The organism is Enterobacter cloacae complex sp. R_G8 (assembly GCF_024599795.1).
Classification (GTDB): domain Bacteria; phylum Pseudomonadota; class Gammaproteobacteria; order Enterobacterales; family Enterobacteriaceae; genus Enterobacter; species Enterobacter dissolvens.
The window spans coordinates 1,489,848-1,605,190 of sequence record NZ_CP102246.1 but is presented as its reverse complement, the minus strand read 5'-3'; the positions used below and the strand labels follow the sequence as shown (position 1 = coordinate 1,605,190).

101 protein-coding genes, 6 tRNA genes and 1 other RNA gene (1 of these 108 only partly in view) are annotated in these 115,343 nt (G+C 56.0%); 50 read left to right on the top strand and 58 right to left on the bottom strand.

Annotation, left to right across the window (positions count from 1 at the left end; all coding sequences use genetic code 11):
• Positions 1–182: 182 nt before the first annotated feature.
• The gene (gene ypdK, locus NQ842_RS07675; protein ID WP_099458937.1) at positions 183–254 is read left to right on the top strand and encodes a membrane protein YpdK; all 72 of its coding nucleotides are present in this window, start codon (positions 183–185) and stop codon (positions 252–254) included.
• A gap of 52 nt (positions 255–306) precedes the next feature.
• Here ypdK and alaC read toward each other — a convergent pair whose 3' ends face one another.
• Positions 307–1,545 carry an alanine transaminase gene (gene alaC, locus NQ842_RS07670; RefSeq protein ID WP_014832810.1) on the bottom strand — a complete coding sequence of 413 codons (1,239 nt, stop codon included), beginning with the start codon at positions 1,543–1,545 and terminating at the stop codon, positions 307–309.
• A 386-nt stretch (positions 1,546–1,931) separates the two neighbouring features.
• Here alaC and NQ842_RS07665 point away from each other — a divergent pair, with 386 nt between their 5' ends.
• Both NQ842_RS07665 and NQ842_RS07660 read left to right on the top strand, forming a co-directional pair.
• Positions 1,932–3,629, top strand: a complete 1,698-nt coding sequence (locus NQ842_RS07665) for a sensor histidine kinase (protein WP_257256696.1) — start codon at positions 1,932–1,934, stop codon at positions 3,627–3,629.
• A 13-nt stretch (positions 3,630–3,642) separates the two neighbouring features.
• Positions 3,643–4,374: a LytTR family DNA-binding domain-containing protein gene (locus tag NQ842_RS07660; protein WP_257256695.1), complete on the top strand. Its 732-nt coding sequence runs from the start codon at positions 3,643–3,645 to the stop codon at positions 4,372–4,374.
• 31 nt (positions 4,375–4,405) lie between these two features.
• Here the strand turns inward: NQ842_RS07660 and glk are convergent, their stop codons facing one another.
• Positions 4,406–5,371 carry a glucokinase gene (gene glk / locus NQ842_RS07655; RefSeq protein ID WP_014832812.1) on the bottom strand — a complete coding sequence of 322 codons (966 nt, stop codon included), beginning with the start codon at positions 5,369–5,371 and terminating at the stop codon, positions 4,406–4,408.
• Between the two features lie 205 nt (positions 5,372–5,576).
• On the opposite strand from glk, the gene NQ842_RS07650 reads away from it, so the two are divergent.
• Complete coding sequence (locus NQ842_RS07650; RefSeq protein ID WP_047361135.1) at positions 5,577–6,812, top strand: ion channel protein; 1,236 nt, start codon at positions 5,577–5,579, stop codon at positions 6,810–6,812.
• Here the strand turns inward: NQ842_RS07650 and ipdC are convergent, their stop codons facing one another.
• Positions 6,813–8,471 (bottom strand): indolepyruvate decarboxylase, encoded by a 1,659-nt coding sequence (gene ipdC / locus NQ842_RS07645; protein ID WP_050861135.1) that lies wholly within the window; start codon positions 8,469–8,471, stop codon positions 6,813–6,815.
• 184 nt (positions 8,472–8,655) lie between these two features.
• Here ipdC and NQ842_RS07640 point away from each other — a divergent pair, with 184 nt between their 5' ends.
• Together NQ842_RS07640 and NQ842_RS07635 are read left to right on the top strand one after the other, a co-directional pair.
• Positions 8,656–9,654, top strand: a complete 999-nt coding sequence (locus NQ842_RS07640; RefSeq protein ID WP_050861134.1) for an aldo/keto reductase — start codon at positions 8,656–8,658, stop codon at positions 9,652–9,654.
• A gap of 125 nt (positions 9,655–9,779) precedes the next feature.
• Complete coding sequence (locus NQ842_RS07635) at positions 9,780–10,142, top strand: DUF2502 domain-containing protein (protein ID WP_050861133.1); 363 nt, start codon at positions 9,780–9,782, stop codon at positions 10,140–10,142.
• 34 nt (positions 10,143–10,176) lie between these two features.
• On the opposite strand, the gene NQ842_RS07630 is transcribed toward NQ842_RS07635, so the two are convergent.
• Positions 10,177–11,415, bottom strand: a complete 1,239-nt coding sequence (locus tag NQ842_RS07630; protein WP_257256694.1) for an Nramp family divalent metal transporter — start codon at positions 11,413–11,415, stop codon at positions 10,177–10,179.
• 350 nt (positions 11,416–11,765) lie between these two features.
• Between NQ842_RS07630 and NQ842_RS07625 the strand changes: the two genes are divergently transcribed.
• On the top strand, positions 11,766–12,953 hold the full coding sequence (locus NQ842_RS07625; RefSeq protein ID WP_013098187.1) for a NupC/NupG family nucleoside CNT transporter: 1,188 nt from the start codon (positions 11,766–11,768) through the stop codon (positions 12,951–12,953).
• A gap of 44 nt (positions 12,954–12,997) precedes the next feature.
• Here NQ842_RS07625 and NQ842_RS07620 read toward each other — a convergent pair whose 3' ends face one another.
• The 3 genes from NQ842_RS07620 to NQ842_RS07610 form a co-directional block, all read right to left on the bottom strand.
• Positions 12,998–15,187 carry an EAL domain-containing protein gene (locus NQ842_RS07620; protein WP_257256693.1) on the bottom strand — a complete coding sequence of 730 codons (2,190 nt, stop codon included), beginning with the start codon at positions 15,185–15,187 and terminating at the stop codon, positions 12,998–13,000.
• A gap of 213 nt (positions 15,188–15,400) precedes the next feature.
• Positions 15,401–15,476 (bottom strand) — tRNA-Ala (locus NQ842_RS07615).
• Positions 15,477–15,517: 41 nt separating this feature from the next.
• A tRNA-Ala gene (locus NQ842_RS07610) sits at positions 15,518–15,593 on the bottom strand.
• A gap of 217 nt (positions 15,594–15,810) precedes the next feature.
• Here NQ842_RS07610 and NQ842_RS07605 point away from each other — a divergent pair.
• Together NQ842_RS07605 and NQ842_RS07600 are read left to right on the top strand one after the other, a co-directional pair.
• Positions 15,811–16,173, top strand: a complete 363-nt coding sequence (locus NQ842_RS07605; RefSeq protein WP_014832818.1) for a YfeC-like transcriptional regulator — start codon at positions 15,811–15,813, stop codon at positions 16,171–16,173.
• A 1-nt stretch (position 16,174) separates the two neighbouring features.
• On the top strand, positions 16,175–16,570 hold the full coding sequence (locus NQ842_RS07600; RefSeq protein ID WP_043951676.1) for a YfeC-like transcriptional regulator: 396 nt from the start codon (positions 16,175–16,177) through the stop codon (positions 16,568–16,570).
• A 43-nt stretch (positions 16,571–16,613) separates the two neighbouring features.
• Here NQ842_RS07600 and gltX read toward each other — a convergent pair whose 3' ends face one another.
• Entirely contained in the window at positions 16,614–18,029 is a 1,416-nt protein-coding gene (gltX, locus tag NQ842_RS07595; RefSeq protein WP_257256692.1) for a glutamate--tRNA ligase, read from the bottom strand.
• Positions 18,030–18,287: 258 nt separating this feature from the next.
• Here gltX and NQ842_RS07590 point away from each other — a divergent pair.
• The 6 genes from NQ842_RS07590 to NQ842_RS07565 all read left to right on the top strand — a co-directional run bounded on the left by NQ842_RS07590 (position 18,288) and on the right by NQ842_RS07565 (position 19,789).
• Positions 18,288–18,363 (top strand) — tRNA-Val (locus NQ842_RS07590).
• A gap of 42 nt (positions 18,364–18,405) precedes the next feature.
• Positions 18,406–18,481: transfer RNA gene (locus tag NQ842_RS07585), tRNA-Val, on the top strand.
• Between the two features lie 29 nt (positions 18,482–18,510).
• A tRNA-Val gene (locus NQ842_RS07580) sits at positions 18,511–18,586 on the top strand.
• Between the two features lie 4 nt (positions 18,587–18,590).
• A tRNA-Lys gene (locus NQ842_RS07575) sits at positions 18,591–18,666 on the top strand.
• A 29-nt stretch (positions 18,667–18,695) separates the two neighbouring features.
• Positions 18,696–18,821: non-coding RNA, RtT sRNA (locus NQ842_RS07570), on the top strand.
• A gap of 305 nt (positions 18,822–19,126) precedes the next feature.
• Positions 19,127–19,789, top strand: coding sequence for an HD domain-containing protein (locus tag NQ842_RS07565; protein WP_014832821.1), 663 nt, complete (start codon positions 19,127–19,129; stop codon positions 19,787–19,789).
• Here the strand turns inward: NQ842_RS07565 and NQ842_RS07560 are convergent.
• Positions 19,713–20,129: an AEC family transporter gene (locus NQ842_RS07560; protein WP_257256916.1), complete on the bottom strand. Its 417-nt coding sequence runs from the start codon at positions 20,127–20,129 to the stop codon at positions 19,713–19,715. The two genes, NQ842_RS07565 and NQ842_RS07560, sit on opposite strands and share 77 nt — an antisense overlap.
• Before the next feature lie 409 nt (positions 20,130–20,538).
• Between NQ842_RS07560 and NQ842_RS07555 the strand changes: the two genes are divergently transcribed.
• Positions 20,539–20,880 carry a FlxA-like family protein gene (locus NQ842_RS07555; RefSeq protein WP_047361144.1) on the top strand — a complete coding sequence of 114 codons (342 nt, stop codon included), beginning with the start codon at positions 20,539–20,541 and terminating at the stop codon, positions 20,878–20,880.
• Here NQ842_RS07555 and NQ842_RS07550 read toward each other — a convergent pair.
• Complete coding sequence (locus NQ842_RS07550) at positions 20,877–21,812, bottom strand: LysR family transcriptional regulator (RefSeq protein WP_014832826.1); 936 nt, start codon at positions 21,810–21,812, stop codon at positions 20,877–20,879. The genes NQ842_RS07555 and NQ842_RS07550 overlap by 4 nt on opposite strands.
• 89 nt (positions 21,813–21,901) lie before the next feature.
• Between NQ842_RS07550 and NQ842_RS07545 the strand changes: the two genes are divergently transcribed.
• The gene (locus NQ842_RS07545; protein ID WP_257256691.1) at positions 21,902–22,897 is read left to right on the top strand and encodes a bile acid:sodium symporter family protein; all 996 of its coding nucleotides are present in this window, start codon (positions 21,902–21,904) and stop codon (positions 22,895–22,897) included.
• Here NQ842_RS07545 and NQ842_RS07540 read toward each other — a convergent pair.
• The 3 genes from NQ842_RS07540 to zipA form a co-directional block, all read right to left on the bottom strand.
• Positions 22,894–23,109, bottom strand: a complete 216-nt coding sequence (locus NQ842_RS07540; protein ID WP_003861328.1) for a DUF3820 family protein — start codon at positions 23,107–23,109, stop codon at positions 22,894–22,896. The two genes, NQ842_RS07545 and NQ842_RS07540, sit on opposite strands and share 4 nt — an antisense overlap.
• A 1-nt stretch (position 23,110) precedes the next feature.
• The gene (ligA, locus tag NQ842_RS07535) at positions 23,111–25,126 is read right to left on the bottom strand and encodes an NAD-dependent DNA ligase LigA (protein ID WP_248041587.1); all 2,016 of its coding nucleotides are present in this window, start codon (positions 25,124–25,126) and stop codon (positions 23,111–23,113) included.
• A gap of 69 nt (positions 25,127–25,195) precedes the next feature.
• Positions 25,196–26,197 (bottom strand): cell division protein ZipA, encoded by a 1,002-nt coding sequence (zipA, locus tag NQ842_RS07530; RefSeq protein WP_014832829.1) that lies wholly within the window; start codon positions 26,195–26,197, stop codon positions 25,196–25,198.
• A 230-nt stretch (positions 26,198–26,427) separates the two neighbouring features.
• Between zipA and cysZ the strand changes: the two genes are divergently transcribed.
• The 5 genes from cysZ to crr all read left to right on the top strand — a co-directional run bounded on the left by cysZ (position 26,428) and on the right by crr (position 31,221).
• A complete protein-coding gene (cysZ, locus tag NQ842_RS07525) occupies positions 26,428–27,189 on the top strand; it encodes a sulfate transporter CysZ (RefSeq protein ID WP_257256690.1) in 762 nt (253 codons plus the stop codon).
• Between the two features lie 163 nt (positions 27,190–27,352).
• Positions 27,353–28,324, top strand: coding sequence for a cysteine synthase A (gene cysK / locus NQ842_RS07520; RefSeq protein WP_014832831.1), 972 nt, complete (start codon positions 27,353–27,355; stop codon positions 28,322–28,324).
• Positions 28,325–28,641: 317 nt separating this feature from the next.
• Positions 28,642–28,899 (top strand): phosphocarrier protein Hpr, encoded by a 258-nt coding sequence (gene ptsH / locus NQ842_RS07515; protein WP_000487600.1) that lies wholly within the window; start codon positions 28,642–28,644, stop codon positions 28,897–28,899.
• Between the two features lie 44 nt (positions 28,900–28,943).
• Complete coding sequence (ptsI, locus tag NQ842_RS07510; protein ID WP_014832832.1) at positions 28,944–30,671, top strand: phosphoenolpyruvate-protein phosphotransferase PtsI; 1,728 nt, start codon at positions 28,944–28,946, stop codon at positions 30,669–30,671.
• Positions 30,672–30,711: 40 nt separating this feature from the next.
• Positions 30,712–31,221 carry a PTS glucose transporter subunit IIA gene (gene crr / locus NQ842_RS07505; RefSeq protein ID WP_003861316.1) on the top strand — a complete coding sequence of 170 codons (510 nt, stop codon included), beginning with the start codon at positions 30,712–30,714 and terminating at the stop codon, positions 31,219–31,221.
• 44 nt (positions 31,222–31,265) lie between these two features.
• Here the strand turns inward: crr and pdxK are convergent, their stop codons facing one another.
• The 10 genes from pdxK to NQ842_RS07455 form a co-directional block, all read right to left on the bottom strand.
• Positions 31,266–32,102 (bottom strand): pyridoxine/pyridoxal/pyridoxamine kinase, encoded by an 837-nt coding sequence (gene pdxK / locus NQ842_RS07500; protein WP_014832833.1) that lies wholly within the window; start codon positions 32,100–32,102, stop codon positions 31,266–31,268.
• Positions 32,103–32,107: 5 nt separating this feature from the next.
• Positions 32,108–33,019: a cysteine synthase CysM gene (gene cysM, locus NQ842_RS07495; protein ID WP_257256689.1), complete on the bottom strand. Its 912-nt coding sequence runs from the start codon at positions 33,017–33,019 to the stop codon at positions 32,108–32,110.
• Positions 33,020–33,137: 118 nt separating this feature from the next.
• Positions 33,138–34,232, bottom strand: a complete 1,095-nt coding sequence (gene cysA / locus NQ842_RS07490) for a sulfate/thiosulfate ABC transporter ATP-binding protein CysA (RefSeq protein WP_014832835.1) — start codon at positions 34,230–34,232, stop codon at positions 33,138–33,140.
• Positions 34,222–35,097, bottom strand: a complete 876-nt coding sequence (cysW, locus tag NQ842_RS07485) for a sulfate/thiosulfate ABC transporter permease CysW (RefSeq protein ID WP_014832836.1) — start codon at positions 35,095–35,097, stop codon at positions 34,222–34,224. The genes cysA and cysW overlap by 11 nt, the downstream gene beginning before the upstream one ends.
• A complete protein-coding gene (gene cysT / locus NQ842_RS07480) occupies positions 35,097–35,930 on the bottom strand; it encodes a sulfate/thiosulfate ABC transporter permease CysT (protein ID WP_014832837.1) in 834 nt (277 codons plus the stop codon). The genes cysW and cysT overlap by 1 nt, the downstream gene beginning before the upstream one ends.
• Entirely contained in the window at positions 35,930–36,943 is a 1,014-nt protein-coding gene (cysP, locus tag NQ842_RS07475; protein WP_046888241.1) for a thiosulfate/sulfate ABC transporter substrate-binding protein CysP, read from the bottom strand. Before cysP ends, cysT begins: the two co-directional genes overlap by 1 nt.
• 172 nt (positions 36,944–37,115) lie before the next feature.
• Positions 37,116–38,015 carry a Dyp-type peroxidase gene (locus NQ842_RS07470; protein ID WP_014832839.1) on the bottom strand — a complete coding sequence of 300 codons (900 nt, stop codon included), beginning with the start codon at positions 38,013–38,015 and terminating at the stop codon, positions 37,116–37,118.
• Between the two features lie 92 nt (positions 38,016–38,107).
• The gene (locus tag NQ842_RS07465; protein WP_257256688.1) at positions 38,108–38,683 is read right to left on the bottom strand and encodes an RpoE-regulated lipoprotein; all 576 of its coding nucleotides are present in this window, start codon (positions 38,681–38,683) and stop codon (positions 38,108–38,110) included.
• A 63-nt stretch (positions 38,684–38,746) separates the two neighbouring features.
• Complete coding sequence (locus tag NQ842_RS07460; RefSeq protein WP_014832841.1) at positions 38,747–39,196, bottom strand: DUF2919 domain-containing protein; 450 nt, start codon at positions 39,194–39,196, stop codon at positions 38,747–38,749.
• Entirely contained in the window at positions 39,183–39,608 is a 426-nt protein-coding gene (locus tag NQ842_RS07455) for a GNAT family acetyltransferase (RefSeq protein WP_014832842.1), read from the bottom strand. The genes NQ842_RS07460 and NQ842_RS07455 overlap by 14 nt, the downstream gene beginning before the upstream one ends.
• A gap of 212 nt (positions 39,609–39,820) precedes the next feature.
• On the opposite strand from NQ842_RS07455, the gene amiA reads away from it, so the two are divergent.
• Both amiA and hemF read left to right on the top strand, forming a co-directional pair.
• Positions 39,821–40,696 carry an N-acetylmuramoyl-L-alanine amidase AmiA gene (gene amiA / locus NQ842_RS07450; RefSeq protein ID WP_014832843.1) on the top strand — a complete coding sequence of 292 codons (876 nt, stop codon included), beginning with the start codon at positions 39,821–39,823 and terminating at the stop codon, positions 40,694–40,696.
• Positions 40,696–41,595 carry an oxygen-dependent coproporphyrinogen oxidase gene (hemF, locus tag NQ842_RS07445; protein ID WP_047361155.1) on the top strand — a complete coding sequence of 300 codons (900 nt, stop codon included), beginning with the start codon at positions 40,696–40,698 and terminating at the stop codon, positions 41,593–41,595. The genes amiA and hemF overlap by 1 nt, the downstream gene beginning before the upstream one ends.
• Before the next feature lie 43 nt (positions 41,596–41,638).
• Here the strand turns inward: hemF and maeB are convergent, their stop codons facing one another.
• Entirely contained in the window at positions 41,639–43,918 is a 2,280-nt protein-coding gene (maeB, locus tag NQ842_RS07440; protein ID WP_192544420.1) for an NADP-dependent oxaloacetate-decarboxylating malate dehydrogenase, read from the bottom strand.
• A 246-nt stretch (positions 43,919–44,164) separates the two neighbouring features.
• Here maeB and tal point away from each other — a divergent pair, with 246 nt between their 5' ends.
• Positions 44,165–45,115 (top strand): transaldolase, encoded by a 951-nt coding sequence (gene tal / locus NQ842_RS07435; protein WP_014832846.1) that lies wholly within the window; start codon positions 44,165–44,167, stop codon positions 45,113–45,115.
• 19 nt (positions 45,116–45,134) lie between these two features.
• Positions 45,135–47,123: a transketolase gene (gene tkt / locus NQ842_RS07430; RefSeq protein WP_047361156.1), complete on the top strand. Its 1,989-nt coding sequence runs from the start codon at positions 45,135–45,137 to the stop codon at positions 47,121–47,123.
• Between the two features lie 43 nt (positions 47,124–47,166).
• Here tkt and NQ842_RS07425 read toward each other — a convergent pair whose 3' ends face one another.
• The 3 genes from NQ842_RS07425 to aegA form a co-directional block, all read right to left on the bottom strand.
• A complete protein-coding gene (locus NQ842_RS07425; protein ID WP_257256687.1) occupies positions 47,167–48,210 on the bottom strand; it encodes a DUF1176 domain-containing protein in 1,044 nt (347 codons plus the stop codon).
• Positions 48,211–48,315: 105 nt separating this feature from the next.
• Positions 48,316–48,909 carry a GDP-mannose pyrophosphatase NudK gene (gene nudK / locus NQ842_RS07420; RefSeq protein WP_153907754.1) on the bottom strand — a complete coding sequence of 198 codons (594 nt, stop codon included), beginning with the start codon at positions 48,907–48,909 and terminating at the stop codon, positions 48,316–48,318.
• 67 nt (positions 48,910–48,976) lie between these two features.
• Positions 48,977–50,953 (bottom strand): formate-dependent uric acid utilization protein AegA, encoded by a 1,977-nt coding sequence (aegA, locus tag NQ842_RS07415; protein ID WP_306672648.1) that lies wholly within the window; start codon positions 50,951–50,953, stop codon positions 48,977–48,979.
• Positions 50,954–51,105: 152 nt separating this feature from the next.
• Between aegA and narQ the strand changes: the two genes are divergently transcribed.
• Both narQ and acrD read left to right on the top strand, forming a co-directional pair.
• On the top strand, positions 51,106–52,794 hold the full coding sequence (gene narQ / locus NQ842_RS07410) for a nitrate/nitrite two-component system sensor histidine kinase NarQ (protein WP_257256686.1): 1,689 nt from the start codon (positions 51,106–51,108) through the stop codon (positions 52,792–52,794).
• A 146-nt stretch (positions 52,795–52,940) separates the two neighbouring features.
• Positions 52,941–56,054 (top strand): multidrug efflux RND transporter permease AcrD, encoded by a 3,114-nt coding sequence (gene acrD / locus NQ842_RS07405; RefSeq protein ID WP_063424878.1) that lies wholly within the window; start codon positions 52,941–52,943, stop codon positions 56,052–56,054.
• A gap of 109 nt (positions 56,055–56,163) precedes the next feature.
• On the opposite strand, the gene ypfM is transcribed toward acrD, so the two are convergent.
• Positions 56,164–56,223 carry a protein YpfM gene (gene ypfM, locus NQ842_RS07400; RefSeq protein WP_015572204.1) on the bottom strand — a complete coding sequence of 20 codons (60 nt, stop codon included), beginning with the start codon at positions 56,221–56,223 and terminating at the stop codon, positions 56,164–56,166.
• A gap of 386 nt (positions 56,224–56,609) precedes the next feature.
• On the opposite strand from ypfM, the gene NQ842_RS07395 reads away from it, so the two are divergent.
• Genes NQ842_RS07395 through NQ842_RS07385 form a run of 3 tightly spaced genes read left to right on the top strand, consistent with a single transcriptional unit; the run spans position 56,610 to position 58,320 of the window.
• Complete coding sequence (locus NQ842_RS07395; protein WP_013098220.1) at positions 56,610–56,960, top strand: ArsC family reductase; 351 nt, start codon at positions 56,610–56,612, stop codon at positions 56,958–56,960.
• A 10-nt stretch (positions 56,961–56,970) separates the two neighbouring features.
• Positions 56,971–58,098, top strand: a complete 1,128-nt coding sequence (dapE, locus tag NQ842_RS07390) for a succinyl-diaminopimelate desuccinylase (protein WP_046888235.1) — start codon at positions 56,971–56,973, stop codon at positions 58,096–58,098.
• 24 nt (positions 58,099–58,122) lie between these two features.
• Positions 58,123–58,320 carry a YpfN family protein gene (locus NQ842_RS07385; RefSeq protein ID WP_013098222.1) on the top strand — a complete coding sequence of 66 codons (198 nt, stop codon included), beginning with the start codon at positions 58,123–58,125 and terminating at the stop codon, positions 58,318–58,320.
• A gap of 41 nt (positions 58,321–58,361) precedes the next feature.
• On the opposite strand, the gene ypfH is transcribed toward NQ842_RS07385, so the two are convergent.
• The 6 genes from ypfH to dapA form a co-directional block, all read right to left on the bottom strand.
• Positions 58,362–59,057 carry an esterase gene (gene ypfH / locus NQ842_RS07380; RefSeq protein WP_014832854.1) on the bottom strand — a complete coding sequence of 232 codons (696 nt, stop codon included), beginning with the start codon at positions 59,055–59,057 and terminating at the stop codon, positions 58,362–58,364.
• 73 nt (positions 59,058–59,130) lie between these two features.
• Positions 59,131–61,104, bottom strand: coding sequence for a tRNA(Met) cytidine acetyltransferase TmcA (locus NQ842_RS07375; protein ID WP_257256685.1), 1,974 nt, complete (start codon positions 61,102–61,104; stop codon positions 59,131–59,133).
• The gene (locus tag NQ842_RS07370) at positions 61,104–61,973 is read right to left on the bottom strand and encodes a neutral zinc metallopeptidase (RefSeq protein ID WP_014832856.1); all 870 of its coding nucleotides are present in this window, start codon (positions 61,971–61,973) and stop codon (positions 61,104–61,106) included. The genes NQ842_RS07375 and NQ842_RS07370 overlap by 1 nt, the downstream gene beginning before the upstream one ends.
• 119 nt (positions 61,974–62,092) lie before the next feature.
• Positions 62,093–62,806, bottom strand: coding sequence for a phosphoribosylaminoimidazolesuccinocarboxamide synthase (gene purC / locus NQ842_RS07365; protein WP_008501631.1), 714 nt, complete (start codon positions 62,804–62,806; stop codon positions 62,093–62,095).
• A gap of 109 nt (positions 62,807–62,915) precedes the next feature.
• Entirely contained in the window at positions 62,916–63,950 is a 1,035-nt protein-coding gene (gene bamC / locus NQ842_RS07360) for an outer membrane protein assembly factor BamC (RefSeq protein WP_257256684.1), read from the bottom strand.
• 16 nt (positions 63,951–63,966) lie between these two features.
• Positions 63,967–64,845 carry a 4-hydroxy-tetrahydrodipicolinate synthase gene (dapA, locus tag NQ842_RS07355; protein ID WP_013098227.1) on the bottom strand — a complete coding sequence of 293 codons (879 nt, stop codon included), beginning with the start codon at positions 64,843–64,845 and terminating at the stop codon, positions 63,967–63,969.
• Between the two features lie 145 nt (positions 64,846–64,990).
• Here dapA and NQ842_RS07350 point away from each other — a divergent pair, with 145 nt between their 5' ends.
• Together NQ842_RS07350 and bcp are read left to right on the top strand one after the other, a co-directional pair.
• Positions 64,991–65,560: a glycine cleavage system transcriptional repressor gene (locus NQ842_RS07350; RefSeq protein WP_013098228.1), complete on the top strand. Its 570-nt coding sequence runs from the start codon at positions 64,991–64,993 to the stop codon at positions 65,558–65,560.
• The gene (bcp, locus tag NQ842_RS07345; protein WP_013098229.1) at positions 65,560–66,030 is read left to right on the top strand and encodes a thioredoxin-dependent thiol peroxidase; all 471 of its coding nucleotides are present in this window, start codon (positions 65,560–65,562) and stop codon (positions 66,028–66,030) included. The genes NQ842_RS07350 and bcp overlap by 1 nt, the downstream gene beginning before the upstream one ends.
• 137 nt (positions 66,031–66,167) lie before the next feature.
• Here the strand turns inward: bcp and NQ842_RS07340 are convergent, their stop codons facing one another.
• On the bottom strand, positions 66,168–67,232 hold the full coding sequence (locus NQ842_RS07340) for an AI-2E family transporter (protein WP_046888233.1): 1,065 nt from the start codon (positions 67,230–67,232) through the stop codon (positions 66,168–66,170).
• A gap of 221 nt (positions 67,233–67,453) precedes the next feature.
• Here NQ842_RS07340 and bepA point away from each other — a divergent pair, with 221 nt between their 5' ends.
• Together bepA and arsC are read left to right on the top strand one after the other, a co-directional pair.
• Entirely contained in the window at positions 67,454–68,917 is a 1,464-nt protein-coding gene (gene bepA / locus NQ842_RS07335; RefSeq protein ID WP_257256683.1) for a beta-barrel assembly-enhancing protease, read from the top strand.
• Positions 68,918–68,931: 14 nt separating this feature from the next.
• A complete protein-coding gene (gene arsC, locus NQ842_RS07330; protein ID WP_046888231.1) occupies positions 68,932–69,288 on the top strand; it encodes an arsenate reductase (glutaredoxin) in 357 nt (118 codons plus the stop codon).
• Here the strand turns inward: arsC and NQ842_RS07325 are convergent.
• Positions 69,285–70,109 (bottom strand): hypothetical protein, encoded by an 825-nt coding sequence (locus NQ842_RS07325; RefSeq protein ID WP_063411868.1) that lies wholly within the window; start codon positions 70,107–70,109, stop codon positions 69,285–69,287. The genes arsC and NQ842_RS07325 overlap by 4 nt on opposite strands.
• 147 nt (positions 70,110–70,256) lie before the next feature.
• Here NQ842_RS07325 and celB point away from each other — a divergent pair, with 147 nt between their 5' ends.
• From celB to NQ842_RS07310, 3 genes are read left to right on the top strand one after another with little or no spacing between them, the layout of a single operon-like run.
• On the top strand, positions 70,257–71,576 hold the full coding sequence (gene celB / locus NQ842_RS07320; RefSeq protein WP_257256682.1) for a PTS cellobiose transporter subunit IIC: 1,320 nt from the start codon (positions 70,257–70,259) through the stop codon (positions 71,574–71,576).
• A 3-nt stretch (positions 71,577–71,579) separates the two neighbouring features.
• On the top strand, positions 71,580–72,533 hold the full coding sequence (locus NQ842_RS07315) for a N(4)-(beta-N-acetylglucosaminyl)-L-asparaginase (RefSeq protein ID WP_013098235.1): 954 nt from the start codon (positions 71,580–71,582) through the stop codon (positions 72,531–72,533).
• 2 nt (positions 72,534–72,535) lie between these two features.
• Complete coding sequence (locus tag NQ842_RS07310) at positions 72,536–73,957, top strand: M17 family metallopeptidase (protein ID WP_257256681.1); 1,422 nt, start codon at positions 72,536–72,538, stop codon at positions 73,955–73,957.
• A gap of 33 nt (positions 73,958–73,990) precedes the next feature.
• On the opposite strand, the gene NQ842_RS07305 is transcribed toward NQ842_RS07310, so the two are convergent.
• From NQ842_RS07305 to bglK, 5 genes are all read right to left on the bottom strand, one after another.
• Complete coding sequence (locus tag NQ842_RS07305) at positions 73,991–74,692, bottom strand: DnaA inactivator Hda (RefSeq protein WP_211944493.1); 702 nt, start codon at positions 74,690–74,692, stop codon at positions 73,991–73,993.
• 94 nt (positions 74,693–74,786) lie between these two features.
• Positions 74,787–76,076, bottom strand: a complete 1,290-nt coding sequence (gene uraA, locus NQ842_RS07300; RefSeq protein WP_013098238.1) for a uracil permease — start codon at positions 76,074–76,076, stop codon at positions 74,787–74,789.
• A gap of 86 nt (positions 76,077–76,162) precedes the next feature.
• Entirely contained in the window at positions 76,163–76,789 is a 627-nt protein-coding gene (gene upp / locus NQ842_RS07295; protein WP_003860560.1) for a uracil phosphoribosyltransferase, read from the bottom strand.
• A gap of 225 nt (positions 76,790–77,014) precedes the next feature.
• The gene (locus tag NQ842_RS07290) at positions 77,015–78,445 is read right to left on the bottom strand and encodes a 6-phospho-beta-glucosidase (protein ID WP_063427655.1); all 1,431 of its coding nucleotides are present in this window, start codon (positions 78,443–78,445) and stop codon (positions 77,015–77,017) included.
• A gap of 10 nt (positions 78,446–78,455) precedes the next feature.
• Positions 78,456–79,349, bottom strand: a complete 894-nt coding sequence (bglK, locus tag NQ842_RS07285) for a beta-glucoside kinase BglK (RefSeq protein WP_063427693.1) — start codon at positions 79,347–79,349, stop codon at positions 78,456–78,458.
• A 248-nt stretch (positions 79,350–79,597) separates the two neighbouring features.
• Between bglK and purM the strand changes: the two genes are divergently transcribed.
• The 4 genes from purM (at position 79,598) to ppx (ending at position 85,081) form a co-directional block, all read left to right on the top strand.
• Positions 79,598–80,635: a phosphoribosylformylglycinamidine cyclo-ligase gene (gene purM, locus NQ842_RS07280; RefSeq protein WP_014832866.1), complete on the top strand. Its 1,038-nt coding sequence runs from the start codon at positions 79,598–79,600 to the stop codon at positions 80,633–80,635.
• On the top strand, positions 80,632–81,273 hold the full coding sequence (gene purN, locus NQ842_RS07275) for a phosphoribosylglycinamide formyltransferase (RefSeq protein ID WP_014832867.1): 642 nt from the start codon (positions 80,632–80,634) through the stop codon (positions 81,271–81,273). The genes purM and purN overlap by 4 nt, the downstream gene beginning before the upstream one ends.
• A 205-nt stretch (positions 81,274–81,478) precedes the next feature.
• Entirely contained in the window at positions 81,479–83,539 is a 2,061-nt protein-coding gene (gene ppk1, locus NQ842_RS07270; protein WP_014832868.1) for a polyphosphate kinase 1, read from the top strand.
• Between the two features lie 3 nt (positions 83,540–83,542).
• Positions 83,543–85,081 carry an exopolyphosphatase gene (gene ppx / locus NQ842_RS07265; protein ID WP_014832869.1) on the top strand — a complete coding sequence of 513 codons (1,539 nt, stop codon included), beginning with the start codon at positions 83,543–83,545 and terminating at the stop codon, positions 85,079–85,081.
• A gap of 4 nt (positions 85,082–85,085) precedes the next feature.
• On the opposite strand, the gene NQ842_RS07260 is transcribed toward ppx, so the two are convergent.
• Complete coding sequence (locus NQ842_RS07260) at positions 85,086–87,326, bottom strand: sensor domain-containing phosphodiesterase (protein ID WP_257256680.1); 2,241 nt, start codon at positions 87,324–87,326, stop codon at positions 85,086–85,088.
• 368 nt (positions 87,327–87,694) lie between these two features.
• Here NQ842_RS07260 and NQ842_RS07255 point away from each other — a divergent pair, with 368 nt between their 5' ends.
• Positions 87,695–87,865, top strand: a complete 171-nt coding sequence (locus NQ842_RS07255) for a YfgG family protein (protein WP_028027964.1) — start codon at positions 87,695–87,697, stop codon at positions 87,863–87,865.
• Here NQ842_RS07255 and NQ842_RS07250 read toward each other — a convergent pair.
• Positions 87,862–88,752: a LysR family transcriptional regulator gene (locus NQ842_RS07250; RefSeq protein ID WP_257256679.1), complete on the bottom strand. Its 891-nt coding sequence runs from the start codon at positions 88,750–88,752 to the stop codon at positions 87,862–87,864. The genes NQ842_RS07255 and NQ842_RS07250 overlap by 4 nt on opposite strands.
• 97 nt (positions 88,753–88,849) lie before the next feature.
• On the opposite strand from NQ842_RS07250, the gene NQ842_RS07245 reads away from it, so the two are divergent.
• Genes NQ842_RS07245 through NQ842_RS07235 form a run of 3 tightly spaced genes read left to right on the top strand, consistent with a single transcriptional unit; the run spans position 88,850 to position 91,348 of the window.
• Positions 88,850–90,079: an MFS transporter gene (locus tag NQ842_RS07245; protein WP_257256678.1), complete on the top strand. Its 1,230-nt coding sequence runs from the start codon at positions 88,850–88,852 to the stop codon at positions 90,077–90,079.
• 49 nt (positions 90,080–90,128) lie between these two features.
• Entirely contained in the window at positions 90,129–90,593 is a 465-nt protein-coding gene (locus NQ842_RS07240; RefSeq protein WP_257256677.1) for a DUF6130 family protein, read from the top strand.
• Between the two features lie 11 nt (positions 90,594–90,604).
• On the top strand, positions 90,605–91,348 hold the full coding sequence (locus tag NQ842_RS07235) for an alpha/beta fold hydrolase (RefSeq protein ID WP_257256676.1): 744 nt from the start codon (positions 90,605–90,607) through the stop codon (positions 91,346–91,348).
• Between the two features lie 89 nt (positions 91,349–91,437).
• Here NQ842_RS07235 and iolB read toward each other — a convergent pair whose 3' ends face one another.
• From iolB to NQ842_RS07185, 10 genes are all read right to left on the bottom strand, one after another.
• The gene (gene iolB / locus NQ842_RS07230; protein WP_014832876.1) at positions 91,438–92,262 is read right to left on the bottom strand and encodes a 5-deoxy-glucuronate isomerase; all 825 of its coding nucleotides are present in this window, start codon (positions 92,260–92,262) and stop codon (positions 91,438–91,440) included.
• A 9-nt stretch (positions 92,263–92,271) separates the two neighbouring features.
• Entirely contained in the window at positions 92,272–93,162 is an 891-nt protein-coding gene (gene iolE / locus NQ842_RS07225) for a myo-inosose-2 dehydratase (protein ID WP_257256675.1), read from the bottom strand.
• An 11-nt stretch (positions 93,163–93,173) separates the two neighbouring features.
• A complete protein-coding gene (gene iolC / locus NQ842_RS07220; protein WP_257256674.1) occupies positions 93,174–95,078 on the bottom strand; it encodes a 5-dehydro-2-deoxygluconokinase in 1,905 nt (634 codons plus the stop codon).
• A gap of 12 nt (positions 95,079–95,090) precedes the next feature.
• Positions 95,091–96,224, bottom strand: a complete 1,134-nt coding sequence (locus NQ842_RS07215) for a Gfo/Idh/MocA family protein (protein WP_125365402.1) — start codon at positions 96,222–96,224, stop codon at positions 95,091–95,093.
• 8 nt (positions 96,225–96,232) lie between these two features.
• A complete protein-coding gene (locus NQ842_RS07210; protein ID WP_049005552.1) occupies positions 96,233–97,261 on the bottom strand; it encodes an ABC transporter permease in 1,029 nt (342 codons plus the stop codon).
• An 11-nt stretch (positions 97,262–97,272) separates the two neighbouring features.
• On the bottom strand, positions 97,273–98,820 hold the full coding sequence (locus NQ842_RS07205) for a sugar ABC transporter ATP-binding protein (RefSeq protein ID WP_029882255.1): 1,548 nt from the start codon (positions 98,818–98,820) through the stop codon (positions 97,273–97,275).
• A 48-nt stretch (positions 98,821–98,868) separates the two neighbouring features.
• A complete protein-coding gene (locus NQ842_RS07200; protein ID WP_013098256.1) occupies positions 98,869–99,798 on the bottom strand; it encodes a sugar ABC transporter substrate-binding protein in 930 nt (309 codons plus the stop codon).
• A gap of 31 nt (positions 99,799–99,829) precedes the next feature.
• Positions 99,830–100,816: an inositol 2-dehydrogenase gene (iolG, locus tag NQ842_RS07195; RefSeq protein ID WP_014832882.1), complete on the bottom strand. Its 987-nt coding sequence runs from the start codon at positions 100,814–100,816 to the stop codon at positions 99,830–99,832.
• Positions 100,817–101,118: 302 nt separating this feature from the next.
• The gene (gene iolD / locus NQ842_RS07190; protein ID WP_257256673.1) at positions 101,119–103,044 is read right to left on the bottom strand and encodes a 3D-(3,5/4)-trihydroxycyclohexane-1,2-dione acylhydrolase (decyclizing); all 1,926 of its coding nucleotides are present in this window, start codon (positions 103,042–103,044) and stop codon (positions 101,119–101,121) included.
• A gap of 11 nt (positions 103,045–103,055) precedes the next feature.
• Entirely contained in the window at positions 103,056–104,561 is a 1,506-nt protein-coding gene (locus NQ842_RS07185; protein ID WP_257256672.1) for a CoA-acylating methylmalonate-semialdehyde dehydrogenase, read from the bottom strand.
• A gap of 292 nt (positions 104,562–104,853) precedes the next feature.
• Here NQ842_RS07185 and NQ842_RS07180 point away from each other — a divergent pair, with 292 nt between their 5' ends.
• Positions 104,854–105,684: a MurR/RpiR family transcriptional regulator gene (locus tag NQ842_RS07180; RefSeq protein WP_008502123.1), complete on the top strand. Its 831-nt coding sequence runs from the start codon at positions 104,854–104,856 to the stop codon at positions 105,682–105,684.
• Positions 105,685–105,740: 56 nt separating this feature from the next.
• Here NQ842_RS07180 and guaA read toward each other — a convergent pair whose 3' ends face one another.
• Positions 105,741–107,318 (bottom strand): glutamine-hydrolyzing GMP synthase, encoded by a 1,578-nt coding sequence (gene guaA / locus NQ842_RS07175; RefSeq protein WP_118283831.1) that lies wholly within the window; start codon positions 107,316–107,318, stop codon positions 105,741–105,743.
• Positions 107,319–107,385: 67 nt separating this feature from the next.
• Complete coding sequence (guaB, locus tag NQ842_RS07170) at positions 107,386–108,852, bottom strand: IMP dehydrogenase (RefSeq protein ID WP_013098265.1); 1,467 nt, start codon at positions 108,850–108,852, stop codon at positions 107,386–107,388.
• A 159-nt stretch (positions 108,853–109,011) separates the two neighbouring features.
• Here guaB and xseA point away from each other — a divergent pair, with 159 nt between their 5' ends.
• From xseA to NQ842_RS07155, 3 genes are read left to right on the top strand one after another with little or no spacing between them, the layout of a single operon-like run.
• Complete coding sequence (gene xseA, locus NQ842_RS07165; RefSeq protein WP_257256671.1) at positions 109,012–110,385, top strand: exodeoxyribonuclease VII large subunit; 1,374 nt, start codon at positions 109,012–109,014, stop codon at positions 110,383–110,385.
• A gap of 58 nt (positions 110,386–110,443) precedes the next feature.
• Positions 110,444–111,463: a M4 family metallopeptidase gene (locus NQ842_RS07160; protein ID WP_063427668.1), complete on the top strand. Its 1,020-nt coding sequence runs from the start codon at positions 110,444–110,446 to the stop codon at positions 111,461–111,463.
• Positions 111,464–111,814 (top strand): protealysin inhibitor emfourin, encoded by a 351-nt coding sequence (locus tag NQ842_RS07155; protein WP_257256670.1) that lies wholly within the window; start codon positions 111,464–111,466, stop codon positions 111,812–111,814.
• Here NQ842_RS07155 and NQ842_RS07150 read toward each other — a convergent pair.
• From NQ842_RS07150 to der, 3 genes are all read right to left on the bottom strand, one after another.
• Positions 111,811–112,032, bottom strand: a complete 222-nt coding sequence (locus tag NQ842_RS07150) for a zinc ribbon domain-containing protein (protein WP_014832890.1) — start codon at positions 112,030–112,032, stop codon at positions 111,811–111,813. The two genes, NQ842_RS07155 and NQ842_RS07150, sit on opposite strands and share 4 nt — an antisense overlap.
• Positions 112,033–112,084: 52 nt before the next feature.
• Positions 112,085–113,629: a peptide MFS transporter gene (locus tag NQ842_RS07145; protein ID WP_014832891.1), complete on the bottom strand. Its 1,545-nt coding sequence runs from the start codon at positions 113,627–113,629 to the stop codon at positions 112,085–112,087.
• Between the two features lie 297 nt (positions 113,630–113,926).
• Positions 113,927–115,343: the 3' portion of a ribosome biogenesis GTPase Der gene (der, locus tag NQ842_RS07140; RefSeq protein WP_014832892.1), read on the bottom strand. The gene runs 59 nt beyond the window's last position; the window shows 1,417 of its 1,476 coding nt (coding positions 60–1,476); its start codon lies off the right edge, out of view; it ends in the stop codon at positions 113,927–113,929.

The following is a 115,343-nucleotide window of genomic DNA, read 5'->3' as shown; positions in this document are numbered from 1 at the left end:
TCACCCCTCATTTTTAGGCGTACATTAGCGCCGTCTGGCAACAGGAAAGCACAGAATTCTGAGCTGGAGTTTGCATCGTAACGGGATAATTCTCATTTCCGTCTCAGGCAAATGTCAGTTCTCTATAATCAGGTGGACTCTGTTTTTAAGTGCGTACCAGAAGATACGCGGAGCGATGAAACGTGAAATATTTCTTTATGGGCATTTCGGTGATTGTTTTAGTGTGGGCCGGAACCTTCGCCCTGATGATCTAGCGAAGAACATGCAGTCAAAAAAACAGGAGCCGTTGGCTCCTGTTTTTTTATGTCATGAAGATTCGTGCTGTTCAGCGGCACTCTTTGATGCGAGAAGCCCGTCGGCGCGGAACATACTCTTAATGCCCCTCACCGCCTGACGAATACGGTCGCTGTTTTCAATCAGCGCGAACCGTACATGGGTATCGCCATAATCACCGAAGCCAATGCCCGGCGAGACGCAGACTTTCGCGTCCTGCAACAGCTTTTTGGCAAACTCCAGTGACCCCATCGCCGCGTAAGGCTCAGGGATTTTTGCCCAGACATACATTGACGCTTTCGGCATTTCCACCATCCAGCCAGCCTCATGCAGCCCTTTAACCAGCACATCGCGACGGCGTTTATACTGGGCGGCAATATCATGAACACACTGCTGATCGCCTTCCAGCGCGGCGATAGCGGCCACCTGCAATGGGGTAAAGGTGCCGTAATCGTGGTAACTCTTAATACGCGCCAGTGCACTCACCAGCGTTTTGTTACCCACCATAAAGCCAATACGCCACCCCGCCATGTTGTAGCTTTTCGACAGGGTAAAGAACTCCACCGCCACATCACGTGCGCCCGGAACCTGCATGATGGAAGGCGCTTTCCAGCCGTCGTACACAATATCGGCGTAGGCTAAGTCGTGTACCACCAGCACATCGTAACGCTTCGCCAGTGCGACGACTTTCTCAAAGAAGTCGAGTTCTACGCACTGCGCCGTAGGGTTAGACGGGAAGCCGAGGATCATCATCTTCGGTTTCGGATAGCTTTCACGAATCGCACGTTCCAGCTCGTTAAAGAAATCGACCCCTTCCACCAGCGGCACAGAGCGAACCTGCGCGCCGGCAATCACCGCGCCGTAAATATGGATGGGGTAGCTTGGATTAGGCACCAGCACCGTATCACCATGATCCAGCGTAGCCAGCATCAGGTGCGCCAGCCCCTCTTTCGAGCCAATGGTGACAATGGCTTCACTTTCCGGATCGATATCAACCTGATAGCGATCCTGATACCAGCGAGAGATCGCACGACGTAATCGAGGAATGCCGCGAGAAGTGGAGTAACCGTGCGTATCCGGGCGCTGGGCGACCGTGCAGAGCTTCTCAACAATATGCGCAGGCGTTGGGCCGTCAGGGTTACCCATGCTGAAATCAATAATATCTTCGCCGCGACGACGCGCAGCCATCTTCAGTTCAGCAGTGATATTGAAAACATAAGGGGGGAGACGATCGATACGCGTAAAACGGCGTTCAGGACTGAATTCAGCCATAGATTCCTCAGATTAACGTTAGCGCCCGGACCGTCCGAGCGACGCTGCCACTTATGTGGCGTGTTTAGAAAATAACCTGAAAAAAAACATGCTGTCGAGGGGTTAAGCAAAAAAAAGATGTCGCATTAAAAACGGGAACCTTCAGGTACTGAAAGCGGAAGCGTTCCTGCTAATTGCGCAATTTTAATACCCAGTGTTTAACATGATGATATCAAAGCTGTTACCTTGTCGCTCTCCAGGAGTTAAAAAACTGGCATCTTCAGGAAGTCACCCTCAATCCCCTTTGAAGATTATGGTTTTTCCTCATTTGATAAACACGACGGATAGCTGGTCAACAGGCGTCAGGTTTTTTATCATTGGGCTTTCCTCTTTTCGCTGGTCGACTCGTGCACGAAATATTCGATATGCTGCTGGCGGTTTTTGACCGTGCGGCATTAATGCTGATTTGCCTGTTTTTCCTCATTCGTATTCGCCTGTTCCGCGAGCTTTTGCACAAGTCCGCCCACTCGGCAAAAGAGCTGCTGGCCGTTACCGCCATCTTTTCACTGTTCGCCCTGTTCAGCACCTGGTCCGGGGTGCCGGTAGAAGGATCGCTGGTCAACGTGCGTGTTATCGCCGTGATGTCCGGTGGGATCTTGTTTGGCCCCTGGGTGGGCATTATTACGGGTCTCATTGCCGGGACACATCGTTACCTGATAGATATCGGCGGCGTGACGGCGGTGCCGTGTTTTATCACCAGCATCATCGCCGGCGTCCTTTCCGGCTGGATTAACCGCAAAATACCGAAAAAGCAGCACTGGCGCGCCGGGATCATCGCGGGCATGCTGTGCGAAACGCTGACCATGGTTCTGGTGGTCGTCTGGGCTCCCACCATTGCGCTGGGGCTGGATATTGTCTCTAAAATCGGTATTCCGATGATCCTCGGCAGCGTCTGTATCGGTTTTATCGTGCTGCTGGTGCAAAGCGTTGAAGGGGAAAAAGAGGCCAGCGCCGCACGTCAGGCCAAGCTGGCGCTGGATATCGCCAACAAAACGCTGCCGCTCTTCCGCCATGTTAACGCCGAATCCTTACGTCAGGTCTGCGATATCATCCGTCGCGATATTCATGCCGATGCCGTGGCCATTACCAATATCGACCACGTCCTGGCCTATGTTGGCGTGGGTGAGCATAACTATCAGGACAGCGATGACACCATCAGCCCCACCACCAGGCAGGCGATCAATTACGGTAAAATCATCATTAAAAACAATGATGAAGCCCACAGAACCCCAGAAATTCACTCCATGCTGGTGATCCCGCTGTGGGAGAAAGGCGTGGTGACGGGAACCCTGAAAATTTACTACTGCCACGCGCACCAGATCACCTCCTCCCTGCAGGAGATGGCCATCGGGCTGTCGCAGATTATCTCTACCCAGCTGGAGGTCTCCCGCGCGGAACAACTGCGCGAGATGGCAAATAAGGCAGAGCTGCGCGCGCTGCAGAGTAAAATTAATCCTCATTTTCTGTTTAACGCGCTGAATGCGATCTCCTCGTCCATTCGACTTAATCCGGATACCGCACGTCAGCTGATTTTCAATCTGTCACGCTATCTGCGCTACAACATTGAGCTAAATGATGACGAGCAAATCGACATTAAAAAAGAGCTTTATCAGATCAAGGATTACATTGCGATTGAGCAGGCGCGCTTTGGTGACAAACTCACGGTCATTTACGATATTGATGAAGAGGTCAACTGTGTGATCCCAAGCCTGCTGATCCAGCCGCTGGTTGAGAACGCTATCGTCCATGGGATTCAGCCGTGTAAAGGGAAAGGGGTGGTGACCATCAGCGTGACCGAAAGCGGCAACCGCGTGCGGATTGCCGTGCGTGATACCGGCCACGGAATTGATCCTAAAGTCATTGAGCGCGTTGAGGCCAACGAGATGCCGGGGAATAAGATTGGGCTGCTGAATGTACACCACCGGGTCAAACTGCTGTATGGCGACGGGCTGCATATTCAGCGCCTTGAACCGGGCACCGAGATCGCCTTTTATATCCCGAATGGACGCTCTCCCGTTCATGCGTCTACATCCCTGTTGCCTTAGGCCGGAGTAACCCGTGAAAGTGATCATTGTAGAAGATGAGTTTCTGGCTCAACAGGAGCTGAGCTGGCTCATCAAAACGCACAGTCAGATGGAGATCGTGGGCACGTTTGACGATGGTCTGGACGTGCTGAAGTTTTTGCAGCATAACCGCGTTGATGCCATTTTTCTTGATATCAACATTCCGTCGCTGGATGGCGTATTACTGGCGCAAAACATCAATCAGTTTTCCCATAAGCCGTTTATTGTCTTCGTTACCGCCTGGAAGGAGCACGCAGTTGAAGCTTTCGAACTGGAGGCGTTTGACTATATCCTTAAGCCTTACCAGGAGTCACGCATCGTCACCATGCTGCAAAAGCTGGAGGCCGCGTGGCAACAGCAGAACACCCCTGTCACCGCAAGCCCCGCAGTACGTGAGAATGACACGATTAACCTGGTGAAGGATGAACGTATCATCGTGACGCCGGTTAACGATATCTACTATGCCGAAGCCCATGAAAAGATGACGTTTGTTTATACGCGGCGGGAATCGTACGTGATGGCGATGAACATTACCGAGTTTTGCAGCAAGCTGCCGACAGCGCATTTCTTCCGCTGTCACCGATCGTTTTGCGTGAATTTAAACAAGATCCGCGAGATCGAGCCGTGGTTTAACAACACCTACATTTTGCGCCTGAAGGATCTTGATTTTCAGGTACCAGTGAGCCGCAGCAAGGTCAAAGAGTTCCGCCAGTTAATGCATCTGTAAATCCCCTCTCCCGCAAGAGAGGGGCTGGGTTTTAGAGGATCTGGCCGAGCACCTGACGCAGGTGGGCGCCCGAGCCAAGTAAACCCGGGTTGTCGTGCACAATCAGGTAAACAGGAATGTCCTGCACGTAGCTTTTAAAACGTCCTTTGTCTTCAAACCCACCGCGGAAGCCTGACGCTTTGAAGAACTCCAGGAAGCGCGGCACAATGCCACCGGCAATGTAAACGCCACCGAAGGTGCCGAGCGTAAGCGCCAGGTTGCCACCAAAACGCCCCATGATCACGCAGAACAGCGACAGTGCGCGACGGCAGTCGATGCAGCTGTCTGCCAGTGCGCGCTCGGTCACGTCTTTCGGCTGCAGATTTTCCGGCAGACGGCCGTCAGATTTCACAATCGCACGATACAGGTTCACCAGCCCAGGACCGGAAAGCACGCGCTCAGCCGACACGTGGCCGATCTCAGCGCGTAGCTCTTCCAGAATAATGCCCTCTTCTTCGCTGTTCGGTGCAAAGTCCACGTGGCCACCTTCACCCGGCAGACTCACCCAGCGCTTATCGACATGCACCAGATGCGAAACGCCCAGACCCGTACCGGCACCGTAAACGGCAATCGGCTTGCCTTCTACCGGTGCGGTACCGCCAAACTGAGTCAGGTGCTCTGGCTTCAGCATCGGGATAGCCATCGACACCGCCGTAAAGTCGTTGATGATTTCCAGATGTGCAAAGCCGAGGTTTTTTTTCATCTCGGCGATGGAAAATGCCCAGGTATGGTTGGTCATCGCGACCCAGTCGCCGGTTATCGGGCAGGCAATAGCAATACAGCCATCGTCAACGCTGACCTTGTGCTCTTCCAGATAGACGCGGACAACGGCCTCAAGGCTGGGGTAATCCAGGCCTGAATAGGTTTTCGCCCGGGAAATTTCACCGCTACTTACATCGCATAATGCCAGGCGCGCGTTCGTGCCGCCCACATCTCCTACCAAAGCATACTTTGTCATTCTTCTACTGCTCCGCTAAAGTCAGAATAAATCTTTGGAACACTGTAAATTCAAGGCGTGATAACAACAACGACCGGAAGGTGAATGCCCCGGGATTATCGATCTTCGTCACAGAATAACTTTACCGTTTCAGCACCTTTTGCACTATTGCCACAATGCTGATTGTGCAAAGTAACGTAATACCTTTTTGTACAAGGAAATTATCATGCTCCACCCGCGAGCCAGAACCATGCTGTTGCTGGCAATCCCGGCCTTAATTATTGGTATTGTCTCAAGCCTGGTACTTATCGTCGTGATGAAAGTCGCCTCGGTGGTGCAAACGATGTTATGGACAGCGCTTCCGGCTCAAATGGGTATCAACGTTGATTCGCCGGCGTGGATCATTATGATGCTGACCCTGACGGGCGTTGCGGTGGGTCTGGTGATCCGCTTTAGCCCTGGGCATGCCGGGCCGGATCCGGCGCTGGAACCGCTGATTGGTGCCCCGGTCGCACCTGCAGCGCTGCCTGGGCTCATTATCGCGTTAATTATTGGTCTGGCGGGCGGCGTTAGCCTGGGGCCAGAGCATCCCATCATGGCGGTCAATATCGGCCTGGCGGTATTTCTCGGTTCACGCATTTTGCCCCGGGTCGGAGCCCTGGACTGGACGATTCTGGCGTCTGCCGGCACCATCGGCGCACTCTTCGGCACGCCGGTCGCGGCCGCGCTGATCTTCTCGCAAACGCTCTCCAGCAATAACGACGTCCCGCTCTGGGATAAACTCTTTGCGCCACTGATGGCCGCCGCGGCCGGCGCACTCACCACCAGTCTGTTTTTCAATCCGCACTTCTCGCTCTCCCTTCCCCACTACGGCCAGATGCAGATAGCCGATATCTTCAGCGGTGCGGTTGTGGTCGCTATTGCCATTGCGCTGGGGATGATCGCGGTCTGGTGTCTGCCGCGTCTGCACCGCCAGGTGCATAAGCTCAAACATCCGGTATTGATCCTCGGCGTCGGGGGGTTGATGCTCGGCATTCTGGGGGCCATCGGCGGTAAGGTCACGCTGTTTAAAGGTCTGGATGAGATGCAGCAGCTGGCCTTCAGTCAGGTGTTTAGCGTGTCCGATTATCTGCTGTTTGCGCTGATAAAGCTGGCGGCACTGGTGGTGGCGGCAGCGTGCGGTTTTCGTGGCGGACGGATTTTCCCGGCGGTCTTTGTCGGCGTCGCGCTGGGGTTGATGCTGCATGAACATGTGGATGCAGTGCCGGCGGCGATTACTGTCTCCTGCTCTATTCTGGGGCTGGTATTGGTGGTGACGCGCGATGCCTGGCTGAGCCTGTTTATGGCCGCAGTGGTGGTTCCGGATACCACCCTCATCCCGTTACTTTGCATCGTGATGTTGCCCGCCTGGCTCCTGCTGGCGGGCAAACCGATGTTGATGGCCTGGCGTAACGACAAGTGATCAGGCGCTGTTACGCGCCTCCAGCGCTTTGGTAATCGCCCCCAGCAGCGGCGGGATATCCGCCTTTGGTAGTATTACCTCAATCAGCGAAAGCCGTTCGTGGTGCGCCACTTTTTCGAGCACGTCCGCCAGCTGTTCCGTTTCACTGACCCGCCAGCATTGCGCCTGAGGATCCAGGCTCAGTGCCTGCGGGATTTGGGTCCAGTTCCATAAAGCAATGTCGTTATAGCGCTGTTCCGGTCCGTGGATGGCTCTCTCTACCGTGTACCCTTCGTTGTTAAGCACCAGGATGATGGGGTGCTGTTTATCACGCAGCATCGATCCCATTTCCTGAATGGTCAGTTGGGCGGCACCGTCACCGGTGAGTACAATCACGCGCCGGTTCGGGCAGGCGGTTTGCGCACCAAACGCCGCGGCCAGGGTATAACCAATGGAGCCCCACAGCGGCTGGACGATGAAATTCACGTCTGCAGGCAGACGCAGATCAATCGCCCCGAAGGCCGAAGTGCCCTGGTCGGCAAGAATGATGTCACCCGGGCGAATAAAGGTTTGCAGCGTGCTCCAGAAATTCTCCTGGGTGAGTGAGCCCTCCGTCTGCGGGTAGGCCATCGCGCTCTGAGACAACGGTACAGGCGTATCGTGCACGTGTTGTTTGCACAGATCCATCAGCGTCTCAATCGCCTGAAGCATCGGGATCCCGGTAAACCAGACATCACCGACGCGGGCGGCATGCGGCTGAACTTCTATCGTTTGCGCCGGGGTTAACTGATGCGTGAAGCCGGCGGTCAGCGTATCGGTAAATCGTGTCCCGATGCACAACACCGTATCTGCGCCTTCAATCGCCTCTTTTACCGCGCCAGCACTCGCCGAGCCACTGTACGTACCGTAAAAACCGGCCTGCCGTTCATCGAATATTCCTTTGCCCATCAGCATGGTGGCGTGTGCCATCGGCACCTCTTTCACCCATTTTTGCAGCGCATGTTTATGACCGTGGCGCAGGACAAGGAAATCGGCCAACAGCGCAGTACGTTTGCTCGTTTTCAGCCTGCTCTCGGCGGCATCACGGAACGCTTTCAGGCAGGCATTATCGCCATGAACCGGTTTGAGAGTGAGAGCGCTTACAGGCGGCGTAGCCGATTTTTTAGCCACGTCGGCAGGCAACATCAGGTAGCCGGGACGGCGCTCCCGCAGCATGGTGGTGAGCACTCTGTCGATTTCGTAGCAGGCATTTTGTTCGGTCAGGATCGCCTGTGCGACCGTGATCGGTTCACTCATATGGAAGAAGTGGCGGAACTCACCATCACCCAGCGTGTGGTGCAGCAACTCCCCTTTTTGCTGTGAGGCCGTACCCGGTGCCCCCACAATATGTAACACCGGAACATGTTCGGCAAAGCTGCCGGCCATGCCGTTCATGGCACTTAACTCCCCTACGCCAAATGTTGTCAGCAGCGCGGCAAAGCCCTTACATCGGGCATATCCGTCAGCGGCATAAGATGCGTTTAGCTCATTAGCACAGCCCACCCAACAGATATCCGGGCTGTCGATGACATGGTCGAGAAACTGCAGGTTATAGTCGCCCGGCACGCCAAACAGATGATCGGCACCACAATCTGTAAGACGGTCCAGCAGGTAATCGGCGACGCAGTATGGGGTTCGCATAACAGGTGTCCTTCTGACGTTGACCTCACTTTGAGTATTAAATAAGCGTGATGGCTGTCCAGAAATGACAGAAAGAAGGTCATGGAAAGAATGCTTTACAAAAACGGCTGCGCTATGCTCTTTTTTTTCGCATGAGTGTAAACGTATACACGGTTATTTCTTTTTAGCGCCAGAGGTCATGAGCATGAGTTATCAGCCAGATAAAAACCGTTATCAGACAATGCTGTATCGTCGCTGTGGGCAAAGTGGCGTTAAATTACCCGCCATCTCTCTTGGGCTCTGGCACAACTTCGGTGACGCCACGCTTATCGAAAACAGCCGTCAACTTTTACAGCGCGCGTTTGATCTTGGTATCACACACTTCGACCTTGCCAATAACTATGGTCCGCCTCCCGGTTCCGCCGAGCGCAATTTCGGCCGCATTTTGCAGGAAGATTTTCTGCCGTGGCGCGATGAACTGATCATCTCGACGAAAGCGGGCTACACCATGTGGGACGGCCCTTACGGTGACTGGGGATCGCGCAAATATCTCATCGCAAGCCTGAATCAAAGTCTGAAACGTATGGGGCTGGAGTATGTCGATATCTTCTACCACCACCGTCCTGACCCGGAAACGCCGCTGCAGGAGACAATGAAAGCGCTTGACCATCTGGTGCGTCAGGGGAAAGCCCTGTATGTCGGCCTATCCAATTACCCTGCGGCGCTGGCGCGTCAGGCTATCGACATCCTCAATGACCTTGGCACACCATGTCTGATCCATCAGCCGAAATACTCTATGTTTGAACGTGCGCCGGAAGCGGGTTTGCTGGACGTTTTGCAGGAAAAAGGGGTCGGCTGCATTCCGTTCTCGCCGCTGGCGGGCGGGCAACTGACCGATCGCTATCTGAACGGTATTCCGGCAGACTCCCGTGCCGCGAGCGGGAGCAAGTTCCTGAATCCGGATCAGATAACCCAGGAGAAACTGGAAAAAGTCAGAAGACTGAACGCGCTGGCAGAAAGCCGGGGACAGAAGCTGTCTCAGATGGCGCTGGCCTGGATTTTACGCCACGAGGCGGTAACTTCCGTACTGATTGGCGCCAGTAAAACCGGGCAAATAGACGATGCAGTGGGCATGCTGGAGAACCGCCATTTCACGGCGGAAGAGCTGACCACCATTGACGGGATCCTGAATAGCTCAAAATAAATCCTATTTTAGCAAAAAGTGCTATCACGTCTGAATTCGGAGTTGAGGCGATGAAACGAGCCTTTACCAACTCGTAAAATTGCGTTAACAGGCCCAACAAGGCCCCGATCGTGAAGGAGAAGAGTATGTTCAGGTCACTGATTCTTGCAGCGGTATTACTGGCTTCGGCCCCGCTGGTCGCCACTGCTGGCGAAATCACCCTGTTGCCATCAGTAAAATTACAAATTGGCGATCGTGACGACTACGGCAGATACTGGGACGGTGGCTACTGGCGCGACCGTGACTACTGGCACCGTCACTATGAGTGGCGCGGCGACCGCTGGTGGAAACATGATAATGGTTTGCACCGCGGCTGGTATAAAAACAACGCCTACGAGCGTGGTTATCGCGAAGGCTGGAACGACCGTGATGACCGCCGTGGCGGCTGGGATCGCGGCGGTAAAGGTCGCGGTGGACATGGCCACGGCCACGGCCACGGTCGACACTAATCATAAAAAAGGAGCCTCCCGGCTCCTTTTTCTTTTATAACCCCAATGCCGTGCCTATCAGTAACCACAGGTTCAGCATCACTACCACGACCACGATAGCCCATCCGATCCGTTTCACCATCATAGTGTTAACCAGTTCGCCCATCAGGTCTTTGTTGCTGGTAAAGATCAGCAGCGGCACCAGCGCAAGTGCGATCCCAAAGCTCAGCAGCACCTGGCTCATGACCAGAATGCGTGTTGGGTCCAGCGCCATCAGGATCACCACAAATGACGGCAACATCGTGACGGCACGACGCACCCACAGCGGGATATGGAAACGAACGAACCCTTGCATGACCACCTGCCCGGCCAGTGTTCCCACCACCGTGGAGGAGAGACCTGCCGCCACCAGGCTTAGACCAAATATGGTCGCAGCTGCATGGCTCAATAACGGCTCCAGCGTCAGATAGGCCTGGTCGAGATCGGCAATACCGGTGTGGCCATTAAAGTGGAAAGCGGCGGCGGCAGTAGCCATCATCGCCAGATTCACAAAACCGGCAATCGTCATGGCGATAGCCACATCCCATTTGGTTGCCGAATAGCGCTCTTTACGCGTCCCACCGTGCAGGTGCTGGGTTAACGAGGAGTGAAGGTAAATCACATGCGGCATGATGGTCGCCCCCAGTACCCCGGCGGCGAGGAACACCGCTTCAGAGGTTGGCAGGCTTGGGATCACCATCCCTTTACCGAGCTGCACCAGGTTCGGCTGTGAGAAAATCAGTTCAACAATATAGGCCGCAGCGACAAACAGCAGCAGGCCGCCAATGACTTTTTCCAGCGGTTTTTGCCCCCGACGCTGCAGCATCAGAATCAGGAAGGTGGCGATACCGGTCAGCACGGCCCCTTGCAACAGCGATACCCCGAGGATCAGTTTGAAACCAATTGCCGCACCGATGAATTCGGCGAGGTCAGTTGCCATCGCGATGATTTCAGCCTGGATCCAGTACAGCCATACGGCAGGACGCGGATAGTGATCGCGGATCTGCTCGGCGAGGTTTTTACCGGTAGCTATCCCCAGTTTGGCCGAGAGCATTTGAATCAGCATGGCCATCAGATTAGCCCAGACAACGACCCACAGCAGTTTATAGCCGAAGCTGGCCCCGGCCTGAATATTGGTCGCAAAGTTACCTGGATCGATATAACCAATGGCAGCAATGAACGCAGGTCCCATTAATGCGAACCGCAACTTGCGTGCTGCTCTGCCACTGCTACCCTCAACGCGACTGTTTGTCATTTCTGCCTCTGAAATATAGCCTTTGCTATGTTTAATGCTATCAAAATGAGAATGATTATCAAGATCATTTGTAAAGCTTACGGTGATTTCTCTGATAGCTTTGAACGATAGACGGGCGGGTAAGCGGAGGACGATCTAACAGAAACCGAAATCGCGCGCTCTTTTGTGAAGACTAGCACACAAACTTAACTTTTCACTCATTTACCTAACATAACGAAAATGTATTGTGGATCACTATTTTTGAGACTCGTCACAGGATGTAACTATAGTGTGTCCTTGATCTCGTTTTCTTTTCGGTTGTTACATAGAATGTGCACGAAAATTAAACCTGCCTCATATTTGGAGCAAATATGGACCGCGTCCTTCACTTTGTCCTGGCACTCGTTGTCGTTACTGCGCTTGCGTTACTGGTCAGCCATGACCGTAAAAAAATCCGCATTCGCTTTGTTGTTCAGCTTCTCGTTATTGAAGTTTTACTCGCGTGGTTCTTCCTGAACTCCAACGTGGGGCTTGGCTTCGTAAAAGGCTTCTCCGAAATGTTCGAAAAACTGCTCGGATTCGCCAATGAAGGGACTAACTTTGTCTTCGGTAAAATGAACGATGAAGGTCTGGCGTTCTTCTTCCTGAAAGTACTTTGCCCAATCGTCTTCATCTCTGCGCTGATCGGTATTCTGCAACACATTCGTGTTCTGCCGATTGTGATCCGTGCCATTGGTACCGTACTCTCCAAAGTTAACGGAATGGGTAAACTGGAATCGTTCAACGCCGTCAGCTCCCTGATTCTGGGCCAGTCTGAGAACTTTATCGCGTATAAAGATATTCTCGGTAAGATGTCCCGTAACCGTATGTACACCATGGCCGCAACAGCAATGTCTACCGTCTCCATGTCAATCGTGGGTGCGTATATGACCATGCTGGAGCCAAAATACGTGGTTGCTGCTCTGGTACTGAACATGTTCAGCACCTTTATCGTGCTGTCACTGATCAACCCGTACCGTGTTGAGGAAGGCGAAGAGAACCTGCAGATGGCGAATCTGCACGAAGGTCAGAGCTTCTTCGAAATGCTGGGTGAATATATTCTGGCGGGCTTCAAAGTGGCGATTATCGTTGCCGCCATGCTGATCGGCTTCATCGCTCTGATTTCTGCCCTGAACGCCCTGTTCGCCGCGGTGCTGGGGATCTCCTTCCAGGGCATCCTGGGCTACATCTTCTACCCTGTTGCCTGGGTGATGGGTGTACCGGCTCACGAAGCGCTGCAGGTGGGCAGTATCATGGCAACCAAACTGGTTTCTAACGAATTCGTTGCGATGATGGATCTGCAGAAAATTGCCAGCACGCTCTCTCCACGTGCTGAAGGCATCCTGTCCGTATTCCTGGTTTCCTTCGCGAACTTCTCGTCCATCGGTATTATCGCCGGTGCGATTAAAGGTCTGAACGAAGAACAGGGTAACGTCGTTTCTCGCTTCGGTCTGAAACTGGTTTACGGCTCAACGCTGGTGAGCGTACTGTCTGCCTCTATCGCAGCACTGGTACTGTAACGCGTCGCGTTAAATAAGAACCGGGAGCCTGGCTCCCGGTTTTTTTATGCCTGAAGTGCGTCAAGCGGCGTCGGTTTACCTATCAGGTATCCCTGCAGGTAATCCACTCCGAAGCGCAGCAGCATGTCCCGTTGCTCCGGCGTCTCCACATACTCAGCCACCACACTCAGTGATTTTGTTTTCGCCAGATTACAAATCGACTGCACAATCATCGCGTCCATGTCATCGGTACAGATATCTTTAACAAAACAGCCATCAATTTTAATGATATCCGCCTGAAGGCGTCTGAGTCGTTCGTAGTTGGCATAACCGGTGCCAAAGTCATCAATCGCGATACGGAAGCCGTGATCCCGCAGTTGCTGGAGATTTTTGATGCTGCTTCCTGAGTTCGAGAATGCCTGCTCTTCGGTGATCTCCAGAACAACAGCCTGAGGTGCGATGCCATAGCGTTCAAACAACGCGCTTATCTCGGTCGCCACCTCTTTTTGCATCAGCGTCAGCGGCATCAGATTGACAGAAAAACGGGCGCCAGCCTGGGTGGCAGGATTGTCACGTAACCACACCAGTAATTTTTCCAGTACGCACATATCAAAGCGATGGCTCAGGTTAAACTGGGCAATCAACGGGATAAAACGGTCAGGCGTGATAATCTCGCCCTCACTTTCCATCCGCGCCAGTATTTCGTAGTAGCCGCTACCGTCCGCTTTCTGGATAGGCTGGGCGTATAAATGAAACTGACCGGCATCGAGGGCATGTTTGATACGCGCTAGCATCAATACCCGATCGGTGGTTTGTCCCGACGCGGCTTCCAGACTATTGGTAAGCGCAAGTACGTTGTGCGCGCCGCACGACTGCTCGGCCAGCCAGCTGAGTTGGCCCAGCGTATGGTGCAGTCTCTCGCCGTTTTCGACCATTCCCCATGACGCGCCGAATTCAATATCCAGACCCGTGTTGTTCCAGTAAATTTTACGACTGTTTAGCTGATCAACCATATGTTGCAGCCGTTCAGCGGTTTCTGGCCCCAGCAATACCGCGACCAGCTCGCTTCCAGGCAGCTGGAAGAGCTTCTCATCTTTGTGTAACAGAGGTTGCAGCGACATGGTCACTCTGCGTTTGCAATGCACGCGCATGAGAATGCCGTAGTGGCGGCTTAAAAACTCGAGGTTGTCCATCCGCAGACAACAGACCTTCGCATCCGGATGGAGATGAAGAAACTCCTCCAGTGCGCGAATGTTGGGTAAACCGGTCAGCGGATCGGTAAGCGCCCTGTCCTGCCAGCCCTGCTTCAGCCAGTTACTTCGCTGGTAGATCCGCGACATGTAAAGCAGACAGATAGCGAAAGAGATAAGCACGGACAGGATGAAAGAGAGTGAATGTCCTGATTCCACGCCTGTGAGGAAGTTGTAGTTATAGCTCAACAGCAGAAGCGCGGACGCCGCCCAGAACAAAGAGATGAGCGCATAACTGAGGCGACTGATACCTAACGTAAAGAGAATAAAAATCACTGGCATCAAATAGCCTGCAATAACAGGAGACTCAAAAGGCGCACATAAAATTGCAAGGATGAAAATTAAAAGCGACAGCCAGATGAATATATACAATGATTTTTTGTGAAAAAACACCGGCTTCACACTCCGCAGCCAGAAGATCCTGGCATAGCGGGGATTAATTATCATTCTTAATGGATAATAGAACATCATGGTAAAAATCAACGCCGCGCATATCAGGCTTTGAATATCAACGATGTTGTAAATTGCGGTGCCTTCGCCGAAGAACGTGGAGATAGTAACGGGAAAATCAAATAAATAACCAGCCAGATACATCGACACTTTAATGCCTATCGGCACCATAAAGCCCAGCCAGAATATACGCAGCCCGATGTGTTTGTTCGGCACGCAGTAGCGCCAGCGCTTGCCCAGCACAAGGCGGAGGACGCCACAGGCGGCAAAGACTGAAAACGTCTGACAGAACAATAATACTGAATATTGTAGTGGTGCTAAATTAATATTGAATATATTAGCAATAGTAAAACTTAACAGAATGGGAATGATCGCCCGACGCCCAAATAACAGGATCACGGCCAGCATAACGCTTAACGGCAACCATGCCAGATAAACATCATGACCATTTACGATAGCCCGTGGCGAAATATAACGGGAAAATGGCACTGTAATCAGACACAGTGCCAGAGCAATCATAAATATCTTTACATTATTGTAAGTTTTTCTATTCATTAAGGTGGGTAATCTATTTTACCATTCAAATCATTGACCGGATGGATAATAGGTTTATTAATTGCGCGAATCAAGTTGAAGTCTATTTATAGACTCGTTTATTGTGATGGATTGAGGTGAGGTATAGAAATACCTCTAATTTGGCAACAAAAGTCATGGAAAGTGATTACAAACGCATAAAAAACCCCCGTCTTTCGACGAGGGTTCAAATTTTGGTGGAGCTAAGCGGGATCGAACCGCTGACCTCTTGCATGCCATGCAAGCGCTCTCCCAGCTGAGCTATAGCCCCACATGTTACTTTACTTACCCTACTCTGTTGGGTTCAGAGTTTGGTGGAGCTAAGCGGGATCGAACCGCTGACCTCTTGCATGCCATGCAAGCGCTCTCCCAGCTGAGCTATAGCCCCATCGTAAAGCTGTCATGTTGACGGGCGGCATAATATGAATTCCGCTGCGGAGTGTCAACGGCAAAATCAATAGCCGCTGTTCAATCGCCGAAAAATCATGCAAATGAATCACTTTGCGAGCCGCCTCGCAGTCAGAAGTTAATCCTGTCACGTTTTCACCTAAAACGGTGCTATAAAATGAACCGTTAATTAACCCCACAAATATTCAGGAAATTGCATGATCAAGGAACGTATGACGCCAGAGGAGTTGGCCCTTCTCACTGGCTATAGCCGACAGACCATCAATAAATGGGTACGCAAAGAGGGTTGGATTACATCGCCGAAACCAGGAGTACAGGGCGGGAAAGCGCGCCTGGTACATGTGAACGAGAAAGTGCGTGATTTTATCCGCAGCGCGCGCCGGGCAACGGAAACATCTGATATGCCAGAAAGCGCTTTGCTGAACGGTTCACTTCACACTTTACTCCTGACGCTGGCGAATGAAATGACGCCGGAAGAGCAAAAGCAGATGACATCATTGTTACTGCGGGAAGGGATTACCGGATTGTTGCAACGTTTAGGGATTCGCGACCATAACTGATATGAAAAGATTACGCAGTAAGATGACCACGGAAGAGCTGGCGAACAGTCTGGGCGTGGCCAGACAAACCGTTAACCGCTGGATCCGTCAGCAGGGCTGGAAAACGGAAGGGATCAACGGCGTAAAAGGCGGTCGGGCGCGGCTGATTCATATTGATGCTCGCGTGAAGGAGCACATTATGAGCCTCCCGGCCATTCGTAACCGTCAGGCGGTTTACCATCTGGCGGAAGTCACGTCCCTGTATGGCGAGTCAGCATCGTCGAATCTGCTTCCCCAGATCGTCGACACGCTGGAAAATATGACCCGGCTTGAACAGGAGCGTCTTGACGCGTTATTAAAACGCGAAGGTATAAGCGGTTTTCTGACGCGCCTTGGTATTGCAGAATTGCACGCATAAAAAAACGGCAGGTCACCCTGCCGTTTTCGCATTTCAGCTTGAATTACTGCTGGTTTTCGCGTTCAGCGATAAAGCCCAGCGCCTTGTTAATGCGCGCCACGCTGCGTGATTTACCAATCGCGTGAACGGTAACATCCAGCGCCGGAGACTGGCCCGCACCGGTCACCGCTACGCGCAATGGCATCCCGACTTTACCCATGCCCACTTCCAGTTCATCAGCGGTTGCCTGAATCGCGTGATGGACATTTTCAGCGGTCCATTCTGTAATCGCGGCCAGTTTGTCACGCACCACTTCCAGCGGTTGACGCGCAACAGGACGCAGGTGTTTTTTGGCCGCGTCAGCGTCGAACTCATCAAACTCTTCATAGAAGTAGCGGCAGCTTTCAGCGATCTCTTTCAGCGTTTTGCAACGCTCGCCGAGCAGTTTCACCAGATCCGCCAGCTCCGGACCGGTGCGGGTATCAATATTTGCCTGCTCAATATGCCACTGCAGGTATGTCGCCACATATTCTGGCGGCATGGTATTGATGTAATGGTGGTTCAGCCACAGCAGTTTGTCGGTGTTGAACGCGCTCGCCGACTTGCTCACAGAGCTCAGAGAGAACAGATTGATCATCTCTTCACGGCTGAAGATCTCCTGGTCGCCGTGAGCCCAGCCCAGACGCACCAGATAGTTCAGCAGCGCTTCCGGCAGGTAGCCATCGTCGCGGTACTGCATCACGCTTACCGCACCGTGGCGTTTAGACAATTTTTTACCGTCGTCACCGTTGATCATAGAGACGTGCGCGTAGGCAGGCACAGGGGCGTTCAGCGCTTTCAGGATGTTAATCTGGCGCGGGGTGTTGTTGATATGGTCTTCACCACGGACAACGTGGGTAATTTCCATATCCCAGTCGTCAACCACCACACAGAAGTTATAGGTTGGAGAACCGTCGGTACGGCGGATGATCAGATCGTCCAGCTCCTGGTTGCTGAATTCAATCGGGCCACGGATCTGATCGTCAAAAATAACAGAGCCATCCTGCGGGTTAGCAAAACGCACCACGCAAGGCTCATCAGCGGCATGCTCACTGTGGTCGTGGCGGCAACGGCCGTCATAACGCGGCTTTTCACCGTTCGCCATCTGCTCTTCACGCAGCGCATCCAGACGCTCTTTGGAGCAATAGCACTTGTACGCCGTACCCGCGACCAGCATCTCGTCAATCACTGCGTTATAACGGTCAAAACGTTTGGTCTGGAAGTAAGGGCCTTCATCCCACTCCAGATTCAGCCAGTTCATCCCATCCATAATGGCTTCAATTGCTTCTGGCGTGGAGCGTTCGAGATCGGTGTCTTCGATACGCAGCACAAACTCACCTTTGTTGTGGCGTGCAAAAAGCCAGGAATAGAGAGCAGTACGTGCACCACCCACGTGCAGATAGCCTGTCGGGCTGGGCGCGAAGCGAGTTTTGATTTTCATGAAATGGCCTTACGTTATAAAGATGCCGGCAATCGGCAAATCCCGGGGAAAAAACAATGGGCAATATTCTATCACTGTGGGGCGATTCCTCAATGTTGTTCCCTTTATCGTGACCAGGTTTGCGATTTTTGTTTAGAAATCATGCGCCACAGCCCGTTTCGCGATCGTTTTGTTTAATTTTACGACGAACGAATAAAAACTTTAGAAAATGCGTTGACTCATTTTCAACTCTCCCTATAATGCGACTCCACACAGCGGGGGTGATTAGCTCAGTTGGTAGAGCATCTCCTTTACACGGAGGGGGTCGGCGGTTCGAGCCCGTCATCACCCACCATCTACTTCACGTAGACTCGCAGTGTAGATAAGTATTGAGATTGGGCGATTAGCTCAGTTGGTAGAGCATCTCCTTTACACGGAGGGGGTCGGCGGTTCGAGCCCGTCATCGCCCACCATTCTCACCTTATCGCAGCAGTTCCGAAATGGGCGATTAGCTCAGTTGGTAGAGCATCTCCTTTACACGGAGGGGGTCGGCGGTTCGAGCCCGTCATCGCCCACCATTTCGGGTCGTTAGCTCAGTTGGTAGAGCAGTTGACTTTTAATCAATTGGTCGCAGGTTCGAATCCTGCACGACCCACCAATGTAAAAAAGCGCCCTAAAGGCGCTTTTTTGCTATCTGCGATATGGATGATTCGAACCTGCTGCAGGTTCGAGCCGAACAAAGTGAGGCAACGGAGCCGTTTACGGCGACGGCCCGAAGGGCGAACGAAGCGAGTCATCCTGCACGACCCACCAATGTAAAAAAGCGCCCTAAAGGCGCTTTTTTGCTATCTGCGATAAAAGCGCCCCGTCACATGTCATATTCCTGGGATACGTCATCTTATCCGGGGAAGTAAGCAAACCGTATCTTATTAAAAAAGATGCGTTTTTTTCACCTGAATGTCCCCTCTCCATACCAGGCAGCCACATATGGCTTATGCCTCTGTCGGCACAATGTCTCGTCTGGCGGGCGTCTTAATCGAATGAAGGATAAGATATAATATTTCGGTCTGGAACAAACATAAAAAACACAATATAAAATAAAGCTTTAGGTGAAAATCATGACACTCAGTGAACGAGCCAGACGCTTTGCTACCCAAGCGCATCGTGAAGCCGGTCAAAAACGAAAGTTCACAGGCGAACCCTACATTGTCCACCCGGCATCCGTTGTCAAATTACTTCAAAGCATAAACCCAACCGAAGAAATGGTCGCAGCGGCATGGCTCCATGATGTCGTTGAAGATACTGGTGTCACCCTTGAAACCATCAATGCGTTGTTCGGCGCGGAGGTCGGACAATATGTTGAAATGCTTACAGATGTCAGGACCCGGCGAACGGGAGGCTCGCGTATTGAGCGCAAGAACGCCAATCTCATTCATAGCGCGCAGGCAAATGCCGCAGCGCAGACCATAAAGTTATGTGACCTTATTGATAATGCGCGAGATATTGTGGCACGGGATCCGATTTTTGCCCGTGAGTATATTTTAGAGATGAAGCGGTTGTTAAGCGTCCTGACAGCCGGAGATCAAAACTTGTATGCACAGGCCCATGAGTTATGTCATGAAGGGCTTGCCCTGCTGTGTAAGCAGCAGGGAAGCGATGCGTGGTTTGTAGAAAGTTGGGCGCAGTATGAACAGCACACACCCCTTAGCTCGGTGACAATGTGGTCAGAAACAGAATTGCCGGAATTGTTACCGCCGCTAATACCGTCTGGACAGAAATAATGCCTGCTGACAGGCGGTAATCTCCACCAAGCAGTTTGGACATGATGTAGGCAGAGGGTGTGCAGGGAAGCGCGTTAAAGAGTACGACAGTTGCCAGAACAGGGCCGCTTATCCCTGACCCTATGCCAATAAGCAATGTCACCAGCGGAACAAACAGCAGCTTAACGAATGTTGACTGCAACACGGCGCCGTGAGAGGCACGGGCCGCTTTAAGGTCCAGACCTGCGCCAACAGCCAGTAGCCCCAGAGGCAGAGAAGCACTCCCCAGGATATGCAAAATGTCAGATACAGTCTGTGGTAACTGCAAACGCGCAATATTAAAGAGCAGCCCGGCAAGCACCGAAATAATGACAGGATTACGTACCAATGCCCTGATTATCTGGGCTTATGCGGGCTTCGTACCCTGGCCGTAATACATCAGCACAACAATGGATGCCACATTCAATATAGAAAACTTTTTATGACAGTTTTGTGACACCTTGCTAAATCATATAAACATATTAAATATGCCGAATAATTATTACCGGGTTTTCATGGCGCGTCAGGCCTGTACTTTCAACATTTCCATAACCCGGGATTTCTTATATCTATTTTTAATAAGATGGGAAAAGACCTCGGACCGGGAATGGGCGTATGAATGTTCTGGCCACGACAGGACTATCTGATAAGGCCCCTGCCAGATATAGCAGTTTTCCTCAAGCTCCCACCATCGGTGCCGATATCTCTGTTTTATGGTAAGAGGAAAGACTATGACGACCATTCAGACATCAACCCACCCTATTCAAACCAGTAACAGTGGAGGGAGTGCTTCCAGCGGCAATGATATTGCAGCCCAAATCAGCCGCATTACGGAGCAAATCACCAAACTGACTCAACAGCTAAAAGAGCTGCCAGAGAGTGCCGGCAGCCCGGAAGAGAAGAAAAAACAGCAGGAGCTCATCCAGGCACAGCTTAAAGTGCTGCAGACACAGCTTGCGCAGTTATTACGCCAGCAGGCAGAAGAGGCTCAGAAGAAACAGGATCAGAAGCAGGGCAAGGTGGAAGGGGTAAACAACCCATCAGATCAAAATCAGATCGATATCTACATCTAATCCTCTGCAGCATTAAACAGTGGGTCGCGTATACGGGCTTCGGTTAATCTTTGCGCCTGAATACGCACCACTTCCCAGATAGCCTGCGCCGCCCCCGAAAGAGAACGATTTTTTCGCCGAACCAGCATCAGCTTGCGCTCGATAGCCGGTACGAGACGCTTCACGGTCAGTCGGCTCCCCTGTGGCAACGGAAGCGCCAGGGCGGGTAATACGCTGATCCCAATGCCTGCCTCCACCATAGGAAACAGCGTGGCCGGGTGACCGATTTCCTGCACGATGGTTGCCTTTACCCCCTGAGTCACCAGCGCTGAGTCAATCAACGGACGGCTGCCCGATGCATAATCCTGCAAGACCAGATTCGCTCCCTGCAGCGACTGCCAGCTAACATGGGGTAACATTGCCAACGGATCGTCGTCCCGACAGAGCAGCAAAAAAGGCTCGGAAAGAACGATCTCACACTCCAGATCACTGACCTGACCAGGATCGATGACGATACCAAAATCCACATCGCCCTGGCGGATGCTCTCCAGCACCCACTGTTGCGGCCTGTCGTGCAGCACAAAATCGATATCCGGATAGCGTTGATTACCCTCAGCAATACACTGCGGAATAAGATGCGCCGAAATCGTCTGGCTCGCCGCCACCCGCACGGTGCCCGAAAGCTGCTGTCCCAGTCGCCCGACGTCCCTGAGCGTACTGTTCAGTTCATCCAGTAACCGCTCCAGGCGCAGGGCCAGCTGCTGTCCGGCTTCGGTTAATACCACTTCACGCGTGGTCCGGTCGAGTAACCGGACGCCTGTCTGGATCTCAAGCTCTTTCACACTGTGGCTGACCGCTGACTGGCTCAGGCCAATGATCTCCCCTGCCCGGCTGAAGCTGCGGGCATGGGCCACGGTGACAAAAACGCGAAGCTGGCGGAGTGAATAATTCATCTGTTTAATTCATGAATGGATGCAATAAATCAATTTTATTTCTCAAAGGGAACAAAGCACAATAGCGACATCTGTTTTCAGGAGTCATTATGAAACTATTTCGTATTCTTGATCCGTTTACACTCACCCTGGTCGTCACCGTGTTACTGGCCTCCTTCTTCCCCGCGCGCGGCAGCTTTGTACCGTTTTTTGAAGGGCTAACCACGGCGGCCATCGCACTGCTGTTCTTTATGCACGGCGCCAAACTCTCCCGCGAAGCCATTATCGCCGGCGGAAGCCACTGGCGACTGCACCTGTGGGTTATGTGCAGCACCTTTATTCTGTTCCCGATACTCGGCGTGCTGTTTGCGTGGTGGGCACCGGTCAATGTTGACCCGGCGCTCTATACCGGTTTCCTGTATCTCTGTATTTTGCCAGCCACCGTCCAGTCCGCCATTGCCTTTACTTCGCTGGCTGGCGGCAACGTCGCGGCTGCTGTCTGCTCGGCATCGGCATCCAGCCTGTTAGGGATTTTCGTCTCACCGTTGCTGGTTGGCCTGCTGATGAATATGCACGGTGCAGAAGGTAACCTGGAGCAAGTCGGGAAAATCTGTCTGCAGCTACTGCTGCCATTTGTCCTTGGCCATCTTTCTCGTCCGTGGACAGGGGCGTTTGTGGCGAAGCACAAGAAATGGATCTCAAAAACCGACCAGACGTCGATCCTGCTGGTGGTTTACTCCGCCTTCAGCGAAGCCGTGGTGAATGGTATCTGGCATAAGGTGGGCGCCGGCTCGCTGCTGTTTATCGTGGTGGTCAGTATCGTCCTGCTGGCGATTGTCATTGCGGTAAATGTCTTTGTGGCACGCAAGTGCGGCTTCAGCAAAGCAGATGAAATCACTATTGTGTTCTGCGGATCGAAGAAAAGTCTGGCAAACGGCATCCCGATGGCCAACATTCTGTTCCCGACCTCGGTGATTGGGATGATGGTGCTGCCGCTGATGATTTTCCATCAGATCCAGCTGATGGTCTGTGCGGTACTGGCGCGTCGTTACAAACGTCAGACGGAAAAGCTGGCGCAGGAAGAGACCCGCGCCGCGAAGGCTTAAGGACGTTTCAGGGGCTGAACCAGCTGGGTCAGCCCCTCGGTTTTAATCAGTAGCGTGATAGCCATCAGCTCGCCCAGGCGTCCGGCAGGGAATTCATCCTTCCGGGCAAACCACAGCAGATACTCTTCCGGCAAATCAATCAGCCTGCGGCCCTTATATTTACCAAACGGCATTTCCGTATTGGCGATCTCGACGAGCTGCTCTTTCTCCACGTTACTCTCCTAACAGGCGCAGCATTTCTGCTTCATCGATAACCTCAATGCCGAGCTCCTGCGCTTTGGCCAGCTTTGAACCAGCGGCTTCACCGGCAATCACCAGGTCGGTTTTCTTCGACACGCTGCCCGCCACTTTTGCCCCCAGCGCCACCAGACGCGCTTTCGCATCATCACGTGACAGCTGGCTGAGACTACCGGTTAGCACCACCGTTTTACCCGCGAACGGGCTGTCGATCTCTTCGGCGTTGACAACGACCGGCGCAGGCCATTTGATGCCCTGTTCCAGCAGTTTGCCGATGACGTCGCGGTTGCTCTCTTCGGCAAAGAAGTTAAAGACGTGCGTGGCCACCACAATGCCAACATCCGGCACTTTTTGCAGCTCCTCAATGCTCGCTTTCTCCAGCGCGTCCAGCGTACCAAAGTACGCCGCCAGACCTGCAGCGGTGGCTTCACCGACCTCACGAATACCAAGCGCATAGAGGAAACGGGCAAACGTGGTCTCTTTGGCGGCTTCCAGCGCATTCACCACGTTCTGAGCCGACTTCGGTCCCATGCGGTCAAGGCCGGTCAGCTTACCTGCCGTCAGTTTAAAGAGATCCGCAGGCGTGTGGACGTACTCTTTCTCAACCAGCTGATCGATAATTTTGTCGCCCATGCCGTCAACGTCCATCGCCCGTCGGGAGACGAAGTGCTTGAGTGACTCTTTACGCTGCGCGCCACAGATTAATCCCCCAGTGCAACGGGCCACCGCTTCACCTTCCACACGCTCTACGTCTGAGCCACACACCGGGCAATGCGTCGGGAACTCAATGGCGCGCGTATCGTCAGGGCGTTCAGACTGAACCACGTTGACAACCTGCGGGATCACATCCCCCGCCCGGCGGATCACCACTTTGTCACCAATACGCAGGCCAAGACGCTCAATTTCATCCGCGTTGTGCAGGGTTGCATTGCTCACCAGCACACCGGCCACATGCACCGGCTCCAGACGCGCAACCGGCGTGATGGCTCCCGTACGGCCCACCTGGAACTCCACATCGCGGACAAAGGTCATCTGCTCCTGGGCCGGGAACTTAAACGCCACAGCCCAGCGCGGTGCTCGTGCCACAAAGCCTAGCTGTTCCTGCAGCGCAAGCGAGTTCACCTTGATAACCACACCATCGATATCAAAACCGAGGGTCGGACGGTCTTCTTCAACCTTGTGATAGAACGCAAGCACCGCCTCCGGTGAGTCGCAAAGCTGCACGCGATTGCTGACCGGCAAGCCCCACGCTTTAAACTGCAGTAAACGTCCGAGGTGGGTATCCGGCAGCGCCCCTCCCTCCAGAATACCGACGCCATAGCAGAAGAAAGTAAGTGGTCGCTTCGCGGTAATACGCGGGTCCAGCTGGCGCAAAGAGCCTGCCGCCGCATTGCGCGGGTTAGCAAACACCTTCCCACCGGTGCGACGTGCCTCTTCGTTAATTTTTTCGAAGCCCGCCTGCGGGAGGAACACTTCACCGCGGACTTCCAGACGAGCTGGAATATTGTCGCCATGCAGCTTCAGCGGGATCGCACGGATAGTACGCACGTTGGTGGTAATGTCTTCGCCGGTAGTGCCATCCCCACGCGTTGCGGCACGGACCAGCACGCCGTTCTCGTAGAGGATACTGACGGCCAGGCCATCCAGCTTCAGCTCACAGCACCATGTCAGGGCGTCGCTGCTTTTGAGCCGATCCTGCACACGCTTGTTAAAGGCGAGGAAGCTCTCTTCATCGAAGACGTTATCCAGAGAGAGCATCGGCACTTCATGACGTACCTGGCTGAACGCACCTAGCGGTTCAGCGCCGACACGCTGGGTTGGCGAGTCTGGAGTGATCAACTCCGGGTGTTGCGCCTCTAAATCGCGCAGTTCACGCATCAGGCGATCGTACTCCGCATCCGGCACTTCCGGTGCGTCCATAACATGATAAAGATATTCATGATGGCGAAGCGTGGTTCGCAGTTCAGTGATTTGTTGTTCGATTGAGTCCATATCGCACCATCAATGAGAAAAAACCCCCGACAGGCGGGGGTTGAGGAGGAGTTGAAGATAACGCGTCGGTTACGCGTTGGCTTCCTTAACTTCGCGGATGCGGTCCTGATACTCGCGCAGTTTCTGCGGCGTCATCATGCGACGCTGGTCGTCGAGCACCACACCACCCACTTCGTCAGCGATGTGCTGAGCGGACTGCAGCATCAGCTTAAAGTTTTGCAGTTCGTCACCGTAAGACGGAACCTGCATAAAGATTGTTACCCCCGGCGTCACGAAATCCCCCGTCATTTCAGGGTCGAAGGTGCCAGGGTTGACCATATTGGCCAGGCTAAACAGCGCCGGGCCGCTACCGTCCGGGCTCAGGTGACGATGGAAGATATTCATATCGCCAAACTTGAAGCCGGCCTGTTGAATACTGTTAAGCAGTACGTCACCGTTCAGATGGCTGCCGTGATGGGCGGCAACGTTCATGATGATCACCGCTTCTTTGCGCTGCGGTTTTTCAACAACCGGTTCTGGCTCTGCAACCGGTTCTGGCTCCACGCGCGGTGCCGGAGCTGGCTGCGGCGCAGGCTGCACATGAACAGGCTGTTGTGGCGCTTGCTGTACCGGCTGGGCAGGCTGTTGTTGCGCAGGTTGCTGCGGAACAGGCTGCTGCACGGGTTGTTGTGGAACCGGCTGCGGCGCTGCTGGCTGCTGTTGGACAGGCTGCTGCGGCGGCTGACGCACCGGCTCTTCCACAGGCTGCGGCGCCTGCTGGCGAGGCTGTGCAGAAGCATACGGCGGTTGATACTGGTGCTGCGCAGTGCGGGGGGCTTCATGCTCCCCATGAGCCGCGCCGGGCGCAGTATTGACCCGATGAACACGAACTTCACCCACGCCGTCGTCGTCGCTTCCATCGATGTCATATTCACTGTCATCGTCGTCACGACTGGACTTCATGCGCTTCAGTGGGCGATCGCGAAACATAGAAGAACGCTCTTTACGGCTGGTCCAGAAACCATGTACCAGTAAAGCGATTATGGCGATCGCGCCAACAATGATTAATATCAGACGCAAATCCTGCATCATTATATTCTCTGTTGTTCTAACACCTTGCCACCACGGCAAACATTTACTCACTAAGAGTATTTGCCGTTTACGTCAAGTGCAAGTGTGTGCAGAGCATTCACAGCATAAAGATGAACTAAATCGTGCTTTTTGCTGTTTTTTCGAACATTTCCGAACTGGTCATTGGTCCGTAACTGGATAATATAGGCGGGCAATTCCACTGGTTGTGAAAAAAGGAGTACAGCCTGGTTATGGTTTCAACATCTTCTTCTCCCCCACGCAGCGGCGTCTGGTATTTTTCTCAGGGCTGGAAACTGGTCTCCCTGCCGGGTATTCGACGTTTCGTCATTCTGCCCTTGCTGATCAACATTGTTCTCATGGGCGGCGCCTTCTGGTGGCTTTTCACGAAGCTTGAAAGCTGGGTCCCGGCCATGATGAGCTATGTACCTGACTGGCTGCAGTGGCTGAGCTATCTGCTGTGGCCACTCGCGGTGATTTCTGTGCTGTTGGTGTTCGGCTATTTCTTCTCAACGATTGCCAACTGGATTGCGGCGCCGTTTAACGGACTGCTGGCGGAACAGCTGGAAGCGCGTCTGACCGGTGCCACACCACCGGACACAGGCATAATAGGGATCATGAAAGATATTCCGCGCATCATGAAGCGCGAATGGCAGAAATTCGCCTGGTACCTTCCCCGTGCGATTGTACTGCTTCTCCTTTATCTGGTGCCCGGTATCGGCCAGACGGTTGCCCCCGTGCTGTGGTTCCTGTTCAGCGCCTGGATGCTGGCGATTCAGTACTGCGACTACCCGTTTGATAATCACAAGGTACCTTTTAAAGAGATGCGCACCGCGCTGCGCAGGCAGAAAGTGGCCAATATGCAGTTTGGCGCGCTCACCAGCCTGTTCACCTTGATCCCCTTCCTCAATCTTTTCATCATGCCCGTTGCGGTTTGCGGCGCAACGGCAATGTGGGTGGACTGCTACCGTGCTAAGCACGCGTTATGGAAGTAATGCAAAAATGTGTAAAAGAGGGGTGGCTTATGCCGCCCCTTATTCCATACTGATCCCCATTATTTCCTTGCAGTATATAGATATGCGAATTCCTTACTTCCCCCTACCTGCTTAGCAGGTATGCTGGGTCGGTATCCCAATTTCATACAGTTAAGGACAGGCCATGAGTAAGATTTATGAAGACAACTCGCTGACTATCGGTCATACGCCCCTGGTTCGACTGAACCGTATCGGTAATGGACGCATTCTGGCGAAGGTCGAATCACGCAACCCGAGCTTTAGCGTAAAATGCCGTATCGGTGCAAATATGATTTGGGATGCCGAAAAACGTGGCGTGCTCAAGCCTGGCGTTGAGCTGGTTGAGCCTACCAGCGGCAACACTGGCATCGCACTGGCCTATGTCGCTGCGGCGCGTGGCTATAAACTGACGCTGACCATGCCTGAAACCATGAGCATCGAGCGTCGCAAGCTGCTGAAAGCGCTGGGCGCAAACCTGGTGCTGACCGAAGGCGCGAAAGGCATGAAAGGTGCCATTCAGAAAGCCGAAGAGATTGTTGCCAGCGATCCGGCGAAATACCTGCTGCTTCAGCAGTTCAGCAACCCGGCAAACCCGGAAATCCACGAAAAAACCACCGGCCCGGAAATCTGGGAAGATACCGATGGTCAGGTTGATGTATTTATCTCTGGCGTGGGTACCGGCGGTACGCTGACCGGTGTGTCACGCTATATAAAAGGCACGAAAGGTAAAAAAGACCTGATCACCGTGGCCGTTGAACCGACCGACTCGCCGGTTATCTCTCAGGCGCTGGCGGGCGAAGAACTCAAACCAGGCCCGCACAAGATTCAGGGTATTGGCGCAGGCTTCATTCCGGGCAACCTGGATCTGAAGCTGATTGATAAAGTCGTGACGATCACGAACGAAGAAGCCATCTCGACCGCACGTCGCCTGATGGACGAAGAAGGTATCCTGGCGGGTATCTCTTCCGGTGCTGCCGTTGCGGCGGCGCTCAAACTTCAGGAAGATGAGGCCTTTACCAATAAGAATATTGTGGTTATCCTGCCTTCTTCGGGTGAGCGTTACTTAAGCACTGCACTGTTTGCCGATCTGTTTACTGAAAAAGAACTGCAACAGTAATGCCAGCATGTTAATAACGCGTAAAAAAGCACCTTTTTAGGTGCTTTTTTGTGGCCTGCTTCAAAGTTTTACCCCTCCTGGCATTGATTCACCCCGTTGGGTCTGGTATTTAAACCAGCAATTATTTTGATGCGTGAAATTAATCAGCGAACGAAATAGCCTTGCTGAATCGATTTTATGATTTGGTTCAAGTCTTGCTTTCGCTGCATAATGTTTAATGACGATCGAAACGTCAGCGCTAACAATACAGGCTAAAGTTCAGTCGCCAGGCTAGACTTTAGTTCCACAACACTAAACCTATAAGTTGGGGAAATACAATGTTCCAGCAAGAAGTTACCATTACCGCTCCGAACGGTCTGCACACCCGCCCTGCTGCTCAGTTTGTTAAAGAAGCGAAAGGCTTCACTTCTGAAATCACTGTGACTTCCAACGGCAAAAGCGCTAGCGCAAAAAGCCTGTTCAAACTGCAGACTCTGGGCCTGACTCAGGGCACCGTAGTCACCATCTCTGCTGAAGGTGAAGACGAGCAGAAAGCAGTTGAGCATCTGGTAAAACTGATGGCTGAGCTCGAGTAAGTTTCCGGGTTCTTTTAAATATCAGTCACAAGTAAGGTAGGGTTATGATTTCAGGCATTTTAGCATCCCCGGGTATCGCTTTCGGCAAAGCACTGCTGCTGAAAGAAGACGAGATCGTCATCGACCGGAAAAAAATTTCTGCCGACAAGGTTGATCAGGAAGTTGAACGTTTTCTGAGCGGTCGTGCCAAGGCATCTGCGCAACTGGAAGCGATCAAAACTAAAGCTGGCGAAACTTTCGGTGAAGAAAAAGAAGCTATCTTCGAAGGGCACATCATGCTGCTCGAAGATGAGGAGCTGGAGCAGGAAATCATAGCCCTGATTAAAGATAAAGGCATGACGGCCGACGCGGCTGCCCATGAAGTTATCGAAGGTCAGGCAACTGCCCTGGAAGAACTGGATGATGAATACCTGAAAGAACGTGCGGCCGACGTACGTGATATCGGTAAGCGTCTGCTGCGCAACATCCTGGGTCTGGCCATTATCGATCTGAGCGCGATTCAGGACGAAGTGATCCTGGTTGCCGCTGACCTGACCCCGTCTGAAACCGCACAGCTGAACCTGAACAAGGTGCTGGGTTTCATCACCGACGCCGGTGGCCGTACCTCCCACACCTCAATCATGGCGCGTTCTCTGGAACTGCCTGCCATCGTGGGTACCGGTAGCGTCACCTCTCAGGTGAAAAACGACGACTATCTGATTCTGGATGCCGTAAACAACATGGTTTACGTCAACCCAACCAACGAAGAGATCGAGAAACTGCGCGCCGTTCAGGAGCAGGTTGCGACCGAGAAAGCGGAGCTCGCTAAACTGAAAGACCTGCCAGCTATTACGCTGGACGGCCATCAGGTAGAAGTGTGCGCTAACATCGGTACCGTACGCGACGTCGATGGCGCTGAGCGCAACGGTGCGGAAGGTGTGGGTCTGTATCGTACTGAATTCCTGTTCATGGACCGTGATGCCCTGCCAACTGAAGAAGAGCAGTTTGCAGCGTACAAAGCGGTGGCTGAAGCCTGCGGCTCTCAGGCCGTTATCGTCCGTACCATGGACATCGGTGGCGACAAAGAGCTGCCGTATATGAACTTCCCGAAAGAAGAGAACCCGTTCCTGGGCTGGCGTGCAGTGCGTATCGCCATGGATCGTAAAGAGATCCTACGTGACCAGGTGCGTGCGATTCTGCGTGCCTCTGCTTTCGGCAAGCTGCGCATTATGTTCCCGATGATCATCTCTGTTGAAGAAGTGCGTGCACTGAAGAAAGAGATCGAGATCTACAAACAGGAACTGCGTGACGAAGGTAAAGCATTTGACGAGTCAATTGAGATCGGCGTGATGGTGGAAACACCGGCAGCCGCGACCATTGCGCGTCATTTAGCCAAAGAAGTTGATTTCTTTAGTATCGGCACCAATGATTTAACGCAGTACACCCTGGCAGTTGACCGTGGTAATGATATGATTTCACATCTCTACCAGCCAATGTCACCGTCCGTACTGAACTTGATCAAGCAAGTTATTGATGCTTCTCATGCAGAAGGTAAATGGACTGGCATGTGTGGTGAGCTTGCAGGCGACGAACGTGCTACACTTCTGTTGCTGGGTATGGGTCTGGACGAATTCTCTATGAGCGCCATTTCCATCCCGCGCATTAAGAAGATTATCCGTAACACGAACTTCGAAGATGCGAAGGTGTTAGCAGAGCAGGCTCTTGCTCAACCGACAACGGACGAGTTAATGACGCTGGTTAACAAGTTCATTGAAGAAAAAACAATCTGCTAATCCACGAGATGCGGCCCAAATTACTGCTTAGGAGAAGATCATGGGTTTGTTCGATAAACTGAAATCTCTGGTTTCTGATGATAAGAAAGACTCCGGAACTATTGAGATTGTTGCTCCGCTCTCCGGCGAGATCGTCAACATCGAAGACGTGCCGGATGTAGTGTTTGCTGAGAAAATCGTTGGTGATGGCATTGCTATCAAACCAACTGGCAACAAAATGGTTGCTCCAGTTGACGGCACCATCGGTAAAATTTTTGAAACCAACCATGCGTTCTCTATCGAATCTGATAGCGGTATCGAACTGTTCGTTCACTTCGGTATCGACACCGTTGAACTGAAAGGCGAAGGCTTCAAACGTATCGCAGAAGAAGGCCAGCGTGTGAAAGTTGGCGACCCGGTGATTGAATTCGATCTGCCACTGCTGGAAGAAAAAGCGAAGTCTACCCTGACTCCGGTTGTTATCTCCAACATGGACGAAATCAAAGAACTGATCAAACTGTCTGGCAGCGTCACCGTGGGTGAAACCCCGGTTATCCGCATCAAGAAGTAATTCTTGCCGCACAGAAAAATGGCGCCTTCGGGCGCCATTTTTGTTTATGCGGGGAGGATAAGCTCGTCGTAACCTTTCGACTGCGTATAGATCATGACGTCAGTCACCCGATCGCCTGCCATGCGTATGGCATCAGCAACGGTTTTTCCCCCCACGATACCGCTGACCAGTTCTGAACAGAACAGATCGCCCGTGCCTTTCAGATCCGTCTCGACGCGCGGGTGCGCGCTTACGGTAACGCCCTCTTTACTCACCAGCACGACGTGAATATTCTGCGGGTCGTCGGCCACTGGCGCACTGGTTATCGCCACCCATTTCAGCGTATCGGAAAGCAGCCCCTGCGCGGCGGCGATGGCGCTCTCTGGCGTGCGGCACGGTTTACCGCTTAACACTTCCAGTTCAAACACGTTGGGCGTAATGCCCTGTGCCAGCGGCAGCAGATGCTCACGATACGCCTCAGGAATATCAGGTTTAACGTACATCCCGCTGTCGATATCCCCGATCACCGGATCGACCAGCACCAGCAGGTCCGGATGCTGCACCTTGATCGCCTTCAGCCACTGCGCCAGCAGAACGATCTGGCTGGCGCTGCCCATATAGCCGGTGGTAACCGCCTTAAGCTCGCGCAGGATCTCGCGCTCTTCCAGCGCCTTCAGGTAGCCGCTGAACCACTCATCCGGGATCACTCCACCGTAAAAGGTGTCATAGTGCGGCGTGTTGCTGAACAGCACCGTCGGCACGGCGGTCACATTCAGCCGGTGGGTGCGAATATTCGGTACCGCAATGCTGTTCCCCACGCTGCCGTACACCACCTGCGACTGTACGGCGACAATATCGGTTTGCTGCGCCCGGGTGTTATCCCGGAATAGAATCATCTCCATGACGCTTAAATCCCCGCCCCCTGCGAATAACTCTCTTCACCAAAGACGCCGGTAGACAGATAGCGATCGCCGCGGTCGCAGATAATCGCCACCACCACTGCACCAGGGTTCTCCTGCGCCACCCGCATCGCGCCAGCTACCGCGCCACCTGAACTGACCCCGCAGAAGATGCCTTCACGTACCGCCAGCTCACGCATGGTATTCTCCGCCTCGCGCTGATGAATATCCAGCACCTGATCCACCAGCTGAGCATTAAAGATGCCCGGCATATACTCTGCCGGCCAGCGGCGAATACCGGGAATGCTGCTCCCCTCTTCCGGCTGCAGACCGACAATGGTGACCGGTTTTTCCTGCTCACGCAGAAAACGCGACACGCCGGTAATGGTGCCGGTGGTGCCCATACTGGAGACAAAATGGGTGATACGTCCGTCGGTTTGTTGCCAGATTTCCGGGCCTGTGGTCGTGTAGTGGGCGTAGGGGTTATCCGGATTGTTGAACTGATCCAGCAGCTTGCCTTCACCACGCTCAGCCATCGCCAGCGCTAAGTCGCGCGCCCCTTCCATCCCTTGCTCTTTGGTCACCAGTATCAGCTCGGCACCGTAGGCCCGCATCGCGGCGCGACGCTCCTGGCTCATGTTGTCCGGCATCAGCAGCTTCATGCGGTAGCCTTTCAGCGCGGCAATCATCGCCAGCGCAATGCCGGTATTCCCGCTGGTGGCCTCAATGAGCACGTCGCCAGGCTTAATTTCACCGCGCGTTTCGGCCTGAACAATCATCGACAGTGCCGCGCGGTCTTTGACCGACCCCGCCGGGTTATTGCCTTCGAGTTTGACCCAGATTTCGTTGCCGTTGTCCGGCCCCATGCGCTGGAGCTTGACCAGAGGAGTGTTGCCGATGGTGTGTTCGAGTGTATTCACGATTTTTACTCAATAAAAAAGCCGGGTGGCGCTTCGCTTACCCGGCCTACAAGACGCAGTTTTAGCTGTAGGCCCGGTCAGCGCAGCGCCACCGGGCGATAAACATCCTAATAACCTATCAGGCTGACTCCGCCAGAGCAACATCCTCACGCGTCTCGATGCGCTGGTTACCGTGATAAATACGGGCATGCTGTAGCCCCACAAACAGGCGTTCCCCCCGGTGTGGCGCCTCTTCATCGCGCATTACCACCGTCAGCGGCTCGGTATACCAGCCCAGCGGTTGTACCACCATTTGCGTGTAGTGCCCTTTAGGGCTAGCTTCCAGCACCTGCACCGGCAGCGGTGAATCCAGGCTGGTTCGACGGCTGACATCCACTTCCCATGGGCGCAGGAACAGATCCACCGGCCCCTGATGGGCTGGCGTGTATCCCAGCGGCCAACGGTGTGCCCCGACGTGGAATTGCCCACCCCGTACGGTGCCCTGCAGACGGTTAACTTCGCCCATAAACTCCAGCACAAAACGGGTCGCAGGTTCACGCCAGAGCTGCTCTGGCTCATCAACCTGCTCAATATTCCCCTGGCTCATTACCACCACGCGATCCGCGACTTCCATCGCCTCTTCCTGGTCGTGAGTGACGAACACGCTGGTGAATTTCAGCTCTTCATGCAACTGACGCAGCCAGCGACGAAGCTCTTTACGCACCTGCGCATCCAGCGCCCCGAACGGCTCATCCAGCAGCAGAATTTGCGGTTCAACCGCCAGCGCACGGGCCAGCGCGACGCGCTGTTTCTGGCCGCCGGAAAGCTGCGCCGGGAAACGGTCAGCCAGGTGGGCCAGCTGCACCATCTCCAGCAGTTTGGTCACCTTCGCTTTGATGGTTGCCGCGTCCGGACGCTCACGCTTAGGAAGAACGGTCAGGCCAAAGGCGATATTGTCGAACACCGTCATATGGCGGAACAGTGCGTAATGCTGGAACACAAAGCCGACTTTGCGATCGCGGGCATGCAGGCGGCTCACGTCGGTGCCGTGAAAACGGATATGCCCGCTGGTCTGATGCTCAAGACCGGCGATAATACGCAGCAGCGTGGTTTTGCCCGAGCCAGATGGCCCCAGCAGCGCCACCATTTGTCCGGAAGGGATATCCAGCGAGATATCATTCAGCACCTGGGTGCGACCAAAAGACTTCTTAATATTGGCAATCTCAATGCTCATGATTTCCCTCCTGATGCTGACGTTTTTCCTGATTCTCTAAACGCCACTGCACCACACTCTTCAAAAACAGGGTCAAAATAGCCATCAGCGTCAGCAACGCTGCGGCGGTAAAGGAGCCGATGGTGTTGTAATCCTGCTGCAGCAGTTCAATCTGTAACGGCAGCGACAGGGTTTCACCTCGAATGGAACCGGATACCACCGACACCGCACCGAACTCACCAATTGCGCGCGCGTTGGTCAGCACCACACCATAGAGCAGTGCCCAACGAATATTCGGCAGCGTGACGCGGCGGAACATCTGCCAGCCAGACGCGCCCAGCAGCACAGCCGCTTCGTCTTCGTTGCTCCCCTGGCTTAACATCACCGGCACCAGTTCACGCACCACAAACGGACAGGTCACAAAGATGGTCACCAGCACCATACCCGGCCAGGCAAACATCACCTGCAGGTTGTGCTCATCCAGCCAGCCACCCAGCGGCCCGTTGGAGCCGTAAAACAGCAGGTAAACCAGACCCGCAACCACCGGGGAGACGGCAAACGGGATATCCAGCAGCGTCAGCAGCATCTGACGCCCCGGGAAGTTAAAGCGCGTCACCAGCCAGGCCAGCAGCGTACCAAACACCAGGTTGACCGGCACCGTGATCAGCGCAATCAGCACGGTCAGCCAGATGGCGTGCAGCATATCCGGGTCCGCCAGGTTTTCCAGCGCGGGCATGATCCCTTTACTGAACGCCTGAACGAAAATATAGATTGTCGGTACCACGAGGATAAGAGCGGAAACCAGCACGCCCGTACCAATCAGAAACCATTTCCCCCAGTTGATGCGGGGCGCGTCGTATCGCTTCAATTGAGTAACTTCCGCCATCAGTGACCTACCACACGTCGACCAAAGCGACTTTGCAGAGTGTTGATTGAGTAGAGCAGCAGCAACGATGCGGCAAGAATGACCGAGGCAATGGCGCTCGCCGCCGGGTAATCAAACTCCTGCAAACGGATAAAAATCATCAGCGATGTCACTTCTGTTTTCCACGCAATGTTACCGGCGATAAAAATGACCGCACCGAACTCGCCGAGGCTACGGGTAAACGACAGCGCCACCCCCGCCATCAGCGCCGGGGACAGCTCAGGCAGGACAACTTTACGGAAGCTCTGCCAGCGTGTAGCCCCCAGCGTTTCTGCCGCCTCTTCATATTCCGGGCCTAACTCTTCGAGCACCGGCTGTACGGTACGCACCACAAACGGAATGCTGGTAAAGGCCATCGCCACCGCGATACCAAGCCAGGTATAGGTCACTTTGATGTCAAACTTCGCCAGCCACTCACCGTACAACCCGTTGACGGAGAAAAGTGACGCCAGCGTTAAACCGGCAACGGCGGTCGGCAGAGCAAAGGGTAAATCCATCAATGCATCGAGCAGCGTGCGGCCCGGGAAGCGATAGCGGGTTAAAATCCACGCCATCAGCAGGCCAAACACGCCGTTGAAAATCGAGGCCACAAACGCCGACAGCAGCGTGACTTTATAGGCTGCAACGACCTGCGGGTTGGTGACCACTTCCCAGTACTGGGACCAGCTCATCTGCGCAAGCTGCATCACCAGCGCGCTGAGCGGCAACAACAAAATCAGGCAGACGAACAGCAGGCTGGTCCCGAGGCTTAAGGTAAAACCCGGCAGCACGCGTTTAGTCGATACGGCAAACATTACTTACGCCCCGCCGCCAGCAATTTGTCTAATTCACCGCCGCTGGCAAAATGCGTTTTCATCACCTCAGGCCAGGAGCCGAAATGATCCTCCACGCGGAACAGCGCAGTCTGCGGGAATTTATCTTTCAGTTTTTTCATCACGTCAGGGTTGTTCACGCGATAGTAGTAATCGGTAATGATGGTCTGCGCCTGTGGGCTGTACAGGTAGTTGAGATAGGCTTTTGCCGCTTTCTCGGTGCCGTTTGCCTGCACGTTTTTATCCACCCACGCCACCGGGAACTCGGCCAGGATGTTGGTTTTCGGGATAACGACCTCAAAGCCCTGCGCTTCATACTGTTTGCGGATGTTGTTCACTTCCGATTCAAAGCTAATCAGCACATCGCCCAGACCGCGTTCTGCGAAGGTTGTCGTTGCTCCGCGGCCGCCGGTATCAAACACTTCGACGTTTTTCAGGAACTGGGTCATGAACTGCTCGGTTTTGGCCTTATCGTTACCGTCAGCCTTGTCCGCCGCGCCCCACGCCGCTAAATAGGTATAACGCGCGTTGCCGGAGGTTTTTGGGTTCGGGAAAATCAGCTTTACGTCAGAACGAACCAGATCGCTCCAGTCGTGGATATTCTTTGGGTTGCCCTTGCGCACCAGGAAGCCCATGGTGGAGTAGAACGGCGAGCTGTTGTTTGGTAAACGGCTCTGCCAGTCGGCCGGGATGAGCTTGCCTTTGTCATGCAGGATCTGCACATCGGTCACCTGGTTGTAGGTCACCACATCCGCTTTCAGTCCCTGAAGGATCGCCAGCGCCTGTTTGGACGAACCGGCGTGAGACTGTTTGATGGTCAGCTTGTCACCGTTATTGTCTTTCGCCCACTGCTGCTCAAACGGCGGGTTAAGGGCGGCAAACAGCTCGCGGGAGACGTCATATGAGCTGTTCAGCAGCTCAGTCGCCTGCGCCTGTGCCACCAGCAGTAAACCTGCCAGTGCCAGGGATCCTTTTTTCAGTACAGTAACGGCCATTGCGCACCCTTATAAATGTGATGACTATCTTATAGTCATAATATTTATAACGAGGACGAAAGGAGTAACGGTTTTATATACCGTTTGGTGATTTACAAGCAGAAAAGGGAATAAGGGTGCGGCCTGTTGCCCTCACCCCAACCCTCTCCCGGAGGGAGAGGGAGAAAGGGAATTACAGCGCCAGCAGACGCTCAATGGATGGTGCGAAGTAGTAGCCGCCGGTGACCGGTTTGGTGAAGCGCAGCATGGCGTCACGCTTACCGTCGGTATCGCCGAACATGCTCAGCAACTGTTGCTCAATATTGTACAGACGCGCGCAGTAGGCACAGAAGTAGAGGCCATGCGTTCCGCTTGCGGTGCCATACGGCAGGCTCTGGCGAACAATCTTCAGCCCTTTACCGTCTTCCTTGAGGTCAACGCGGCTCAGGTGCGAGGTCACCGGGCGTTCGTCGCCGTCGATCTCTTCGTTGGCCTCTTTGGTACGGCCAATCATCATCTCCTGGTCCTGCACACTCATGCGGTTAAGCTGCTTAAGGTTATGCTCCCAGCGCTGAACAAATACGTAGCTGCCGCCTGCGTCCACACCGTCCTTGATGACCGCCACTTCACGGCGCGTCTCTTCACCTGCCGGGTTTTCTGTCCCGTCGACAAAGCCGCTCAGGTCACGCTCTTCCACCCAGCGGAAACCGTGGACTTCTTCCTGAACGTCAATGCTGTCACCAAACGCCGCTACCGCCGCCTGGGCAACGGAGAAGTTTACGTCGTGACGCAGAGAGAGAATATGGATCAACACATCGTACTGGGTTGCCGGTGCCAGGCCTTTACCGTAAGGGATAAAGTCTTTTAACTCTTCCGCCCCTTCACCACCGCTCAGCTGACGCCAGACGTTATTACCAAAGGCCACCACAGCACCCAGATGGGCATCCGGGAATTTGGCCTGGAAGGTGGCCAGTTTATCCACAAACGCTTTACTGGCCGCACGCAGGGCATCCACATCCCCTTTCACATTGGCTTCAATCCAAATCGCCGCGCGGCAATGTTCTGGCAAAATGCCACTCTGAACCTGAGACATCGCTCCTCCTGAAATAAAGATGCCACGACAACGTGGCATTGATGGCGGGTATTATACCCGGATTTCAGCGAGACGGATTGTTCAGGCGCAAATTACTGCTGCCAGAGTATTTTGCTCACTTTCCAGTTTTTCAGCGTGTCGTCAGACGGCATTAACCCTTCCGGGCCGCTCCAGGTTCCGGTAAAGAGGTAGCTGATGTGCTGGCTGTCCGGTGCTTTACATTGCACCGCCACACCATCGTCTGAAGGCGCGCTGGCGCAATTGCCGAAAGCCTGTTTATAAAGATCGCTAAACGGCGTGCCAACCTTCACGCCGCTCGCCGTCGGGATGGCATCGTCCAGCACGGCAATACGGTTTACCGTGCCTTTATCGCCGTTAATCACCAGCGCCAGTTTGTCTCCCTTCAGCGCTTCGAAGTAACGCACGATAGTGCCGTTTTCAGTTTTCATGCCGCTGCGCAGACGATAGTCGCTGCTCAGGGCCGCCTGAAGCGCGTCCTGATCCAGCGCCGTCGCGGCGGTAATGTTGCCCACGCCCTGTTCGGTGACCTCCAGCGAAGAGCCAAACCAGTTCCACGGATAAGCGGCCGACCAGTTAATAGAGGAGAGCGTTGAACAGCCGGTTAACGCCAGCGGGAGAGCGCATAAAAGTAAACGCAGCGATTTCATTGAAACGTCCTTACGTGTTAAATCAACGCTTGTTGGAGTGCAGCATCGGCAAAAAGTGCCGCGTTAATCTGACTCATGCGTAAAACAGGCGCGTAAGCGGGGGTTAGTCAGCAGCCACAGCAGCGCCACGATATCGGCCACCACCAGCGCAATGCCGATGCCCGTAAGCGGTTCACCGTACCACCAGAGCACAGGCTGCCAGCAGAGCAGCGCAATCTGGGCCAGGATCAGCAGCCAGCGAAGCGCACGCCAAAGCCGTGGGATCGCCTGTCGTCGGCCGCTGCACAAAAACGTCACCACCGCCGGTACGCCCGGTAACAGGCCGAGCCAAAAGGCGTCGTGATCGGGATAAAAGAGCGTCAGTAATGTATCGCCCTGCCCGCGGGACGCGGCGGCCATGACAAACAGCACCCAGGTGCGGGCCTGCAGCAACAGTACGCACCAGAATAAGAAAGGCAGCCTGACACGCCCCTGCGCGTCGTAATCTGCCGGGTGGATCTCAATACTCTTCATCTTCGATCAGACGCTTACCTAAGCTCAGCACGTCAGCGTGTTCATAGCCCAGACGTTCATACATGCCCAGCACCACGTCGTTATCTTCGCGCACCATGATCTGAATTTTTGGACAACCGCGAGCGATCAGTTTTTTCTCAAGACGATTGAGCAGCGCGTTGGCAATGCCGCGCCCCCGGTATTCCGGGTGAACGCCCAGATAATAAGCAGAGCCGCGATGGCCGTCGTAACCGCCCATCACCGTGCCCACCACTTCGCCGTTCACTTCCGCCACCAGAAACAGACTGACGTCGTGATTTAGCTTACGCTCAATGTCCATCTCTGGATCGTTCCACGGACGCAGCAAATCGCAGCGCTCCCAAAGGGTGATCACCTCTTCGAAATCTTCCTGGCGAAAAACGCGTATCTCCATGGTATTAACCGCCTTTTCGGGTTTAAAAACAGTGATTATGGCGCGAAGCGTGCATTTAGCCAATAACCGGGGAAAATCTCGCCAAAATTTGGCATAATGTCACTTTGTCACGTATTGAAATGAAAAGTAAAACAATTCTCAATAAGGACTGTCGTAACGCTAAACGCGATACGATATAACACCAGGACCGCAATTTTTACTATTCAGGCCGCATGAGCACATTCAAACCATTAAAAGCACTCACATCGCGTCGTCAGGTTCTCAAAGCGGGGCTGGCGGCCTTAACGTTAACGGGCATCGCACAGCAGGCTCAGGCAAAAGAAGAGAGCACGCTTAAAACCAGTAACGGACACAGCAAACCCAAAGCAAAAAAACCGGGCGCGAAGCGTCTGGTGATGCTCGACCCGGGCCACGGCGGTATTGATACCGGTGCCATTGGCAAAAACGGTTCGAAAGAAAAACATGTTGTACTGGCGATTGCAAAAAATGTGCGATCGATTTTACGCAGCAACGGCATTGACGCCCGTCTGACGCGCACGGGCGATACATTTATTCCGCTGTATGACCGCGTGGAGATTGCCCACCAGCACGGGGCCGATCTGTTTATGTCCATTCACGCGGACGGCTTTACCAACCCGTCGGCGGCGGGTGCGTCAGTGTTCGCCCTCTCCAACCGTGGGGCCAGTAGCGCCATGGCAAAATACCTCTCGGACCGTGAAAACCGCGCGGATGAGGTGGCCGGAAAAAAAGCGACCGACAAAGATCATCTGTTACAGCAGGTGCTGTTTGACCTTGTGCAGACGGACACCATTAAAAACAGCCTGACGCTCGGCTCGCACATCCTGAAGAAGATTAAGCCGGTGCATCGCCTGCACAGCAGGAGTACCGAGCAGGCAGCGTTTGTGGTGCTGAAGTCACCGTCAATTCCCTCCGTACTGGTCGAAACCTCTTTTATTACCAACCCGGAGGAAGAACGTCTGCTCGGCACCACGGCGTTTCGCCAGAAGATCGCCAGTGCCATCGCCTCCGGCATTATCAGTTACTTTAACTGGTTCGATAATCAAAAAGCGCACTCCAGGAAACGTTGATGAAACCGAATGCAAAGCGGGTCAAATCCTTCCTGCTGCAGTTGCAGGATGAGATTTGCCAGAAACTGGCCGCCGTAGACGGCGGTGACTTTCAGGAAGATAACTGGCAGCGCGAAGCCGGTGGCGGTGGGCGTAGCCGCGTATTGCGAAACGGCGGTATCTTCGAACAGGCTGGCGTCAATTTCTCTCATGTTCACGGTGATGCGATGCCTGCCTCTGCGACGGCGCATCGTCCTGAACTGGCGGGCCGGAGCTTCGAAGCAATGGGCGTTTCGCTGGTGGTACACCCGCACAACCCGTTTGTCCCGACCAGCCACGCCAACGTGCGTTTTTTCATCGCGGAAAAACCGGGGGCCGATCCGGTCTGGTGGTTCGGGGGCGGTTTCGACATGACCCCCTACTACGGCTTTGAAGAGGATGCCGTGCACTGGCACACCACCGCGCGCGACCTCTGCCTGCCGTTTGGCGAAGACGTTTACCCGAAATACAAAAAGTGGTGCGACGACTACTTTTACTTAAAACACCGCGACGAACAGCGCGGTATTGGCGGGCTGTTCTTTGACGATCTGAACACGCCTGATTTTGATACCGCGTTCAGCTTTATGCGCGCGGTGGGCGAAGGCTATACCGACGCCTATCTGCCCATTGTTGAACGGCGTAAAAACACCGACTACGGTGTGCGTGAACGCGAGTTCCAGCTTTACCGTCGCGGGCGCTACGTGGAGTTCAACCTGGTGTGGGATCGCGGAACGCTGTTTGGCCTGCAGACCGGCGGGCGCACAGAGTCGATTCTGATGTCGATGCCGCCGCTGGTGCGCTGGGAGTACTGCTACGCGCCAAAAGAAGGCAGCCCGGAGGCTGCCCTGAGTGAGTTTATTCAGGTTCGGGACTGGGTTTAACCCCCCTCACCCCGGCCCTCTCCCTAAGGGAGAGGGCAATAAATCACAGCGGCTGCGTCTGCGCCTCCACTACCGCCAGCGCCACCATGTTCACGATACGGCGTACAGAGGCAATCGGCGTTAACACATGCACCGGTTTCGCCACCCCCATCAGCACCGGCCCCACGGTCACCCCTTCAGAGCTGGAGACGCGCAGCAGGTTGTAGCTGATACGCGCCGCTTCCACGTTTGGCATAATCAGGATATTCGCTGAGCCTTTCAGCGGACTGTCCGGCATACGTTCGTTGCGGATGCTCTCCACCAGCGCAGCGTCGCCGTGCATCTCACCGTCAATCATCAGCTCCGGCGCGCGCTCGCGAACCAGCTCCAGCGTCTGTCGCATTTTGCAGGCCGCAGCAGATTTAGAGGAGCCGAAGTTAGAGTGCGACAGCAGCGCCACCTTCGGTTCGATACCAAAGCGACGCACGGTTTCGGCCGCCATCACGGTGATCTCCGCCAGCTCGTCCGGGGTTGGATCGTCGTTGACGTAGGTATCGGCGATAAAGGTGTTACCGCTTGGCAGCAGCAGCGCGTTCATCGCCCCGGCCGTGTGCACACCGTCGCGATAGCCGAAGATCTCCTGCACCACGCTGAAATGCTCGTGGTAATCACCGATGGTGCCGCAGATCAGCGCATCCGCCTCGCCGCGATGAACCATGATTGCGCCAATCACCGTGGTGTTGCTGATCACCGCCCGCTGCGCCTGCTCCTGAGTGATCCCGCGACGCTTCATGATCGCGTAGTATTCGCTCCAGTACTCTTTAAAGCGCGGGTCGGATTCGTTATTCACGATCTCAAAATCAACACCCGGTTTGATCTGCAGGCCCAGTTTCTGGATACGCATTTCAATAACGCTCGGGCGGCCAATCAGGATCGGCTTCGCCAGCCCTAAGGTGATCAGCTCCTGCGTGGCGTGCAGCACGCGCGCCTCTTCCCCTTCCGCCAGCACCACCCGCTTCGCATCGGTACGCGCCTGAGAGAAGATCGGCTTCATAAACAGGTTGGTTTTGTAGACAAACTCGGTGAGCTTATCCACGTAAGCATCGAAATCAGTAATAGGTCGCGTTGCCACGCCGGAGTCCATTGCCGCTTTCGCGACCGCTGGCGCGATTTTGACAATCAGACGCGGGTCGAACGGTTTTGGAATGATGTAGTCCGGGCCAAAGCTCAGATCCTGATCGCCATAGGCTGAAGCGACCACTTCGCTCTGCTCGGCGTGTGCCAGCTCCGCAATGGCGTGCACCGCCGCCAGCTTCATCTCTTCGTTGATGGCCGTCGCGCCGACGTCCAGCGCCCCACGGAAGATGAACGGGAAGCAGAGCACGTTGTTCACCTGGTTCGGGTAGTCGGAGCGACCGGTACAGATGATGGCATCTTCACGCACCGCTTTCGCCAGCGGCGGCAGGATTTCCGGCTCGGGGTTCGCCAGCGCCAGAATCATTGGCGCACGTGCCATCTTCTTCACCATCTCCTGGGTCAGCACTTTCGGGCCTGAACAGCCCAGGAAGATATCCGCGCCGTCAATGACCTCCTCAAGCGTACGCTTGCCGTCGTCGTCCACCGCGTAGGCTGCTTTGGTTTCCGCCATGTTCGGCTCGCGGTTTTTGTAGATCACCCCTTTGGAGTCGCAGACCACAATGTTGTGTTTCTGCATCCCGAGCGCCACCAGCAGGTTCATACAGGCAATGGCCGCCGCACCCGCGCCGGAAACTACCATGCGCACGTCAGAGAGATTTTTCTCCACCACGCGCAGACCGTTAAGAATGGCGGCAGTGCTGATGATCGCCGTCCCGTGCTGGTCATCATGGAACACGGGAATGTTCATACGTTCACGCAGTTTCTGCTCAATGTAGAAACATTCCGGCGCTTTGATGTCTTCGAGGTTAATACCGCCAAAAGTCGGCTCCAGCGCCGCCACGACGTTGATGAATTTATCGGGATCGTGTTCGTCCACTTCGATATCAAACACGTCGATACCGGCGAATTTCTTGAACAGAACGCCCTTCCCTTCCATCACAGGCTTACCGGCCAGCGCACCAATGTTGCCCAGGCCCAGCACCGCCGTACCGTTAGAGATCACGGCGACCAGGTTGCCGCGCGCGGTATATTTGTAGGCGGCCAGCGGATCTTTTTCAATTTCGAGACACGGTGCCGCCACGCCCGGCGAGTAGGCCAGCGCCAGGTCGCGCTGGGTTGCCAGCGGTTTTGTCGGGGAAACCTGGATTTTACCCGGGACAGGAAACTCATGAAAATCAAGGGCACTCTGTTTTAACTGATCGTCCATCTTGTTATTCCTTTTACGTATCGGTCAGATAGTATCGCCGCAGGCTGCCGCATAAACTTTGAAGGCTGCCAAACTCTCACCATCACACATTAAAAATTGTTATCAATTTATAACAGCCATGTTACCCGTCTCAAAAGCAATGCCTCCCCCGTCTGCTATGCTTTTTTGTTAAGTCCATCATGATTTTTCCAGAAGTGTGAACTAACGCACTCGCCTAACGCTTTTATTTTCAAGGAGTCATGACTTATGAACCAACTTGACGGCATCAAACAATTCACTACCGTGGTTGCAGACAGCGGCGATATCGAGTCGATTCGGCACTACCAGCCTGAAGACGCAACCACCAACCCGTCGCTGCTGCTCAAAGCGGCAGGACTTGCCCATTTCAGTCACCTGATTGATGACGCCATTGCCTATGGCAAACAGCGCGGTAAAACCCAGGAACAACAGGTTGCCGAAGCCAGTGACAAGCTGGCGGTTAATTTCGGTGCGGAAATTCTGAAAAGCATCCCGGGGCGCGTCTCCACCGAAGTCGACGCCCGCCTCTCCTTCGATAAAGAGAAGAGCATCAATAAAGCCCGCCGCCTCGTCGAACTCTACCAGGAGCAGGGGATCGACAAATCACGCATTCTGATTAAGCTCGCCTCCACCTGGGAAGGCATCCGCGCGGCAGAAGTGCTGGAAAAAGAGGGGATCCACTGCAACCTGACGCTGCTGTTCTCGTTTGCGCAGGCACGCGCCTGTGCCGAAGCGGGCGTATTCCTGATCTCACCGTTCGTCGGGCGCATCTACGACTGGTATCAGGCAAAACAGCCGATGGATCCGTACGTGGTGGAGGAAGACCCGGGCGTGAAGTCAGTACGTAATATTTACGACTACTACAAACAGCACCGCTACGAGACTATCGTCATGGGGGCCAGCTTCCGCCGTACTGAGCAGATCCTGGCGTTGGCAGGGTGTGACCGCCTGACCATCTCCCCTGACCTGCTGAAAAAGCTGCAGGAGAGCGACGAAACGGTGATCCGTAAGCTGGTGCCCACATCCACCGTATTACCCAAACCGAAAGCCATGACCGAAGCGGAATTCCGTTGGGAGCACAATCAGGACCCAATGGCCGTGGAAAAACTGGCGGACGGCATCCGCCAGTTCGCTGTCGACCAGCGCAAACTTGAAGATCTTCTCGCCGCCAAACTTTAACCTTGCCACGGAGTGAACTATGTCCCGTAAAGAGTTAGCCAATGCCATTCGCGCCCTCAGTATGGATGCCGTGCAGAAAGCCAATTCCGGCCACCCTGGCGCACCGATGGGCATGGCAGATATTGCCGAAGTGTTGTGGAATGACTTTCTGAAGCACAACCCCAACGACCCCACCTGGTACGATCGCGACCGTTTTATTCTCTCTAACGGCCACGCGTCGATGCTGCTCTACAGTCTGCTGCATTTGTCGGGCTACGATCTGCCGCTCGAAGAGCTGAAAAACTTCCGCCAGTTGCACTCAAAAACCCCCGGCCACCCGGAGATTGGCTATACGCCAGGGGTGGAAACCACTACCGGGCCGCTGGGACAGGGCTTAGCCAACGCCGTTGGGCTGGCCATTGCGGAACGCACGCTCGGCGCGCAGTTTAACCAGCCGGGCCATGACATCGTCGATCACTACACGTACGTCTTTATGGGTGACGGCTGTCTGATGGAGGGGATCTCCCATGAAGTCTGTTCGCTGGCGGGCACGCTGGGGCTGGGCAAGCTGATTGGCTTCTATGACCACAACGGCATCTCCATTGACGGGGAAACCGAGGGCTGGTTTACCGACGACACGGCAAAACGGTTTGAGGCCTATCACTGGCATGTGGTGCATGAAATTGACGGCCACGATCCCGAGGCGGTGAAAAAAGCGATTCAGGAAGCGCAGAGCGTGAAGGACAAACCGTCGCTGATTATCTGCCGCACGGTTATCGGCTTTGGCTCGCCAAACAAGGCAGGTAAAGAAGAGGCACACGGGGCGGCGCTGGGTGATGAAGAAGTGGCGCTGACCCGGCAGAAACTGGGCTGGAAATATCCGCCGTTCGAAATTCCGAAAGAGATTTACCGCGCCTGGGATGCCCGTGAAGAGGGTGAAAAAGCCCAGCACGCCTGGAACGAGAAATTTGCCGCCTACAAACAGGCCTACCCGGAGCTGGCGGCCGAGTTCACCCGCCGCATGAGCGGAGGTTTACCGGAGGACTGGGAAGAGAAAACGCAGGCGCTGATTGAAAACCTGCAATCCAACCCGGCCAAAATCGCCACCCGTAAGGCGTCGCAAAACACCCTGAATGCGATTGGCCCAATCCTGCCTGAACTGCTGGGCGGCTCGGCGGATCTGGCCCCCAGCAACCTGACCATCTGGTCTGGCTCGACATCGCTGAAAGAGAATATCGCCGGAAACTATATTCACTACGGCGTACGCGAGTTCGGGATGACCGCCATTGCCAACGGCATCGCCCATCACGGGGGCTTTGTGCCCTACACCGCCACCTTCCTGATGTTTGTGGAATACGCCCGTAACGCCGCGCGCATGGCGGCCCTGATGAAAGCGCGACAGATTATGGTGTATACCCATGACTCCATCGGGCTTGGGGAAGACGGCCCCACTCACCAGGCGGTTGAACAACTGGCGAGCCTGCGCCTGACGCCAAACTTTAGCACCTGGCGTCCGTGCGATCAGGTCGAGGCCGCGGTGGGCTGGAAGCTGGCGGTAGAGCGCCATAATGGACCGACGGCGCTGATCCTGTCGCGTCAGAACCTGGCGCAGATTGAGCGCACGCCGGAGCAGGTAAAAAACATTGCCCGCGGCGGTTACATTCTGAAGGACAGCGGCGGCAAGCCGGATGTGATCCTGATTGCCACCGGTTCCGAGGTGGAGATCACCGTCAAAGCGGCAGAGAAACTGACGGCCGAAGGTCACGCGGTGCGCGTGGTTTCCCTGCCCTCAACCGACATCTTTGACGCACAGGATGAGGCGTATCGTGAATCGGTCCTGCCATCCAGCGTGACGGCCCGCGTGGCGGTTGAGGCCGGCATTGTCGACTACTGGTACAAATATGTCGGGCTGAAAGGGGCCATTGTCGGCATGCGGGGATACGGTGAATCGGCGCCGGCCGACAAACTGTTCCCGTATTTCGGCTTTACCGTTGAGAACGTCGTTGAGAAGGCGTTAAGCGTGCTTTAGTGCGGCCTGCGTGCCCGGTAAGCGTAACCGCCCCCCGGCAAAACTAGCGTGTGATCCACAACGTGGGCCAGGCATCTGGCCCATTCCAGTTATCGCAGCTGGGCTCCTCGGCATAACGCACCAGACGGAAGCGCTGGCCGTCAAAACGCCAGCGCGTCTGGATCCCGCAGTCGGCAATCCCCCGTCCTAACGCCAGGGTGGTCAACTCACGCGTTTTCTCATCGAAGCGGGCGTTCATTAACTCCATTTCACTGCTGCCGCTGGATGGCGTAAACGGCAGGCGCAGCCTGACGCTACGGGAAGAGAACGGTTTTTTACGTGACACCAGCCAGGCCAGATCGACGGTGTTATAGGCCCCCGCTTCGCAACTGACGATCAGCAGCGCTTTGTCATCGGTGAGCGCGGTAACACGCACTTCCCGCCGGTTGGGATCGAGCGAGCACTGGCTGTTATTCATCCGCCAGGTACCGTAGTCCAGCAGGTCGTTGAGTTCGGCATGGGAGAGCGGTGTCGGGGTAGGATTCACGACCGCCACCTTTTTCAGGGCCGGTGCGGGCGGTACGCTTAACGGCGGATCGTCACCTTTTTTAATCCAGGCGGTTTCGCTGCCGACACGCTTTTGCTGCGCATCGATAAACAACAGCGCCGCCTTCAGGCCGCTCAGGGAGATCGCCTGCTTGCCATCACGCAGGGTTAGCGCTTTCCCTTCCTGGATATGCTTGAGAAATGCAGTGATGGTCGCGGCATCGTCCGTTTTCAGATGCCATGGCGTTAACTGCCAGTGCTGACGGTCCAGCGTGACTGGCACGCCATCCAGCAGCAGGCGCGGCGCAATAGCAAGCTCTTTGACGGAAGGGGCTGAAAGGCCGCCGAGATCGAGACGCAGCGAGGCATCGGTTTTCGCCCCGGCGCTACGGCTAAGCGTCATCACCAGATCGCGGTGTTCACCCGTGTTGCGTGCCAGGCAAAAATTCTGGTTATTACAGGTCACCTGCCAGTCTGAGAATGATTGCTGGGCAGGTGCAGCCCACACCAACGGTGCGGGGAGCACGCAAATCAGGAAAAGAATAAAAACGCAGTAGCGCATGAATGGCACAGTCCCGGAACGAAAACGCTTAACTGGGCAGTATCTTCGTGTTCCCGCCGGGGTTGCTCAATCGGATTTATCGGATAGATTTATCCGAAAAACAAACTACACACGTTCGAAAGAGGGAGCCATCAGCCCGGTTGTTTGTAAATACTGCAGTAATATTACAGCCTTACCATCTTTAATTTCCCCGGAACGGATCATCTCCAGCGCCCGGACAAACGGTAACTCCAGCACCTCGATATCTTCATCTTCCACGCCACCGCCCTGATGGATACGATGCGCATCGCTGTATTCGGCGATAAAGAAATGGACGATTTCCGTCACGCCGCCGGGTGACATAAACAGTTCGAAAACTTTTTTAACCTCACCCACTTCAAAGCCCGTCTCCTCGATGGCTTCTTTGCGGATACAGACTTCCGGCTCATCGTCATCCAGCAGACCAGCGCAGGTTTCAATCAGCCGTCCGTCCGGATTGCCATTGACCCATGTCGCTACCCTGAACTGGCGGATCAGCACCACGCTCTGCTTTTCACGATTATAAAGCAGAATGGTTGCCCCATTGCCGCGGTCGTAAACCTCACGTTTGTGGCGGATCACGTCCCCGTTACTGCGCGTTAAATCATAGGTGATGTTACGCAGGACAAAGTAATTATCAGAAAGGATTTTGTCTTTGATAACGTCAATTTTCAGGGTCATACGGGCTCCACGACACAATGAGTCTGCCTATATTACGCCGTGAACCCCACTTTGTCGCCCACCCGATTTAATGCGTTTTTGACGCGCTGACGCCCAGCCAGTCGAGGATCCCCTGCGCGGCATGCCGCCCTTCCGCCATGGCGGTGACCACTAAATCTGCACCGCGTACGGCGTCACCGCCTGCGAAAATTTGCGGGTTAGAGGTCTGATAACGATAGCGACTCTCCACCGAGGCAATAATTCGCCCCCAGCTATCCGTCTCAACGCCCTGCGCCTGCAGCCACGGCATCTCGTGCGGATTGAAACCAAATGCCATGATCACCGCATCCGCAGGCATCACAAACTCGCTGCCCGCTATCGGCACCGGCCGACGACGCCCCTGCGCATCCGCTTCGCCGAGTTCGGTACGCAGCATACGAAGGCCATTGACCTGCCCGTCTGGTGCCAGGGTTAACTCCACGGGCTGAACGTTAAATTCAAACGCGGCGCCCTCTTCCTTCGCATTCTTCACCTCTTTTTTCGAGCCCGGCATATTGGCTTCATCCCGGCGGTAGGCACAGGTTACCTTCGCCGCACCGTGACGTAACGCGGTGCGGACACAGTCCATGGCGGTATCGCCCCCGCCGAGCACTACCACGTTCAGCCCCCGGGTATCGATAAATGGCGCTTTGGTTGTCGCCTCAAGCCCCATCACGTGGCGGGTGTTTGCCACCAGGAAAGGTAACGCGTCATAGACGCCGGGCGCATCTTCATGCGCAATACCCGCTTTCATGGAACGATAGGTTCCCACGCCAATAAACAGGGCGTCGTATTCGCGTTGCAGCTGTGACATCGGCACATCCTGTCCGACGTCGCAGTTCAGAACGAACTGGATCCCCATGGCTGTGAATATCTCCCTGCGCCGTGCGAGCAGCGATTTATCGAGCTTAAAGGCCGGGATACCAAACGTCAGCAAGCCGCCAATCTCCGGGTGCCGATCATAGACCGTGACGCTCACGCCGCTGCGCGCCAGCACGTCGGCACAGGCGAGCCCCGCAGGCCCCGCACCGATCACCGCCACACGTTTATCAACCGGCGTCACGCCGCTCAGATCCGGCTTCCAGCCCATCGCCAGCGCCTGGTCAGAGATATAGCGCTCGATGTTGCCAATGGTGACCGCGCCCGAGACATCACGCACGGTGCAGGCGCCTTCACATAATCGGTCCTGCGGACAGACGCGGCCGGTAATTTCAGGTAAACAGTTGGTCTGGTGTGAAAGCTCAACCGCCCCGGCGATATCCCCCGCTTTAACGCGTTCAATCCACTGGGGGATATGGTTATGCAACGGACAGGTCCATTCACAAATGCTGTGTTCGCCGCACTTCAGGCAGCGCGACGCCTCACGCGAGGCCTGCTCTGCCCGAAACGGCAGGTAGATCTCCTGAAAATGGCTGACACGTGCATTCGCGGCGAGTTTATCCGGCTCCCCGCGTGGCGGTGTGTTTCTCATCTGCTCAAGCCGGGTACGCGGCAGGTCTGGTCTGACCGCCTCGTCGTGCCAGGGCTGCGCTTCCTGACGGGCGGTGCGCTGGCGGCGGGTTTTCGCCAGGTGATTCAGCACGGCGGGCGTCGCCAGGGTAAGCACCTGTGCCGGACAATTTTCGATGCAGGCCGGGCCCTGTAGGCGCGTGTGGCAAAGATCGCATTTATGCGCCGAGGCTTTTACGTTGCCCTTGTCGAGAGGCGTAACAACGATCTCCATCGTGCCGAACGGACAGGCGACCACGCAGGCTTTACAGCCAATGCATTTTTGTTGATTCACCTGTACGCTGTCATCGCATTTGCTGATGGCCCCGTTCGGGCAGCTCTGCGCGCAGGGCGCGTTTTCGCAATGGTGACAGGTTACAGGCGTGCTCTTCGCGCCAGATTTCAGGACAGAAATGCGGGGATGAAAATGGCGCTCGCTCAGCACATGTTGTTCATCGTTGTGCGCCATCACGCAGGCCACTTCGCAGGCACGACACCCTATACACTGCTGGCTGTTGGCCATAATAAAACGATTCATAACGACACCTGTTTTTGGTTCAATAACCTTATTCTTTATAGGAATAGTGTATTTACCCACGGCGGCGCTATCAGGCAATGTACAAATGCCCAGGAAGCCGAACTATCTCCAGTGAACCTGTGGCAGATCAATTTTTTTCAGGAAGCTGTTCTGTGACCGTTAAACGACCCGTTTCCGGAAGCCTGGCCCGGGCTTTCATTTCCATTATTGTGCTGTCCGTTCTGACCAGCACCGTTGCGCTGTTGACGCTCGCCAGCAGCCAGCGCGACGCAGAAGCCATCAATATTGCCGGTTCACTGCGTATGCAGAGCTATCGTCTGGGTTATGAGATGCAGCGCAACAGCGACGCTCTTGCGGCGCACCGCGAAAACTGGCAGCAGACGCTGGGCGCCCCTGCGCTACAAAAGCTGAACCGCTGGTACGTGCCGGACGATGTTAAAGCGCGCTATCAGCAGCTGCATCTGGCGTGGCAGGAGATGGATAACCGCATCGCTCGCGGCGATATCGGGTGGTATCAGGCCCACATTGAAGACTTTGTCGGCCGGATTGACGCCTTTGTGCTCGCCCTTCAGCACTACACCGAACATAAAATCCGCGCGGTGATCCTCATCTCCCTGGCGGGCGGGACAGGCATTCTGTTACTGACGATCTTCACCCTGCGACGCATTCGTCGCCAGGTGGTGTTACCGCTGAATAATCTGGTGGCGGCCAGCGAGCGCATTGAGCGGGGGCAATTCGATACGCCTGCACCGGATACCGCGCTGCCGAACGAGCTGGGTCAGTTATCCCGGGCGTTCAATCATATGTCGGGGGAATTGCACACGCTTTATCGCTCGCTTGAACACTCCGTGGCGGAAAAGACGCGGCATTTGAATGAGGCGCACCAGCAGCTGGAGATGCTGTTTAAATGTTCTCAGGCACTGAATACCGGCCAGATAGATAGCCACTGTTTCCGGCATATTTTGCAGATAGTGCATGAGTACACGCAGATGAACTACCTGGAGTTGCGCACCATCGACGACTGGCGGCTCAGCGAAGGTACAGAGTCGAATGAAATCCCCCTGCAAACGCTACCCGTGCTGATGCAGGATACCCTGTACGGTGAATTGCGCTGGCAAAGCGAGACGGGCAACGTTCCCCTGCCGCTGATGAAAAGCGTGGCGACGATGCTCGGGCGCGGGCTTTACTTCAACCAGGCGCAAAAGCACTACCAGCAGCTGCTGCTGATGGAAGAGCGCGCGACGATCGCCCGCGAGCTGCATGATTCGCTGGCGCAGGTGCTGTCCTATTTACGGATCCAGCTGGCGCTGCTTAAACGCGCCATCCCGCAGGAAAATGCCCCGGCGCAGACCATCATCACCGACTTTTCCCGCGAGCTTAACAACGCCTGGCATCAGCTGCGCGAGCTGCTTACCACCTTCCGCCTGACGCTTAACCACGCCAACCTGCCCGCAGCCCTACAGGAGTCACTGGACGGGTTACAGAGCCAGACGCAGGCGAAGCTGCACCTCGACTGCCGTCTCTCCTCGCTGGCGCTGGACGCCCAGAAACAGGTGCATTTACTGCAAATCGTGCGTGAAGCGGTGTTGAATGCAATTAAACACGCTCAGGCCAGCGAAATCACCGTCAGTTGCGTGACGTCTGCTGACGGCACCCACAGCGTCAGCATCCGCGATAACGGTATCGGGATTGGCGAGGCCAGCGAGCCGCCAGGACATTACGGGCTCAATATTATGCGCGAACGCGCGGAGCGACTCGGTGGAACGCTGCACTTTTCCCGGCCACAAAACGGCGGGACGCTGGTGAGCGTGACCTTCCCGACAGGCGGTACCGACAGGTAAATTACGGTAAAAGGAGAGGCGCAGAGAAAAGCGCATGATAATTTACACTATCTCCTTTATTTCTCCACGTTTGGTCTTCGTCTTGCCGCTAAAGTGATGCGGGCAATAAACAATAATGACGTGCAGCAAAACGAGGTCTCTTTTTCATGGCGAATTTTTTTATCGATCGCCCCATTTTTGCCTGGGTACTTGCCATTCTGTTGTGTCTGACAGGTGTCCTGGCCATTACTTCACTTCCTGTTGAGCAATATCCCGACCTGGCACCGCCAAACGTGCGCGTTACGGCAAACTACCCCGGTGCTTCAGCACAAACGCTGGAAAATACCGTCACGCAGGTTATCGAGCAGAACATGACGGGTCTGGATAACCTGATGTACATGTCCTCGCAGAGTAGCGCCACCGGCCAGGCGACCGTCACCCTGAGCTTTACCGCCGGTACGGACCCGGACGAAGCCGTGCAACAGGTGCAAAACCAGCTGCAGTCGGCGATGCGTAAACTGCCTCAGGCGGTGCAGAATCAGGGGGTTACCGTGCGTAAAACCGGTGATACCAACATCCTGACTATTGCGTTTGTCTCCACCGACGGCTCCATGGATAAGCAGGACATTGCCGACTACGTCGCCAGTAATATTCAGGATCCCCTCAGCCGTATTAACGGCGTCGGTGATATCGACGCTTACGGCTCTCAGTATTCCATGCGTATCTGGCTTGATCCGAACAAGCTGAACAGCTTCCAGATGACGGCCACCGACGTGACGGATGCCATTAAATCCCAGAATGCCCAGATTGCCGTGGGGCAACTGGGGGGAACGCCTTCCGTCGATAAGCAAGCGTTGAATGCCACCATTAACTCACAGTCGTTGCTTCAGACCCCGGAGCAGTTTCGCAACATTACCCTGAGGGTCAATCAGGATGGCTCAGAGGTCCGCCTGGGCGACGTTGCCACGGTGGAAATGGGGGCTGAGAAATATGATTATCTCAGCCGCTTTAACGGTAATCCGGCCTCCGGTCTGGGGGTTAAACTGGCCTCGGGTGCCAATGAAATGGCCACCGCGCAGCTGGTGCTGGATCGTCTGGATGAGCTGTCGCACTATTTTCCCCACGGGCTGGAATACAAAGTCGCCTACGAAACCACCTCCTTCGTTAAAGCCTCTATTGAAGATGTGGTGAAAACGCTGCTGGAAGCGATCGCGCTGGTCTTCCTGGTCATGTACCTGTTCCTGCAAAACTTCCGCGCAACGCTGATCCCGACCATTGCCGTTCCGGTGGTGCTGCTGGGTACCTTCGCCGTGCTTTACGCGTTTGGTTACAGCATCAACACCCTGACGATGTTTGCGATGGTGCTGGCGATTGGCCTGCTGGTGGACGATGCCATCGTGGTGGTCGAAAACGTCGAGCGCATCATGAGCGAGGAAGGGCTTTCCCCGCGTCAGGCCACGCGTAAATCGATGGGACAAATTCAGGGGGCGTTAGTTGGCATCGCGATGGTGCTCTCGGCGGTCTTTATCCCGATGGCGTTTTTTGGCGGCACAACCGGTGCCATTTATCGTCAGTTCTCAATCACCATCGTCTCCGCAATGGTGTTGTCGGTGCTGGTGGCCCTGATCCTCACGCCAGCCCTCTGCGCCACCCTCCTCAAACCGCTGCACAAAGGGGAACAGCACGGTCAGAAAGGCTTCTTTGGCTGGTTTAACCGCATGTTCAACCGCAATGCCGCGCGTTATGAATCCGCCGTCGGCAAAGTGCTGCACCGCAGCCTGCGCTGGATGATGATTTACGTTGTGCTGCTGGGCGGTATGGTGTGGCTGTTCCTGCATCTGCCTACCTCTTTCCTGCCGCAGGAAGACCGGGGGATGTTCATCACTTCAGTGCAGCTCCCGAGCGGGTCAACGCAGCAGCAAACGCTGAAGGTAGTTCAGAAGGTGGAGCAGTACTTCTTCACCAAAGAGAAAGATAACGTGGTGTCGGTCTTCTCCACCGTCGGCTCCGGCCCGGGCGGGAACGGGCAGAACGTTGCGCGTATGTTTGTGCGCCTGAAAGACTGGGACGCGCGCGATACGAAAACGGGTACCTCGTTTGCCATTATCGAACGCGCGACCAAAGCCTTCTCCCGTATCAAAGAGGCTCGCGTTTTTGCCAGCAGCCCACCGGCCATCAGCGGTCTCGGCAGTTCTGCCGGGTTTGACATGGAGTTGCAGGACCATGCCGGTGCGGGCCACGCTGCGCTGATGGCGGCACGCGACAAGCTGTTAGAGCTGGCCGGTAAAGATCCGGGGCTGACCCGCGTTCGTCACAATGGTCTGGATGACAGCCCGCAACTGCAGGTGGATATTGATCAGCGTAAGGCGCAGGCGCTGGGCGTTTCCATCGACGACATCAACGACACCCTGCAAACGGCGTGGGGTTCAAGCTATGTGAATGACTTTATGGATCGCGGTCGCGTTAAAAAAGTGTATGTGCAATCCGCCGCGCCATACCGCATGCTGCCAGACGATATTAACCGCTGGTATGTCCGCAACAATGCGGGCGGCATGGTGCCGTTCTCCGCCTTCGCCTCCTCGCACTGGGAGAGCGGTTCTCCGCGTCTGGAGCGCTATAACGGCTATTCCGCCGTTGAGATCGTCGGTGAAGCCGCGCCGGGCGTCAGTACCGGTACGGCGATGGACACCATGGAAAAGCTGGTGCAACAGCTGCCCGCTGGCTTTGGTCTGCAGTGGACGGCCATGTCTTATCAGGAGCGGCTCTCCGGGGCGCAGGCTCCCGCACTTTACGCGCTGTCGCTACTGGTGGTCTTCCTCTGTCTCGCGGCGCTGTATGAAAGCTGGTCAGTCCCGTTCTCGGTCATGCTGGTGGTGCCGCTTGGCGTGATCGGCGCGCTGCTCGCCACCTGGATGCGCGGTCTGGAGAACGACGTTTACTTCCAGGTGGGGCTGCTCACCGTGATTGGGTTGTCGGCGAAAAACGCCATCCTGATTGTTGAGTTTGCCAACGAGATGAATGCCAAAGGCCATGAGCTGATGGCTTCCACGCTGCATGCCTGCCGTCAGCGCTTGCGTCCGATCCTGATGACCTCGCTGGCTTTTGTCTTCGGGGTGTTACCGATGGCAACCAGCTCAGGTGCAGGCTCCAGCAGCCAGCATGCGGTAGGTACAGGCGTCATGGGAGGAATGATTTCAGCCACGATCCTGGCCATTTATTTTGTGCCGCTGTTCTTCGTGCTGGTGCGTCGCCGCTTCCCGCTCAAGGAACGGCCTGAATAAGATAGTGAAAATAAAAAAGGCGGCTCAGTAGGCCGCCTTTTTACTGTGCGATTAATTCACACTATGGTTATTTTACTTATTTAAGTGCTCTTGCAATTCTTACTGAATGTCATTTACGAAGCATGCCTTCGATAAAATCTTTCCAGTTCCCCAGTTCACGTTCAATCATAACAACCTCTCTTATTATTATGCGCATTCTACGAAAACGTATCATCATTGTGAAGACAATTTAACCGATTGCTGTGATTGTACCCCGTCTGCGCGCTGGATTTATGATAAATATGAACGGAGAACCTTAAATTTTGTGTGACGGCCAGCAATATTTTGAAATAACCCTACCCACGGGTGAGTTTTATTTTACCCGCTGAGTTTACAGGCATTTATACCTGATGGACATCTATGCTTAAATGATGAAAGAATATTCAGCGTACAGGTGTGAGTTGAATTAACAAGAGGTGTTAATCCAGAGCGTTTCTGAATGTGTTATATTCCGCTTAAGGATATATCTTCGAATTTACTGAACATTTAATGGTCATAAGAACAAAAGGATTCAACATGGTTGTCATGTACGGCATTAAAAATTGTGACACGATCAAAAAAGCCCGCCGCTGGCTTGAAGCTAACAATGTCGAGTACCGCTTCCACGATTACCGTGCCGATGGGCTTGATGCAGAATTTCTGCATACCGCCATTAACGAACTGGGGTGGGAAGCGCTGCTGAACACCCGCGGCACGACCTGGCGCAAGCTGGACGAATCCCTGCGCGCCAGCATCAAGGATGCCAACAGCGCAGCAAATCTGATGCTTGAAATGCCAGCAATCATCAAACGCCCATTGCTCTGCGCGCCCGGGCAGCCTATGCTGCTGGGTTTCAGTGAAACCCTTTATTCCGACTTTTTTCGTTGAGGTGTAGTTTATGTCATGCCCGGTCATTGAGCTGACTCAGCAGCTTATTCGCCGTCCTTCCCTTAGCCCGGACGACGCAGGTTGTCAGGCATTAATGATTGAGCGCCTGCGTGCCATCGGTTTTACTGTGGAGCGTATGGATTTTGGCGACACCCAGAATTTCTGGGCGTGGCGTGGCCAGGGCGAAACGCTGGCCTTTGCCGGGCATACCGACGTGGTTCCCGCAGGGGATGCGGACCGCTGGATCAACCCTCCGTTTGAACCCACCATCCGCGATGGCATGCTTTTTGGCCGCGGCGCCGCAGACATGAAAGGCTCCCTGGCGGCAATGGTTGTGGCGGCAGAGCGCTTTGTCGCCCAGCACCCAAACCATAAAAACCGTCTCGCGTTTCTCATTACCTCTGATGAAGAAGCCAGCGCCCATAACGGCACCGTCAAGGTGGTTGAGGCCCTGATGGCCCGCAACGAGCGTCTGGACTACTGTCTGGTCGGCGAGCCGTCCAGTACCGAGGTGGTGGGCGATGTGGTGAAAAATGGCCGCCGCGGCTCGTTAACCTGTAACCTGACCCTTCATGGCGTACAGGGACACGTGGCGTACCCGCATCTGGCCGATAACCCTGTTCACCGCGCAGCGCCAATGCTGAGTGAACTGGTGAGCATTGAGTGGGACAAAGGCAATGAGTTCTTCCCGCCAACCAGCATGCAGATTGCGAACGTGAAGGCCGGAACCGGCAGCAACAACGTGATCCCGGGGGATTTCTTCGTTCAGTTTAACTTCCGTTTCAGCACGGAACTGACCGATGAGATGATCAAAGCGCGCGTTATCGCCCTGCTGGAAAAATATCAGCTGCGTTACACCGTGGACTGGTGGCTTTCCGGCCAGCCGTTCCTGACGCAGCGCGGTAAACTGGTGGATGCGGTGGTGAACGCCATCGAGCACTATAATGAAATTAAGCCACAACTGCTGACGACGGGTGGCACCTCAGACGGACGCTTTATCGCCCGCATGGGAGCTCAGGTTGTCGAACTGGGACCAGTGAACGCGACCATTCATAAAATCAATGAGTGCGTCAATGCCGCAGATTTGCAACTGCTGGCCCGTATGTATCAACGTATTATGGAGCAAATCGTCGCCTGACGAGCGCTCTGAGAGGAATAGCGAATGGATTGGCTTGCAAAGTACTGGTGGATTCTGGTGTTAGTGTTTCTGGTAGGCGTATTGCTTAACGTGATTAAAGATCTTAAGCGCGTTGACCATAAAAAATTCCTCGCCAACAAGCCGGATCTTCCGCCTCATCGTGATTTTAACGACAAGTGGGATGACGACGACGACTGGCCGAAGAAAGACCAGAAGAAGTAATTCGCACTCCCTCTCCCCGTTGGGGAGAGGGAATGTTTCACTCATAAAAATTCAACAATATCATCATCGTCCGGCTTACCCCCGCTGAGCGCTTCATCAAAGTAGTGCTTCGGTACGGTATAACGCAGATGGTCAAGCGCAAACTGCATGCTGCGATCGTCAATCGCGTGGCCAAGATCGTCAACAATATCCAGCGTCACATCCCCGCCTTCCCGGATCAGGGCTTCCTGTGCCGCTACGGCGTGCGAAAGCTCAATCACCCGGTCTTCGCCACCGTGGATCAAGTGGATCGTCGTCTGCGTGGTTGCGCTCGTCGGCAGCGTCGCGAAACGGCCGTTAAAGGCAATCACGCGCGAAGCCAGACCCGGCTCTGCTTTCACGCTCTCCAGCGACATGATTGACCCCTGTGAAAAGCCAATCAGCGCGGTCGCGTCGGCACCAACGCCGCTCTGCTGCTGCCAGTAACGCACGGTTTCGATAAAGACCGGCATAATGGCATCAATGCGCGCCTGACGGTTCTCTTCCGTCACGCCCTGAACGGAGAACCACTGCCGTCCGTCAGGGCCACACGGCTCCACGCCGCCGATACTGACAATCAGCGCCTCAGGAAAAACAGGTGCAAACCAGCGACCTATCTCTCCCATATTGACGGCGTTATCGCCAACGCCATGAAACAGCAGCAGTAACTGTTTAGCCGGTTTGTCGGGGCTTTGAACAACAAAATGATCGTGTTTCATGGCGGTCTCCTTAATTGATGACCTGGATTCTACGCCTTGCGGGGGGAATGACCATGCCACTTTACTGAAGAAGTCATTGAAAAAATTGCCATTGCAATATGTCGCTTTTGAGCTGCTGGCTGCGTGCATTATCAAGACATTCAAGGGCCTGCGCCGTTTCAGCGCGTAATCTTGCCAGCACCGCTTTTCGCCCGGTGAGCGACAGCTCAGCACTGAGCGCGGCGTCCTCTCTTCGCGCCTCAATTTTACCGCGCAGGGCCGGAAGCGGCAGATCCACGGCGAGCAGCAAACGCGTCAACGCGGCAACGGACGTAGCAAAGGGCCGGTGTGCAAAGGCAAAGCCTGCCAGCTCCAGCCAGTCGTCACTATTAAGGGTAGCTTCCCACTCATCTGCCACCGGGATCTTTTCGCCATTCCACAATGATAAGACACGCGCATCGCGATGCAGGCGCAGCCGGGCCTGTTCACACAGACGATGCCCCGCCTCACTTTGCGGCAATAACGCCATTGCGGTATAGCAGCCGCTGCTGGCTTCGCGGTGGCTGCCCATCCGTACCAGCACAAAGCCGCACCGCTGCCAGAAATGCCACAGCGCGTCGGTAAAGCCAAAACTTACCGAGAGATAATCCTCCCCGCAGGCCTCGCGGATAAGCGCCCGGCCGATCCCTTCCCGTTGCCGGTGAGGGTGAACAGCGATGCGCGTGACCCGTCGACCTTTCAGCGTTGCTGCCAGAGGCGTGCCGCCATGCGCGGCCAGAGACTGCGCGACAAGGTTACCGCGCGGACGGCGAAAACCCGCCCATACTGCGCGACTTAGCGCCGGGCTTAACCCGCCTTCGTCTACCAGCCACAACGCGCCCGCGATGACCGGATCCGTTTGCGCGACGGCAACGTGCTGACCGGGGGCGTCCATCATACGGCGCAGATCCAGCGGCGAGGTACGGTAATGGGCCGCACAAAGCAGCTCGTAGACACTCGCGGCGAGTGCAGGCGTGTGCTCCCATGCATCGGGGGCCAGAGAGGTCAGTTGCACCTCTCCTTTCGGCTGCTGGTCGATGAGCGTGTCGTCAAACAGCAGTGCGCTGGCGACTACCCGCTCAAGCGGACATCCCACAGCCCAGCGAACGGGGGTGGATAAGGTATAACGCTGCAGGGCGCTGAACTGCGCGCAGAATTTAAGCAAAAACCCTCTTCCGGTTCCTTCATACCCTTGTACCGTCGTGGTTAACAGTGCCCGTGGAAAGCGCGCAACCAGCTTCTCCAGCACAGGGCCGGGTATGGCCGCCGCCTCATCGACAATCAGCCAGTCGGCATGGTGTGAGGAGGCCAGCAGCGCATCCGGTGCCATAAAGTGAAAATGTTCACCCGCAAACCGTGCGATGACCTCCGTTGCCCCCTTTGCCGGTGCGGTGACAACTGCTCTGCCCTCAATGCTGTTCAGCAGCATGCCGGCAAGCGCCGACTTTCCCCGCCCGCGCGGGGCGGTAACAGCCGCAACGCCTTTCGGCATTGCACGAAGTGCCTGCAGGATCTCCTCCTGCTCGCGCTGGGGCGCGCCGTTAGCGGGTTGCCAGTCAGGGGCATCAGGAAACGGAGGAAGGGTTAACGGCTGGTTTTGCTGCCAGACGATTGCATCGGCGTCGCGGGTAATCATCTGGCAAAAGTGGCGAATGAAATTCGGCGTGGGAATGGGTTCTGCGCTGTCGCTCCAGCGCAGGGAATCGCGGTCGGGCGTGTCTGCCCACACCGCAAGCGGGGGAGCCAACAGCACCAGCAGGCTCCCGGCACGCAGCGTTCCGCTCAGGGCGGCAAAGGCTGAGACATCAAACCCGGCGCGGGCATCAAAAACAGCGTGCCGGAACTCGCGCCCCAGCAGCCCGCCTGTCTCCCGGGAAGGGTTTTCATCCAGCCACACCCAATCCCCGGAAAGCGTATCACGCAGTGCCCCGGCCTGCGCCAGGGACCACGGCGCATCACCGCTGAGCACCACCAGCCGACGCTGGCCGGTGCGCTCAAGCTGGCTAATCAGTTGGTCAAACGCCACCATTACATGGCTTTACCGAAGGTGTTGCACTGCGCCGGGTCACCGCTGTCAAAACCGCGTTTAAACCAGGTGTAACGTTGTTCTGACGTCCCGTGAGTGAAGCTGTCCGGCACCACACGGCCCTGGCTCTGCTGCTGGAGACGGTCGTCACCGATGGCCTCAGCGGCATTTAACGCCTCTTCCAGGTCGCCAGACTCCAGCACGCCCTGCTTCTGCATGCTGTTACCCCAGACGCCCGCGAAGCAGTCCGCCTGCAGCTCCATGCGCACGGAAAGGCGATTGACCTCCGCCTGCGAGGCGTTTTGCTGAAGCTGGCGAACCTTAGGTTCAATGCCCAGCAATTTTTGCACGTGATGCCCCACTTCATGCGCAATCACGTAGCCCTGAGCAAAATCACCGTCGGCACCGAGTTTGCGTTTCATGTCATCATAAAAAGAGAGATCGATATAGACGGTGCTGTCTGCCGGGCAGTAGAACGGCCCCATCACCGACTGTCCGGTGCCGCAGCCGGTGCGGGTCGCACCACGGTACATCACCAGCTTCGGCGGCTGGTAGCTGCGCCCCATTTTCTCAAACTGCTGGCTCCACGTGTCTTCAGTGGTCGCGAGAATAACGGAGGTAAATTTGGCCGCTTCATCTTCATTTGGGTTGATGGAGCGCTGAGATTGCTGCTGTTGCTGCAGCGGCTGACCGGTCATTAACCCGGTGAGATCGACTCCGTAATAACCCGCAACCAGCACCACAATCAGCAGAATGATTCCGCCTTTTCCGCTGGGTAAACGGAAGCCGGGGCCACCCATGGAAGGGCCGCCACCGCTATCACCACGTCTGTCTTCTACATTGTCACTTTCACGACGCCCTTGCCAGCGCATAACTACCTCGAACTATTCCATTAATAATAGCTATGATCGTAGGCGGTTAACGGCAAGATTACCATAGGAAACAAAGGTAAGACGCCAAAGGATATGAACATCCTTTGGCGATGAGGGAGTTAGTCGAGCTTAACGCCTAAACGGTGAGCAACGGCTTCGTACGCTTCAATCAGGCCACCCAGGCTCTGACGGAAACGGTCTTTATCCATTTTATCCAGCGTTTCTTTGTCCCACAGACGGCTGCCGTCCGGTGAGAACTCGTCGCCCAGTACCACTTCGCCTTTGAACAGACCAAACTCCAGCTTGAAGTCGACGAGGATCAGGCCAGCATCATCAAACAGTTTTTTCAGCACATCGTTGGCTTTGTAGGTCAGCTCTTTCATGCGCGCCAGGTTCTCTTTATTCACCCAGCCGAAGGTTTCGCAGTAGGAGTCATTGACCATCGGATCGTGCATGGCGTCGTTTTTCAGGAACAGATCGAACAGCGGTGGATTCAGCTCGATACCTTCCTCAATGCCCAGACGCTTCACCAGGGAGCCCGCGGCACGGTTACGAATGACGCACTCAACCGGAACCATATCCAGTTTTTTCACCAGACATTCCGTATCGGACAGCAACGCTTCCATCTGAGTCGGGATACCCGCTTCGGCCAGTTTGGTCATAATGAAGTGGTTGAACTTGTTGTTCACCATGCCTTTACGATCGAACTGCTCAATGCGTGCGCCATCCCCTGCTGACGTATCATTGCGGAACTCGAGCACCAACAGATCCGGGTTTTCCGTGCTGTATACGGTCTTCGCTTTGCCACGATACAACTCAGCTTGCTTCTGCATCTTGATTACTCCTGGTGTGATGATTTGTGTTCAAAACTGGGGATATTATGCCACGCACACGTTTGCGTAGCACGAAAATAAAAAGGGCTGGATTTACCAGCCCTCGTATTTATTTGCTGAATGCAGCCTGGAAGACCGCGACCAGCGCATCGTTCTGCGACTGGGTCAGCGTGTGACCTTTCGGATCGATAAACTGCAGGCTACTGCGGTTATCGAGGTCGCCTATCTGAATCTTGTAGTCGCCGGAAGCAAGCTGTGGATCGCGTGCGCCCAGCTCCTGCCATGCGCTGTCGGACAGCGGCTTATAGGTTGCCGTCATGCTACCGGTTGAACGCGTGCTGTCGGTCACTTTCATGCCCACTTTTTCCAGCGTCGCTGGCAGACGCTGCCAGGTCTGGTTAAACGGTGCACGAACAACCAGCATCGGCAGGCCGGTATCATCCGCGCCGCTCTGGACATCAAACGTCACACCGTTACGGCTCTGTGAGGCGTTAGCGGCGTCGGTGGCGTTTTTATCCAGGCCCGCAGCAATCACGTTCAGCATTTCAGTGCTGTAACGCTGCATGGCGGCGGCATCCGCAACCGGTTTACCCGCCTGCTCCAGGTTCAACAGCTTAACGGTAACCGCCTGCTGATAGCCCTGCGGTTTAACGGAGACTTGATAACGACCACGGTACTGCTGGTCTTCATCCAGACGGTTCCACTCGATCCAGTCGGTGGTTAACGTCTGGCTGGCGTCATCGCGTTTATCAATCGTGTAGTTCTTCGACTGAATAACGCTCACCACCTGTGGCCACAGCGTGCTGCCACGTGCGCTTTCCACCATCAGAGACGCGGTATCACCGGTAAACTGGGTACGCGCCCCGCTCACCAGCGCCAGAGGCTGTGCTGGCGGACGAATATCAAGCGCTTTGCCCACCGGGCCGCTGCCGTTGGTCACGGGGATATTATAATCGCCGTTCTGAATCGGCAGGATCATGCCAGCCGGTGCATGAAGTTCAGCAAGCGGGGTCGCATCCAGATAGGATTCATCACCGCTCACCTGGCGCTTGTAGCGCGAGTCTGAACTACAGGCAGCGAGCAGCATAACAAGCGAAACACTCGCAACCTTCGCCAGGCGCGACTTCTGTACTGAATAAGCCATCAAATCTCCCTAAACTTTACAGCAAACCGGCATGCTTCAGCGCTGCAGTGACGATTTCACGACCGTGGTCGGTAATCGGTGTCATTGGCAGACGCAGCGTATCGGTTGCTACAAGTCCCAACTCCTTACATGCCCATTTCACCGGGATCGGATTGGGTTCGACAAATAATTTATTGTGCAACGGCATCAGACGTTTATTAATGAGACGGGCTTCATCAAAGTGACCTGCCGCCGCCAGCTTGCACATTTCCGCCATATCGCGGGCCGCAACGTTCGACGTTACGGAGATCACGCCATGACCACCGAGCTGCATAAAGTCCAGCGCGGTCGCATCGTCACCGCTCAACAGGATAAAGTCGTCTGAAACCAGCTCTTTGATCTGATGAACGCGGCTTAAGTTCCCTGTCGCCTCTTTAATCCCGATAATATTTTTTACTTTCGAGAGACGACCAACGGTTTCCGGCAGCATATCGCAGCCAGTACGGGACGGCACATTATACAGAATTTGTGGCAAGTCAGTATGTTCAGCGATGGCTTTGAAATGCTGGAACAAACCTTCCTGAGTAGGACGGTTATAATAAGGGGTGACCGTCAGACAGCCAACAACGCCGCTGTCGTTAAAACGTTGGGTCAGGCTGATCGCTTCCGCGGTTGCATTCGCGCCTGTTCCCGCGATGACCGGAATACGTCCGTCAGCCAGTTCGAGGGTCAACATCACCACATCGCCGTGCTCTTCGTGGCTCAGCGTTGCAGATTCACCGGTAGTCCCTACCGAAACGATCGCCGAGGTTCCATTGGCGACATGGTAATCAATCAGCTTCTTCATGCTTGACCGGCAGACATTACCTTTTTCATCCATCGGTGTTACAAGCGCGACAATACTTCCCGTGAACATGAGCCATCCTCTGTGCGAACAAGAGCCTCAATGGTACGTTTGGAACTGTAATAAAAGCAAGCGACCTGAGGCCCTCAGGCGGTTGTATGCATGTTTTTTTTATGCTTTCCTTAGGAAGACTTAACCAAGCAAAGGAAGAACAGGTTTGACAACCTCATCACAACATTACCTGGTTATCACTGCGCTGGGTGCTGACAGGCCGGGTATCGTGAACACCATTACCCGCCACGTGAGCAGCTGCGGCTGTAATATCGAGGACAGCCGTCTGGCGATGCTGGGCGAAGAGTTCACGTTTATTATGCTGCTGTCCGGGACATGGAACGCCATCACGCTTATCGAATCCACCCTGCCGCTGAAAGGCGCGGAGCTGGATTTACTGATCGTGATGAAACGCACCAACGCGCGTCCGCGTCCGGCCATGCCTGCCACCGTCTGGGTACAGGTTGAAGTTCCTGATTCCCCTCATCTGATCGAGCGTTTTACCGCGCTGTTTGACAGCCATCAGATGAACATTGCCGAGCTGGTTTCCCGCACACAACCGGCTGATGAGAGTGCCGTTCCTACCCTCTTTATTCAAATCACCGCCCACAGTCCTGCATCACAGGATGCGTCAAATATCGAGCAAGCGTTCAAAGCCCTCTGTACAGAATTACACGCGCAAGGCAGTATAAGCGTCGTAAATTATTCGCAGCATGAACAGGATGGAGTTGAGTAATGAACCCACTGAAAGCCGGTGACATCGCACCGAAATTTAGCTTACCGGATCAGGATGGTGAGCAAGTAAATTTGACCGACTTCCAGGGACAGCGTGTTCTGGTCTATTTCTACCCGAAAGCCATGACCCCGGGCTGCACCGTACAGGCCTGCGGCTTACGCGACAACATGGACGAGTTGAAAAAAGCCGGCGTAGAAGTGCTGGGTATCAGCACCGATAAGCCAGAAAAGCTGTCACGATTTGCTGAAAAAGAGCTGCTGAACTTCACGCTGCTTTCCGACGAAGATCATCAGGTCTGTGAGCAGTTCGGCGTCTGGGGCGAGAAGACGTTTATGGGCAAAACCTATGACGGCATTCACCGCATCAGTTTCCTGATTGACGCTGACGGTAAAGTGGAACATGTCTTTGACGACTTCAAAACCAGCAACCACCACGACGTGGTGTTGAACTGGCTGAAACAAAGTGCCTGAAAGTGAGTGTCGGGTGGCGGCTTCGCCTTACCCGACCTACAAGATAAATGCAAAACGGCAACCTGGTTGCCGTTTTTAGTGTCTCCCCCTCTCCCCGTGGGAGAGGGCCGGGGTGAGAGCATCAGGCCGCACAAAAACTACTTCTCTTCCACCGCCGGCACATCCGGCCACGCGTGGACGACAGCTTTAATCAGCGTCGCCAGCGGAATGGCAAAGAACACGCCCCAGAATCCCCACAGCCCGCCGAAAATCACCACCGACAGAATAATGACCAGCGGATGCAGATTTACCGCTTCTGAGAACAGCACCGGCACCAGCAGGTTGCCATCCAGCGCCTGAATAATCAGGTACACGGCGAAGCAGCTCCAGAACTCGGTGCCCAGGCCAAACTGGAACAGCGCGACGCCCACCACCGGGATGGTGACCACAAACGCGCCAATATACGGAATAAGGACCGATAACCCCACCAGCACCGCCAGCAGCAGTGAATAATTCAGCCCGAAGATCAGGAAGCCAATCCACGTCGCGACCCCAACCACAATCATCTCCAGCACCTTGCCGCGAATGTAGTTGGTGATCTGCTGGTTCATCTCTTCCCACACCTGCCCGGCCAGCCCGCGATTACGCGGCAGAATACGCCGCACGGCGTTGAGCATCTGATCTTTGTCCTTCACCAGGAAGAACACCATCAATGGCACCAGCACCAGGTAGACGGCGAGTGTGAGCAGCCCAACCAGTGACGCCAGCGAGTATTTGACCACCGAGTCGCCCATGGTCATGATGCGGGCGCGCATATTTTCAGCCATCGCATCGATGATCCCGGCATCCATTAACGCAGGATAACGACGCGGCAGCGTGGCAGCGAAATCAGAAAGCTTGTTCAGCATACCGGGCATATCGCGGATCAGGTAGATCCCCTGTTGCCAGGCGACGGGCATGACCACAAAAGCCATCAACAGCAGAATGCCGACAAACAGCACCAGCACAATGCTGGTCGCCCAGCGTCGGGAGCAGCCGATATTTTCCAGTCGCGCGGTTGGCCATTCCAGCAAATAGGCCAGCACAATCGCTACCAGCAGTGGCGCCAGAAGGCCACTGAAGAAGAACAGAATACCGAATCCGGCAACCAGAATAACCAGCAAAGCAATGGCCTCCGGGTCGCTAAACCGACGCCGGTACCACTGCATTAACATTTCGAGCATACAACCCTTCCCTGAATCGAATGACGGGAGTCAGAATGTGAATTGTATCGAACTGTCACAAAAAAGACTTTCGCTTTTTGTATCCCTGTCACAATCCGCAAAAGCCTGATGAATGGGATTTTCTTCATGCCGTAACACGGCTACACTCGCAGGGCAGTGGAGATGAACGATATGCGGGTTCATCGGTCAAATTAGCACATCCAAAATACAGGACAGTGGTTATGTTCAGGCAGTTGAAAAAAACAGTGGTCGCGACACTGATTGCCGCCGTAACGGTCGGTCAGGTGTTGCCAGCTTTCGCTGACTCGTCCGATTCATTGCCGGACATGGGCACCACAGCAGGAAGCACGCTCTCCATTGGTCAGGAGATGCAGATGGGTGATTACTACGTTCGCCAGCTGCGCGGCAGTGCTCCGCTGATCAATGACCCATTGCTGGTGCAGTACATTAATGGTCTCGGGATGCGCCTGGTCTCGCACGCCAACTCGGTAAAAACCCCCTTCCACTTCTATTTAATCAATAACGACGAAATCAACGCCTTCGCCTTCTTTGGCGGTAACGTGGTGCTGCATTCGGCGTTATTCCGTTACTCCGATAACGAAAGCCAGCTGGCGTCAGTGATGGCGCACGAAATTTCCCACGTGACCCAGCGCCATCTGGCCCGTGCGATGGAAGACCAGAAACGCAACGCGCCCCTGACCTGGGTGGGGGCGCTGGGCTCTATTCTGCTGGCGATGGCCAGCCCGCAGGCCGGGATGGCTGCATTAACCGGCACGCTGGCAGGCACGCGCCAGGGGATGATCAGTTTTACCCAGCAAAACGAACAGGAAGCGGACCGCATTGGCATCCAGGTACTGCAGCGCTCGGGCTTTGACCCGCAGGCCATGCCAAGCTTCCTGGAAAAACTGCTCGATCAGGCACGCTACTCGTCACGTCCACCCGAAATCCTGCTCACACACCCGTTACCGGAAAGCCGTCTGTCGGATGCGCGTAACCGTGCTAATCAGATGCGTCCGGTGGTGGTGCAATCCTCACAGGATTTCTACATGGCGAAAGTGAGAACGCTGGGCATGTACAATTCCGGGCGTAACCAGCTCACCAGCGACCTGCTGGATGCCCTGGCAAAAGGCAACGTGCGCGAGAAGAACGCGGCGCAATACGGCCGTGCGCTGCAGGCGATGGAAGCCAGCAAATACGACGAGGCGCGCAAAGCCCTGCAACCGCTGCTGGCCGCCGACCCGAATAACCCGTGGTATCTCGATCTGTCGACCGATATCGATCTGGGGCAGAAGAGACCTGCCGATGCGATTAACCGCCTGAAAGGTGCCAAAGAGGAGCGGACCAACCCGGTGCTGCAGCTTAACCTGGCAAACGCTTATCTGCAGGGCGGCCAGCCGGGTGAAGCGGCCACCATTCTGAACCGCTACACCTTCGACAATAAAGACGATCAAAACGGCTGGGATCTGCTCGCACAGGCAGAAGCCCAGCTGGGTAACCGCGATCAGGAGCTGGCGGCACGCGCCGAAGGTTTTGCCCTGGTAGGGCGTCTGGATCAGGCCATTTCGATGCTCAGCAGCGCCAGTTCGCAGGTCAAACTAGGCAGCCTGCAACAGGCCCGTTACGATGCGCGTATCGATCAGCTGCGCGCACTACAGCAGCGCTTCAAGCCGTACGAAAAGATGTAAAAAAGGAAGAAAATATGACTGACGCGGTAAAAATCTACCATAACCCTCGCTGCTCCAAGAGCCGCGACACCCTCAGCCTGCTGAAATCCAACGGCGTAGAGCCTGAGGTGGTGCTGTATCTGGAGACACCGCCTGACGCGCAGACGATCCGCCAGCTCCTGCATATGCTGGGCATGGGCAGTGCACGGGAGTTGATGCGCCAGAAAGAGGATCTGTATAAGTCACTTAACCTGGACGACACGCGTCTCACTGAAGCTGAGCTCGTGCAGGCGATGGTTGATAATCCGAAGCTGATTGAACGCCCGATTGTGGTGGCAAACGGCAAGGCGCGCATTGGACGCCCACCGGAAGAGGTGCTCGACATTCTTTAAACCTCGCGCCGCAGCCCTTCCAGAAAGGCCTGCGGCGTACTTTCCCCCAGCTTTTTCTGCGCCTTACCCCGGTTGTAAAACTCGCACAAGGTCATCAATAACACACCCGGCGGTTCAACATTCACTCGCGGAATAATATCGCGTAAGGGCACCATCACCTGAAGTGCACTGCAGGTACGTTGATGTGCCTTCACCGTAATGTCGTTAACAGCCAGCATCGCCTCAAAACCAAAAGTCTCAATAGATTGTATAGCAGCCGGACATGCCGCCAGCACCTCCTGCGTCCAGGTATTCAGTCGTTGAGGCGACAGTCCCGCATAAAGCCTGGCATAGCACCAGCCGCTCACCGGCTCTCGCGCCCACAGCAGATGTTGCTCTCCACCGTCGTCCATATGCAGCGACAACGGCAAATGATGAAGTTCCAGCATATGTGGCCTGATGCCCGCTTTCAGCGCCTTTTTTCCCTGCAAGGGGGCCCCTTTTTGCTTTGCTGCGGCCGGTTTGAGATAGCGGTTCAGGGTAGCGCGGGATACGGCGATTCCGAGTACGTCGTTGACCATCAACAGCAGTTCATCCAGCGGTGCCCCCAGGATATCACGCAGGGCATTCACCAGCGCAATCTGCTCTTGTCTCATCGCTTTGTGTATCACTTTCGGCGTCGTATGGTTATCCGACACCTGGTCTCGATTACGCCAGCGTCTGACGGTAGTGACTGAAATGCCCAGCTCGACGGCCAGCTCTCTGTCGCTCTTATCCGACTGTTGAAGATAGCGGCGGATGCGCGGCGTCGTGGTCGCATTGGCGTGCAGTTTGATTTCCATCGCAACAATTCCTGAAACTAATCTTATGAGATTTATCATGCATCAGCGATTGCTTTGTGACCGATTTCACCTTTCGCTCGCCGCGCTTCACTGATAATCCCCACAGATAACACAAACAACACCTCTCAATCTTGTACGGAGTTCACAATGAACAATGTTCTGGGATTTCTTGAAGCAAAACTAATGCCGCTGGCGGCCAAAACGGCCCAGCAGCGTCATCTTGGTGCCATTCGCGGTGCCTACGTTTCATTCATGCCGTTTATCATCGTTGGCTCCATCCTGCTGGTGATCTCCTCCTTCCCCAATCAAACCTATCAGCAGTTTATGTCTCAGGCGTTTGGGGAAAGCTGGAGTGCGATTATCGAAATCCCGTTCAACGCGGTGTTCTCGACCATGTCGTTGTTTATCAGCTTCCTGGTCGCCTACCGCCTGGCTGAACACTATGGCGAAGACCGTATCTCCTGCGGCATCCTGGCGCTGGTCGCCTTTCTGATCCTGACTCCTTTTATCAAAGTGGCAGAAAATGGCGGCATCACCGTCATGCCGGTAGAGTGGATTGGCAGTAAGGGTCTGTTTGTGGCGATGATTGGTTCTCTGCTGTGGACGGAGCTGTTCTGCTGGCTGAAGCGCAAAAAACTGGTTATCAGAATGCCGGATGGCGTACCGCCTGCGGTGCAGGAGTCGTTCGCGGCGCTGATCCCTGCCCTGCTGGTGATGATCCTGGTGCTGGTTATCCGCATCGGCTTTGAAAACACCCATTACAACACCATCCACCAGTTTATTTACGAGGTGGTGGCAACCCCGGTTCGCCACTACGGTACCTCCTATTTTGGCGCGCTGATGACCGTATTCAGCATCACCATTCTGTGGTCTGTGGGCATTAACTCCGGTTCGATGATCAACGGCATTATTCGCCCGCTGTGGATGGAGAACCAGACCGATAACATCGCCGCTATTCAGGCCGGCGCCACGCCGCCGCACATTATCACCGAACAGTTTTTTGACATGATCTGGATGGGCGGCGCAGGGGCCACGCTGTCGCTGGTGATTGCGATGCTGATTTTCACCCGCAGTAAAAACATGCGCGAAGTGGCACGCCTGGGCGCGGGAGCCTCGGTGTTTAACATCAACGAGCCTATTCTGTTCGGCCTGCCGGTGATCATGAACCCGATCATGCTCATTCCGTTCAATCTGGTGCCGCTGGTGCTGGTCACCGTGCAGTACGTGGCAATGAAAATTGGTGCGGTCGCCGTCACCACCGGGGTGTTTATCCCCTGGACGCTGCCGCCTGTTATCAGCGGTTTTATCGTCACCGGGCATCTCAGCGGCAGCATCATGCAGCTTATCAACCTGCTGATTGGCGCCATGCTGTATCTGCCTTTCATGCGTATCGTGGATAAACAGTACCGCACCGCGGAGATTGCCACCGTGACGCAAACCGACACCACCCTTGCAAAACAGGAGTAAAGCATGTGGGGAATTATCGCCACCTGGCGAATGGCGCTTGAAGGCGTCACCGAGTCGGCCTCTGCGCTGGCAGCAGGAAAACCGGTGGCTGCCGCGGTCGTGGATGCCGTTGCCGCCGTCGAGGACTTTCCGTTCTATAAATCGGTCGGCTACGGCGGGCTACCAACCGAAAATGGCGAGGTGGAACTGGACGCCGCCTACATGGATGGCGACACGCTGGCCTTTGGCGCCGTGGGAAATCTGGTGGATATCGCCAACCCGGTGCGCGTGGCGCAGGCGTTAAGCCGCCAGCGCTATAACAGCCTGCTGGTCGGCCAGGGCGCGCGGGAGTGGGCATTGAGCCAGGGTTTTGCCGACAAAACGATGCTCACCGACCGGGCCATGCAGCACTACCGCAAGCGCTGCCGGGAGACGCTGGATAAAGGCTTAAGCCCCTACGATGGTCATGACACCGTCGGGATTATCGGTCTCGACAAACAGGGATCCATGAGCGTGGCCACCTCCACCAGCGGCCTGTTTATGAAAAAGCGCGGCCGCCTTGGCGATTCACCGATCATCGGCTCCGGCTTCTACTGCGACAGTGAAACTGGCGCCGCCACCGCCACGGGCGTGGGCGAAGATCTGATGAAAGGCTGCACCAGCTACGAAATTGTTCGCCGCATGGCGCAGGGGATGTCTCCGCAGCAGGCGGCAGATTCCGTGGTGTTCGAGCTGGAAGACAAGCTGATGTCGCGTTTTGGCCGCGCGGGCGATCTCTCCGTGGTATGCATGAATAACAAAGGTGAATTTGGCGCCGCCACCAACATCAAAACATTCTCGTTTGTGGTGGCGACCGCGCGCCAGCCGCTGACCGTGTTTCGCGCCGAACGCCTGCGGGAAAAAACGCACTATCAGGCGGTGGATGATGAATGGATGCAGGCCTATGCCGCACGGATCCGCGCCCCGATTGAGGAGTAATAATGATGACGTATCAGCTAATAACGGACCTTTCAGAGGCAACTCCACACAGCCATCTCATCGCCCGCAGCGCGTGCCCGCTGCTGCCGGACACTCCGCTGATTGCGGAAATGCGCGGACAGGACGCCGTTGCCGACACCCGATTTGGCTGTGCGCCCTTTGCACGCATCACCCTGGTGCCGGATGCACTCTGGCATGACGGGCTGACTGAAGGATTACTCACCGCCCTCCGCCCGCTGCTGGCGACGCCCGTCAGCACCGACGTAGTGCTGGATGTCACCCACATTGACGACGTTGTGCTGCAACAGCTCCTGCGTTTTCTTTTTAATCAGTCGCACAGGCTTAGCGATCTGCAGCTGAAGAAAGCGGACGATGTCACTTTGCGCGTTGAGCACGTTACCGCCCTCTGCCTGCCAGAACAGCAGGCGCGGCTGGACGTTATCTTCCGCCAGCAGCTCGCCATTAGCCGTGGAATGGTCGCCGCACGCCGTCTGGCCGATATCCCCTCCGACCGCTGCACGCCGCAGTTTATGGTGCAGGAGGCGCAGACGCTGTGCGCGGCTTTCCCTGCCCTGCGCTGTGACGTGCTGGATGACAAGCAGATCGTTGAACAGGGTCTGGGGCTGCTTCACGCCGTTGGCAAAGGCGCCTCCTGCCCGCCACGACTGCTGGCTATTCACTATGACGGTGTTTCTGACGGCCCGGTGCGCTGCTATGTAGGTAAAGGCATTACCTTCGATACCGGCGGCCTGTGGCTCAAAGACGGCGCGGGCATGTACACCATGAAATATGACATGTGCGGCGCGGCGAATGTGCTGGGGCTGATGCTGACCGTTGCAGAGCTGGCGCTCCCCGTGCGCCTCATGGGCGTGCTGGCGCTGGCAGAAAACGCCATCGGCCCGGACGCCATGCAGCCTGGCACGGTAGCCAGAGCCTGCAACGGCACCACGGTTGAAATCAACAATACCGATGCAGAAGGCCGGCTGGTGCTGGCAGACGCTATCGCCTGGGCCAGCCAGCGCCATCCGCAGGCGCGCTATATTATCGATATGGCAACGCTGACGGGTGCGGTGGTCAAAGCGCTGGGATATGAACTGAGCGGGTTGATGACCCAGGATGAACCGCTGCGCCAGGCGCTGACGCAGGCAGGAAAACAGAGTGGAGATGAAGTATGGTCCCTGCCGCTGAATGCGCGGCTGAAAAAGCAGACTGACAGCGCCATCGCCGATCTCTGCAATACGCCGCCCAACAATGCGGCAATCAGCGCCTCGGCAGCGTGGCTGCTGCATCACTTCTGCCCGCCGACAATCCCGTGGGCGCATCTGGACATTAGCGGTACAGCGCTGTGGCGTGAGGGTGGCAGAAGCGTGGCCTCAGGGAGGCCGATTCCGCTGCTGGTGGAGCACTTGATGGGAGATCTCTAGCCGGGTGGCGGCTGCGCCACCGGGCAAACAACCTCAAAGCTTCAGAATATCTTTCACAAACGGAATGGTGAGCTTACGCTGGGCAGTAATGGAGGCGCGATCGAGCTGATCGAGCGTGTCAAACAGCGTGCGCATCTCCCGATCCAGACGCTTGAGCAGGAAACGCCCCACGTCTTCCGGCAGTTCAAATCCGCGCAGTCTGGCGCGCAACTGCAACGCCTGGAGTTTGTCTTCATCTGACAGCGGCTGCAGCTTGTAAATTTGCCCCCAGTCGAGACGGGAAGCAAGATCCGGCAGCCCCAGATTAAGCTGGCGCGGCGGACGATCGCCGGTGATCAGCAGCCGGGTTTTGCCCGATTCCAGGATACGGTTATAGAGGTTAAAGATCGCCATTTCCCATGGCTCATCCCCCGCCACGCATTCGATATTATCGATGCAGACCAGGGAGAGATGTTCCATTCCCTCCAGCACGTCAGGCACAAACCAGGTACGTTTATCCAGCGGTACATAGCCTACCGCATCCCCCCGCGCAGAAAGCTCCGCACAGGCGGCATGCAACAGGTGACTGCGCCCCGCGCCTTCGCGTGACCAGATATAGATGTATCCGCTGTGATCCTGGCGCAGCACATTCTGGAGTGCAGCCAGTAAAGAGGGGTTATCACCCGGCCAGAAACTCGCGAAAGTTTCGTCGTCAGGGAGATAGAGTGGCAGAGAGAGCTGTGCCGGTCCGTTCAGAAGTACCTCAACCAGATCTTACATAAAATCGGAACGGAGTTTAGCACGGAACCTGCCAGGAGAGAACCGGGCGATCCCTCACCCGGCTTTACGATCAGTGTGACGCTTTTTCGCTTTCGTCGGCGTCCAGTACCACCTCTTCCGGACGGATCACGGAAATCAGCTTGAAAATCAGGCTCAGGCCCACACCAACGATGGTCGCCAGCGCCATGCCTTTCAGCTCGGCCGCGCCGATGTGAACCTTCGCGCCGCTCACACCGATGATCAGGATAACGGAAGTCAGGATCAGGTTCTGCGCTTTGCTGTAGTCCACTTTGGACTCAATCAGCACGCGAATACCGGATGCGCCAATTACGCCGTACAGCAGCAGAGACACGCCGCCCATCACCGGAACCGGGATGATCTGGATCGCTGCTGCCAGTTTACCCACGCAGGAGAGCAGGATTGCGATGATGGCCGCGCCGCCGATAACCCAGGTACTGTAAACGCGGGTGATCGCCATGACGCCAATATTCTCACCGTAAGTGGTGTTTGGCGTTGAGCCAAAGAAACCGGAGATGATCGTCGAGAAGCCGTTTGCAAACATCGAGCGGTGCAGACCCGGGTCGCGGATCAGGTCACGTTTGACGATGTTCGCCGTCACCACAAGGTGGCCAACGTGTTCAGCGATAACCACCAGCGCGGCAGGCAGAATAGTGAAGATGGCAAACCATTCAAAGCGTGGCGTATAGAAGGTTGGCAGGGCAAACCAGTGCGCCTGAGCGATTGGGGTGGTATCGACAACGCCCATCACGAAGGAGAGTGCATAACCCGCCAGCACGCCGATCAGGATCGGGATAATCGCCATAAAACCGCGGAACAGCACGGAGCCAAATACCGTCACGCCCAGCGTCACCAGTGAGATGATGATGGTTTTGGAGTCCGGCGACTGCCCATCAGCAGGCAGCAGACCAGCCATATTCGCCGCCACGCCTGCCAGCTCCAGACCGATGACGGCAACGATGGCCCCCATCGCCGCAGGTGGGAACATCACGTCCAGCCAGCCGGTACCGGCCTTCTTCACAATGAAAGAGACCAGGCAGAACAGCACGCCGCACATGATAAAGCCGCCCAGCGCCACTTCATACCCCAGGGGTAGCAGCAGCAACACCGGCGAGATAAAAGCAAAGCTCGACCCCAGATACGCCGGGATTTTGCCTTTACAGATAAAGAGGTACAGCAGCGTCCCGATACCATTGAACAGCAACACGGTAGCCGGGTTAATGTGAAACAGGATTGGCACCAGCACGGTTGCGCCAAACATAGCGAACAGGTGCTGCAAACTAAGCGGGATAGTCTGTAAAAGCGGCGGTCTTTCACTCACCCCGATAGCACGGCGCGTCATAGTGTTTTCCTCTGAGATGGTTAGTTATGTGTGTTTTATTCAAAAAAAAGCCGACTCTCAAAGTCGGCTTATTTATCGTTATTCGATTATTTCGTACCAAAGATCTTATCGCCGGCATCGCCCAGCCCCGGGATAATGTACCCGTGCTCGTTGAGCCCCTGGTCGACAGACGCGGTGTACAGCTCCACATCCGGGTGTGCTTTTTCCAGCGCCGCGATCCCTTCCGGTGCCGCAACCAGCACCAGCACTTTGATGCTGCTGCAGCCTGCTTTTTTCAGCAGGTCGATGGTGGCAATCATTGAGCCGCCGGTCGCCAGCATCGGGTCAACCACCAGCGCCATACGCTCGTCGATGTTAGACACCAGCTTCTGGAAGTACGGAACCGGCTCCAGGGTCTCTTCATTACGGTAGATCCCCACCACGCTGATGCGCGCGCTCGGTACGTGTTCCAGCACGCCTTCCATCATGCCGAGACCGGCACGCAGGATCGGCACCACGGTAATTTTCTTACCTTTGATCTGCTCAACCTGCACCGGGCCGTTCCAGCCTTCGATGGTCACTTTTTCCGTTTCGAGGTCAGAGGTCGCTTCGTAGGTCAGCAGGCTGCCGACTTCAGATGCCAGTTCGCGAAAACGCTTCGTGCTGATGTCATGCTCACGCATCAGGCCCAACTTGTGTTTAACGAGTGGGTGTTTCACTTCCACAATCTTCATTCTCTTTCTCCTCTGAGGTGGCGTCCGCAAAAAAATCGCGGGATTATACCGCTTTTTTCGGATTAGGCCATACCCATCTTGCTTGACGTATATCAAGCAAAGTGATTTAGAGACAAAAAACCGGAGGCGAGACTCCGGCTTGGATGCGGGGTTCTGCCGGGTGGCGCTAACGCTTGCCCGGCCTACAAATCCCGTAGGCCCGGTAAGCGCAGCGCCACCGGGCAATTATAGCTGCTCGCCGTTACTCGCAATCACCTGCTTATACCAGTCAAATGACTTTTTCTTGCTGCGGTTCAGCGTGCCGTTCCCTTCATTATCTTTATCAACAAAGATAAACCCGTAGCGTTTCTTCATCTCGCCGGTGCCGGCAGAAACGAGATCGATACAGCCCCACGGGGTGTATCCCATCAGATCCACGCCATCTTCCACCACCGCTTTCTTCATCTCGCGGATGTGCGCCGAGAGATAATCAATGCGGTACTGGTCGTTCACCGTGCCGTCCTGCTCCTGCACGTCGATGGCACCGAAGCCGTTCTCAACAATGAACAGCGGCAGCTGATAGTGATCCCAGAACCAGTTCAGGGAGTAGCGCAGGCCAACCGGGTCAATCTGCCACCCCCAGTCAGATTTCTGCACGTACGGGTTGGAGACCAGACTCTTGCTTTCATCGTAATCCAATTCCGGGTTATCTGCCGTCGCTTTGGTGGCGAAGGACATATAATAGCTAAAGCCGATGTAATCCACGCAGCCCTGCGTCAGCGCCGCTTTGTCTTCTTCGGTAATGTCCAGCGTGAAACCACGACGCGCAAAGTAGTTAAGCAGATGCTGCGGATACTTGCCGCGCACGTGAACGTCGGTGAACCAGTAGCGACGATGCATCGCGTTCATCGCCATCATGATGTCGTCAGGCGCACAGGTCAGCGGATAAATGGGGCACATGGCAATCATGCAGCCGATCTGCAGGGAAGGATTAATCTCGCGCCCGGCTTTCACCGCCAGCGCGCTGGCCACCAGCTCGTAGTGCGCGGCCTGGAACATCACCGGCTCACGGTCTTCACCCGGCGCATATTTCAGCCCGGAGTTGGTAAACGGCGCAAAATCTTCGTGGAAGTTAGCCTGGTTGTTGATCTCGTTAAAGGTCATCCAGTACTTCACTTTATGCTGATAGCGCTGGAAGACCGCTTTGGCAAAGCGGACAAAGAAGTCGATCAGCTTACGGTTGCGCCAGCCGCCGTACTCGGTGACCAGATGAAACGGCATCTCGAAATGCGACAGGGTGATAACCGGCTCAATCCCGTGTTTCAGACACTCGTCGAACAGGTCATCATAGAACTTCAGGCCTGCTTCGTTTGGCTCCAGCTCGTCCCCTTTCGGGAAAATACGCGTCCAGGCAATGGAGGTACGGAAGCATTTGAACCCCATCTCCGCAAAGAGTTTGATGTCTTCCTTATAGCGATGGTAAAAATCGATGGCTTCGTGGTTCGGGTAGTTTTTCCCAGGCAGCACGCCGTCGGTGATTTCACGCGGCACGCCGTGGGCGCCAGCGGTCATGACATCGGCGACGCTCACCCCTTTACCGCCCTCTTTCCAGCCACCTTCAAGCTGGTGCGCGGCCACCGCGCCGCCCCACATAAAACCTGCTTTAAATCCTGACATACTCTTTCCCTCATTCGATGTTGCTGATTGCTGACGGATACTGCTGTCTGAAGTGGTAAACCGCACCGACAAGACCGGCCCGGTTGCCGTGGCTGACGACATCGGCGATGTCCGCGATGCCAAACCACGCAAGATGAGTGCGAAGCAGATCCATAAATCCGGGCCGCTCCGCGATACCGCCGCCAATGAAAATGGTCTGCGGATCGAACACATTCGCCAGGTTGTAGAGCCCTGTCGCAATGCCGTTAAGAAAATCATCAACCAGGCGGCGACACACCGCGTCGCCTGCGTCATAACCATCAAAAATGGCTTCACCTGTAACGTCCTCAAGCGTCAGACCGTGAAAGTCGGCATAGCGCTTGCGAAGCGTGCGTAATGTGCAGTTTTCATTCATGGAGTGGCGGGCCACGCGCCGTGAGTCAGCCCTTTCCGTGAGCATGTAGCCGAACTCTCCGGCGCGAAAACGCGCCCCGTGAACCAGCCTGCCGTTGCAGAAAATCGCCCCGCCGATCCCGGTGCCGATGGTTAGCACCAGAAAGCTGTCCATCTCTGTTGCCTTGCCCTGCCAGCGTTCCGCCAGCAGCACGCAGTTGGCGTCATTCTCCACGGTGACCGGTAAACCCGTCTGCGTCTCAAGCCAGCCTTTCATCGCGAACTGGTCGAAGCGGCGAATGGCCCCGCCCATCGCAATAAACCCGGTATGCGGATTGACATACCCCGGCGCGCTGATGGCGATCCCCTCAAGCCCGGGATGCGCCGCCACCCAGTTCAGCATCTGCGACAGGATAGCGTCGCCATCGCTGTTCTTAATGGCGGCCTTGTCCGTCTGCAGCAGCTCGCCCTGCGCTGTCACAATCCCCATTTTTAACGCAGTGCCACCGATATCAAATGCGGCGATGTTCATGACGTTCATCCCTCCTGAATGAAACTGAAACCGGTTTCAGTTTCATGATGTTCATTCGCTAAACCGCTTGCAAGCAGATCGCCGAAACCGGTTTCATTTTCGTGAACGGAGTCAAGTTTGCGCGCCACCTGAGGTGTCACAGAAAAAAAGATCCTCGCGCCGAGAATAGGCTCGCAAACGTTTGCCTGGACTGTTAGAATTGCGCCGATTTTTCTTACTAGCTATGCAATCGCGTGGGGACTTGAGCCGTGACCAACAAAACTTCTCTCAGCTACAAAGATGCCGGTGTTGATATTGACGCAGGTAATGCGCTGGTTGACCGAATCAAAGGTGTGGTGAAAAAAACCCGCCGCCCGGAAGTGATGGGTGGTCTGGGTGGCTTCGGCGCACTGTGCGCGCTGCCGCAAAAATATCGTGAACCTGTTCTGGTCTCGGGTACTGACGGTGTAGGCACAAAACTGCGCCTGGCGATGGATTTAAAACGTCACGACACGATCGGTATCGATCTGGTCGCGATGTGTGTAAACGACCTGGTGGTACAAGGCGCTGAGCCGCTGTTCTTCCTCGACTACTACGCGACCGGCAAACTGGACGTGGATACCGCAGCCAGCGTGATCAACGGTATCGCCGAAGGCTGTCTGCAGTCTGGCTGCGCGCTGGTTGGCGGTGAAACCGCGGAAATGCCTGGCATGTATCACGGCGAAGATTATGACGTCGCAGGCTTCTGCGTGGGTGTGGTAGAAAAATCAGAAATTATCGACGGCAGTAAAGTGGCTGATGGTGATGTGCTGATTGCGCTGGCCTCCAGCGGCCCGCACTCTAACGGCTACTCGCTGGTGCGTAAAATCCTCGAAGTAAGCGGTTGCGACCCACAAACCACTGAGCTTGAAGGTAAACCTCTGGCTGACCATCTGCTGGCACCGACCCGCATCTACGTGAAAAACGTGCTGGAGCTGATTGAGAGCGTTGACGTTCACGCCATTGCCCACCTGACCGGTGGCGGCTTCTGGGAAAACATTCCGCGCGTACTGCCGGACAACACCCAGGCGGTAATCGACGAATCCTCATGGCAGTGGCCAGCAGTCTTTAACTGGCTGCAAACCGCGGGCAACGTCAGTTCTCACGAAATGTATCGCACCTTTAACTGTGGCGTGGGTATGGTGATCGCCCTGCCCGCGAGCGAAGCGGATAAAGCCGTTAAGCTGCTGACGGACAAAGGTGAAAACGCGTGGAAAATCGGTATTATCAAAGCTTCCGATTCCGAACAGCGTGTGGTCATTGAATGAAAAACATCGTGGTGCTCATTTCCGGTAACGGAAGCAATTTGCAGGCCATCATTGACGCCTGCAAACAGAAGAAAATCAATGGCACCATTCGGGCAGTATTCAGCAACAAGGCCGACGCGTTCGGCCTCGAGCGCGCCCGGGAAGCAAACATTCCCGCGCACGCGCTGGAAGCCAGCCAGTTCGCCGGCCGTGAAGCCTTTGACCGCGAGCTGGTTCAGGAGATTGATGCCTACGCGCCGGACGTTGTGGTGCTGGCGGGCTATATGCGCATCCTGAGCCCGGCGTTTGTCGGGCACTACGCCGGGCGTCTGCTGAATATCCACCCTTCGCTTCTGCCAAAATATCCCGGCCTGCACACCCATCGTCAGGTGCTGGAAAACGGCGATGAGGAGCACGGGACTTCGGTGCATTTCGTGACCGATGAGCTGGACGGCGGACCGGTGATCCTGCAGGCGAAAGTCCCGGTCTTTGACGGCGACACCGAAGACGATGTCACCGAACGCGTGCAGAGCCAGGAACATGCCATTTATCCGCTGGTGGTCAGCTGGTTTGTCGACGGGCGTCTGGCGATGCGCGACGGTGCCGCCTGGCTGGACGGCGTGCAGCTTCCACCGCAGGGTTATGCGGCCGAAGAGTAGCGTGTGATGTCGGGTGGCGCTGCGTTTACCCGACTTCCTCACCGCAGTCTCAGACACGCCTCTTCTCCAACCCTCTAAAATCCTCAACAAAAAAAATAACTGTCATACTTTTCTGGCACTGTTGGACATATCGTGGAAATGCTCGCCATAATAAGGACGAGACGGATTTACCACGTCCTGTGATTGAACTGGAGTGTGAGCTGTAATGGGTCAGGAAAAGTTATATATCGAGAAAGAGCTAAGCTGGTTAGCATTCAACGAACGCGTACTCCAGGAAGCGGCAGACAAAAGCAACCCGCTTATCGAGCGCATGCGCTTTTTGGGCATTTATTCCAACAACCTTGATGAGTTCTACAAGGTTCGCTTTGCCGAACTGAAACGGCGGATCATCATCAGCGAAGAGCAGGGCTTAAACTCTCACTCGCGCCATCTGTTAGGCAAAATTCAGTCCCGCGTGTTGAAAGCCGATCAGGAATTTGACGGCCTGTATAACGAGTTGCTGCTGGAGATGGCACGCAATCAAATCTTCCTGATTAACGAACGTCAGCTCTCCGTTAACCAACAAAACTGGCTGCGCCACTACTTTAAACAGTATCTGCGTCAGCACATCACCCCTATTCTGATCAACCGCGAAACCGATCTGGTGCAGTTCCTGAAAGATGACTACACCTACCTGGCGGTGGAAATTATTCGCGGTGAATCCATCCGTTACGCGCTGCTGGAGATCCCGTCCGACAAGGTGCCACGCTTTGTGAACCTGCCGCCGGAAACCCCGCGCAGACGCAAGCCGATGATCCTGCTGGATAACATCCTGCGTTACTGCCTGGACGATATCTTCAAAGGCTTCTTCGATTACGATGCGTTGAACGCCTATTCGATGAAGATGACCCGTGACGCCGAATATGACCTGGTGCATGAGATGGAAGCCAGCCTGATGGAGCTGATGTCCTCCAGCCTCAAGCAGCGTCTGACGGCCGAACCGGTGCGCTTTGTCTATCAGCGTGATATGCCAGACGCGATGGTGGAAATGCTGCGCGACAAGCTGACTATCTCGCGCTATGACTCCATCGTGCCGGGCGGTCGTTACCATAACTTTAAAGACTTTATTGGCTTCCCGAACGTCGGCAAAGCCAATCTGGTGAACAAACCGCTGCCGCGCCTGCGCCACCTGTGGTTCGATAAGTTCCGTAACGGTTTCGACGCCATCCGCGAACGCGACGTCCTGCTCTACTATCCGTACCACACGTTTGAACACGTGCTGGAGCTGCTGCGTCAGGCCTCCTTTGACCCGAGCGTGCTGGCAATCAAAATCAATATCTACCGCGTGGCCAAAGACTCCCGCATCATCGACGCGATGATCCACGCCGCGCACAACGGCAAAAAAGTGACCGTGGTGGTTGAGCTGCAGGCACGTTTCGACGAAGAGGCCAACATTCACTGGGCGCGCCGCCTGACCGAAGCGGGCGTGCACGTCATCTTCTCTGCGCCTGGCCTGAAAATTCACGCCAAGCTGTTCCTGATCTCCCGTAAAGAGGGTGACGACGTGGTGCGCTATGCCCACATCGGTACCGGGAACTTTAACGAGAAAACCGCACGAATTTATACCGACTACTCGCTGCTGACCGCCGACGCGCGCATCACCAACGAGGTGCGCCGGGTGTTCAACTTTATTGAGAACCCGTACCGCCCGGTGAGCTTCGATTATCTGCTGGTGTCACCGCAGAACTCGCGCCGCCTGCTGTACGATATGATCGACAAAGAGATCGCCAACGCCCAGAAAGGGTTGTCCTCCGGCATCACGCTGAAGCTCAACAATCTGGTCGACAAAGGACTGGTGGACAGACTGTATGCCGCGTCCAGCTCTGGCGTTCCGGTCAATCTGCTGATCCGCGGCATGTGTTCCCTGATCCCTGAACTGGAAGGCATCAGCGACAATATTCGCGTCATCAGCATTGTTGACCGCTACCTTGAGCACGATCGCGTCTATATTTTCGATAATGCGGGAGATAAACAGGTCTATCTCTCTTCTGCGGACTGGATGACACGCAATATTGACTACCGAATTGAAGTCGCGGCGCCGCTGCTGGATCCGCGTCTGAAACAGCAGATCCTCGACATTATCGAGATTCTGTTCAGCGACACGGTGAAAGCACGCTATATCGACAAAGAACTCAGTAACCGCTATGTACCGCGCGGCAACCGCCGCAAAGTGCGGTCACAACTGGCGATTTACGACTATATCAAATCACTCGAGCAACCCGATTAACCTATGCCGATAAATGATAAGACCCCACGACCTCAGGAATTCGCCGCGGTCGATCTTGGTTCTAACAGTTTCCACATGGTCATCGCCCGTGAGGTGGATGGCGCGCTGCAGATCATCGGTCGTCTGAAGCAGCGCGTACACCTGGCAGATGGTCTTGATGAACGCAGCATGCTCAGCGAAGAGGCGATGGAGCGCGGCTTAAACTGCCTGTCGCTGTTTGCTGAACGCCTGCAGGGCTTCTCGCCTTCCAGCGTCTGCATTGTGGGCACGCATACCCTGCGCCAGGCGCTGAATGCCCCTGAATTCCTCAAGCGTGCGGAAAAAGTGATCCCCTACCCCATTGAGATCATCTCCGGTAACGAAGAGGCGCGTCTGATTTTTATGGGCGTTGAGCACACGCAGCCGGAAAAAGGCCGCAAGCTGGTGATTGATATCGGCGGCGGCTCCACAGAGCTGGTCATTGGCGAAGACTTTGAACCGCGTCTGGTGGAGAGCCGCCGTATGGGCTGCGTCAGTTTTGCGCAGATGTATTTCCCGGGCGGCGCGATCTCCCGGGAAAACTTCCAGCGGGCGCGCATGGCCGCCGTTCAAAAGCTGGAAAATCTGGCCTGGCAGTACCGGATCCAGGGCTGGAACGTCGCGCTGGGGGCGTCGGGGACCATCAAAGCGGCCCATGAAGTGCTGCTGGCGATGGGTGAAAAAGACGGTTTTATCACCCCCGAGCGCCTGACGTTGCTGACTGAAGAGGTGCTGAAACATAAAAGTTTCGACGCCTTAAGCCTGCCGGGTCTTTCCGACGAGCGAAAAGCGGTGTTTGTACCGGGGCTGGCTATCCTGTGCGGCGTATTTGATGCGCTGGCCATCAAGGAGCTGCGTCTCTCTGACGGTGCGCTGCGTGAAGGCGTACTGTATGAGATGGAAGGCCGCTTCCGCCATCAGGATATTCGCAGCCGCACCGCGCAAAGCCTGGCAAACCAGTACAACATCGACCGCGAACAGGCGAAGCGGGTGCTGGAAACGACCGTACAGATGTACGATCAGTGGCAGGAGCAAAATCCGAAGCTTGCTCATCCGCAGCTTGCCGCCCTGCTGAAATGGGCCGCGATGCTGCACGAAGTGGGGCTGAACATCAACCACAGCGGCATGCACCGCCATTCCGCCTATATTCTGCAAAACAGCGATTTGCCGGGCTTCAACCAGGAGCAGCAAACCATGATGGCCACACTGGTGCGCTATCACCGCAAAGCCATTAAGCTCGACGATCTGCCGCGCTTCACGCTGTTCAAGAAAAAGCAGTTCCTGCCGCTGATCCAGCTGCTGCGTCTGGGCGTGCTGCTGAATAACCAGCGTCAGGCCACCACCACGCCGCCCACGCTGAAACTCAAAACGGATGACCATCACTGGACGCTGAGCTTCCCGCACGACTGGTTTAGCCAGAATGCGCTGGTTCTGCTGGATCTGGAAAAAGAGCAGCAGTACTGGGAAGCGGTCACCGGCTGGCTGCTCAAAATCGAAGAAGAGAGCGCCGACGTCGCGGCGTAACGGCTCAGGCGTCCGCTACGGACGCCTCTGCCTCCAGCAGTGATTCGAGTGCCACCGGCCGACCTATCAGATAGCCCTGCACATAATCGATGCCAAGCGCGTGCACCGCGCTACGTATCTCTTCAGTTTCCACATATTCCGCAACCACCAGCATCTTTTTCATTCGCGCTAAATGGCAAATAGAGGCCACAATCTGGTAATCCAGGCTGTTGCTGACGATATTGCGAATAAAGCTGCCGTCAATCTTGAGGATGTCCGCATCCACGCTTTTCAGCCGCGCATAGCTCGCATAGCCGGTACCAAAATCATCAATCGCAATGCGTACGCCCATTTTTTGTAGCTGCCTCAGGGTCTGCATCGCCTGCTCCGCGCTGCCGAAGGTGCTGCACTCGGTCACCTCAAAGATCAACTGCCACGGCTCCACGGCGTAGGTGGTCAGGAGTCGACTCACCTCCAGCGGGAACTGCACGCGACAGACGGTTGAGGGGGCAAGATTAATGGCAAAGCGCTGGCCGGGCAGCCTGTCACGGTGTTCGGCCAGGAAGCGTAGCGTGCGCTCCAGCACCCACAAATCGACCCGCGACGACAGGCCAAACTCCTGAGCGACGGGCAGGAACCGATCGGGAGTAAGTAACGCGCCGTCCGCATCCGGCATCCGCAGCAGCACTTCATGATAGCGATCGCCACGCAGGCCGCGAACGGGCTGCGCCAGCAGGGTGAATTCGTTGTTGTCGAGCGCCTTTTGCAGGCGACTCATCATCGCGACTTTATCCTTCAGGCTGCGCTGCAGATGGACTGCACCACGCTGCTGAAGATTTTCCGGATGGTTAGTGGAGAGCGACAGATCGGCAATCTCCCCCAGCTCTCCTAACACCAGATAGAGATGATTCACCGGTGAACGCACGTAGCAGTAACTTACCCCCACCTGCGGCTGCAGCGGCATGCCATCCCAGACAAAGCGGAACTGTTTAATGTGCTCGTCAAGCGTATCAATGCGCTGCTGGTGTGATTCCGCGTTCAGCCGTACGGCCAGGTCACAGCCGGTCAGGTGATAGACGCGCTCGTTGGGCTGGAGCGTACCGTTAATCCATTGCGCCAGCTGCTGCTTGTATAAAATACGCAGTAACACACCGTAGTTTCGCCCCAGCACCTCCAGTTCAGGAATGCGCAGTAAACAGAGCGCCGACCACGGTTTTTTAGCCAGTTCCCGTGACAACGCCCGCAGGTTGGGCATATGTACGACCGGGTCAAGAAGCGCCAGTCTGCTGGCGCGCTTATTCACGGCGCGCTGGCGAGTCGCCAGCATCGACATATAAATCACCACAAACGAGAAGACCAGATAGCTGGAAGAGGTGATCGCCAGTTGAATGTCATATCCCTGGTTCACAGGAATATAGCGGTAATAATAGTGAATAGACACCAGCAGGACCGGCGTCCAGATAAGCGACGTCAGCCTGTAACCAAAGCGCATTGCCCCCCAGAGCATCACCGGCATCAGGAGCGACAGGGTGTAGTTGGTGGTGAAAATAGAGCTATTTTCATTCATCGGCATCAGCAGCAGTAACAGCAGCCCGCCAAGGACGAGAAACCAGAGCAGAAACTCGGTGACCGTCACCTTTTTGTCTATCTGTGCGCGGATCTGAGAAATCAGTGCCCGGAAATAACGCGGATGGCGAATCAGTCGGATCAGCAGGTAGCTCAGCGGTACGCCCGTCAGCCCACTCACCAGCAGCGCCTGATAGTTAACCAGGGTGCGAATATTAAGGGGATTGAGTCCCGCCAGGCTCTGGCGACTCTCGTACACGCCAAGATATACCGCAAACTGAAACAGCACCAGAAACAGCGTGGCAGGGCAAAAGACTTGCCAGAAAATGCGCAGCGCCATCAGCCGCACATCCCCGTAAGCCGTCATATTACGTCTGGGAGCAAAGACGCGATAACCGCCCCAGCTCAGCACTAAAGGAATGATAAAATGGAAAACCGCGGCGATGGTTTCAAACAGCCCAACTGACGCGTAGTAGCGAAGAAACAGCGATAACACCATTCCGGGAATGGCGGCGGCGCCGAAAAACAGCATTAACGTGAGCAGGAAAAACAGCGGCAGATAATAGAGTGCCACAATGCCGTCGCCCAGTTGCGTCAGGGTATTGGCCGCGCTCAGCACGGGGAGCAACACCACCGGTAAAATAAGCGGCAGCGCCCACCAGCGGTCTTTATTCTGTTTCAGGAAAGCGATAGTGTTCATAGATGCCCGGTTAAACCCCTTTCTCCAGAGGGAAAATGAAGACAGGCATCCGACCTGACGTACGTGCTGCCCGCTAACATCCGGGGCAAACAGTGTGGAGGAGGGATTTTAAATACCACTACGCGGAATCCGTTGACTTAAATCAAACTAATTAATTCAAAGTTTCCTTTATTCCGTTTTTTCCGGTTAATTTTCTTCGTGTTATCAATATCGTAAATGCAATTATTATTTTTAATAACATCGGTTAATGTATATGTTGACGGTTATTTACACATTGCAGAATTGACCCACCCTTCCCGCTGTGCCTTAATATCCGCGTCGCCCAAAAGGGTATGTCCAGGAAAAACACAGTGAGTCAGGCCACACGTATGCGAAAACGACATCGATTTAACACTCGAATGACCCGCATCATATTGCTTATCAGCTTCCTGTTTTTCTTTGGCCGCTTCGTTTATTCCTCCATTGGTGCCTGGTATCACCATCAGGACAAACTCCAGTCGCAGCAAACCAGCCTGAACGTCGATACTGCCGATCGCTAATCCGCCGGTGGGTTTTGTATTATCCGAATAATGGCCGCGATCCCTTTGCTGAGGATCTTATCCTGACGCATCACAACAGCCAGCTGCCGCTGCAATAAGGGTTCAAGCGACATGACGCTTAGCCCTTCGCGGTCAGCGGCATGTTCAACCGCCATTCGCGGTACAATGCTATAACCCAACCCCGCGCGAACCATCCGTTTGATGGCCTCAATGCTGCCAAGCTGCATCACCGGCGCAATCGCTAACCCACATGCCGCAAACCAGCCATCTATCAGCGCGCGGGTGCCACTGCCGGATTCAAAGGCAATCAGCGGCTGAAGGTGCAACGCCTCAGGGGTTAAACGCGAAAATCGCTCCTGCTGCATAAGCGAGGCAATAAAAACAAACTCTTCGTCCATCACCGTCATGACGTCCAGACTTTTACCACTGACCGGCAGGGTCACCAGCCCCAAATCGAGACGGTTTTCTTCTATCGCCCTGACAATGTCGAGGGTGTTGCCCGTGGTTACCCCCACTTTCAGGAGCGGGTAGTCGCTGCGTAACTGCTGCAACAACGGTGGTAAAAGATGGATACAGGCCGTTGCGCCAGTGCCAAGCGTCACAGTGCCGCTCACGTCGTGACTGAACTCACTCACGGAACGAACCGCTTCATCTACCGCCTGCTGAATACGCTCTTCGTGGAGCAGCAGAGCCTGTCCGGCAGGTGTAGCCTTGATGCCGCGCCCGGTTCGTTCTACCAGCCGCGCTTGCAGAAACTGTTCCAGCTGACGTATTTGCAGACTAACGGCAGGCTGGGAAATACCGAGCAGATCCGCTGCAGCCGAAAAACTGCCGCGCTGGATCACCAGACGGAAGGTCGCAAGATGTCCCAGATTGAGCGTCGTCATGCAAAGTTTCTCTTATACGGGTCATAAAGATACGGCACTGCCAGCACAATACCGCGCCCGTTATGCTCAGGACAACTGAATAACGGAATGAAAAATCATGGAAACACCTGCACTTCCCCGCCGCCTCGCCCTCACCGCCGGATGTAATCAACTTATCAACTGGGGGATCTCTTTTTATATGCCCGGCACTTTTGCCCTCGCCATTATCGCCGACAGGGGATGGACATCGCCCCAGCTCTATCTCGGCCTGACGCTGGCGATGCTGGTGATGGCCGCCGTCTCCCCTTTTGTCGCCCGTCTGCTGGCACGCTTTGGCGGGCAAAACGTGGTGATGAGTGGAACGCTGCTGATCGCCGTAAGCTGCGCGGGGATGGCATACACCCAAACCCTTTTCGGCTGGTACAGCGCCTGGCTGGTGACCGGTATCGGGATGCGCCTGTCGCTCTACGATGCGCTATTCGCCGCGCTGGTAAACCTGTATGGACAGCAGGCGCGAAAAACGATCTCACGCATTACGCTGGCAGGTGGGCTGGCGTCTGCTGTTTTTTGGCCGCTGGGAGACACGCTGTTGAAGGTGATGAGCTGGCAGCATGCGCTGCAAATTTACGCTCTTTTTGGACTGCTGAGCGCGGTATGCATTCGAACCCTCCCCCAACAGCGTCTGGCGATTACCCGCAGCGTAAGTGCCCCCATCCCGGCCGGTGAACGGCATAACGGCTGGCTTTACGCAACGTTTATCGCCCTCATTACGTTCGTCTCTAACGGCACATCCACCCACCTGCCGGAGTTTATCGCCAGCGTCGGCCTGCCGATCGCCCTCGGCATGCTGTGGGGACTCGGCCAGACGGGGGCGCGCGCAATCGAGGTCATGGCGGGAGCCCGCTCAACCCCACTCTCCCTTACGCGCTTTACCGCCCTCGCGATGCCGCTCTGCTTTCTTCTTGGGCTAAGCAGTACCCTGTATGCCTGGTGTGCTGCCGGATTTGTGCTGGGCTATGGCGCCATCAACGGGCTGGTGACAATCGTCAAAGCCACGCTACCGCTGGCGCTGTTCAGCGCTGAAAGCTATGCCCGGCGCACTGGTTTGCTTCTGATCCCCGCACAACTGATGGCAGCAGCGTCGCCGTTTGCATACGCATGGCTTAACAAAACGCTGGGGATCGCGGGTGCTATGTGGGTTTCTACCGGGTTAACGCTTGTAATTGCCGGGCTGGCGATCGCCATTGTGCGCCGTTCGGGCACGCAGAATGTATCACACTGTATCGAGAACGCCCCGCAGACAAGCCGGTACAAAAAGCCGCCCGCAGCAAACATCTCTGATACATAAAAATGGTCTTCTGTGTTCGTTATCACTATGAACCGATAAGGAGACACAGATGATTCGCCGATATTTATTGCTCCCGGCCCTGGCCGTGGCATCGGTCAGCTCTTGGGGGGCACCACTGGATAATCTCAGCGCCGCCGACGTCAACGGTCCGGCTGCCGTTGCCCCGCTTGAGCAGCCCCAGCCGCCCGCCAGGCTGATTGTCGATCCACCGCTGGCAGGCCCGCTGAGTAAGGGTGCCGTCTTTATTCAGTACCGTGTTGAAAACCTGCGCATTGAACCTGTCTTTGGACCCGACGCACTGAAAGTCACTCCGCGCATCGGCCATATTCACGTTGTGGTGGATGACGCATCCTGGCACTGGGCGGACACCAGCGGTGAGCCGGTGATTCTGGTGGGACTGCCCGCCGGAAAACACAAGGTGACCATTATCCTGGCCGACCCGACACATAAGCCTCTCGACCATAAAACCCTTGAGTTCATCGTGCCGCCGCATGCGCCGGTCCACCATTTCTGAGGAGCCTGAAGATGAAAACAGTATCGATACTGACGGCGGGTCTGCTGGCGATGTCGGCCAGCGCCTTTGCGCAGAGTGAAACCAGCGTGGTGCTGGTGCATGGCGCCTTTGCCGACGGCAGCAGCTGGAACAAGGTGATTTCCCTTTTACAGAAACGCCACACCGAGGTTATCGCCGTTCAGCTGCCGCTCACGTCGCTGAAAGATGACGTAGCGGCCACCCGGCGCGCCATCGCCCGCGCACACGGGGACGTAGTACTGGTAGGTCACTCCTGGGGCGGCACCGTGATTAGCGAGGCCGGCAACGATGCGCGGGTGAAATCGCTGGTGTATGTGGCGGCGTTCGCGCCGGACGCCGGCCAGTCAACGGCAGAGCTGGCGAATAGCTACCCGGCGCCCCCGGGGAGCGCGGGTATCGCGAAAACCGCGGACGGCTTTTTATACCTGCCGCCTGCGTCGGTCAGTAAGGACTTCGCACCGGATGTGAAACCGGGTGAACAACAGATTATCGACGCCACACAGGGGCCAATAAAGGGCGATGCGTTTGGTGAAAAGATCACTCGCGCGGCGTGGCACGCTAAACCGAGCTGGTATGTGGTAAGCAAGAACGACCGGATGATCAATCCTGAGCTTGAACGCGCGATGGCGAAGGCCATCCATGCGAACACCACCGAGGTCGCGGCAAGCCACGTGTCGATGGTGAGCCAGCCGGAAGCCATTGCGCGCACGATTGAGCAGGCGAGGCAGATGCACTGAAGACAATTCGGCCAGCGGCGCTGTGCTTGCGCGAGCCTACGGTTTCGCAGGTCGGGTAAGCGCAGCGCCACCCGACAAGAAAGGCCGCTTCAGCCCCCACTCTCTGCGGGATAATCCCGGTTAATCCACGCGTGGTCCTCTTCCCACGTGAACATCCATTTGCGCACCGGCCCGGCCATTACGTTGAGGTAGTAGCTGTCATACCCCGCCATGGTTGCCACCGGGTGGTAGCCCTTCGGCACCATCACCACATCACGGTTGTAGACCGCCATGCATTCATCCAGCGTTCTGTCGTCAGTGTAGACCCGCTGCATGCAGAACCCCTGCTCCGGGTTGAGGCGATGGTAATAGGTCTCCTCCAGATACGTCTCCTGGGGCGGATTATCCGTGTCGTGCTTATGACTCGGGTACGAGCTGGTGCAGCCTTCGTTGGTCCAGACCTCCACCACCAGCAGGCTGTCAGCCGGTTTGTCTTCCGGCAGAATGTTGTGTACGTAGCGCTGGTTATGGCCTTTGCCGCGCGCTTCAGCGTCGATATCCTGCGGTGCAATCAACCGCGTCGGCCAGCTACCTTTACCCGGAGCGGCGCAAACCGCCAGTTCCAGCTTCGTGAGCGCCTTCACCTGCACCGTCTCCTGCGGGGTAACGTACACCGCCCACGGCTTGATGCGCTCGAACGGGCTCATCCGCTCGCCAATATCGTTAAACTGCGCGGAAGGCGTGCTGATGGATGCGCGCCCGGCCACCAGCACCAGACAGCGCTCTTCGCTGACCGCCGGCAGCGTCAGCTGCTGCCCCTCCTGCAGCTCATAGGCCTCAAAGCCAACATATCCCCACCCGGCGCGTTCCGGCGTGACGGACTGGGTCCGCCCCTCAGCGTTCGGCTGTTGCCAGCGTGATAACAGACGTGACATGTCACCTCCTCAGATAAGCCCGGCGTCGCGCGCCAGGCGGCTCAGGTTGTTATACCCCAGACGGGCATAGGTCAGCGGATGGGCAATCGCCGGATCCTGCTCCGCCTCCACCACCAGCCAGCCGTGATAATCCTGCGCTTTCAGCAGCTGCATGATCGGCGGATAATCCACGCAACCGTCGCCCGGCACGGTAAATACGCCGCTCAGCACCGCATCGAGGAAGCTGGTTTTGCGGTTTTTGACATCCGCCAGCACGTCGGCACGCACGTCTTTGCAGTGAACGTGGTTGATGCGCGACGCCCAGCGCTGCGCCACCGCCAGCGGGTCGGCCCCGGCAAAGGTCAGGTGACCGGTGTCCAGCAGCAACCCGACCTCTTCGCCGGTATGGGTCATCAGGTTGTCCACGTCGTCGGCGGACTCAATTACCGTCCCCATATGGTGGTGATAGGCAATTTGCACGCCCTGCTGCTGGGTGTAGAGGGCAAATTCCGTGAGCTTCTCGCCATACTCCTTCCAGCGTGCCAGCGGGAAGCGCGGGCGCAGATGCACCGGCGTCTGCTGCTCGCCGTGAATGCAGCCGCTCACCTCCGCAAATACCAGCACTTTAGCCCCCAGCTCACGCAGCAGCGTCAGGTGGGACTGCACGGCAGCAATCTCCTCTTCCACGCTGCGCTCCAGCAGGCGACCGGAGTACCAGCCAGAGACCAGCTGCAGATCGTGGCGCTGCAAAATGGGGCCAAGCAGGCGCGCTTCACGCGGGAATTTGTTGCCCAGTTCGAAACCGGCAAAACCGGCCTCTTTCCCCTCGCTCAGACAGGTCTCCAGCGGCGTTTCGGCACCAAGGGAAGGCAGATCGTCGTTAGTCCATGTCAGCGGGTTAATGCCTAATTGCACACTCATTGTCGTCTCCATTATGCGTGTCCGCGCTCGCGCCACCAGGCGATAAGCTGCAGGTAATTGTCCCGGATGCGCGCCACCAGCTGCGCATCGTCGATATCGTGTTTCAGCCATGCGCGGGAAGCTTCGCCAAACAGCGTGCGCCCCACGGCAAATCCTTTCACCAGTTCGTGCCCTGCCGCGGCGTTAAACCCGGCACGCAGCTGCTCGGCAGGCGCATCCAGCCCAAGGATCACCACCCCACGGCAGTGCGGATCCCGACGCCGGATAATCTCGCTCAGTGCCGTCCAGCCATCGGATGTCAGCGGCGGCAATTTCCACCAGTCCGGGTAAATACCCAGGTTGTAAAAGCGGGAGATAGCGCGCAGATAAAGTTCATCGCTGCGCGGCATGCTGGCGGGCAATATCACCTCCAGCAGCAGCTCATGCCCGGACTGGCAGCAGGCGTGGTAGACCTCGGCAATTTTCTGCTCCTGCTCCAGGCGCAGGCCGTGGGCGTCTTCCGGGTGGAAAAAGACCAGGCACTTCACCACGTGCTCCTGCGGCCAGCTGATAAGCTGGGTGCCGATGTTGCCGTGCTCCATCTCCAGCGGACGGGAGCCCGGCAGCTCAATGGGCCGCCCGATCCACCACCCTTCGCCGGTAATGGCGTTAAGCGCGTCCTGACCAAACGTACCGTCACACAGCAGACCCGCTTTGCCTGCCAGCCCGGCACGGCTCGCCGCCTCGCGGCTGGCCTGCAGGATCAGCTGCTTGAGCGCCGGAATACGTTTGAGCGACGCCCCGCACTGCAGCGCCATATCTTCAAGCTGGCTGCGGTGATCGAACGCCATTACGCACAGCTCCGGCCATTCGCGGCGACGGGTGGTGACCCGGTGCAGATGGTTCAGACGCGGGTCGAGATCCGGGCGTGGAACGAGTGCGGCGCGCGAGAGATAGTCATCCAGCTCAGTTTTGCTCGGCATTGCCGGGGCGCAGCCGTGGCGCGAAACCACCAGCGCGCCGCAGGCGTTGGCATAGCGACATGCCTGTTCCCAGCCTTCATCGTTCAGGTAGCCGCGCAGCAGGCCGGACATAAACGCGTCCCCCGCGCCGAGGACGTTCAGCACCTCCACGCGCACGCCGGTCACCGTCAGGCCGTCATCCAGACGGGCCGGAATGGCACCGGTATAGACCGAACAGCCAAGCGCGCCGCGTTTGCAGACCAGCGTGGCCTGGCTCACGGCACGCACCTGCGCCAGCGCCTGCAGGGTGTCGGTGCTGCCGCCCGCAATGTGGAACTCCTCCTCGGTGCCGACAATGACGTCGAAGAGGTGCAGCACCTCCTGCAGCTCGCGGGTGACCTGATCGGCCGCGATAAAGCGTGTTTCGCCGTCGCCTAAGGAGGTCAGCCCCCACAGCACCGGGCGGTAATCAATGTCCAGCACCGTGCGTACGCCGTGACGGCGGGCGTAACCCAGCGCCGTCAGCACCGCCTCGCGGGTCTGGGGATGAGAAAGGTGAGTCCCGGTGATGGCAAGACACCGTGCGGAGGCGATGTAGTTTTCGTCCACATCGCTGGCCGTAATGGCCATATCCGCGCAGTTATCGCGATAAAAAATCAGAGGAAAGGTGTCCCGGTCTTTAATGCCGAGTAGCACCAGCGCCGTGAGGCGTGTTTTATCGGTGATCAGATGGCTGGTATCACAGCCCACCTGATTTAGCTCTTCGCGCAGGAACCGGCCCATATGCTCGTCGCCCACGCGCGCCAGCATCGACGAACGCAGCCCCTGGCGCGCCGTGCCGTACGCCACGTTGCCGGACGAGCCGCCGAGATATTTGGCAAAGCTCGACACATCCTCCAGCCGCGCACCAATCTGCTGACTGTAGAGGTCTACCGCCACGCGGCCCATGCATATCACATCAAACTGCTTTTCCACGTTGATACCTCTTCAGACAATATCATTCACGTTCAGCCAGCGGCCTTGCTGGTGTGAGAGTGCGATCGCGTCCAGCACGCGCGAGACCTTCCAGCCCTCTTCAAAGTCCGGCCACATCGGTGCGTCGGCGGCAATGCCATCCACCAGGTCACGCACTTCCACCGTTTTTTGATCGTTAAAGCCAATACCGTGGCCTGCCCCCATACAGAACGCGCCGTAGTCCGGGTGTGCCGGGCCGACCAGCAGCGTGCGGAACCCCTGACGGTTGACCGGATCGTCATGCAGATAGAGCTTCAGCTCGGCCATGCGCTCCTGAGTGAAGCTAATGGCGCCCTTCGTCCCGGTGATCACATACGACAGCCCCATCTTGCGGCCGCAGGCGACGCGGGAGGTTTCAATCACACCCTGCGCCCCGCCCGCGAAACGTACCATCGCGTGGGCCTGATCCTCGTTTTCGACGGCAATCATCTCCGACGACCCGGCCTTTGCCGGACGTGCCGGGACCACAATCTTCAGGTCGCCGCAAACCTGCTCAATCTCCCCCACCAGGTACTGCGCCATATTGACGATATGCGCCGCCAGATCGCCCAGCGCCCCCAGCCCGGCAGTCTCTTTGAAGCAGTGCCAGTGAATGGGCGAAAGCGGGTCAGCCATATAGTCTTCGTTGTGGGTGCCGTAGAAGTGGATCACCTCGCCTATTTCGCCGCGGGCGATAATCTCTTTCGCCAGCTGCGCCGTCGGGTTTTTCATGTAGTTGAACCCCACCAGGGTTTTCACCCCTGCCCGCTTCGCGGCCTCCACCATCTCACGCGCATCGGGGGCGTTCAGCGCCAGCGGTTTTTCCGAGTAAACGTGCTTGCCGTGACGGATCGCCTCCAGCGCCATCTCTTTATGCAGATGGTTGGGCGAGCAAATATCCACCACATCAATGGCCGGGTCGGCCACCAGCGCCCGCCAGTCTCCGGTTGACCGGTTAAAGCCAAACGCCTGCGCGCGCTCTGCCGCCAGCGTCGGGTTCACCTCGGCCACCATCTCACGCACCAGCTTGCCGCGCAGGTTGAACACCGTCGGGGCCTGGGCATAGGCGATGGCATGCGCCTTGCCGATATACCCGGTGCCAATCAATCCAATACGAACCTCTTTCATCGTGATCCTCACAGTGCGCCGCGACGGCTCTTGGCGTAGGTGTCAAACGCCACCGCCAGAACGATAATTAACCCGGTGATAATCTGCTGGTAGTAAGCCGAGACGTTCATCAGCACCAGGCCGTTAATCAGAATGCCCATAATGATGGAGCCGATAATGGTGCCGCCGATGCGTCCGTAGCCGCCCATCAGCGAGGTGCCGCCAATCACCACCGAGGCAATGACGCGCAGCTCAAAGGAGATCCCGGCCACCGCCTCGGCGCTCCCCAGACGCGCGCTCAGGATGAAGCCCGCCAGCCCCGCCAGACAGCCAATCAGCACATAGACGCTGACCAGCACACGCTTGACGTTCACCCCCGCCAGTCGCGCCGCCTCCGGGTTGCCGCCGATGGCGTAGACGAAGCGCCCCCAGCGGGTTTTGTGCAGCGCCAGATAACCGCCAATGGCAACGATGGCGAAGATCCAGATCGGAATGGAGATACCGAGCAGCTCGCCGCGCCCCCACCAGCGGTAGCCCTGATCGAAACCGGCGATTGGCGCGCCGTCGTTAATCACCAGGGTCAGGCCGCGCCAGATGGTCATCCCCCCGAGGGTGACGATGAACGGCGGCAGGCGCAGGCGGGTGACGCCCAGGCCGTGCAGGAAGCCAATCGCCGTGCCCATCGCCAGACAAATCCCCAGCCCTATCAGCCAGCTCATGCCGCCCCAGGCGTTCGGGTCGACGGTGGTAAAGTTGTCGCCTTTAATCACGTACGCCGCGGTCATGGCGCACACCGCCAGAATGGATCCGACGGAGAGGTCGATCCCGGCGGTCAGGATGACGAAGGTCATCCCCACGGCCATGATCCCGTAGATGGAGACTTCGGTCAGGATGTTGAAAATGTTGCGTTCAGAGAAAAAATTGCTGTTCTGCGACTGGAAGAAGATCAGCAGCAGGATCATGAAAATCAGCACCCCAAAGCGCTCGAAGAAGGCAATGGGATCGATGCGTCCGGCGCGTTTGACCGGGGCCTGCGTTTTAGAAATCATCTGCGTCATGAGAAACTCCGTTATGCCGCGTTCAGGGCGTTGTGGTTGATGGCCATCATCGTCATCAGCCGCTCTTCGTTGGCATCATCGCCGTGGATCTCGCCGGTGACCCGGCCTTCGCTCAGGGTGATGATCCGGTCGGACACCGCCATCACTTCAGGCAGATCGGAGGAGATCACAATCACCGCCACGCCCTTTTTCGCCATGTCAAACAGCACCTGGTGCACTTCTGATTTGGTCCCCACGTCGATGCCACGCGTTGGCTCATCGACGATCAGCACCCGCGGGTTGAGCGCCATGCAGCGCGCGAGGATCACTTTTTGCTGGTTACCGCCGGAGAGCTTGCGCACCTCCTGCGCGCTGTTGACCATTTTGATCTGCAGCGCCTGGCGGTAGGACTCAATCAGATCGTCTTCTTTGCGGGTATTGACGAACCAGCGCCAGTGCAGCAGTGACGAAAGGCAGGAGAGCGACAGGTTGTCGCGAATCGACAGCCCCAGCACCGCCCCCTCTTTTTTGCGATCTTCCGGCACCAGCGCCACGCCCTGATCGAGGGCATACAGCGGGTCGCGCGGCTGGTACGGCACGCCGTCCAGCTCAAAGCTGCCAGAAGTAAAGGCGTCTGCGCCAAACAGGCAGCGGGCCACTTCGGTGCGTCCTGCACCCACCAGTCCGGCGATACCCAGCACCTCACCCGCGTGGACATGGAAGCTGATGTCATGCAGGGCAATACCGTGCGGATCCAGCGGCGGCTTTTCGCGGCTCAGCCCCTTCACGGCCAGACGGATGGGTTTATCCTCATGATGGGTTTCGCTGGCGGGACGGCGGTTAAACGCCACGTCGCGCCCGACCATCAGGCGGATCAGCTGCTCTACGTTCGTTTCTGCCACCGCGCCGGTGCCGGTGAAACGGCCATCCTGAAAAACGGTGAAACGGTCGCAGAGCTGGAAAACTTCATGCAGGCGATGTGTTACATAGATAATGCTCACGCCGCGGTTTTTAAGCTCCCGCACCACGCGGTGCAGGCTTTCCACCTCGCTGTCGCTCAGCGCGGCGGAAGGTTCGTCCATAATGATTAAGCGGGCGTTGAGGGTCAGCGCCCGGGCGATCTCCACCATCTGCTGCTGGGCGACGCTCAGGCGGGCGACAGGCGTGGTCGGCGCAACGTTCAGCTGCAGGTAATCGAGAATGACCTGCGCCTCCTGGTTTACCGCTTTTTCATCGACGATCAGGTTCCGCTTGCGCGGCTCGCGCCCCAGGAACATGTTTTCCGCGACGGTCATGTTGGGCAGCAGGTTAAATTCCTGATAGATGGTAATAATGCCCTTGTTCTGTCGTTCCACCGGGGAGTCATCTACCGGCAGCGTTTCGCCGTTGAACCAGATCTCCCCGCGCGTTTGCGGCTGCGCGCCCGCAAGCGCCTTCAGCAGCGTGGATTTTCCCGCCCCGTTTTCCCCCAGCAGGGCGTGGATTTCTCCCGGCCCGACGGTCAACTGGGCATTGCTCAGCGCCCAGACGCCGGAAAAGCTTTTCGCCAGCTCGGTCACTTTCAGTAAGGGTTGCGACATCAGTCTGCTCCTCCTCATGATGAGCCGCCAAAGGCGGCTCGGGACATGTTAGTTACCGGCCTCACCGATACGCTCAGCCTGCTGCAGGTTCTCTTTGGTGATAAGCGTTGGCGGGTAGTCCGCGCCAGTGATGGCTTTCTTCTCACGCACGTTGGCCACCAGCTGGCTCATTGCCGTTTGCACCGCAAAGCCCGGGCGCTGATCCGCAGTCACCGCCAGCCAGCCGTCACGCACGCGGGCCAGCGCTTCAGGAACCGCATCAAAGCCGGTCACCAGGATTTCACCGGGCTTCACGCCCTGGCTCTGCAGGGCTTCAATCGCGCCCAGCGCCATATCGTCGTTGGCGGAGAGGATCACCTGCGGGCGTTTCGGCAGTGACGGCAGAACGCTTTCTACAATGCGCATCCCTTCAGAACGCATCCAGTTGCCGGTCTGATCGGCGACGATCTTGTATTTATCGCCACCCGCTTTCAGGCTGTCGCGGATCCCTTTGGTGCGTTCGATGTTGGAAGAGGAGCCCGGCTGACCGGTGAGCAGAATGATCTCTGCCCCGTCGGGGAATTTGCTTTTCACGAAGTCGCCAATCGCCTGGCCGCCTTTATAGTTGTTGGCGCCAAAGTGCGGCACTTTCTTCTGGCTGTCGACGGAGCGGTCGAGCGTGACCACCGGCAGCTTCGCATCCTGAATTTCATCCACCGCGCTGGAGACCGCGTTCACGTCGTTCGGGGAGACGATGAACCCCTGCGCTCCACGGGTGATGGCGTTTTCCAGGTCAGCCACCTGTTTTGGTGAACTGCCCTGCCCGTCCAGCACCTGCAACTTTACGCCCATCTCTTTTGCGGCTTTCACCGCCGTGCGCTGCATGTGCACTTCAAACGGCATCGCCAGGTTTGGCGTACTGAAAACAATTTGCTCGTTTTCGGCGAGGGCGGCCCCGGACGTCATGGCGATGAGGGCGGCTAAGATCAGCTTTTTCATTATTATGTCTCTCTGTGTAGGGTGGTTGTGTTTAGAGGACGATCTCGCGCTGGCTACGCAGCGACTCCAGCGCTTTATCCGCGAGGTACAGCGCACGTTCACCATCATCGCCGCTGCAGTCAGGCACCGCTTCGCCGCGCAATACCGCAACAAAGTGTTCCCATTCCGCGGCGTAAGCGGATTTGTAGCGCTGCAGGAAGAAGTGTTCCGGCAGCGCGCTGGTGCAACCCTGTTTGCCGTAGTGCTGCACCTGATTTTCAAGAATATTGCCCGCGCAGAGCAGCCCTTCAGAGCCGTGCAGCTCCAGGCGCTGGTCGTAGCCATACGAGGAGCGGCGGCTGTTGACGATGGTCGCCATTGCGCCGGAGGCATATTTCAGAACGATAAATGCGGTGTCGATGTCCCCCGCCTCGCCAATCGCCGGATCCACCAGGTTACTGCCCTGGGCATACACTGACACCGGCTCTTCACCCATGATGAAGCGCGCCATATCAAAATCGTGAATGGTCATATCGCGGAACATGCCGCCAGAGACGCGGACATACTCCGCCGGTGGTGGAGACGGATCGCGGGAGATGATCAGCAGCGATTCCGGTTTGCCGATACGCCCGGCCTGCGCATCGGTTTTCACGCGGCGGAACTGCGGGTCAAAGCGACGGTTAAAGCCGATGAACAGCGGCACGTCGTACTCTTTGACCACTTTCAGGCAGTCACGCACGCGGGCGAGGTCGAGGTGTACCGGTTTTTCACAGAAGATGGCTTTGCCATGACGGGCGGCCATTTCAATCAGGTCCGCATGGGTATCGGTCGCCGAGGCGATCAGCACGGCATGAACGTCTGGGTCGGTCATCGCCTCAACCAGGCTCTGCTGGCGGGCCTGATACTGCGTGGCGAGACGGGTGGCAAATTCCTGATTCGGGTCAACCACGGACCAGAGCGTGGTCGCGCTGTGGCTGGCGATGTTAGCTGCATGTACCTGGCCAATTCGGCCAGCGCCCAGTAAAGCAATGTTAAACATAACGGCTCCCGGTGTTGGTGAATGCTGTGAACTAACGACCCTTTAAATAAAACATTTATTTCATTTTTATAAATAGTGAAAATTATGTTTTTGAGTGCGGGTTAACACTTTTGAGATGAATGAGATAAATTTTGTTATCAATCTCACAACATGAAAGAGAGGACCACTTCCCCTCACCCCAGCCCTCTCCCCGTGGGAGAGGGAGTAAAAATCGTACCGTTCCGTCCCCTCTCCCGGTGGGAGAGGGTTAGGGTGAGGGAAAACAGGAAAATGAAATGAAAATTTCGTTACGGCGGGAAATCTTAATACTGACGTGCTTTTTTCACCTGCGCCTGCGTCTGCGCTGCGGCTTCGCGCACGGCAGGAGACGCCGCTACCTGCGCATCGCCGGTTCGCCACCATGAGGCGTAATCGTGGGTCATGGTTTTCGGCAGCACTTTGATGTCCAACAGCGTCGGGCCTGGATGGGCGCGGGACGCCTCCAGCGCCGCCAGCAGGCTTTGCTCATCATCTACCCGCCACGCGCGACAGCCGTAGCTTTCCGCGTTTTGTGCGAAATCGACCTTCACCAGCGGCCCGTCAAGCTGCCCGGTCTGCGGGTTACGGTGGCGGTTTTCCGTGCCGAAGCTTCCCATTCCATGCCCCATCTGCAGGTTATTAATGCAGCCAAAACTGGCGTTATCAAACAGCAGAACGGTGATTTTAATGCCCTCCTGCACCGCGGTTTGCAGCTCGGAGTGCAGCATCATGTAGGAGCCATCCCCCACCATGGCGTAAACCGGTTGCCCGGGTCGGGCAAGCTTCGCGCCAAGCGCCGCCGCAATCTCGTAACCCATGCAGGAGTAACCGTACTCCAGATGATAGGTATCAGGCGTTTTGACCTGCCAGAGGCGCTGTAAATCTCCCGGCAGCGAACCGGCTGCGCCCACCACGATGGCGTTATCTTCAACATGCTGATTAATCAGCCCCAGCACCCGCGTCTGGGTCAGGCGGGTGTTGAGCGTCTCGCCATATTCCGTCAGCTGGGCATCAAGATGGCCCGCCACTTCCGGTGCCTCATCCGGGCGCCACTGGCGATCCCAGAGACGGCGGCACTCGTCGTGCCAGGCGGCTTTCGCCTGCGCAATCTCCTCTCCCCAGCCGCTGCGATACTCCCTGAGCGAGTGGGTTAAGGCCTGCAGTCCGGTCCGGGCATCGGCAATCAGCGCGGTGGCGTCGAGCTTCAGGGCGTCAAACTCGGCCACGTTGAGCAGCAGAAATTCGACATCCGGGTGGGAGAAGAGCGCCTTGGAGCCGGTAGTAAAATCGGTAAGACGTGTCCCTACGCCAATCACTAAATCGGCCTGCGGCGCAAGCTGGTTGGCGGCCATTCCGCCCGTCACGCCCACGCCACCCATATTAAGTGGGTGGTCACTTACCAGCGCCCCTTTTCCGGCCTGGGTTTCGGCAAACGGCAGCTGTAGCGTCTCGACAAATTCGCGCAACGCCTCATGCGCGCCGGAGTAGCGTACGCCACCGCCGCACACCACCAGCGGACGGCGTTTGCGCGCAACTAACGCCTGCGCCTGCGCCAGACGCTGCGGATCGGGCGGTCGACGCTCGATGTGATGCACGCGACGCGCGAAGAAGCTCAGCGGGTAATCCCAGGCTTCGCCCTGCACGTCCTGCGGCAGGCAAAGGGTTACTGCACCGGTATCTGCGGGGTCAGTGAGCGTTCGCATCGCATTTAACATCGCGCTCATTAACTGCTCCGGGCGATTGATGCGGTCCCAGTAGCGGGAGACCGGGCGGAAGCAGTCGTTGGTGCTGATACTGAGATCGTGGTACTGCTCGATCTGCTGCAGCACCGGGTCCGGCTGGCGGCTGGCGTAGATATCCCCCGGCAGCAGCAGCAACGGAATACGGTTCGCCGTGGCGGTCGCCGCCGCGGTGATCATATTGGCGGCGCCCGGCCCGACGGAGGAGGTCACGGCGAAAATGCGCTGACGGCGATGCTGTTTGGCGAATCCCGTCGCCATGTGGGCGATGCCCTGCTCATTACAGCCCTGCATTACCTGCAGATGGCCCGGATCTTGTTCCAGCGCCTGGCCGATGCCCAGCACGTTGCCATGACCAAAAATGGTCGCCACACCCTCCACGAAGGGCGTTTCAATGCCATCAATGCTGACGTACTGTTGATTAAGGAACCGGACCAGCGCCTGGGCCATGGTCATACGTTCGGTTTGCATAAAACCTCCTGTCAGCCCAGCGTCGGCATGGAGAACGCAGCGCCTGTCTCCTGCTGCATTTCCGGCCAGCGTGCGGTGACGGTTTTCATTCGGGTGTAGAACCGCACGCCGTCGTTACCGTGAACGTTGAGCGCGCCAAAAATCGAGCGCTTCCAGCCGCCGAAACTGTGGAACGCCATCGGCACCGGGATCGGCACATTAACCCCCACCATGCCCGCCTGCACCTCTTCGCAGAAGCGGCGCGCGCAGCCGCCGTCGCGGGTGAAAATGGCTGAACCATTACCATATTCATGGCGGTTAATCAGATCCACCGCGCTGGCGTAATCTGCTACGCGCACCACAGAAAGCACCGGGCCGAAAATTTCTTCCTTATAGATGGTCATCTCCGGGGTGACATTATCGAACAGCGTCGGCCCGACAAAATAGCCCTTCTCGTGACCCTGCACGCTAAAGCCGCGGCCGTCCACGCGCAGTTTCGCTCCCTGCGCTTCCCCGCTGTCGATATAGCCCAGCACCTTGCTGCGGTGCGCGGAGGAGATAAGCGGCCCCATTTCGTTTTCTGGCGTCTGGTCCAGCCCTGGCCCAACACGCAGCGCGGCAATCTGTTTTTCCAGACGGGCGCAGAGGTCATCGGCGGTGTTATCGCCCACCGCCAGTACCACTGAAAGCGCCATACAGCGTTCCCCCGCCGCGCCGTAGGCCGCGCCCATGATGGCGTTGGTCGCCATCTCCATGTCGGCATCCGGCATCAGAATGCAGTGGTTTTTCGCCCCACCCAGCGCCTGACAGCGTTTGCCGTGGGCGGACGCGGTCTGGTAGATGTATTCCGCAATCGGCGTGGAGCCAACAAAGCTCACGGCCTGCACGCGCGGGTCGGTCAGGAGCACATCAACGGATTCTTTATCCCCCTGCACCACGTTAAACACGCCGTCCGGCAGGCCGGCCTCTTTCAGCAGTTTTGCCAGCGCGAGCGCCAGAGAGGGATCTTTTTCTGACGGTTTCAGCACGAAGGTATTGCCGGTTGCCAGCGCAATCGGGAACATCCACATCGGCACCATTGCCGGGAAGTTAAACGGCGTGATCCCGACGCAGACGCCGAGCGGCTGCATCAGCGAGTGGCTGTCCACACCGGTGCCCACGTTGGCAGAGTGTTCACCCTTTTGCAGATGCGGAATGCCACAGGCGAACTCCACCACTTCCAGGCCACGGGTCAGCTCGCCTACCGCGTCGGAGAAGACTTTGCCGTGCTCTTCACTGATAAGACGGGCCAGCCGTTCCATATTCTCTTCCAGCAGCGCTTTGAAGCGGAACATCACGCGCGCGCGCTTAAGCGGAGCATGACGTGCCCACGCCGGGAACGCCTGCTGCGCGGCGGCAATCGCCTGCTCCGTTTCCTGGGCCGTACTCATCACCACCTGGCGGATCTGCTCGCCAGTGGCCGGGTTGAAGATCGCCTGAACGCGCTGGCCTGAACCGGTGACACATTCGCCGTGAATAAAATTCGCTACCGTCTCCATCCTTAACCTCTCGCTGTTGATACGTGACTGTTACCTGAACACTGTGTACTGAACACTATATATGAAACAAATATTCCATTTTAAGTTGAAATAAAATAAATGATGATTATTGTGATCAAAGATGGATTTTTATGTTAACAGCCAACAACACTGACGCAGCGTGCGCTATTAAGGATTTTCAGGCGATGAAATGAGTGAAGTTTCTGTTTCATTTTTGCTGCCAGATGGATGGCCAACATTTAAAAGACGCGGTTTTGCGTTTAGAATCATTAGACTGTATTTGGGGGATAACATGACGACAGCAACCAGCCTGAACGAACTGCAGCAGCAAATCCGCGATCGCTACGATAGCCTGAGCAAGAGGCTGCAGCAGGTCTCCCGCTATGTACTGGATAATACGAACAGTGTGGCGTTTGATACGGTTGCGGTCATTGCCGAGCGTGCCGATGTGCCGCCCTCGACGCTGATCCGTTTTGCCAATGCCTTTGACTTCACCGGCTTCAACGAGATGAAACAGCTGTTTCGTATGAACCTGGTGGAGGAGACCGCCAGCTACAGCGATCGTGCGCGGCTGTTCCGCGAAATGGAGAGCGAAGCCGTGCCGGAAACGCCGCTCGATATCCTGCAGGAGTTCGCCCGCTCGAACGCACAGGCCCTGCAACAGCTGGCCGCTCGCGCCGAACCGGAGATGCTGGAGCGCGCCGTGCAGCTGCTGGCCGACGCGGACACCATCTACATCGCCGGACTGCGCCGCTCCTTTAGCGTCGCTGCTTATCTCACCTATGCTTTAAGCCACCTGGAGTGCCGCCCGATTCTGCTCGACGGCATGGGCGGCATGCTGCGTGAGCAGATCAGCCGCATTAAGGCGCGAGACATCGTGGTGTCGATCAGCTTCTCGCCGTACGCGGAAGAGACGGTGATGGTTAGCGAAACTGCCGCCAGCGTCGGCGCGCGGCAGATTGTGATTACGGACAGCCAGATTAGCCCACTGGCGACGTTTAGCGATCTCTGCTTTGTGGTGAAAGAGGCGCAGGTGGATGCGTTTCGATCTCAGTCGGCAACGCTGTGTCTGGTGCAGTCGCTGGTGGTGGCGCTGGCGTATAGGTTGGGTGAAGGTAAGTAAGGAAATAAAAAACCCCCTGCACAGGCAGAGGGTTTTGATGTTAACTCAGAGCGGGATTATTCCCACTCAATCGTAGCCGGTGGCTTACCGCTGATGTCATACACCACGCGGGAAATACCGTTCACTTCGTTGATGATGCGGTTAGACACACGGCCTAAGAAGTCATACGGCAGGTGCGCCCAGTGCGCGGTCATGAAGTCGATGGTTTCCACCGCACGCAGGGAAACAACCCAGTCGTACTTGCGGCCATCGCCCATCACGCCAACGGAGCGAACCGGCAGGAACACGGTGAACGCCTGGCTCACTTTGTTATACAGGTCAGCTTTGTGCAGCTCTTCGATGAAGATAGCATCCGCGCGACGCAGCAGGTCGCAGTACTCTTTCTTCACTTCGCCCAGCACGCGCACGCCCAGACCCGGACCCGGGAACGGGTGACGGTAGAGCATGTCGTACGGCAGACCCAGTTCCAGACCGATCTTACGCACTTCGTCTTTGAACAGCTCACGCAGCGGTTCAACCAGACCCATCTTCATCTCTTTCGGCAGGCCGCCCACGTTGTGGTGAGATTTGATGACGTGTGCTTTACCGGTGGCGGAGGCCGCAGATTCGATCACGTCAGGGTAGATGGTGCCCTGCGCCAGCCATTTTACGTCGTCCAGCTTCAGCGCTTCTTCGTCGAACACTTCCACGAAGACGCGGCCAATGATCTTACGTTTGGCTTCCGGATCGTTCTCGCCTTTCAGCGCGTCCAGGAAGCGCTGTTCGCCTTCCACGTGAACGATGTTCAGACCGAAGTGGTCGCCGAACATGTCCATGACCTGCTTGGCTTCATTCAGACGCAGCAGACCGTTGTCCACGAATACGCAGGTCAGGTTTTTACCGATAGCGCGGTGCAGCAGCATCGCGGTTACGGAGGAGTCTACGCCACCGGACAGGCCGAGAATGACTTTGTCATCGCCAACCTGCTGACGGATACGCTCAACGGCGTCGTCGATGATTTTAGCCGGTGTCCACAGGGCTTCACACTGGCAGATATCGCGCACGAAGCGCTCCAGCATGCGCATCCCCTGACGGGTGTGAGTCACTTCCGGGTGGAACTGCACGCCGTAGAAGCGTTTCTCTTCGTTCGCCATAATCGCGAACGGGCAGCTTTCGGTGCTGGCAACGGTCACGAAGTCGGACGGGATAGCGGTCACTTTATCGCCGTGGCTCATCCACACGTCCAGCAGCGGTTTGCCGTCTGCAGTCAGGGAGTCTTCGATACCGCGCACCAGCGCGCTGTCGTTCACCACTTCGACCTGTGCGTAGCCAAACTCACGCTCGTTAGAGCCTTCAACGTGGCCGCCCAGCTGCATTGCCATGGTCTGCATACCGTAGCAAACGCCGAACACCGGTACACCCGCTTCGAACACGTACTGTGGTGCGCGCGGGCTGTTATCTTCGGTGGTGCTTTCCGGGCCGCCGGAGAGGATGATGCCGCTTGGATTGAATTCGCGAATCTGTGCTTCCGTGACATCCCACGCCCACAGTTCACAGTAAACGCCCAGTTCACGCACGCGACGCGCCACCAGCTGAGTGTACTGAGAACCAAAGTCCAGGATGAGAATGCGATGTTTATGAATGTTTTCCGTCATTGACGCTAATTCCGAGGCAAGTGAAACAAAAACAGAGCGCCCGGCATGAGCCGGGCGCGGAAACTTATCAGGAGCCCAGACGGTAGTTCGGGGACTCTTTGGTGATCGTCACGTCGTGAACGTGGCTCTCCTGGATACCCGCACCGCTGATGCGTACGAATTCCGCTTTAGTACGCAGCAGGTCAATGGTACCACAGCCGGTCAGACCCATACAGGAGCGCAGACCGCCCATCTGCTGGTGAATGATCTCTTTCAGACGGCCTTTGTAGGCAACGCGCCCTTCGATACCTTCCGGCACCAGTTTGTCAGCAGCGTTATCGGTCTGGAAGTAACGGTCAGAAGAACCTTTGGACATCGCGCCCAGAGAGCCCATACCGCGGTAAGATTTGTAAGAACGGCCCTGGTAGAGTTCGATTTCACCCGGGGATTCTTCAGTCCCTGCCAGCATGGAGCCAACCATCACCGCAGAAGCACCTGCGGCGATCGCTTTAGCGATGTCGCCAGAGAAGCGGATACCGCCGTCTGCGATGACCGGAATACCGGTGCCTTCCAGCGCTTCAACAGCGTCGGAAACCGCAGTGATCTGCGGAACACCTACGCCGGTCACGATACGGGTTGTACAGATAGAGCCTGGGCCGATACCCACTTTCACCGCGCTGCAACCTGCGTCAGCCAGCGCGCGAGCACCTGCGCCCGTCGCCACGTTACCGCCGATGATCTGCAGATCAGGATATTTCGCACGGGTGTCGCGAATACGTTGCAGAACGCCTTCGGAGTGGCCGTGGGAGGAGTCAATCAGCAGTACGTCAACGCCTGCGGCAACCAGCGCATCAACACGCTCTTCGTTACCGGCACCTGCGCCAACTGCAGCGCCAACGCGCAGACGGCCATGCTCGTCTTTACAGGCGTTAGGTTTACGTTCTGCTTTCTGGAAATCTTTAACGGTGATCATACCGCGCAGATGGAAGTTCGCATCCACAACCAGCGCTTTCTCAACGCGTTTTTCGTGCATTTTTGCGAACACGACATCACGCGCTTCACCTTCACGCACGGTCACCAGACGCTCTTTTGGCGTCATATATACGCTAACCGGCTGGTTCAGGTCGGTCACGAAACGCACGTCACGGCCAGTGATGATACCCACCAGCTCGTTTTCTTCAGTCACCACCGGGTAACCGGCGAAGCCGTTACGTTCGGTCAGGGCTTTCACTTCGTGCAGGGTGGTGGTAGGCAGAACGGTCTGTGGATCGGATACGATGCCGGATTCATGCTTCTTCACGCGGCGAACTTCTTCCGCCTGACGCTCGATAGACATGTTTTTGTGAATAAAGCCAATGCCACCTTCCTGTGCCAGGGCAATTGCCAGGCGCGCTTCAGTCACGGTGTCCATTGCCGCAGAGAGCATAGGAATGTTCAGGCGAATGGTTTTCGTCAACTGCGTGCTGAGATCGGCAGTATTCGGCAGAACGGTGGAATGAGCGGGAACGAGGAGGACGTCGTCAAACGTCAGTGCTTCTTTAGCGATACGTAGCATGGGCAATATCTCTGACCTGGGTGGTTAAATATTGCCGTGGCATTATACAGAGCGTAACCGATTGCATCCACACTTTTTTATAAAAAAACCTTGCACTCCCCTCTCAGCAGGTTACTATCGACTGAATAACTTGCTGATTTAGAATTTGATCCCGCTCACATGTTATCCTCTCAATCCCCCTCAATTTATACTGTCAGCCGCCTGAATCAGACGGTGCGTTTGCTGCTTGAGCTGGAAATGGGGCAGGTCTGGATCAGCGGTGAGATCTCTAACTTCACGCAGCCAGCCTCCGGCCACTGGTACTTTACGTTAAAAGACGACACCGCCCAGGTGCGCTGCGCCATGTTCCGTAACAGCAACCGTCGCGTGACGTTTCGTCCTCAGCATGGTCAGCAGGTGCTGGTGCGCGCCAATATCACGCTCTATGAACCGCGCGGCGACTACCAGATTATCGTCGAGAGCATGCAACCTGCGGGCGAAGGCTTACTTCAGCAGAAGTATGAACAGCTAAAAGCCGCGCTCTCGCAAGAGGGGTTGTTCGATCAGCAGTATAAAAAGCCCCTGCCCTCACCCGCTCACTGCGTTGGTGTAATCACCTCGAAAACCGGTGCCGCGCTGCACGATATTTTGCATGTCCTCAAGCGTCGCGATCCTTCCCTGCCCGTTATCATCTACCCGACCGCTGTTCAGGGTGACGATGCGCCAGGCCAGATTGTGCGTGCCATTGCGCTGGCGAACGCGCGGCAGGAGTGCGACGTATTAATCGTTGGGCGTGGCGGCGGCTCGCTGGAAGATTTGTGGAGCTTTAACGACGAGCGCGTGGCGCGGGCGATTTTCGCCAGCGTTATTCCCGTAGTGAGCGCGGTCGGGCATGAAACGGATGTGACGATAGCCGATTTCGTTGCGGATTTACGCGCACCTACGCCGTCCGCAGCGGCGGAAGTGGTGAGCCGCAATCAGCTGGAGCTGCTGCGTCAGTTGCAGAACGGCCAGCAGCGTCTGGAGATGGCGATGGACTACTTCCTCGCGAATCGTACCCGCCGCTTTACCCAGCTTCATCACCGCCTGCAGCAGCAGCATCCACAGCTTCGCCTTGCGCGTCAGCAGACCGTGCTGGAGCGTCTGCGCCAGCGCATGAACGTCGCGCTGGATAATCAGCTCAAGCGCGTGATGACGCGTCAGCAGCGCGTGACGCAGCGCCTGAACCAGCAAAACCCGCAGCCGAAAATTTACCGTGCGCAAACGCGCATTCAGCAGCTGGAGTATCGTCTGGCAGAAACTGTACGGGCACGACTTAGCACCACCCGCGAACGCTTTGGCAATGCGGTGACCCATCTTGAAGCGGTTAGTCCACTTTCCACCCTGGCGCGCGGGTATAGCGTAACCACCGCCACTGACGGCAAAGTACTGAAGCAAACCAAACAGGTGAATGCCGGTGACATGCTGACGACGCGTCTGTCAGACGGCTGGGTGGAAAGCGAAGTGAAATCAATTAAACCGGTGAAAAAGCCCCGTCAGCGCAAAAGCGGATAATTCTTCGCCGGTTACTTACTATACTGCTGCTATTCCCTTTTTTAATAAGGAGAGCAGCATGCCACATCTTCAGAGCGTTATTCCCCCTTATATTCTTCGTCGTATTATCGAAAGCGGTTCAGAGCCGCAGCAGCGCTGTGCCCGCCAGACCTTAACCCATGTCCAGACGCTGATGGCCCATATGCCCGGCAAACCCGCCGCGCCACACGTCAATAAAGCCGGACAGCTGGAGCGTGATATTTACGATGCGAAACAGACCCAGGAGCTGCCGGGCACCCAGGTGCGCTATGAAGGCCAGCCGTCCAACGGGGATGTTGCGGTGGATGAGGCCTACGAGTACTTGGGTATTACCCATGATTTCTTCTGGAAAGAATATCAACGCGATTCGCTCGATAATAAAGGGCTTATTTTGACCGGCACCGTGCATTATGGCCGGGAATATCAGAACGCCTTCTGGAACGGCCAGCAGATGGTCTTTGGCGATGGCGACGGGGAAATATTTAACCGTTTTACCATTGCCATCGACGTTGTGGCGCATGAACTCAGCCACGGCGTCACCGAGACCGAAGCCGGGCTTATCTATTTTGAGCAGTCAGGCGCGCTGAACGAGTCGCTGTCAGATGTGTTTGGCTCGCTGGTTAAACAGTACCGTCTGAAGCAAACCGCCGATAAAGCAGACTGGCTGATTGGTGAAGGGCTGCTGGCTAAAGGGATTAACGGTAAAGGGTTGCGCTCCATGTCGGAACCGGGTACCGCCTATAACGATCCCCTGCTCGGTAAAGATCCGCAGCCGGCGCACATGAAGGATTTCATCAAAACGCGTGAAGATAACGGCGGCGTTCACCTGAATTCTGGTATTCCCAACCGGGCGTTTTATCTGGCCGCGACGGCCATTGGTGGCTACGCCTGGGAAAAAGCAGGTTATGCCTGGTACGACACAGTTTGCGATCGCAATCTGGCGCAGGATGCGGATTTTGAAGCCTTCGCCAGACTGACGATAGCCCACGGCGAGAAACGCTCCGGTGGCGACGTTGGGACGGCGATAAAACAAGCCTGGGAACAGGTGGGAGTGCTGTAAATGCAGGTACCGGAACTGACGGATGACGCCGTGGTTGAGCTGGCCCGCGAAGGCGGCGTCGCTTTTATTCCCAAGCTGAGCGGGCAGCGCACTATCACGCTCTCATCCCTCAACGAGGCGCAGCGTCAGCGCGTGGTAAGCATACTGGAGCAGGCCATTCCACGTGGACAACCGCCTAGTCAGGCCTCGTCGCCGGGGAGCGGCGATCAGCGTTATTTCCGTATTCAGATCTTCTGGACCCGGCACAACGAGGCGCAGTACACCGATATTATTGTGCTAGTTCCGGAGCAGGAAGCTCCCGAGTCGCTGATCGATCTCTGGCAGAAAGGCGAAGGCTGCGTGGGTGATTAAGCCCCGAGAGGGACAAACTCCACGCGTTTTTTAGAGATCAGGCCGTGGCCGTTCTGGCAGAAGTAATCCACCGCGCCGCAGGCTTTTAACACCTGGAGTGGCTGATGGCACTCCGGGCAGCGGGCTTCGAGCGCGATATCTTTATGACAATTGTCGCAGTGGGCCACGCCGTTTTGCGGCTCCAGCTCGGCATGGCAGGTTGGACAGGCGATCGACATGTTAACTCCTTAAGTTTGTTGCCGGGGCGTCGTGGTCGCCCCGGCAGATCGATTATACCGCCTCAGTGGCAGGTTTCGTCCGGGCATTTTCCAGCATGCGACGAACCGGCACAATGAGAACGATCAGGACTGCAGCACAAATCAGCAGTGCAATGGAGCAACGCGCGAAGAGATCCGGCAGCATATCCAGCTGGTCGGCCTTCACGTGGCCGCCAATCAGACCGGCGGCCAGGTTACCCAGCGCACTCGCGCAGAACCAGAGTCCCATCATCTGACCACGCATTCTTTCTGGCGCCAGCAGCGTCATGGTCGCCAGGCCAATCGGGCTCAGGCAAAGCTCACCCAGCGTCAGCATCAGAATACTGCCCACCAGCCAGAACGGAGAAACCCCGGCCCCGCCGTTGTTAAGCACATTCTGCGCTGCCAGCATCATCAGGCCAAAGCCCGCCGCCGCACAGAGAATGCCGATAACAAACTTGGTGATACTGCTCGGACGAATATTCATGGTGGCAAGCTTCGGCCACGCCCAGCTGAATACCGGTGCCAGCAGAATGATGAACAGGGCGTTGATCGACTGGAACCACACGGCCGGAATTTCGAAATCACCGATCATGCGATTGGTGTAGTCGTTGGCAAACAGGTTAAAGGAGGTGGGTTTCTGTTCAAACGCCGACCAGAAGAACGCAGCGGAAACCAGCAGGATAAAGCAGACCAGCAGCCTGGCGCGCTCTTTACGCGTCAACCCCGCGAAGATGAACAGGTAAATAAAGTAGAGCGCAACGGACGCCGCGATGACATAGACCAGCACGCTGGCTACCGCGACCGGGTTAATCACAATAACACCCTGGGCGATCAGCGTGACGAGAACCGCCACCCCTACCGCCAGCGCCAGCAGCCAGGCGCCCACGCCCTTGCGTTTTACCACCGGGCTGTTCCAGGTGGAATCGAGGCCAACTTCGCTGTCGTAGCGTTTCATCGACGGCACGGCAAACACGCGGAAGATAATCAGCGCCACCAGCATCCCGATGCCGCCAATACCAAAGCCCCAGTGCCAGCCGTGGGTTTTAATCAACCAGCCAGAAATTAGCGGTGCAATGAATGAGCCCATATTGATGCCCATATAGAACAGCGAGAAACCGCCGTCACGACGCGCATCGCCTTTTTTATACAAGGTGCCCACCATCACGGAGATACAGGTCTTGAACAGGCCCGATCCCAGCACGATAAACATCAGGCCGATAAAGAACAGGTTGTCGCCCATGATGGCCGAAAGCGCAATCGACAGGTGGCCGAGCGCAATCAGAATCGAACCGTACCAGACGGCTCTCTGCTGGCCGAGCCAGTTATCGGCCAGCCAGCCACCCGGCAGCGCGGCCAGGTACATGGTACCGGCGAAGATACCGACAATCGCAGAGGCGTTTTCACGCGCCAGCCCCATGCCGCCGTCATAGACGGTAGCGGCCATGAAGAGGATCAGTAACGGACGAATGCCGTAAAATGAGAAACGCTCCCACATCTCGGTGAAAAACAGTGAACCGAGCGGATAAGGATGGCCGAAGAACGTTCGGCTTTCTTTTTGATTAACAGAGGATTGCATAATTCTCCCAAAAGGTATGTCGTTGTGCTGAAAGCACCGCGCGTACGCCGGCCAGTTACGTATCTGACCGATTTTTTACATGCGGCGAAAAGTTAGTTAACCATTTGATAACCAGGCGCTAGTTTTGTCTAGTACCAGACCCTGGACTTTAAGATGAAAATTCGACGATTGTCTACTTTCTTAGATTTAAACATGGTTAAAAACGAATAGTGATTGACATCACACAGGGAAGGCAGGCGTTTTGTATGGGTGAAAAAAACCCGCGACAGGCGCGGGTTTTTGTGAGATCGGCAACGCTTATTTGCTTTTCTTAATGTGCTTAATCAAACGCTTACGCTTACGCATCTGGTTTGGCGTCAGGGTGTTGCGCTTGTTGGCAAACGGGTTATCCCCTTCCTTGAACTGAATACGGATAGGGGTGCCCATCACGTCCAGCGATTTACGGAAGTAGTTCATCAGATAACGCTTGTAGGAGTCCGGCAGGTCTTTCACCTGGTTGCCGTGAATCACCACGATTGGCGGGTTATAACCACCGGCGTGGGCATATTTCAGCTTCACGCGACGGCCACGTACCAGCGGCGGCTGATGGTCTTCTGCTGCCATGTTCATAATGCGGGTCAGCATGGCGGTGCTCTGACGACGGGTGGAGCTGTCATACGCTTCACGCACGGAGTCGAAGAGGTTACCCACACCGCTGCCGTGCAGCGCAGAGATAAAGTGCACGCGAGCAAAATCGATGAAGCCCAGACGGAAGTCCAGCGTCTCTTTCACCTGCTCACGAACTTCATTGCTCAGGCCATCCCACTTGTTCACGACGATAACCAGTGAGCGCCCACTATTGAGGATAAAGCCAAGCAGCGACAGGTCCTGATCGGAGATACCTTCACGCGCGTCGATAACCAGCAGCACAACGTTGGCATCTTCAATCGCCTGCAGAGTTTTGATGACGGAGAATTTCTCCACCACATCGGTGATTTTTCCGCGCTTACGAACACCCGCGGTGTCGATGAGCACATACTCACGCTCATCACGCTGCATCGGGATGTAGATGCTGTCGCGGGTGGTGCCCGGCATGTCGTATACCACCACGCGCTCTTCACCCAGAATACGGTTAGTAAGCGTAGACTTACCTACGTTTGGACGCCCCACAATGGCCAGTTTAATCGGCAGGTCCTGCGGGTTGAATGCCTCTTCAGGCTCTTCTTCTTCGCCTTCTTCACCGTCTTCGAACTGCGCCCAGTATTCAGCGTCTTCGTCCACCTCTTCCGGCGGGTTCACTTCGTCAACCCACGGCAGCAGAACGGTTTCCAGCAGGCTGGTCACACCGCGGCCATGCGATGCGGCGATTGGGTAGATGTCACCCAGACCTAAAGACCAGAAATCAGCGATCGCCTGATCGGCATCGATACCGTCAGTTTTATTCGCCACCAGGAAGGTCGGTTTTTCGCGCGAACGCAGATGTTTTGCGATGGCGGAATCCGCAGGCATCAGGCCTGCACGGGCATCCACCATGAACAGCACCACGTCTGCCTCTTCGATGGCCAGCAGAGACTGTTCCGCCATGCGGGTTTCAACGCCGTCTTCTGTCCCGTCAATACCACCGGTATCGATACAGATGAACTCGCGTCCTTCCACCTCTGCACGACCGTACTTACGGTCACGCGTCAGCCCCGGGAAATCCGCAACCAGCGCATCACGGGTGCGTGTTAAACGG

Coding starts and splice junctions, on each gene's coding strand:
- NQ842_RS07375 (WP_257256685.1), bottom strand. CDS start 61,104: ATGGTGGCGTTTGACCAACTGATTAGCCAGCTTGAGCGCACCGGCCAG.
- iolB (WP_014832876.1), bottom strand. CDS start 92,262: ATGTCACGTCTGTTATCACGCTGGCAACAGCCGAACGCTGAGGGGCGG.
- cysP (WP_046888241.1), bottom strand. CDS start 36,943: ATGGCCGTTACTGTACTGAAAAAAGGATCCCTGGCACTGGCAGGTTTA.
- hemF (WP_047361155.1), top strand. CDS start 40,696: ATGAAACCGAATGCAAAGCGGGTCAAATCCTTCCTGCTGCAGTTGCAG.
- tal (WP_014832846.1), top strand. CDS start 44,165: ATGAACCAACTTGACGGCATCAAACAATTCACTACCGTGGTTGCAGAC.
- NQ842_RS07250 (WP_257256679.1), bottom strand. CDS start 88,752: ATGACGACGCTCAATCTGGGACATCTTGCGACCTTCCGTCTGGTGATC.
- celB (WP_257256682.1), top strand. CDS start 70,257: ATGAACAATGTTCTGGGATTTCTTGAAGCAAAACTAATGCCGCTGGCG.
- NQ842_RS07180 (WP_008502123.1), top strand. CDS start 104,854: ATGACGACAGCAACCAGCCTGAACGAACTGCAGCAGCAAATCCGCGAT.
- dapE (WP_046888235.1), top strand. CDS start 56,971: ATGTCATGCCCGGTCATTGAGCTGACTCAGCAGCTTATTCGCCGTCCT.
- NQ842_RS07215 (WP_125365402.1), bottom strand. CDS start 96,224: ATGAAAGAGGTTCGTATTGGATTGATTGGCACCGGGTATATCGGCAAG.
- arsC (WP_046888231.1), top strand. CDS start 68,932: ATGACTGACGCGGTAAAAATCTACCATAACCCTCGCTGCTCCAAGAGC.
- NQ842_RS07565 (WP_014832821.1), top strand. CDS start 19,127: ATGACACTCAGTGAACGAGCCAGACGCTTTGCTACCCAAGCGCATCGT.
- alaC (WP_014832810.1), bottom strand. CDS start 1,545: ATGGCTGAATTCAGTCCTGAACGCCGTTTTACGCGTATCGATCGTCTC.
- NQ842_RS07210 (WP_049005552.1), bottom strand. CDS start 97,261: ATGACGCAGATGATTTCTAAAACGCAGGCCCCGGTCAAACGCGCCGGA.
- NQ842_RS07200 (WP_013098256.1), bottom strand. CDS start 99,798: ATGAAAAAGCTGATCTTAGCCGCCCTCATCGCCATGACGTCCGGGGCC.
- tkt (WP_047361156.1), top strand. CDS start 45,135: ATGTCCCGTAAAGAGTTAGCCAATGCCATTCGCGCCCTCAGTATGGAT.
- NQ842_RS07470 (WP_014832839.1), bottom strand. CDS start 38,015: ATGTCTCAGGTTCAGAGTGGCATTTTGCCAGAACATTGCCGCGCGGCG.
- uraA (WP_013098238.1), bottom strand. CDS start 76,076: ATGACGCGCCGTGCTATCGGGGTGAGTGAAAGACCGCCGCTTTTACAG.
- iolG (WP_014832882.1), bottom strand. CDS start 100,816: ATGTTTAACATTGCTTTACTGGGCGCTGGCCGAATTGGCCAGGTACAT.
- NQ842_RS07205 (WP_029882255.1), bottom strand. CDS start 98,820: ATGTCGCAACCCTTACTGAAAGTGACCGAGCTGGCGAAAAGCTTTTCC.
- nudK (WP_153907754.1), bottom strand. CDS start 48,909: ATGACCCTGAAAATTGACGTTATCAAAGACAAAATCCTTTCTGATAAT.
- NQ842_RS07155 (WP_257256670.1), top strand. CDS start 111,464: ATGCAGGTACCGGAACTGACGGATGACGCCGTGGTTGAGCTGGCCCGC.
- NQ842_RS07150 (WP_014832890.1), bottom strand. CDS start 112,032: ATGTCGATCGCCTGTCCAACCTGCCATGCCGAGCTGGAGCCGCAAAAC.
- NQ842_RS07395 (WP_013098220.1), top strand. CDS start 56,610: ATGGTTGTCATGTACGGCATTAAAAATTGTGACACGATCAAAAAAGCC.
- NQ842_RS07650 (WP_047361135.1), top strand. CDS start 5,577: ATGCTCCACCCGCGAGCCAGAACCATGCTGTTGCTGGCAATCCCGGCC.
- NQ842_RS07550 (WP_014832826.1), bottom strand. CDS start 21,812: ATGAATTATTCACTCCGCCAGCTTCGCGTTTTTGTCACCGTGGCCCAT.
- NQ842_RS07160 (WP_063427668.1), top strand. CDS start 110,444: ATGCCACATCTTCAGAGCGTTATTCCCCCTTATATTCTTCGTCGTATT.
- NQ842_RS07290 (WP_063427655.1), bottom strand. CDS start 78,445: ATGTCAGGATTTAAAGCAGGTTTTATGTGGGGCGGCGCGGTGGCCGCG.
- NQ842_RS07260 (WP_257256680.1), bottom strand. CDS start 87,326: ATGAACACTATCGCTTTCCTGAAACAGAATAAAGACCGCTGGTGGGCG.
- ligA (WP_248041587.1), bottom strand. CDS start 25,126: ATGGACTCAATCGAACAACAAATCACTGAACTGCGAACCACGCTTCGC.
- NQ842_RS07455 (WP_014832842.1), bottom strand. CDS start 39,608: ATGGAGATACGCGTTTTTCGCCAGGAAGATTTCGAAGAGGTGATCACC.
- bglK (WP_063427693.1), bottom strand. CDS start 79,349: ATGAACATCGCCGCATTTGATATCGGTGGCACTGCGTTAAAAATGGGG.
- NQ842_RS07255 (WP_028027964.1), top strand. CDS start 87,695: ATGCGAAAACGACATCGATTTAACACTCGAATGACCCGCATCATATTG.
- glk (WP_014832812.1), bottom strand. CDS start 5,371: ATGACAAAGTATGCTTTGGTAGGAGATGTGGGCGGCACGAACGCGCGC.
- dapA (WP_013098227.1), bottom strand. CDS start 64,845: ATGTTCACGGGAAGTATTGTCGCGCTTGTAACACCGATGGATGAAAAA.
- cysA (WP_014832835.1), bottom strand. CDS start 34,232: ATGAGCATTGAGATTGCCAATATTAAGAAGTCTTTTGGTCGCACCCAG.
- NQ842_RS07315 (WP_013098235.1), top strand. CDS start 71,580: ATGTGGGGAATTATCGCCACCTGGCGAATGGCGCTTGAAGGCGTCACC.
- upp (WP_003860560.1), bottom strand. CDS start 76,789: ATGAAGATTGTGGAAGTGAAACACCCACTCGTTAAACACAAGTTGGGC.
- acrD (WP_063424878.1), top strand. CDS start 52,941: ATGGCGAATTTTTTTATCGATCGCCCCATTTTTGCCTGGGTACTTGCC.
- guaB (WP_013098265.1), bottom strand. CDS start 108,852: ATGCTACGTATCGCTAAAGAAGCACTGACGTTTGACGACGTCCTCCTC.
- cysK (WP_014832831.1), top strand. CDS start 27,353: ATGAGTAAGATTTATGAAGACAACTCGCTGACTATCGGTCATACGCCC.
- NQ842_RS07555 (WP_047361144.1), top strand. CDS start 20,539: ATGACGACCATTCAGACATCAACCCACCCTATTCAAACCAGTAACAGT.
- NQ842_RS07465 (WP_257256688.1), bottom strand. CDS start 38,683: ATGAAATCGCTGCGTTTACTTTTATGCGCTCTCCCGCTGGCGTTAACC.
- NQ842_RS07370 (WP_014832856.1), bottom strand. CDS start 61,973: ATGCGCTGGCAAGGGCGTCGTGAAAGTGACAATGTAGAAGACAGACGT.
- cysZ (WP_257256690.1), top strand. CDS start 26,428: ATGGTTTCAACATCTTCTTCTCCCCCACGCAGCGGCGTCTGGTATTTT.
- aegA (WP_306672648.1), bottom strand. CDS start 50,953: ATGAATCGTTTTATTATGGCCAACAGCCAGCAGTGTATAGGGTGTCGT.
- gltX (WP_257256692.1), bottom strand. CDS start 18,029: ATGAAAATCAAAACTCGCTTCGCGCCCAGCCCGACAGGCTATCTGCAC.
- cysT (WP_014832837.1), bottom strand. CDS start 35,930: ATGTTTGCCGTATCGACTAAACGCGTGCTGCCGGGTTTTACCTTAAGC.
- purN (WP_014832867.1), top strand. CDS start 80,632: ATGAAAAACATCGTGGTGCTCATTTCCGGTAACGGAAGCAATTTGCAG.
- NQ842_RS07620 (WP_257256693.1), bottom strand. CDS start 15,187: ATGAATAGAAAAACTTACAATAATGTAAAGATATTTATGATTGCTCTG.
- pdxK (WP_014832833.1), bottom strand. CDS start 32,102: ATGGAGATGATTCTATTCCGGGATAACACCCGGGCGCAGCAAACCGAT.
- NQ842_RS07145 (WP_014832891.1), bottom strand. CDS start 113,629: ATGCAATCCTCTGTTAATCAAAAAGAAAGCCGAACGTTCTTCGGCCAT.
- ptsI (WP_014832832.1), top strand. CDS start 28,944: ATGATTTCAGGCATTTTAGCATCCCCGGGTATCGCTTTCGGCAAAGCA.
- NQ842_RS07640 (WP_050861134.1), top strand. CDS start 8,656: ATGAGTTATCAGCCAGATAAAAACCGTTATCAGACAATGCTGTATCGT.
- ypfH (WP_014832854.1), bottom strand. CDS start 59,057: ATGAAACACGATCATTTTGTTGTTCAAAGCCCCGACAAACCGGCTAAA.
- NQ842_RS07545 (WP_257256691.1), top strand. CDS start 21,902: ATGAAACTATTTCGTATTCTTGATCCGTTTACACTCACCCTGGTCGTC.
- NQ842_RS07425 (WP_257256687.1), bottom strand. CDS start 48,210: ATGCGCTACTGCGTTTTTATTCTTTTCCTGATTTGCGTGCTCCCCGCA.
- bamC (WP_257256684.1), bottom strand. CDS start 63,950: ATGGCTTATTCAGTACAGAAGTCGCGCCTGGCGAAGGTTGCGAGTGTT.
- NQ842_RS07245 (WP_257256678.1), top strand. CDS start 88,850: ATGGAAACACCTGCACTTCCCCGCCGCCTCGCCCTCACCGCCGGATGT.
- NQ842_RS07310 (WP_257256681.1), top strand. CDS start 72,536: ATGATGACGTATCAGCTAATAACGGACCTTTCAGAGGCAACTCCACAC.
- xseA (WP_257256671.1), top strand. CDS start 109,012: ATGTTATCCTCTCAATCCCCCTCAATTTATACTGTCAGCCGCCTGAAT.
- amiA (WP_014832843.1), top strand. CDS start 39,821: ATGAGCACATTCAAACCATTAAAAGCACTCACATCGCGTCGTCAGGTT.
- NQ842_RS07185 (WP_257256672.1), bottom strand. CDS start 104,561: ATGGAGACGGTAGCGAATTTTATTCACGGCGAATGTGTCACCGGTTCA.
- NQ842_RS07385 (WP_013098222.1), top strand. CDS start 58,123: ATGGATTGGCTTGCAAAGTACTGGTGGATTCTGGTGTTAGTGTTTCTG.
- ptsH (WP_000487600.1), top strand. CDS start 28,642: ATGTTCCAGCAAGAAGTTACCATTACCGCTCCGAACGGTCTGCACACC.
- NQ842_RS07600 (WP_043951676.1), top strand. CDS start 16,175: ATGAAAAGATTACGCAGTAAGATGACCACGGAAGAGCTGGCGAACAGT.
- bcp (WP_013098229.1), top strand. CDS start 65,560: ATGAACCCACTGAAAGCCGGTGACATCGCACCGAAATTTAGCTTACCG.
- NQ842_RS07460 (WP_014832841.1), bottom strand. CDS start 39,196: ATGAAGAGTATTGAGATCCACCCGGCAGATTACGACGCGCAGGGGCGT.
- NQ842_RS07325 (WP_063411868.1), bottom strand. CDS start 70,109: ATGGAAATCAAACTGCACGCCAATGCGACCACGACGCCGCGCATCCGC.
- ppk1 (WP_014832868.1), top strand. CDS start 81,479: ATGGGTCAGGAAAAGTTATATATCGAGAAAGAGCTAAGCTGGTTAGCA.
- NQ842_RS07340 (WP_046888233.1), bottom strand. CDS start 67,232: ATGCTCGAAATGTTAATGCAGTGGTACCGGCGTCGGTTTAGCGACCCG.
- NQ842_RS07635 (WP_050861133.1), top strand. CDS start 9,780: ATGTTCAGGTCACTGATTCTTGCAGCGGTATTACTGGCTTCGGCCCCG.
- cysW (WP_014832836.1), bottom strand. CDS start 35,097: ATGGCGGAAGTTACTCAATTGAAGCGATACGACGCGCCCCGCATCAAC.
- guaA (WP_118283831.1), bottom strand. CDS start 107,318: ATGACGGAAAACATTCATAAACATCGCATTCTCATCCTGGACTTTGGT.
- ppx (WP_014832869.1), top strand. CDS start 83,543: ATGCCGATAAATGATAAGACCCCACGACCTCAGGAATTCGCCGCGGTC.
- maeB (WP_192544420.1), bottom strand. CDS start 43,918: ATGGACGATCAGTTAAAACAGAGTGCCCTTGATTTTCATGAGTTTCCT.
- NQ842_RS07235 (WP_257256676.1), top strand. CDS start 90,605: ATGAAAACAGTATCGATACTGACGGCGGGTCTGCTGGCGATGTCGGCC.
- purC (WP_008501631.1), bottom strand. CDS start 62,806: ATGCAGAAGCAAGCTGAGTTGTATCGTGGCAAAGCGAAGACCGTATAC.
- crr (WP_003861316.1), top strand. CDS start 30,712: ATGGGTTTGTTCGATAAACTGAAATCTCTGGTTTCTGATGATAAGAAA.
- NQ842_RS07240 (WP_257256677.1), top strand. CDS start 90,129: ATGATTCGCCGATATTTATTGCTCCCGGCCCTGGCCGTGGCATCGGTC.
- iolE (WP_257256675.1), bottom strand. CDS start 93,162: ATGAGTGTGCAATTAGGCATTAACCCGCTGACATGGACTAACGACGAT.
- iolD (WP_257256673.1), bottom strand. CDS start 103,044: ATGCAAACCGAACGTATGACCATGGCCCAGGCGCTGGTCCGGTTCCTT.
- zipA (WP_014832829.1), bottom strand. CDS start 26,197: ATGATGCAGGATTTGCGTCTGATATTAATCATTGTTGGCGCGATCGCC.
- NQ842_RS07630 (WP_257256694.1), bottom strand. CDS start 11,415: ATGACAAACAGTCGCGTTGAGGGTAGCAGTGGCAGAGCAGCACGCAAG.
- NQ842_RS07605 (WP_014832818.1), top strand. CDS start 15,811: ATGATCAAGGAACGTATGACGCCAGAGGAGTTGGCCCTTCTCACTGGC.
- ipdC (WP_050861135.1), bottom strand. CDS start 8,471: ATGCGAACCCCATACTGCGTCGCCGATTACCTGCTGGACCGTCTTACA.
- bepA (WP_257256683.1), top strand. CDS start 67,454: ATGTTCAGGCAGTTGAAAAAAACAGTGGTCGCGACACTGATTGCCGCC.
- NQ842_RS07625 (WP_013098187.1), top strand. CDS start 11,766: ATGGACCGCGTCCTTCACTTTGTCCTGGCACTCGTTGTCGTTACTGCG.